This is a genomic window from Enterobacter sp. ODB01 (assembly GCF_001623605.1).
GTDB classification, from domain to species: Bacteria; Pseudomonadota; Gammaproteobacteria; order Enterobacterales; family Enterobacteriaceae; genus Enterobacter; species Enterobacter kobei.
Genome location: NZ_CP015227.1, coordinates 1,377,889 through 1,493,231 on the forward strand (window position 1 = coordinate 1,377,889; position 115,343 = coordinate 1,493,231).

General features: G+C 55.2%; 102 protein-coding genes, 1 tRNA gene, 3 rRNA genes and 1 pseudogene (2 of these 107 only partly in view). 58 read left to right on the top strand and 49 right to left on the bottom strand.

Annotated features, from left to right (window positions below; translation table 11 throughout):
- From hslU to rraA, 3 genes are all read left to right on the top strand, one after another.
- Positions 1–430, top strand: the end of a protein-coding gene (gene hslU, locus A4308_RS06600; RefSeq protein WP_010436948.1) for an HslU--HslV peptidase ATPase subunit. The gene continues 905 nt to the left of window position 1, outside the view; 430 of the gene's 1,335 nt are visible here — the last part of the coding sequence; the start codon falls outside the window, past its left edge; its stop codon occupies positions 428–430.
- 68 nt (positions 431–498) lie between these two features.
- Positions 499–1,419: a 1,4-dihydroxy-2-naphthoate polyprenyltransferase gene (menA, locus tag A4308_RS06605; protein WP_014885701.1), complete on the top strand. Its 921-nt coding sequence runs from the start codon at positions 499–501 to the stop codon at positions 1,417–1,419.
- Between the two features lie 92 nt (positions 1,420–1,511).
- Positions 1,512–1,997 carry a ribonuclease E activity regulator RraA gene (gene rraA / locus A4308_RS06610; RefSeq protein ID WP_014885702.1) on the top strand — a complete coding sequence of 162 codons (486 nt, stop codon included), beginning with the start codon at positions 1,512–1,514 and terminating at the stop codon, positions 1,995–1,997.
- 584 nt (positions 1,998–2,581) lie between these two features.
- Here rraA and zapB read toward each other — a convergent pair.
- On the bottom strand, positions 2,582–2,821 hold the full coding sequence (gene zapB / locus A4308_RS06615) for a septal ring assembly protein ZapB (RefSeq protein ID WP_008501806.1): 240 nt from the start codon (positions 2,819–2,821) through the stop codon (positions 2,582–2,584).
- 399 nt (positions 2,822–3,220) lie between these two features.
- Here zapB and A4308_RS06620 point away from each other — a divergent pair, with 399 nt between their 5' ends.
- From A4308_RS06620 to fpr, 4 genes are all read left to right on the top strand, one after another.
- Positions 3,221–4,066: an MIP/aquaporin family protein gene (locus A4308_RS06620; protein ID WP_014885705.1), complete on the top strand. Its 846-nt coding sequence runs from the start codon at positions 3,221–3,223 to the stop codon at positions 4,064–4,066.
- 21 nt (positions 4,067–4,087) lie between these two features.
- Positions 4,088–5,596: a glycerol kinase GlpK gene (gene glpK / locus A4308_RS06625; RefSeq protein WP_014885706.1), complete on the top strand. Its 1,509-nt coding sequence runs from the start codon at positions 4,088–4,090 to the stop codon at positions 5,594–5,596.
- A 123-nt stretch (positions 5,597–5,719) separates the two neighbouring features.
- Entirely contained in the window at positions 5,720–6,730 is a 1,011-nt protein-coding gene (glpX, locus tag A4308_RS06630; RefSeq protein WP_023331601.1) for a class II fructose-bisphosphatase, read from the top strand.
- A 96-nt stretch (positions 6,731–6,826) separates the two neighbouring features.
- On the top strand, positions 6,827–7,573 hold the full coding sequence (gene fpr, locus A4308_RS06635; RefSeq protein ID WP_014885708.1) for a ferredoxin--NADP(+) reductase: 747 nt from the start codon (positions 6,827–6,829) through the stop codon (positions 7,571–7,573).
- Here the strand turns inward: fpr and A4308_RS06640 are convergent, their stop codons facing one another.
- Positions 7,574–7,993: a DUF805 domain-containing protein gene (locus A4308_RS06640; protein ID WP_023331602.1), complete on the bottom strand. Its 420-nt coding sequence runs from the start codon at positions 7,991–7,993 to the stop codon at positions 7,574–7,576.
- A gap of 112 nt (positions 7,994–8,105) precedes the next feature.
- On the opposite strand from A4308_RS06640, the gene A4308_RS06645 reads away from it, so the two are divergent.
- Both A4308_RS06645 and tpiA read left to right on the top strand, forming a co-directional pair.
- Positions 8,106–8,702 carry a DUF1454 family protein gene (locus A4308_RS06645; RefSeq protein WP_023331603.1) on the top strand — a complete coding sequence of 199 codons (597 nt, stop codon included), beginning with the start codon at positions 8,106–8,108 and terminating at the stop codon, positions 8,700–8,702.
- A 111-nt stretch (positions 8,703–8,813) separates the two neighbouring features.
- On the top strand, positions 8,814–9,581 hold the full coding sequence (gene tpiA / locus A4308_RS06650; protein WP_003862019.1) for a triose-phosphate isomerase: 768 nt from the start codon (positions 8,814–8,816) through the stop codon (positions 9,579–9,581).
- Positions 9,582–9,662: 81 nt separating this feature from the next.
- Here the strand turns inward: tpiA and A4308_RS06655 are convergent, their stop codons facing one another.
- The 6 genes from A4308_RS06655 to cpxP form a co-directional block, all read right to left on the bottom strand.
- Complete coding sequence (locus A4308_RS06655) at positions 9,663–10,967, bottom strand: SLC13 family permease (protein ID WP_063308484.1); 1,305 nt, start codon at positions 10,965–10,967, stop codon at positions 9,663–9,665.
- A gap of 73 nt (positions 10,968–11,040) precedes the next feature.
- Complete coding sequence (locus A4308_RS06660) at positions 11,041–11,784, bottom strand: CDP-diacylglycerol diphosphatase (RefSeq protein ID WP_014885712.1); 744 nt, start codon at positions 11,782–11,784, stop codon at positions 11,041–11,043.
- A 107-nt stretch (positions 11,785–11,891) separates the two neighbouring features.
- The gene (locus A4308_RS06665) at positions 11,892–12,881 is read right to left on the bottom strand and encodes a sulfate ABC transporter substrate-binding protein (RefSeq protein WP_014885713.1); all 990 of its coding nucleotides are present in this window, start codon (positions 12,879–12,881) and stop codon (positions 11,892–11,894) included.
- Positions 12,882–13,110: 229 nt separating this feature from the next.
- A complete protein-coding gene (pfkA, locus tag A4308_RS06670) occupies positions 13,111–14,073 on the bottom strand; it encodes a 6-phosphofructokinase (RefSeq protein WP_014885714.1) in 963 nt (320 codons plus the stop codon).
- 174 nt (positions 14,074–14,247) lie between these two features.
- Complete coding sequence (gene fieF, locus A4308_RS06675) at positions 14,248–15,141, bottom strand: CDF family cation-efflux transporter FieF (protein ID WP_014885715.1); 894 nt, start codon at positions 15,139–15,141, stop codon at positions 14,248–14,250.
- Between the two features lie 153 nt (positions 15,142–15,294).
- The gene (gene cpxP / locus A4308_RS06680; protein ID WP_023331606.1) at positions 15,295–15,801 is read right to left on the bottom strand and encodes a cell-envelope stress modulator CpxP; all 507 of its coding nucleotides are present in this window, start codon (positions 15,799–15,801) and stop codon (positions 15,295–15,297) included.
- A 150-nt stretch (positions 15,802–15,951) separates the two neighbouring features.
- Between cpxP and cpxR the strand changes: the two genes are divergently transcribed.
- Both cpxR and cpxA read left to right on the top strand, forming a co-directional pair.
- On the top strand, positions 15,952–16,650 hold the full coding sequence (gene cpxR / locus A4308_RS06685; protein WP_006179159.1) for an envelope stress response regulator transcription factor CpxR: 699 nt from the start codon (positions 15,952–15,954) through the stop codon (positions 16,648–16,650).
- The gene (gene cpxA / locus A4308_RS06690; RefSeq protein WP_014885717.1) at positions 16,647–18,020 is read left to right on the top strand and encodes an envelope stress sensor histidine kinase CpxA; all 1,374 of its coding nucleotides are present in this window, start codon (positions 16,647–16,649) and stop codon (positions 18,018–18,020) included. The genes cpxR and cpxA overlap by 4 nt, the downstream gene beginning before the upstream one ends.
- Positions 18,021–18,073: 53 nt before the next feature.
- On the opposite strand, the gene yiiM is transcribed toward cpxA, so the two are convergent.
- Both yiiM and sodA read right to left on the bottom strand, forming a co-directional pair.
- The gene (yiiM, locus tag A4308_RS06695) at positions 18,074–18,748 is read right to left on the bottom strand and encodes a 6-hydroxyaminopurine reductase (protein WP_014885718.1); all 675 of its coding nucleotides are present in this window, start codon (positions 18,746–18,748) and stop codon (positions 18,074–18,076) included.
- Between the two features lie 71 nt (positions 18,749–18,819).
- Positions 18,820–19,440: a superoxide dismutase [Mn] gene (sodA, locus tag A4308_RS06700; protein WP_004203668.1), complete on the bottom strand. Its 621-nt coding sequence runs from the start codon at positions 19,438–19,440 to the stop codon at positions 18,820–18,822.
- Positions 19,441–19,729: 289 nt separating this feature from the next.
- On the opposite strand from sodA, the gene rhaT reads away from it, so the two are divergent.
- Positions 19,730–20,764 (top strand): L-rhamnose/proton symporter RhaT, encoded by a 1,035-nt coding sequence (gene rhaT, locus A4308_RS06705; protein WP_063308769.1) that lies wholly within the window; start codon positions 19,730–19,732, stop codon positions 20,762–20,764.
- On the opposite strand, the gene rhaR is transcribed toward rhaT, so the two are convergent.
- A complete protein-coding gene (gene rhaR / locus A4308_RS06710; RefSeq protein ID WP_023331609.1) occupies positions 20,765–21,613 on the bottom strand; it encodes an HTH-type transcriptional activator RhaR in 849 nt (282 codons plus the stop codon). It abuts the gene before it with no gap.
- 72 nt (positions 21,614–21,685) lie between these two features.
- Positions 21,686–22,519, bottom strand: a complete 834-nt coding sequence (gene rhaS, locus A4308_RS06715) for an HTH-type transcriptional activator RhaS (RefSeq protein ID WP_045281587.1) — start codon at positions 22,517–22,519, stop codon at positions 21,686–21,688.
- A 301-nt stretch (positions 22,520–22,820) separates the two neighbouring features.
- Between rhaS and rhaB the strand changes: the two genes are divergently transcribed.
- From rhaB to rhaM, 4 genes are all read left to right on the top strand, one after another.
- The gene (gene rhaB / locus A4308_RS06725) at positions 22,821–24,290 is read left to right on the top strand and encodes a rhamnulokinase (RefSeq protein WP_045281586.1); all 1,470 of its coding nucleotides are present in this window, start codon (positions 22,821–22,823) and stop codon (positions 24,288–24,290) included.
- Entirely contained in the window at positions 24,287–25,546 is a 1,260-nt protein-coding gene (locus tag A4308_RS06730; protein WP_045281585.1) for an L-rhamnose isomerase, read from the top strand. The genes rhaB and A4308_RS06730 overlap by 4 nt, the downstream gene beginning before the upstream one ends.
- Positions 25,547–25,618: 72 nt before the next feature.
- Positions 25,619–26,449 carry a rhamnulose-1-phosphate aldolase gene (gene rhaD / locus A4308_RS06735; protein WP_045281584.1) on the top strand — a complete coding sequence of 277 codons (831 nt, stop codon included), beginning with the start codon at positions 25,619–25,621 and terminating at the stop codon, positions 26,447–26,449.
- A gap of 27 nt (positions 26,450–26,476) precedes the next feature.
- Positions 26,477–26,791 carry an L-rhamnose mutarotase gene (rhaM, locus tag A4308_RS06740; RefSeq protein ID WP_045281583.1) on the top strand — a complete coding sequence of 105 codons (315 nt, stop codon included), beginning with the start codon at positions 26,477–26,479 and terminating at the stop codon, positions 26,789–26,791.
- Here the strand turns inward: rhaM and A4308_RS06745 are convergent.
- The 4 genes from A4308_RS06745 to A4308_RS06760 form a co-directional block, all read right to left on the bottom strand.
- Positions 26,779–28,056 (bottom strand): MFS transporter, encoded by a 1,278-nt coding sequence (locus A4308_RS06745; protein ID WP_014885727.1) that lies wholly within the window; start codon positions 28,054–28,056, stop codon positions 26,779–26,781. The genes rhaM and A4308_RS06745 overlap by 13 nt on opposite strands.
- 44 nt (positions 28,057–28,100) lie before the next feature.
- Positions 28,101–30,224: an alpha-galactosidase gene (locus A4308_RS06750; protein ID WP_045281582.1), complete on the bottom strand. Its 2,124-nt coding sequence runs from the start codon at positions 30,222–30,224 to the stop codon at positions 28,101–28,103.
- 103 nt (positions 30,225–30,327) lie between these two features.
- Complete coding sequence (locus A4308_RS06755; RefSeq protein ID WP_014885729.1) at positions 30,328–31,323, bottom strand: LacI family DNA-binding transcriptional regulator; 996 nt, start codon at positions 31,321–31,323, stop codon at positions 30,328–30,330.
- A 17-nt stretch (positions 31,324–31,340) separates the two neighbouring features.
- Positions 31,341–31,889, bottom strand: a complete 549-nt coding sequence (locus tag A4308_RS06760) for a helix-turn-helix domain-containing protein (protein ID WP_014885730.1) — start codon at positions 31,887–31,889, stop codon at positions 31,341–31,343.
- 103 nt (positions 31,890–31,992) lie between these two features.
- Here A4308_RS06760 and A4308_RS06765 point away from each other — a divergent pair, with 103 nt between their 5' ends.
- Both A4308_RS06765 and A4308_RS06770 read left to right on the top strand, forming a co-directional pair.
- Complete coding sequence (locus A4308_RS06765; protein WP_014885731.1) at positions 31,993–32,652, top strand: AzlC family ABC transporter permease; 660 nt, start codon at positions 31,993–31,995, stop codon at positions 32,650–32,652.
- Positions 32,652–32,975: an AzlD domain-containing protein gene (locus tag A4308_RS06770; protein ID WP_014885732.1), complete on the top strand. Its 324-nt coding sequence runs from the start codon at positions 32,652–32,654 to the stop codon at positions 32,973–32,975. Before A4308_RS06765 ends, A4308_RS06770 begins: the two co-directional genes overlap by 1 nt.
- A 40-nt stretch (positions 32,976–33,015) precedes the next feature.
- Here A4308_RS06770 and A4308_RS06775 read toward each other — a convergent pair whose 3' ends face one another.
- Entirely contained in the window at positions 33,016–33,228 is a 213-nt protein-coding gene (locus A4308_RS06775; RefSeq protein ID WP_045281581.1) for a DUF1471 domain-containing protein, read from the bottom strand.
- 204 nt (positions 33,229–33,432) lie between these two features.
- Between A4308_RS06775 and A4308_RS06780 the strand changes: the two genes are divergently transcribed.
- Positions 33,433–34,398, top strand: a complete 966-nt coding sequence (locus A4308_RS06780) for a hypothetical protein (RefSeq protein WP_230278741.1) — start codon at positions 33,433–33,435, stop codon at positions 34,396–34,398.
- 40 nt (positions 34,399–34,438) lie between these two features.
- On the opposite strand, the gene A4308_RS06785 is transcribed toward A4308_RS06780, so the two are convergent.
- Positions 34,439–34,651 (bottom strand): DUF1471 domain-containing protein, encoded by a 213-nt coding sequence (locus A4308_RS06785; protein ID WP_014885733.1) that lies wholly within the window; start codon positions 34,649–34,651, stop codon positions 34,439–34,441.
- Between the two features lie 114 nt (positions 34,652–34,765).
- On the bottom strand, positions 34,766–35,602 hold the full coding sequence (gene fdhD / locus A4308_RS06790) for a formate dehydrogenase accessory sulfurtransferase FdhD (protein WP_014885735.1): 837 nt from the start codon (positions 35,600–35,602) through the stop codon (positions 34,766–34,768).
- Between the two features lie 371 nt (positions 35,603–35,973).
- Between fdhD and fdnG the strand changes: the two genes are divergently transcribed.
- The 8 genes from fdnG (at position 35,974) to A4308_RS06835 (ending at position 52,748) form a co-directional block, all read left to right on the top strand.
- Positions 35,974–39,024, top strand: coding sequence for a formate dehydrogenase-N subunit alpha (fdnG, locus tag A4308_RS06800; RefSeq protein WP_108444113.1), 3,051 nt, complete (start codon positions 35,974–35,976; stop codon positions 39,022–39,024).
- Positions 39,025–39,036: 12 nt separating this feature from the next.
- Positions 39,037–39,939, top strand: a complete 903-nt coding sequence (gene fdxH / locus A4308_RS06805) for a formate dehydrogenase subunit beta (RefSeq protein WP_008501831.1) — start codon at positions 39,037–39,039, stop codon at positions 39,937–39,939.
- Positions 39,936–40,571, top strand: a complete 636-nt coding sequence (gene fdoI, locus A4308_RS06810) for a formate dehydrogenase cytochrome b556 subunit (protein WP_008501832.1) — start codon at positions 39,936–39,938, stop codon at positions 40,569–40,571. The genes fdxH and fdoI overlap by 4 nt, the downstream gene beginning before the upstream one ends.
- Positions 40,568–41,497: a formate dehydrogenase accessory protein FdhE gene (gene fdhE, locus A4308_RS06815; RefSeq protein WP_045281578.1), complete on the top strand. Its 930-nt coding sequence runs from the start codon at positions 40,568–40,570 to the stop codon at positions 41,495–41,497. Before fdoI ends, fdhE begins: the two co-directional genes overlap by 4 nt.
- A 171-nt stretch (positions 41,498–41,668) precedes the next feature.
- Positions 41,669–43,363: a ShlB/FhaC/HecB family hemolysin secretion/activation protein gene (locus A4308_RS06820; RefSeq protein WP_045281577.1), complete on the top strand. Its 1,695-nt coding sequence runs from the start codon at positions 41,669–41,671 to the stop codon at positions 43,361–43,363.
- Positions 43,364–43,365: 2 nt separating this feature from the next.
- Positions 43,366–43,884 (top strand): toxin-activating lysine-acyltransferase, encoded by a 519-nt coding sequence (locus A4308_RS06825; protein WP_023331620.1) that lies wholly within the window; start codon positions 43,366–43,368, stop codon positions 43,882–43,884.
- Between the two features lie 13 nt (positions 43,885–43,897).
- On the top strand, positions 43,898–52,498 hold the full coding sequence (locus A4308_RS06830; RefSeq protein ID WP_049011399.1) for a hemagglutinin repeat-containing protein: 8,601 nt from the start codon (positions 43,898–43,900) through the stop codon (positions 52,496–52,498).
- Positions 52,482–52,748, top strand: a complete 267-nt coding sequence (locus tag A4308_RS06835) for a hypothetical protein (protein ID WP_023331623.1) — start codon at positions 52,482–52,484, stop codon at positions 52,746–52,748. Before A4308_RS06830 ends, A4308_RS06835 begins: the two co-directional genes overlap by 17 nt.
- A 38-nt stretch (positions 52,749–52,786) precedes the next feature.
- Here the strand turns inward: A4308_RS06835 and A4308_RS22205 are convergent, their stop codons facing one another.
- Positions 52,787–53,257: a hypothetical protein gene (locus A4308_RS22205; RefSeq protein ID WP_023331624.1), complete on the bottom strand. Its 471-nt coding sequence runs from the start codon at positions 53,255–53,257 to the stop codon at positions 52,787–52,789.
- A gap of 257 nt (positions 53,258–53,514) precedes the next feature.
- Here A4308_RS22205 and A4308_RS06845 point away from each other — a divergent pair, with 257 nt between their 5' ends.
- Entirely contained in the window at positions 53,515–53,754 is a 240-nt protein-coding gene (locus A4308_RS06845) for a hypothetical protein (RefSeq protein WP_023331625.1), read from the top strand.
- A 42-nt stretch (positions 53,755–53,796) separates the two neighbouring features.
- On the opposite strand, the pseudogene A4308_RS06850 reads toward A4308_RS06845, so the two are convergent.
- The 8 genes and pseudogenes from A4308_RS06850 to A4308_RS06880 all read right to left on the bottom strand — a co-directional run.
- Positions 53,797–54,029 (bottom strand): annotated as a pseudogene (locus A4308_RS06850) (SymE family type I addiction module toxin); the annotation flags it as partial.
- Positions 54,030–54,103: 74 nt separating this feature from the next.
- The gene (locus A4308_RS21670; RefSeq protein ID WP_071890796.1) at positions 54,104–54,682 is read right to left on the bottom strand and encodes a hypothetical protein; all 579 of its coding nucleotides are present in this window, start codon (positions 54,680–54,682) and stop codon (positions 54,104–54,106) included.
- Between the two features lie 290 nt (positions 54,683–54,972).
- On the bottom strand, positions 54,973–55,914 hold the full coding sequence (gene fabY / locus A4308_RS06855) for a fatty acid biosynthesis protein FabY (protein ID WP_023331628.1): 942 nt from the start codon (positions 55,912–55,914) through the stop codon (positions 54,973–54,975).
- Between the two features lie 44 nt (positions 55,915–55,958).
- Positions 55,959–56,396 carry a D-aminoacyl-tRNA deacylase gene (dtd, locus tag A4308_RS06860; RefSeq protein WP_014885747.1) on the bottom strand — a complete coding sequence of 146 codons (438 nt, stop codon included), beginning with the start codon at positions 56,394–56,396 and terminating at the stop codon, positions 55,959–55,961.
- Positions 56,393–57,274, bottom strand: a complete 882-nt coding sequence (locus A4308_RS06865) for a virulence factor BrkB family protein (protein WP_014885748.1) — start codon at positions 57,272–57,274, stop codon at positions 56,393–56,395. The genes dtd and A4308_RS06865 overlap by 4 nt, the downstream gene beginning before the upstream one ends.
- Positions 57,268–57,867, bottom strand: a complete 600-nt coding sequence (gene yihX / locus A4308_RS06870) for a glucose-1-phosphatase (RefSeq protein ID WP_023331629.1) — start codon at positions 57,865–57,867, stop codon at positions 57,268–57,270. The genes A4308_RS06865 and yihX overlap by 7 nt, the downstream gene beginning before the upstream one ends.
- A gap of 119 nt (positions 57,868–57,986) precedes the next feature.
- Complete coding sequence (locus tag A4308_RS06875; RefSeq protein WP_045281575.1) at positions 57,987–58,787, bottom strand: DeoR/GlpR family DNA-binding transcription regulator; 801 nt, start codon at positions 58,785–58,787, stop codon at positions 57,987–57,989.
- Positions 58,788–58,821: 34 nt separating this feature from the next.
- The gene (locus A4308_RS06880) at positions 58,822–59,718 is read right to left on the bottom strand and encodes a sugar kinase (RefSeq protein ID WP_045281574.1); all 897 of its coding nucleotides are present in this window, start codon (positions 59,716–59,718) and stop codon (positions 58,822–58,824) included.
- A 155-nt stretch (positions 59,719–59,873) separates the two neighbouring features.
- Between A4308_RS06880 and yihU the strand changes: the two genes are divergently transcribed.
- The 7 genes from yihU (at position 59,874) to ompL (ending at position 68,613) form a co-directional block, all read left to right on the top strand.
- Entirely contained in the window at positions 59,874–60,764 is an 891-nt protein-coding gene (yihU, locus tag A4308_RS06885) for a sulfolactaldehyde 3-reductase (protein WP_023331632.1), read from the top strand.
- 18 nt (positions 60,765–60,782) lie between these two features.
- Positions 60,783–61,658 carry a sulfofructosephosphate aldolase gene (gene yihT, locus A4308_RS06890; protein WP_023331633.1) on the top strand — a complete coding sequence of 292 codons (876 nt, stop codon included), beginning with the start codon at positions 60,783–60,785 and terminating at the stop codon, positions 61,656–61,658.
- A 14-nt stretch (positions 61,659–61,672) separates the two neighbouring features.
- Positions 61,673–62,914, top strand: coding sequence for a sulfoquinovose isomerase (yihS, locus tag A4308_RS06895; RefSeq protein WP_045281573.1), 1,242 nt, complete (start codon positions 61,673–61,675; stop codon positions 62,912–62,914).
- A 17-nt stretch (positions 62,915–62,931) separates the two neighbouring features.
- On the top strand, positions 62,932–64,956 hold the full coding sequence (locus A4308_RS06900) for an alpha-glucosidase (RefSeq protein WP_049011402.1): 2,025 nt from the start codon (positions 62,932–62,934) through the stop codon (positions 64,954–64,956).
- Positions 64,957–65,001: 45 nt separating this feature from the next.
- The gene (locus A4308_RS06905; protein ID WP_045281571.1) at positions 65,002–66,384 is read left to right on the top strand and encodes an MFS transporter; all 1,383 of its coding nucleotides are present in this window, start codon (positions 65,002–65,004) and stop codon (positions 66,382–66,384) included.
- Between the two features lie 43 nt (positions 66,385–66,427).
- The gene (locus A4308_RS06910) at positions 66,428–67,852 is read left to right on the top strand and encodes an MFS transporter (protein WP_023331636.1); all 1,425 of its coding nucleotides are present in this window, start codon (positions 66,428–66,430) and stop codon (positions 67,850–67,852) included.
- Between the two features lie 74 nt (positions 67,853–67,926).
- Positions 67,927–68,613, top strand: coding sequence for a porin OmpL (gene ompL / locus A4308_RS06915; RefSeq protein ID WP_014885758.1), 687 nt, complete (start codon positions 67,927–67,929; stop codon positions 68,611–68,613).
- Between the two features lie 50 nt (positions 68,614–68,663).
- On the opposite strand, the gene typA is transcribed toward ompL, so the two are convergent.
- Positions 68,664–70,487: a ribosome-dependent GTPase TypA gene (gene typA / locus A4308_RS06920; RefSeq protein ID WP_014885759.1), complete on the bottom strand. Its 1,824-nt coding sequence runs from the start codon at positions 70,485–70,487 to the stop codon at positions 68,664–68,666.
- A 378-nt stretch (positions 70,488–70,865) separates the two neighbouring features.
- Between typA and glnA the strand changes: the two genes are divergently transcribed.
- The 4 genes from glnA to A4308_RS22390 all read left to right on the top strand — a co-directional run bounded on the left by glnA (position 70,866) and on the right by A4308_RS22390 (position 75,139).
- Positions 70,866–72,275, top strand: coding sequence for a glutamate--ammonia ligase (gene glnA / locus A4308_RS06925; protein ID WP_008501856.1), 1,410 nt, complete (start codon positions 70,866–70,868; stop codon positions 72,273–72,275).
- 169 nt (positions 72,276–72,444) lie between these two features.
- Complete coding sequence (gene glnL, locus A4308_RS06930) at positions 72,445–73,494, top strand: nitrogen regulation protein NR(II) (protein ID WP_014885760.1); 1,050 nt, start codon at positions 72,445–72,447, stop codon at positions 73,492–73,494.
- An 11-nt stretch (positions 73,495–73,505) separates the two neighbouring features.
- The gene (gene glnG, locus A4308_RS06935) at positions 73,506–74,918 is read left to right on the top strand and encodes a nitrogen regulation protein NR(I) (protein WP_014885761.1); all 1,413 of its coding nucleotides are present in this window, start codon (positions 73,506–73,508) and stop codon (positions 74,916–74,918) included.
- 110 nt (positions 74,919–75,028) lie between these two features.
- Positions 75,029–75,139: a YshB family small membrane protein gene (locus A4308_RS22390; RefSeq protein ID WP_023331639.1), complete on the top strand. Its 111-nt coding sequence runs from the start codon at positions 75,029–75,031 to the stop codon at positions 75,137–75,139.
- A gap of 99 nt (positions 75,140–75,238) precedes the next feature.
- On the opposite strand, the gene hemN is transcribed toward A4308_RS22390, so the two are convergent.
- Together hemN and yihI are read right to left on the bottom strand one after the other, a co-directional pair.
- Entirely contained in the window at positions 75,239–76,612 is a 1,374-nt protein-coding gene (gene hemN / locus A4308_RS06945) for an oxygen-independent coproporphyrinogen III oxidase (RefSeq protein ID WP_032635196.1), read from the bottom strand.
- Between the two features lie 188 nt (positions 76,613–76,800).
- Positions 76,801–77,316: a Der GTPase-activating protein YihI gene (gene yihI / locus A4308_RS06950; protein WP_014885763.1), complete on the bottom strand. Its 516-nt coding sequence runs from the start codon at positions 77,314–77,316 to the stop codon at positions 76,801–76,803.
- Between the two features lie 577 nt (positions 77,317–77,893).
- Here yihI and yihA point away from each other — a divergent pair.
- A complete protein-coding gene (gene yihA / locus A4308_RS06955; RefSeq protein ID WP_014885764.1) occupies positions 77,894–78,523 on the top strand; it encodes a ribosome biogenesis GTP-binding protein YihA/YsxC in 630 nt (209 codons plus the stop codon).
- Between the two features lie 98 nt (positions 78,524–78,621).
- Here yihA and A4308_RS22950 read toward each other — a convergent pair whose 3' ends face one another.
- The 3 genes from A4308_RS22950 to A4308_RS22730 form a co-directional block, all read right to left on the bottom strand.
- A complete protein-coding gene (locus A4308_RS22950; protein ID WP_071892919.1) occupies positions 78,622–78,669 on the bottom strand; it encodes a spot 42 RNA, inhibition of DNA synthesis in 48 nt (15 codons plus the stop codon).
- Between the two features lie 166 nt (positions 78,670–78,835).
- Positions 78,836–81,628 (bottom strand): DNA polymerase I, encoded by a 2,793-nt coding sequence (gene polA, locus A4308_RS06960; protein WP_014885765.1) that lies wholly within the window; start codon positions 81,626–81,628, stop codon positions 78,836–78,838.
- Between the two features lie 283 nt (positions 81,629–81,911).
- Entirely contained in the window at positions 81,912–82,229 is a 318-nt protein-coding gene (locus A4308_RS22730; protein ID WP_224955194.1) for a hypothetical protein, read from the bottom strand.
- On the opposite strand from A4308_RS22730, the gene A4308_RS06965 reads away from it, so the two are divergent.
- Positions 82,126–82,977, top strand: a complete 852-nt coding sequence (locus tag A4308_RS06965) for an acyltransferase (protein ID WP_231867152.1) — start codon at positions 82,126–82,128, stop codon at positions 82,975–82,977. The two genes, A4308_RS22730 and A4308_RS06965, sit on opposite strands and share 104 nt — an antisense overlap.
- Before the next feature lie 23 nt (positions 82,978–83,000).
- Here the strand turns inward: A4308_RS06965 and dsbA are convergent, their stop codons facing one another.
- The 3 genes from dsbA to A4308_RS06980 form a co-directional block, all read right to left on the bottom strand.
- Positions 83,001–83,624 carry a thiol:disulfide interchange protein DsbA gene (gene dsbA / locus A4308_RS06970; protein ID WP_014885768.1) on the bottom strand — a complete coding sequence of 208 codons (624 nt, stop codon included), beginning with the start codon at positions 83,622–83,624 and terminating at the stop codon, positions 83,001–83,003.
- Positions 83,625–83,651: 27 nt separating this feature from the next.
- Complete coding sequence (locus tag A4308_RS06975) at positions 83,652–84,638, bottom strand: serine/threonine protein kinase (RefSeq protein WP_014885769.1); 987 nt, start codon at positions 84,636–84,638, stop codon at positions 83,652–83,654.
- A gap of 75 nt (positions 84,639–84,713) precedes the next feature.
- A complete protein-coding gene (locus A4308_RS06980) occupies positions 84,714–84,983 on the bottom strand; it encodes a YihD family protein (protein WP_003861904.1) in 270 nt (89 codons plus the stop codon).
- Between the two features lie 68 nt (positions 84,984–85,051).
- Here A4308_RS06980 and mobA point away from each other — a divergent pair, with 68 nt between their 5' ends.
- Both mobA and mobB read left to right on the top strand, forming a co-directional pair.
- Positions 85,052–85,636 carry a molybdenum cofactor guanylyltransferase MobA gene (mobA, locus tag A4308_RS06985; protein ID WP_023331643.1) on the top strand — a complete coding sequence of 195 codons (585 nt, stop codon included), beginning with the start codon at positions 85,052–85,054 and terminating at the stop codon, positions 85,634–85,636.
- On the top strand, positions 85,633–86,136 hold the full coding sequence (gene mobB, locus A4308_RS06990; protein WP_023331644.1) for a molybdopterin-guanine dinucleotide biosynthesis protein MobB: 504 nt from the start codon (positions 85,633–85,635) through the stop codon (positions 86,134–86,136). Before mobA ends, mobB begins: the two co-directional genes overlap by 4 nt.
- 76 nt (positions 86,137–86,212) lie before the next feature.
- Here the strand turns inward: mobB and rrf are convergent.
- The 4 genes from rrf to A4308_RS07010 form a co-directional block, all read right to left on the bottom strand.
- Positions 86,213–86,328, bottom strand: a 5S ribosomal RNA gene (rrf, locus tag A4308_RS06995).
- 64 nt (positions 86,329–86,392) lie between these two features.
- A 23S ribosomal RNA gene (locus A4308_RS07000) occupies positions 86,393–89,298 on the bottom strand.
- Between the two features lie 192 nt (positions 89,299–89,490).
- Positions 89,491–89,566, bottom strand: a tRNA-Glu gene (locus A4308_RS07005).
- A gap of 85 nt (positions 89,567–89,651) precedes the next feature.
- A 16S ribosomal RNA gene (locus A4308_RS07010) occupies positions 89,652–91,191 on the bottom strand.
- Together the 16S, 23S and 5S rRNA genes with 1 tRNA gene alongside form the textbook arrangement of a ribosomal RNA operon.
- 452 nt (positions 91,192–91,643) lie before the next feature.
- Between A4308_RS07010 and A4308_RS07020 the strand changes: the two genes are divergently transcribed.
- Positions 91,644–92,351: a FadR/GntR family transcriptional regulator gene (locus A4308_RS07020; protein ID WP_063308485.1), complete on the top strand. Its 708-nt coding sequence runs from the start codon at positions 91,644–91,646 to the stop codon at positions 92,349–92,351.
- Positions 92,348–93,781, top strand: a complete 1,434-nt coding sequence (mdtD, locus tag A4308_RS07025) for a multidrug transporter subunit MdtD (RefSeq protein WP_045134508.1) — start codon at positions 92,348–92,350, stop codon at positions 93,779–93,781. Before A4308_RS07020 ends, mdtD begins: the two co-directional genes overlap by 4 nt.
- Here mdtD and rbsR read toward each other — a convergent pair.
- The 7 genes from rbsR to kup form a co-directional block, all read right to left on the bottom strand.
- Entirely contained in the window at positions 93,747–94,739 is a 993-nt protein-coding gene (gene rbsR, locus A4308_RS07030) for a ribose operon transcriptional repressor RbsR (protein WP_014881869.1), read from the bottom strand. The genes mdtD and rbsR overlap by 35 nt on opposite strands.
- Before the next feature lie 3 nt (positions 94,740–94,742).
- Complete coding sequence (gene rbsK / locus A4308_RS07035) at positions 94,743–95,672, bottom strand: ribokinase (RefSeq protein WP_045134511.1); 930 nt, start codon at positions 95,670–95,672, stop codon at positions 94,743–94,745.
- A 106-nt stretch (positions 95,673–95,778) separates the two neighbouring features.
- A complete protein-coding gene (rbsB, locus tag A4308_RS07040) occupies positions 95,779–96,669 on the bottom strand; it encodes a ribose ABC transporter substrate-binding protein RbsB (protein ID WP_014881871.1) in 891 nt (296 codons plus the stop codon).
- Positions 96,670–96,696: 27 nt separating this feature from the next.
- Positions 96,697–97,662, bottom strand: a complete 966-nt coding sequence (rbsC, locus tag A4308_RS07045) for a ribose ABC transporter permease (RefSeq protein ID WP_014881872.1) — start codon at positions 97,660–97,662, stop codon at positions 96,697–96,699.
- Positions 97,663–97,666: 4 nt separating this feature from the next.
- Positions 97,667–99,172 carry a ribose ABC transporter ATP-binding protein RbsA gene (gene rbsA / locus A4308_RS07050; RefSeq protein ID WP_023336493.1) on the bottom strand — a complete coding sequence of 502 codons (1,506 nt, stop codon included), beginning with the start codon at positions 99,170–99,172 and terminating at the stop codon, positions 97,667–97,669.
- Positions 99,173–99,179: 7 nt separating this feature from the next.
- Complete coding sequence (rbsD, locus tag A4308_RS07055; RefSeq protein ID WP_014881874.1) at positions 99,180–99,599, bottom strand: D-ribose pyranase; 420 nt, start codon at positions 99,597–99,599, stop codon at positions 99,180–99,182.
- A 226-nt stretch (positions 99,600–99,825) separates the two neighbouring features.
- Positions 99,826–101,694: a low affinity potassium transporter Kup gene (gene kup / locus A4308_RS07060; protein ID WP_014881875.1), complete on the bottom strand. Its 1,869-nt coding sequence runs from the start codon at positions 101,692–101,694 to the stop codon at positions 99,826–99,828.
- A gap of 222 nt (positions 101,695–101,916) precedes the next feature.
- On the opposite strand from kup, the gene ravA reads away from it, so the two are divergent.
- Together ravA and viaA are read left to right on the top strand one after the other, a co-directional pair.
- Positions 101,917–103,413 carry an ATPase RavA gene (gene ravA, locus A4308_RS07065; protein ID WP_023331650.1) on the top strand — a complete coding sequence of 499 codons (1,497 nt, stop codon included), beginning with the start codon at positions 101,917–101,919 and terminating at the stop codon, positions 103,411–103,413.
- Positions 103,407–104,858, top strand: a complete 1,452-nt coding sequence (gene viaA, locus A4308_RS07070) for an ATPase RavA stimulator ViaA (RefSeq protein ID WP_023331651.1) — start codon at positions 103,407–103,409, stop codon at positions 104,856–104,858. Before ravA ends, viaA begins: the two co-directional genes overlap by 7 nt.
- Here the strand turns inward: viaA and asnA are convergent, their stop codons facing one another.
- The gene (asnA, locus tag A4308_RS07075; RefSeq protein ID WP_023331652.1) at positions 104,859–105,851 is read right to left on the bottom strand and encodes an aspartate--ammonia ligase; all 993 of its coding nucleotides are present in this window, start codon (positions 105,849–105,851) and stop codon (positions 104,859–104,861) included.
- 151 nt (positions 105,852–106,002) lie between these two features.
- On the opposite strand from asnA, the gene asnC reads away from it, so the two are divergent.
- The 11 genes from asnC to atpG all read left to right on the top strand — a co-directional run.
- Positions 106,003–106,461 carry a transcriptional regulator AsnC gene (gene asnC / locus A4308_RS07080; RefSeq protein ID WP_014881879.1) on the top strand — a complete coding sequence of 153 codons (459 nt, stop codon included), beginning with the start codon at positions 106,003–106,005 and terminating at the stop codon, positions 106,459–106,461.
- Positions 106,462–106,551: 90 nt separating this feature from the next.
- Positions 106,552–107,001, top strand: coding sequence for an FMN-binding protein MioC (gene mioC, locus A4308_RS07085; protein WP_045134507.1), 450 nt, complete (start codon positions 106,552–106,554; stop codon positions 106,999–107,001).
- Positions 107,002–107,375: 374 nt separating this feature from the next.
- Positions 107,376–109,265, top strand: a complete 1,890-nt coding sequence (mnmG, locus tag A4308_RS07090; RefSeq protein WP_008500196.1) for a tRNA uridine-5-carboxymethylaminomethyl(34) synthesis enzyme MnmG — start codon at positions 107,376–107,378, stop codon at positions 109,263–109,265.
- Positions 109,266–109,372: 107 nt separating this feature from the next.
- Positions 109,373–109,999 carry a 16S rRNA (guanine(527)-N(7))-methyltransferase RsmG gene (rsmG, locus tag A4308_RS07095; RefSeq protein WP_014881881.1) on the top strand — a complete coding sequence of 209 codons (627 nt, stop codon included), beginning with the start codon at positions 109,373–109,375 and terminating at the stop codon, positions 109,997–109,999.
- A 616-nt stretch (positions 110,000–110,615) separates the two neighbouring features.
- Positions 110,616–110,996: a F0F1 ATP synthase subunit I gene (gene atpI, locus A4308_RS07100; RefSeq protein WP_008500194.1), complete on the top strand. Its 381-nt coding sequence runs from the start codon at positions 110,616–110,618 to the stop codon at positions 110,994–110,996.
- Positions 110,997–111,004: 8 nt separating this feature from the next.
- The gene (gene atpB, locus A4308_RS07105; RefSeq protein WP_014881883.1) at positions 111,005–111,820 is read left to right on the top strand and encodes a F0F1 ATP synthase subunit A; all 816 of its coding nucleotides are present in this window, start codon (positions 111,005–111,007) and stop codon (positions 111,818–111,820) included.
- A gap of 49 nt (positions 111,821–111,869) precedes the next feature.
- Complete coding sequence (gene atpE, locus A4308_RS07110) at positions 111,870–112,109, top strand: F0F1 ATP synthase subunit C (RefSeq protein ID WP_000429386.1); 240 nt, start codon at positions 111,870–111,872, stop codon at positions 112,107–112,109.
- Positions 112,110–112,157: 48 nt separating this feature from the next.
- On the top strand, positions 112,158–112,628 hold the full coding sequence (gene atpF, locus A4308_RS07115; RefSeq protein WP_003862370.1) for a F0F1 ATP synthase subunit B: 471 nt from the start codon (positions 112,158–112,160) through the stop codon (positions 112,626–112,628).
- A 14-nt stretch (positions 112,629–112,642) separates the two neighbouring features.
- The gene (gene atpH / locus A4308_RS07120) at positions 112,643–113,176 is read left to right on the top strand and encodes a F0F1 ATP synthase subunit delta (RefSeq protein ID WP_008500192.1); all 534 of its coding nucleotides are present in this window, start codon (positions 112,643–112,645) and stop codon (positions 113,174–113,176) included.
- A 12-nt stretch (positions 113,177–113,188) separates the two neighbouring features.
- Positions 113,189–114,730, top strand: a complete 1,542-nt coding sequence (gene atpA, locus A4308_RS07125) for a F0F1 ATP synthase subunit alpha (RefSeq protein ID WP_003862367.1) — start codon at positions 113,189–113,191, stop codon at positions 114,728–114,730.
- A gap of 51 nt (positions 114,731–114,781) precedes the next feature.
- Positions 114,782–115,343 carry the 5' portion of a F0F1 ATP synthase subunit gamma gene (gene atpG, locus A4308_RS07130; protein WP_014881884.1) on the top strand. The gene runs 302 nt beyond the window's last position, so the window shows 562 of its 864 coding nt (coding positions 1–562); it begins with the start codon at positions 114,782–114,784; its stop codon lies off the right edge, out of view.

Below are 115,343 nucleotides of genomic sequence, written 5' to 3' on the forward strand. Positions count from 1 at the left end.
CATCCTGTTTATCGCTTCCGGCGCGTTCCAGGTTGCCAGCCCGTCTGACCTGATCCCGGAACTGCAGGGTCGTCTGCCGATCCGCGTTGAACTGCAGGCGCTGACCACCGAAGATTTCGAACGCATCCTGACCGAGCCAAACGCCTCTGCGACCGTACAGTACAAAGCGCTGATGGCGACCGAAGGCGTGAACCTGGAGTTCACCGAAGACGGTATCAAACGTATCGCCCAGGCCGCGTGGCAGGTTAACGAAACCACCGAAAACATCGGTGCGCGTCGTCTGCATACCGTGCTGGAACGCCTGGTGGAGGATATCTCTTATGATGCGAGCGACCTTAACGGTCAAACCATTACCATTGACGCTGAATATGTGAGCAAACATCTTGATGCGTTAGTGGCAGATGAAGATCTTAGCCGTTTTATCCTATAATCGCGGTTATTGCATTCTCATCACCGTTAATGGGGGCTAATGCCCCCATTTTTATTGGCTAAATACTTATGACTGATATCAGCCGTACTCAGGCGTGGCTCGAAAGTCTACGCCCTAAAACGCTTCCTCTGGCCTTTGCCGCCATTATCGTCGGCACGGCACTTGCCTGGTGGCAAGGTTATTTTGATCCTCTGGTCGCTGCGCTGGCATTGATTACCGCAGGGCTGCTGCAAATTCTCTCCAATCTCGCTAACGACTACGGTGATGCGGTGAAAGGCAGTGACAAACCTGACCGTATCGGACCGCTGCGCGGGATGCAGAAAGGGGTGATTACCCAGGCACAGATGAAGCGCGCGCTGATTATCACCGTGGTACTGATTTGTTTATCGGGTCTGGCACTGGTGACGGTCGCCTCGAAAACCACCAGCGACTTCATCGGCTTCCTGGTGCTGGGCTTGCTCGCAATTATCGCGGCCATTACCTACACCGTCGGTACGCGTCCTTACGGGTATATTGGCCTCGGGGATATCTCCGTGCTGGTGTTCTTCGGCTGGCTGAGCGTGATGGGGAGTTGGTACCTGCAGGTGCATACCGTTATCCCTGCCCTTTTCCTGCCCGCAACCGCCTGCGGTCTGCTGGCGACGGCGGTACTCAACATCAATAACCTGCGCGATATCGACAGTGACCGTGAGAACGGTAAAAACACGCTCGCGGTACGTCTGGGGCCGGTCAATGCGCGCCGCTATCATGCCTGCCTGCTGATTGGTGCCCTGGTTTGTCTGGCACTGTTTAATCTGATCTCGCTGCACAGCGTATGGGGCTGGCTGTTTATACTCGCCGCGCCGCTGCTGATTAAGCAGGCCCGCTTCGTCATGCGTGAACTTAGCCCGGCCGCGATGCCGCCGATGCTGGAACGAACGGTAAAAGGCGCCCTGCTGACTAACCTGTTGTTCGTCATTGGGATTGTCTTAAGCCAGACGCTCAGTTAGCTGACAAATATCAATTAACAATTGATGATTTTGCCAACAACGCATTTAGCACGATATACTGAACACATTCGCAGCAACTGAGCGGTAAACCTATGAAATACGATACCTCCGAGCTTTGTGACATCTACCAGGAAGATGTCAACGTCGTTGAACCGCTGTTCTCCAACTTTGGTGGACGGTCGTCGTTTGGCGGACAAATCGTCACGGTGAAATGTTTCGAGGACAACGGGTTGCTGTACGATCTGCTCGAACAGAATGGTCGTGGCCGCGTTTTGGTCGTCGATGGCGGCGGTTCCGTGCGTCGTGCTCTGATAGATGCAGAGCTGGCCGGCATTGCCGTGCAGAACGAGTGGGAAGGCATTGTGGTGTACGGTTCCGTGCGCCAGGTGGACGATCTCGAAGACCTGGATATCGGGATTCAGGCGATTGCGGCCATTCCGGTAGGCGCAGCAGGTGACGGTATCGGTGAAAGCGACGTCCGCGTCAATTTTGGCGGCGTGACCTTCTTCTCCGGCGACCATCTTTACGCTGATAACACCGGGATTATTCTTTCGGAAGATCCGCTGGATATTGAGTAATAAAACAGTAAGCGTAAATCATAAAAAAACCGCCAATAACAATGTGGCGGTTTTTTTGTCCCTCGGGATTCGCGGTCCGTTGGATTATCTTGCAACCTTTAACCAGGATTTTTATCTTACCCTGGTTCATCCCTCCGGTAACCCCCGTCGACCCTTTATAAATTCCTAATTTCCGCTGAAGACCTTAACTACACTGCTGTTGCTCATTATGATGCATCGTTCCTTTCCGCCATCTCGCACATGGGCATCGGTCCAGGGAAAGGTGTATTCACAACCGTAAAGCAACCTTTAACCGGGCTTGTGTCCGCCGACTTATCACCGGTGGTGAACGGTGGAGCGGTTAGCTGCAGGGACCGCATGATGAAACGCTATTTATGTATCGCGTTCATTGTCGCCAGCGTACTCGTTGTAAAGAGTGATGAACCGAGTGGATTTGTCGCTTTTGCTATGACAGCGCAGGACAAGTAGCGTTAAGGCCGCCGATGGCGGCCTTTTTTATGGTTTGATGTCAGTGAGCAGAAACCATAAAAAAGCCGGGTGGCGGCGTCGCCTTACCCGGCCTGGTCAGTTAATCCCAATGGGAATCAGACCTCTTCCATACGTCCCAGCAGCGCCTGCAGGCGATCCTGCCAGCCGTTCTGCTGTTCGCGCAGCTGGTTGTTTTCACGCTCCAGTTCTTCGCGGCTGTGCTGCGCGTTCTGCACTTCCTGCGCCAGGCTGTTGTTTTTCTCTTTCAGCTCTTCAATTTCCATTTGCAGCAGCGTGATGGTGTCAATCGCCTGCTGTACTTTCGATTCCAGTTTCTCAAACACTTCTAAAGACATGATGCTACCTCTCCTGAATTGCAAGGCGACGCTTTAACGTAAACGCGCACGACATATTCCATCGATTGTATGGAGCGCGGCGCTCTGTGTCCAGCGACACGCCGCGCAGATCGCGGTTTGCAACACTTTTCGGTCTCGTCCTGGTGCGTTCGCGGCATATACCACTAAGTTGTTAACTCATTCGTTAATGAAATGATTCAGCTCACATTCCATTTCTGATGCAAAAACGCGCTTTATGGCGCGAAAACGCTCATTTTATTGACACAGACCACACATTTTGATTTCGATATTTCTCGTTTTTGCTCGTTAACGATAAATTAACACTATGTCTACAGGGCATCGTGGCTGTCACGGGCGACCACGCTAACAATAAACATCAATTTCTTCAGGATTCCGATTATGAGTCAGACATCAACCTTAAAAGGCCAGTGCATTGCCGAGTTCCTTGGTACCGGGTTGTTGATATTCTTCGGAGTGGGCTGTGTCGCTGCACTGAAAGTGGCGGGTGCCAGTTTTGGTCAGTGGGAAATCAGTATCATCTGGGGTCTGGGCGTGGCGATGGCCATCTACCTGACTGCAGGGGTTTCTGGTGCACATCTTAACCCGGCGGTGACTATCGCACTGTGGCTGTTCGCGTGCTTCGACGGACGCAAAGTTGTTCCCTTCATTCTTTCTCAGTTTGCCGGCGCGTTTTGTGCAGCGGCGTTAGTTTACGGGCTTTATTACAATCTTTTCATCGACTTCGAACAGACGCATCATATGGTGCGCGGCAGCGTCGAAAGTCTGGATCTGGCAGGCATCTTCTCAACCTATCCAAACCCGCATATCAATTTTGTGCAGGCGTTCGCAGTTGAAATGGTGATTACCGCTATTCTGATGGGCGTTATCCTGGCGCTGACCGACGACGGAAACGGCATTCCGCGTGGCCCGCTGGCCCCCTTGCTGATTGGTCTGCTGATTGCGGTGATCGGCGCATCCATGGGCCCGCTGACCGGGTTTGCGATGAACCCGGCGCGTGATATCGGACCGAAAGCCTTCGCGTTTATCGCGGGATGGGGCGACGTGGCCTTTACTGGCGGGAAAGATATCCCTTACTTCCTGGTACCGCTTTTTGCGCCGGTGGTTGGGGCCGCGCTGGGCGCGTTTAGCTACCGCAAATTAATTGGTCGCCACTTACCGTGCGACACCTGTGTGGAAGAGGAGAAGGAAACGACTTCTACCGCACAACAAAAAGCTTCGCTGTAATCTGACTACGGGACACATACCATGACCGAAAAAAAATATATCGTTGCGCTCGACCAGGGCACTACCAGCTCCCGCGCTGTCGTAATGGATCATGACGCGAACATTGTCAGCGTGTCTCAACGTGAATTTGAGCAAATTTACCCTCGTCCAGGCTGGGTAGAACATGACCCAATGGAGATCTGGGCTTCACAAAGCTCAACGCTGGTTGAAGTACTGGCGAAAGCCGATATCAGTTCCGACGAGATTGCCGCTATCGGTATTACCAACCAGCGTGAAACGACGATTGTCTGGGAACGCGAAACCGGTAAGCCTATCTACAACGCTATTGTCTGGCAGTGCCGCCGTACCTCAGAAATCTGTGAACAGCTGAAGCGTGACGGGATGGAAGAGTACGTGCGCAGCGCCACCGGTCTGGTGGTTGACCCGTACTTCTCCGGCACCAAAGTGAAGTGGATCCTCGACCACGTGGAAGGTTCACGCGAACGAGCAAAACGCGGCGAGCTGCTGTTCGGAACCGTTGATACCTGGCTTATCTGGAAGATGACCCAGGGACGTGTTCACGTCACCGACTACACCAACGCCTCGCGTACCATGCTGTTCAACATCAACACCCTGGAGTGGGATGACAAGATGCTGGACGCGCTGGATATCCCACGCGCGATGCTGCCTGAAGTGCGCAAGTCTTCAGAAGTCTACGGTCAGACCAACATTGGCGGTAAAGGCGGCACCCGTATTCCTATCGCCGGTATCGCCGGTGACCAGCAGGCGGCACTGTTCGGCCAGCTGTGCGTCAAAGAAGGGATGGCGAAGAACACCTACGGCACCGGCTGCTTTATGCTGATGAATACCGGTGAGAAAGCGGTGAAATCAGAAAACGGCCTGCTGACCACCATCGCCTGCGGCCCTCGCGGTGAAGTGAACTACGCCCTGGAAGGTGCGGTGTTTATGGCGGGTGCATCTATTCAGTGGCTGCGTGACGAGATGAAGCTGATTAGCGATGCCTTCGACTCCGAATACTTTGCGACCAAAGTGAAGGACACCAACGGTGTGTACGTGGTGCCAGCGTTCACCGGCCTGGGCGCACCGTACTGGGATCCCTATGCACGCGGTGCGATTTTCGGTCTGACGCGTGGTGTGAACTCGAACCACATTATTCGCGCCACCCTGGAATCCATTGCCTACCAGACGCGCGACGTGCTGGAAGCGATGCAGGCAGACTCCGGCATTCGTCTGCACGCCCTGCGCGTGGACGGCGGCGCGGTAGCGAATAACTTCCTGATGCAGTTCCAGTCCGACATTCTGGGTACCCGCGTTGAGCGCCCTGAAGTGCGTGAAGTCACGGCGCTGGGTGCGGCATATCTTGCCGGTCTGGCGGTAGGCTTCTGGCAGAACCTGGACGAGCTGCAGGAAAAAGCGGTTATCGAGCGCGAGTTCCGCCCGGGCATCGAAACCACCGAGCGCAACTTCCGCTACAGCGGCTGGAAGAAAGCAGTGAAGCGCGCCCTGGCGTGGGAAGAGCACGACGAGTAATCCTATATTCCCTCTCCCTCTCCCATGAGGAGAGGGAGAGGGGCCCAAACCGCACCGGTCCCCTCTCCCCTCCCCACTCTGTGATAAACTTCGTGCAATTCCTTTTGATTGCACGAGTACCTCATGAAACGTGAACTTGCTATCGAGTTTTCCCGCGTCACCGAAGCGGCCGCCCTCGCAGGCTATAAATGGCTGGGGCGTGGCGACAAAAATACCGCGGACGGTGCTGCTGTCCATGCCATGCGCATTGTACTTAACCAGGTCAACATCGACGGCACTATCGTCATCGGCGAAGGCGAGATCGACGAAGCGCCAATGCTCTATATCGGTGAAAAAGTCGGTACCGGCAAAGGGGATGCGGTGGATATCGCCGTAGACCCGATTGAAGGCACCCGCATGACGGCGATGGGTCAGGCCAACGCGCTTGCGGTTCTGGCCGTGGGCGATAAAGGCTGCTTCCTTAACGCGCCGGATATGTACATGGAAAAGCTGATAGTCGGTCCTGGTGCGAAGGGCGCAATCGACCTCAGCCTGCCGCTGGAAGAGAACCTGCGCAACATCGCCAGAGCTTTGGGCAAACCCCTGAGTGAACTGACCGTGACGATTCTGGCAAAACCGCGCCACGACGCCACCATCGCGCAGATGCAAAAGCTCGGCGTGCGCGTGTTTGCCATTCCGGATGGCGATGTTGCCGCCTCAATTCTGACCTGCATGCCGGACAGCGAAGTAGACGTGCTGTACGGCATCGGCGGTGCGCCGGAGGGCGTGGTCTCGGCGGCGGTGATCCGCGCGCTGGACGGCGATATGCAGGCGCGCCTGCTGCCTCGGCATGAGGTGAAAGGCGACAGCGACGAGAACCGCCGTATCGGTGAAAACGAGCTGGCGCGCTGCGAAGCAATGGGTATCGAAGCCAATAAGGTTCTCGCGCTGAATGAAATGGCACGCAGCGACAACGTTGTCTTCTCCGCCACCGGCATCACCAAAGGTGACCTGCTGGACGGCATCACCCGCAAGGGCAATATGGCGACCACCGAAACGCTGCTGATCCGCGGTAAATCGCGCACCATTCGCCGCATTCAGTCCATTCACTATCTCGATCGTAAAGACCCGGACGTACAGACGCACATTCTGTAAAACCGTTTGATCGATAGAGCTTTCCGGCCCGAAGGGGCTGGAAATGTTTCCCACAAGTACGGAAGATAGAACAGAGAAACAGCACAGGAGAAGATCATGGCGGACTGGGTAACAGGTAAAGTCACAAAGATAGAGTTCTGGACCGATGCGCTATTTAGTCTCACCCTGCATGCTCCCGTTCACCCGTTTAAGGCCGGGCAATTTGCGAAGCTGGGGCTGGATGTCGACGGCGAACGCGTGCAGCGCGCCTACTCTTACGTTAACGCGCCGGATAATCCGGATCTTGAGTTCTATCTGGTGACCGTCCCGGACGGTAAGCTCAGCCCGCGCCTTGCCGCCCTTAAGCCCGGTGACGATGTGCAAATTGTGAGTGAAGCAGCAGGTTTCTTTGTACTCGAAGAGATCCCTGATTGTGACACGCTCTGGATGCTGGCAACCGGCACGGCCATTGGCCCCTACCTCTCCATTCTGCAATATGGCAAAGACCTTGAGCGCTTTAAAAACATCGTGCTGGTGCATGCTGCGCGCTACGCCGCAGACCTGAGCTACTTGCCACAGATGCAGGCGCTGGAACAGCGATATGGCGGGAAGCTGAAAATTCAGACCGTCGTCAGCCGCGAAACCGTAGCAGGTACGCTGACCGGTCGCGTGCCGGCGTTAATTGAGAGTGGTGTGCTGGAAAACGCAGTGGGTTTGCCGATGACTGCCGACACCAGCCACGTCATGCTGTGTGGTAACCCGCAGATGGTTCGGGATACGCAACAGCTTCTGAAGGATACCCGGCAGATGACGAAACATCTTCGCCGCCGACCGGGTCATATGACTGCCGAACACTACTGGTGATCAGCGGTACTTCACCTCAAGGGTGTCTTTACCGTATTTATTTTCGCTCTGGGTGCCGATAAACGCGCCCAGATCGACAATCATCATCACGAAGATAACGGACGGCAGCAGCCTGCCCACCACCCAGGGAAGAATGGACGGCAGCATCCCCCAGTTCCCTGCGACCAGCATCCACGCCAGAATAATCAGAAAAGCCCACGCGCCGGAACGACCACGATCGTGAAGACGTTTCACCACCACGGCCGCCGTTGGCCACAGCAAACAGACCAGCGCAAAAGCCGCCGTTTGCGTGCTCAACCAGGCATTGTACGCAACGAAAAACAGAAGCAGCATGGCGACAACCCACGTCACCATCCAGACCCAGAAATCACGGCGTCCGATACGCCCTTTGAATGAAAACAGCCACTGCTGTATGGTCATGTAAGGTTCCTTATTATCATTTAGTCCGCATTTTACCCTGGAGTTGTGACCTTTTGACAAGCCGGGCAGATATCGTTTTAATCATGAGCACTTACGGCCAGGGGCAATGTTGATGAAAAGTTCGGCACACACTCTCTTCCTGTGTATAGCGATGCTTGGCGCGGGTTTTCCGCTGCACGCCGCCGACACGTCGGCCCCTACCACGGCACCCTATTTGCTGGCAGGCGCGCCGTCGTTCGATCAATCCATCAGTCAGTTTCGTGAAACCTTCAATCAGACCAACCCTACGTTGCCGCTGGATGAGTTTCGCGCCATTGATACTTCTCGTGACACCCCAACCCTGACCCGCGCGGCGAGCAAGATAAACGAAAACTTGTATGCCTCCACGGCGCTGGAGCGTGGGACGTTAAAAATCAAAAGTATGCAAATCACCTGGCTACCGATCCAGGGCCCAGAGCAGAAAGCGGCAAAAACGAAGGCGCAGGAGTACATGAGCGCGGTATTACAGGCGTTTACGCCCGCGCTGACGAAAAAGCAAAGCCAGCAAAAGCTGCAAAAGCTGCTGGCCGCGGGTAAAAACAAGCGGTACTACGCCACAACTGAAGGGGCAATTCGCTATGTGGTGGCGGATAACGGCGAAAAAGGACTGACCTTCGCAGTTGAACCGATTAAGCTGGCGCTATCTGACACCCTCGGCGGGGCGAATTAATGACAAAAAGCAAAGCCTTTCGAGGGAAAATCTCTATACTGATTCACAGACCATGCTGCCCGACAGGGCGGCCATATTCCTTAATTCGCTTATTTAGCGTGGAGAATTGAAATGCGACATCCTTTAGTGATGGGTAACTGGAAACTGAACGGCAGCCGCCACATGGTAAACGAACTGGTTGCGAACCTGCGTAAAGAGCTGGCTGGCGTAACGGGCTGCGCGGTTGCTATCGCTCCGCCGGATATGTACCTGGACCTGGCTAAACGCGCCGCTGACGGCAGCCACATCATTCTGGGTGCACAGAACGTTGACGTTAACCTGTCTGGCGCGTTCACCGGTGAAACTTCCGCTGAAATGCTGAAAGATATCGGCGCAAAATACATCATCATCGGCCACTCAGAGCGTCGCACCTACCACAAAGAATCCGACGAGTTCATCGCGAAGAAATTCGCTGTGCTGAAAGAGCAGGGTCTGATCCCGGTTCTGTGCATCGGTGAAACCGAAGCAGAAAACGAAGCGGGCAAAACCGAAGAAGTGTGCGCACGTCAGATCGACGCGGTTCTGAAAACGCAGGGCGCAGCAGCGTTCGAAGGTGCAGTCATTGCTTACGAGCCAGTCTGGGCGATCGGTACCGGCAAATCTGCAACGCCAGCGCAGGCTCAGGCCGTGCACAAATTCATCCGTGACCACATTGCTAAAGCCGATGCGAAAGTGGCTGAGCAAGTGATTATCCAGTACGGCGGTTCCGTAAACGCTTCCAACGCTGCTGAGCTGTTCACCCAGCCAGACATCGATGGCGCGCTGGTTGGCGGTGCATCCCTGAAAGCTGACGCTTTCGCGGTGATCGTTAAAGCGGCAGAAGCGGCTAAACAGGCGTAATTGCCTTTGCGGCGGGTGGCGCTTCGCTAACCCGCCCTACGCTCTTCTCCTCCCTCTCCCTTCGGGAGAGGGTTGGGCGGACTACACTTTCCCCAGCAAGCTAAACCACAGATAATCCAGCGGCAGCAGCACCAGATACGTCGCAACAGCCAGCGCCAGACAGAGCATCATCCCCGCCTTTGCAGGCACCTTCCCTAGCCCCATCGCCACAACAATCGGCGACGCCTGATACGGCAGCAGCGGCGTGGAATAACCCAGTACCTGAATCATAATCACCGACAGCAGCGGGAAGCCGGTGGCATCTGAGAAGCTCTGTGCCAGGGTGGTATACAGCGCCGGAACGCCGTTGGCAGTCATAATGAAGTTGAGCGCGGTGGTGATACCGGTCAGCGCCAGGAAACTGGTGAACGGTTTGTCTGCGTCCAGCGGCATAATGCGGAGCAACGCTTCGCCCACCGCCGTACCGATACCGGTTTGCGTTACCACGATGGCCAGCCCAAGAATGCCTGCAACATAGAGGCAGGTACGCATATTCACCCCCGCAGAAAACTCTTCCCCGGTGATAAAACCAACGCGCGGCAGCATAACGATGACGGACGCCGCCAGCCCAGTCCATGCCGGCCCAATACCATGCCAGCTCTCCGTGACCCACATCATCAGCACCACCGCCAGCAGCCAGGCGAGGCGCTTTTCATCCTGCCCCATGGGTTCAGATGGCGCCAGATCCTTCGGCGGTTTTGGGCTGCCGGGGAATAACCAGCAGATGAGGCCAATCAGGATCAGTCCTTTGAGAATGCCCAGCACCGGGGTGTGCAGCAGCAGATACGGAACATAGTTCAGGTGGATGCCGTACGAGCCTTCCGCCGCACCGCTCATCACCAGGTTAGGGACGTTAGCAGGCAGGATAGTTGCCGAGAGCTGGAAAGTGCCGAACCCCACAGCCAGCGCCAGACCAAACCAGGCGCGGGAACCGTCAGGGATACCGGCACGTTTCGCCATCGCCGCAACAATCGGCATCAGCAGCGCAATACGCCCCATATTTGACGGCATCACAAACGCCAACGCATAGCTCAGCAGCACCACACTCGCCACCATCACTATCCAGGAATCGGTAAGCTTTGCTGACAGCGCCCGGGCGGCCCTGTCAGCCAGACCGGTTTTACGGATCGCCACCCCCAGTACAAAACCGCTGAATACCAGCCAGAAAGCCGACGAGGCAAAGCCGCCGAAAATGGCTTCCGGCGGGGCGATTCTGGCGGCCATCGCTGCCGTGAAAAACAGCAGCGCGGTGATAAATTCTGGCAGTAGCGACGTCGCCCATAGCACGATGGTGACGCCAACAATCAACGAAGGCAGCAGCAGAGGATGAGATAACCAGAGCGACATACCTGTCTCCTGTAGATTTTTTCAGCAAGTCTACGGCGACAGGCAGGACGAGTAAACGCTATTTATGGTGGGGTCACTTCAGGATAGTGCATTGATGATCCTGCAATTCCTCAGCCGAGGCGCGGTTAAGCATGAGCAGGTTTCGCTCGGTCGCCAGCAAAACAAACGAACCATCCGACTGCTGCGCCATCGCCAGCGCAAAGCGCCCCATGTGGTCGCGCGCTTCGGGTAGCTCTTCCGCCAGCATCATAAACGGGCTGCGCTGGACCAGTTCATTCTCCGTTACCCGTCGGGCAAGATACTCGTGCCCCTCCAGCCCACCGGGTAGAGGTAGCCACTGGGTGCTGATGTCGCCCTGTGCCGCATTGAGTTTCTCACGTACGTCCGGGCGCAGACAGGAGATATGAATATGGAAATGGTTCTGCGTACGGCCAGTCGGCGAGTTAATCGTCAGTGAAATGGCGCTGTCAGGCACCTCAGATCCCCGCTTCAGGGTCATAAAGCTGCGCGACTGCCACGCCAGCCAGAAGAAATTTGGCGTGTGAGGCTCGGTCAGGAGCGGGCTTTCGGTTCCATTAATGCGGTATGTCGGCATCAGCAGATACTGCAACGGCCCGTTGCGGTCTTTAAATACGACATAGCCCGCATCAGGCTTCACCTGTGCGCAGGGTGCCGGGTTACGGTGTTGCAGTTGATTAGGCAGGCACTGGTCGAGAACGATATGACGCAACGCATTCGGATTACCCGCTTTTATCCAGTACACGCCGCCAGCGGCAAGGGCGATGATAATAAGGATCAATAAGATAATTTTTTTCACAACGCGTTCCCTGTTTTCGATAGAGGCGAAAGAGTAACGCAAAATGATGACCAAATAAAAAACCCGGTGGATTTCTCACACCGGGTCACCGTGCCGTTTGATAACGCTTAGCGCTGGCTAATCTGATCGAAGGTGCCGCCATTAGAGAAGTGCTCTTTCTGCGCTTTCGTCCAGCCGCCGAACACATCATCAATGGTAAAGAGTTTCAGTTTCGGGAATTCCCCTTCATATTTCTTCGCAACAGCCGCATCGCGTGGACGATAGTAGTTTTTCGCCGCAATTTCCTGGCCTTCAGGCGAGTAGAGATATTTCAGGTAGGCTTCCGCCACCGCTTTTGTCCCTTTCTTATCAACCACTTTGTCGACCACGGAAACAGTCGGCTCGGCAAGAATAGACTCGCCTGGGGTCACAATCTCGAACTTGTCTTTGCCCAGCTCGTGGGTGGCCAGCAGGGCTTCGTTTTCCCATGCGATCAGCACGTCGCCGATACCGCGCTCGACGAAGGTGTTGGTGGCGCCACGCGCGCCGGAGTCCAGCACTTCGACGTTTTTGTACAGCGCTTTCACGAACTCCTGCGCTTTGGCCTGGTCACCGTTGTTGTGATGCAGCGCGTAACCCCAGGCCGCCAGGTAGTTCCAGCGAGCGCCGCCGGAGCTTTTCGGGTTTGGTGTAATCACTGACACGCCCGGTTTTACCAGGTCGTTCCAGTCTTTAATCTGTTTCGGGTTGCCTTTACGTACCAGGAAGACGATGGTCGAGGTGTATGGCGCAGAGTTATCCGGCAGGCGTTTGATCCAGTTTTTGTCGATACGACCACGCTCGGCAATGGCGTCGACATCGTAGGCCAGCGCCAGGGTCACCACATCGGCTTCGATACCGTTGATGACGGAGGTCGCCTGTTTACCGGAGCCGCCGTGAGACTGGCGAACCACGACATTGTCGCCAGTTTCCTGTTTCCAGTGCGCCGCAAATGCTTTGTTGTACTGCTCGTACAGCTCACGCGTCGGGTCGTAAGACACGTTCAGTAACTGGATGTCCTTCGCCAGAACGCTGGTCGATGCCAGCAATAATGTTAAACCCACGCCCCATTTATTCATCGCCCGGCTCTCTTGTGTAGTGTTTTGATGAATGCAGCGTGCCAGAAAGCGATTCGATGATTAAAGAATAAAAAAAGATTGGCTATAACGTAGAGGAATAAAAAGAAGAATGTGAGCAGCCAGATGCCCTCATCCCAACTCTCTCCCACGGGAGAGGGAGCAAACATAAAAAACGGTAACCCAAGGGTTACCGTTTTGCATTTACCTTGCCACCGGGCAACAGAGCCGATCAGTACAGTTTTTTCGCGCAGTCCAGCCAGTCACCTTTGAACGGACGCTTCATATTTTCAATCGCGTCGATGATGTCATGGTGAACCAGTTTTTCGTTCTGAATACCGACGCAACGGCCGCCGTGACCCTGCAGCAGCAGATCGATAGCGTACGCGCCCATACGGGACGCCAGAATGCGGTCGTAAGGGCCAGGGGAACCGCCACGCTGGATGTGACCCAGTACGGTCGCGCGGGTTTCGCGCTTGGTTTCGGCTTCGATGTACTTCGCCAGCTCGTCAACGTCACAGATGTGCTCGGTGATAGCCACGATCGCGTGTTTTTTACCTTTCGCGATGCCGGCTTTGATTTCAGCGACCAGATCTTCACGGCTGAATTCCACTTCCGGAACCACCACGAACTCACAACCACCGGCAATCGCCGCGGCCAGGGTCAGGTCACCGCAGTAACGCCCCATCACTTCAACGATAGAGATACGCTGGTGAGAAGACGAGGTATCGCGCAGACGGTCGATCGCTTCAACAACGGTACCCAGTGCAGTAAAGAAGCCGATAGTGTAGTCAGTACCTTTGATGTCGTTGTCGATGGTGCCCGGCAGACCGATGCACGGGAAGCCCATTTCGGTCAGACGTTTTGCACCCATGTAAGAGCCGTCACCGCCGATAACCACCAGCGCGTCCAGACCGCGTTTTTTCATGTTCTCGATAGCCACTTCACGGATGTGTTCGTCACGGAATTCCGGGAAGCGCGCAGACCCAAGGAAGGTACCGCCACGGTTAATCATGTCGGACACGCTGTAACGGTCGAGCTGAACCATACGATCTTCATACAGACCCAGGTAACCATCATAGATACCAAAAACTTCCAGACCTTCCGTCAGCGCTGCACGGACAACACCACGAATTGCCGCGTTCATGCCCGGCGCATCACCGCCGCTTGTCAACACACCGATTTTCTTAATCATGACTACCTCTGAACTTAGGAATGCAAAATTGAAATCTGTTGCCGGAAGAAACTTATCGACCAACGAATACTGCAAATAGTATATCAATCCCTTCCAGCTGAATTGATTCAGGTCAGACCAAATGGCGGTAATTTATACACAAAATGCTGGCCTGGCTCACTTTTTTACAACCAATTACGAAAGCCCCACGTGTCCGGGTACAACCGAGCAGGGATCCTGGTGAATAATGACGTCTGAACCAGGAAAACGCTGCAAAATTGCCTGCTCGACCTGCTCAGCAATCACGTGAGCCTGTACCAGTGGCAGGTTGTCTTCCATTTCAATATGAATCTGAATAAAGCGGGTCGGCCCTGACTGCCGCGTTCGAAGATCGTGTGCACCGCTGACGCCAGGCCAGGAGGTCACAAGAGAAAAAATTTCATTGCGTTCTGCGTCCGGAAGGGCTCGGTCAAGCAACGATTGCACCGCGTCATACCCCATCCGTAAGGCGCTATACAAAATATAGATGCCGATACCTAACGCAAATAGCGCATCGGCCCGGTGCCAGCCATACCAGGCCAGGCCCAGCGCAATAAGAATTGCCCCATTCATCATAACATCAGATTGATAATGAAGCATATCCGCCCGTACAGCCTGGCTTTGCGTTTTGCGAACCACCCAGCGCTGGAACGTTACCAGAACAAGTGTGCTTATAAGTGCAACGACCGTCACCACTACGCCCACACCGGGATCGTTCATAGGTGTCGGCGAGACGAGATGCTGAATGCCGGTCAAAAACAGGAACAGTGCAGAACCGGAAATAAACATGCTTTGCGCCAGCGCGGCCAGCGACTCCGCTTTACCGTGCCCAAACGTGTGCTCTTCATCCGCGGGCTGCAGTGAATAGCGCACCACCAGCAGGTTGGTCAGCGAGGCGGCAATATCCATTAGCGAATCCACCAGCGCCGCCAGAATACTGACCGAACCGGTATACCACCAGGCAAAGATTTTAATCAGTAACAGGCCAGACGCCACAACGGTTGCCGCAATAGCGGCCCGGCTTACCAGCCTTCCATAGGATTGATTCATAAACGCTCCTGTCATGTCTTGCCGCTAGTATAACGGAAGCATAGGGGGACGGAGGATGAATAAACGGTTAACAAATCAGAATGCGGGGCAAAAAAAACCCCCACATCATGTGGGGGAAGACAGGGATGGTGTCTATGGCAAGGAAAACAGGGTTTACTGGTTACTACGGGTACTGCTATTGCTACTGAAAAGCGTCGCATCCAGGCTTCGCTGCATCCGTGCAACCTCACGCAACTGGTCCATTCGTTGCTGATGTCGGGTGTTCAAAACCGCTTGCTGCTCGGGCGTTAGCAGGTGGAACATCTGGTTACGGACCTTCGCCATCTCTACCTGGCGGGCAACCTGTTCCTGTGCCATTTTTTCGGCCTGAGCGCGTACAGCGCTTTCGTCAAAATTTTCTGCGGTGACAAGGCGATGCATTGTCTCCATTTCGCTAACATTAACAGGGGGCTGGTCGTGTCGTGCCCTCTGCATCAGATCTCGCATCTGTTGACGCTGATGTTCGGTTAAACTTATGCCGTCAAACATATGGCTTTGGCTACTGAGCTGCGTTGCGCCCTCTGGTGAGGGACCGGTATCGCCGTTGATAGCTACAGCGGCCTGGCTAAACGCACTGAACGCCAGCGTTGAGGCCATGACGGCAGCGGTAACTTTGCGCATCACTTGCTCCCAAAATCTTTCGTGTCGCGATTCAACGAGAGACAGTCTACGATTCAGGCTGCAAACATGCGTCAGGGGGTGTAAAACAACGTAAAGTCATGGATTAGATAGCCTTGATGTCGTAATTTCTGCCTCGGAGGTATTTAAACAATGAATAAAATCCTGTTAGTTGATGATGACCGAGAGCTCACATCCCTTTTAAAGGAGTTGCTCGACATGGAAGGTTTCAACGTCCTGGTTGCCCATGATGGCGAGCAGGCGCTGAGTCTCCTTGACGACAGCATCGATTTACTTTTGCTCGACGTCATGATGCCGAAGAAAAACGGTATTGATACGCTGAAAGAGCTTCGCCAGACACACCAGACCCCCGTTATCATGCTGACCGCCCGCGGCAGCGAACTTGACCGCGTTCTCGGCCTTGAGCTGGGTGCGGATGACTATTTACCGAAACCGTTCAACGATCGTGAACTGGTGGCCCGTATTCGCGCTATCCTGCGCCGTTCCCACTGGAGCGAGCAGCAGCAGAATACCGACAACAGCTCACCCACGCTGGAAGTGGACTCCCTGAGCCTGAACCCAGGTCGTCAGGAAGCGAGCTTCGACGGTCAGACCCTGGAGTTGACCGGCACAGAGTTCACCCTGCTTTATCTGCTGGCGCAGCACCTCGGCCAGGTGGTATCGCGTGAACACCTGAGTCAGGAAGTGCTGGGCAAACGTCTTACCCCGTTTGACCGCGCCATCGACATGCACATCTCTAACCTGCGCCGCAAGCTGCCGGAGCGTAAAGACGGTCACCCATGGTTTAAAACCCTGCGTGGTCGCGGCTATCTGATGGTTTCCGCTTCATGATAGGCAGCTTAACCGCCCGCATCTTTGCCATCTTCTGGCTGACGCTGGCCCTGGTTTTAATGCTCGTGTTGATGTTGCCAAAACTCGACTCACGCCAGATGACGGAGCTTCTTGACAGCGAGCAACGTCAGGGCGTGATGATCGAGCAGCATGTTGAAGCGGAGCTGGCAAACGATCCGCCGAACGATTTGATGTGGTGGCGCAGGCTGTTTCGCGCTATCGACAAGTGGGCGCCGCCCGGGCAACGCCTTTTGCTGGTCACCAGCGAAGGCCGCGTCATTGGGGCCGATCGCAATGAAATGCAGATTATCCGTAACTTTATTGGCCAGGCGGATAATGCCGATCACCCACAGAAAAAGAAATATGGTCGGGTAGAGATGGTGGGTCCTTTCTCGGTACGGGATGGGGAAGACAATTACCAGCTCTATTTGATTCGCCCTGCGAGCAGTTCCCAGTCCGATTTCATCAACCTGCTGTTTGACCGTCCGCTCCTGCTGCTGATTGTTACCATGCTGGTCAGCTCGCCGCTGCTGTTATGGCTGGCGTGGAGTCTGGCAAAACCCGCACGTAAGCTGAAAAACGCCGCCGATGAAGTGGCGCAGGGTAACCTGCGACAACACCCTGAGCTGGAAGCGGGGCCACAGGAATTCCTTGCCGCCGGGACCAGTTTTAACCAGATGGTCAGCGCGCTCGATCGAATGATGACCGCACAGCAGCGTCTGCTATCGGACATCTCGCACGAGCTGCGCACCCCGCTTACGCGTTTGCAGCTTGGCACCGCGCTGTTGCGCCGCCGCAGTGGGGAAAGTAAAGAGCTGGAACGTATTGAAACGGAAGCTCACCGCCTGGACAGCATGATTAATGACCTGCTGGTGATGTCACGCAACCAGCAGAAAAACGCGCTGGTCAGCGAAACGGTGAAAGCCAATCACCTGTGGCATGAGGTGCTGGACAACGCGGCGTTCGAAGCGGAACAGATGGGCAAATCGTTCACCGTCAACTTCCCGCCGGGTCCATGGCCGCTGTACGGCAACCCCAACACGCTGGAAAGCGCGCTGGAGAATATTGTGCGTAACGCTCTGCGCTACTCGCATACCAAGATTGAGGTGGCGTTCTCGGTAGATAAAGACGGGATCACCGTTATCGTGGATGACGACGGTCCTGGCGTCAGCCCTGAAGATCGGGAGCAGATTTTCCGTCCGTTCTACCGTACTGACGAAGCGCGCGACCGTGAATCCGGCGGTACAGGTTTGGGTCTGGCAATTGTTGAAACCGCCATGCAACAGCATCGCGGCTGGGTGAAAGCTGACGACAGCCCGCTGGGCGGGTTGCGGTTAACGCTGTGGCTGCCGTTGTATAAGCGTTCATAACTGTATGTGCCGGGTGGCGGCTTCGCCTTACCCGGCCTACTTTCTGCGGAGCACTATTTTCCCCACAATCTCCGCGAATTATCTTCGATCTTGTTGCTTAACCGCCGCTTCTGCATTGTTCTGGTCCAGCTGGTCGATAACCCCGCCGCAGACAGCAACCGATGATATTGTTCATCATCAAACGGCATATGCCAGGCGATGGCGCAGGCGTCATACACCGACACGTCGCTCAGGCGCGAAGCCAGCTCAAGCGGCGCATCCGCCGAAACCTGCCCGGCCAGCACCACACGGTACAGCCAGCCGGTTTTACCCGCGCTTTGCAGCTGGGCCGACATATCCTGAATGCCGAAGTGGTAGTTGAGCTTGAAGCACGGCGAGCGAGGCTGCGTCACCTGAATCAGGGCGTCGCCCCAGCGATAAATATCGCCGATAAACACGTTCTTTTCCGTCAGCCCTTCCGTCGAGAGATTCTCACCAAATGCAGGCGCGACGAAGAGGTCCGCCTGGTCAGGAAATTCGGTTTTCCAGTGCTGATAGTGCTCGCGAGGATAGTGACACAGCGCGCGATCCGGCCCGCCGTGGATTTTCTTTTCGGCCTGCTCATCGCCTGCCAGCCCAAGGTCGGTTAAGGTCAGTTCACCGTCAACCTGCACTTTCGCGATGGCGCTCGGGCGGCTGCCGTCGTACTCCCTTACCTTGCCTGTAAACACATTCACCGGGTAATGCATCGCTGCCTCCATTACGCAGATACAAAAAAAGCGAGTCATCAGACTCGCTTCTCACAGGCGTCAATGCAACCTTATTTTTTAGCGGCGAAACGCGCTGCTGCTTCGTCCCAGTTCACCACATCCCAGAACGCTTTGATGTAGTCAGGGCGACGGTTCTGGAACTTCAGGTAGTAAGCGTGTTCCCACACGTCCAGACCCAGGATCGGGAAGCCGGATGCGCCAGAGATCGCTTCACCCATCAGCGGGGAGTCCTGGTTAGCAGTGGAAACCACCGCCAGTTTGTCACCTTTCAGAACCAACCACGCCCAGCCAGAGCCGAAACGGGTTGCAGCGGCTTTTTCGAATTCCGCTTTGAAGTTGTCAACGGAGCCGAAGTCGCGCTCGATAGCCGCTTTCAGGTCGCCCTGCAGGGTGGTACCGGTTTTCAGGCCTTTCCAGAACAGGCTGTGGTTAGCGTGGCCGCCCGCGTTGTTACGCAGAACGGTTTTCTTGTCCGCTGGCAGCTGGTCCAGTTTAGTGATCAGTTCTTCAGCAGACAGGTTAGCGAACTCTGGCAGGCTTTCCAGCGCAGCATTCGCGTTGTTCACATAGGTCTGGTGGTGTTTAGTGTGATGGATTTCCATCGTCTGCTTGTCGAAATGCGGTTCCAGTGCGTCGTAGGCATACGGCAGGGATGGCAGTGTATAACTCATAATCCTCTCCATTATTGTCGGGCGGCACAGCTGTTAATGCCGCGTAAGCAGTTGGTTCATTATAGTTAATTAAATGATATTGAAAATGATTATCAATGCCGTAGTTTTTGTAAGGTCACTCCTTTTCTGATGAAGCGTGAAAATGTGAATCTGCTCACGCGCTTAACGCGTTGATTGCCATTTAAAACCAAAGTGCGGCAGCCTCCCGAAGGTGGTCGTTCTGCTTAATTTTTACACTCATCGGGTCGGTGGGATGCCATTGACCGATAAAAACGATGAGGACGTAAACATGAATCATGCGATTACGATGGGTATTTTCTGGCATTTGATAGGTGCGGCCAGTGCAGCCTGCTTCTATGCTCCGTTTAAAAAAGTCAGGCAGTGGTCATGGGAAACCATGTGGTCGGTTGGCGGTGTGGTCTCCTGGATCCTGCTTCCCTGGGCCATCAGCGCCATGCTACTCCCGGATTTCTGGGGCTACTTCTCCTCTTTTAACGCCTCCACTCTGCTGCCGGTGTTTCTGTTTGGTGCCATGTGGGGCATCGGCAATATTAACTACGGCCTCACCATGCGCTATCTCGGCATGTCGATGGGGATCGGCATCGCGATTGGCATCACGCTGATTGTCGGCACTCTGATGACGCCCATCCTCAACGGTAACCTCGACGTGTTACTGAATACCGAAGGCGGCAGAATGACGCTGCTGGGCGTGCTGGTAGCGGTTATTGGCGTCGGAATAGTGACCCGCGCGGGCCAGTTGAAAGAGCGCAAGATGGGCATTAAAGCCGAGGACTTTAACCTGAAAAAGGGTCTGCTGCTGGCGGTAATGTGCGGCATCTTCTCCGCCGGAATGTCGTTTGCCATGAACGCCGCCAAACCGATGCACGAGGCGGCAGCCGCGCTGGGCGTCGACCCGCTGTACGTGGCGCTGCCCAGCTACGTGGTGATCATGGGCGGCGGTGCACTGGTTAACCTCGGCTATTGCGTAATTCGTCTGGCAAAAGTTGAGATTTTGTCGCTAAAAGCCGACTTCTCACTGGCAAGACGGGTCATCATCACCAACGTACTGCTTTCGGCGCTCGGCGGACTGATGTGGTACCTGCAATTCTTTTTCTACGCCTGGGGACACGCCAGCATCCCGGCACAATATGACTATATGAGCTGGATGCTGCACATGAGCTTCTACGTGCTGTGCGGCGGACTGGTGGGTCTCATCTTGAGGGAGTGGAACAATGCCGGACGCCGACCGGTGGGCGTTCTGAGCCTGGGCTGCGTGGTGATTATCATTGCGGCCAACATTGTCGGCCTCGGTATGGCGAACTGATTACGCCGCCCTGCGACTGTGATGACGCCATTGCACCGGCGTCATCCCTACCTCGCGATTAAAGACCACCGAAAAGTAGTTACTGTCCTCAAAGCCGCAGCGCATTGCCACGTCACTGACCATGAACTCTGTATGCTGGAGCAAATACTGGGCGTGGCAAATGCGCAGCTGGCGCAAATAGTGATTTACCGTCATGCCCGTCTGGGTACGGAACTGCTGACGCAGGGCACGTTCGCTGCACTGCTCCTGCTCGCAGAACTTTTCCAGAACAAAGCTTTTATTCAGGCTGGCCGCCAGCGTGGCAATCAGCTTATCGAGCAGGGTCTCCTGCTGCGTTGCGGAGGGGTTATCCGTCTCGTAGCGATGCCGTTTAAGCATCATCACCAGCTGTGCGAAGAGGATCTCCGCCATCGGGTTAGCCAGCGGATCGATTTTATAGCTCTCCTGTTCAAGGAGGGAAATGGCCTGACGGATGGCAGTCATGCCGCTGCTGCTTAAACGCCAGTGCGGCGAGCCTTTCGCACCGTTGAAGCCGGGAATGCATGCTGCCCAGTCAACGTTAAGGCTGAGCCGATCGGGGCAGTAGATAACGTTCTGTAAAACAAGGTCATTCACCGAGGCGTAGGCGTGTTTATCTTCGGCACGAATGTAAAACAGATCCCCCCGGGTAATCCGGTAAGGCCGATCGTTGAGAATGTGCAGACCGTTGCCGCGCCACACCAGCACCAGCTCATAAAATTCGTGCGTGTGTTCAGCAAAGACGTTTTGCGGATAGCGATCCGCCACCGCAACAGCTTGTTCAGCGGAGGCAAAAAAGTCATCTTTGCGAAGAATTAACGGTGCGGCCACATCACCACCTCAACGGCGAAAACCTGACATTATTACCCGCTTTACGGCAGCAAAACGTTGACTGGGCTCGCGTTACTGTAGTGAGGTGTCCCTCCCCTGGCGAATATCACGCGGAGACCAGCTGAACTCCCGACGAAACAGCGTCGAAAAGTGGTTACTGTCGCCGAAACCGCAGCAATAAGCGATATCCGTGACGCTTTCATCACTGTGGCGAAGCAGGTGGCGCGCTTTTATCAGCCGCAGTCGGTTAAGGTAACGCTGGGGCGTATGCCCGGTTCGCTGCTTAAGCTGGCGGTGCAGGGTGCGCAGGGAGAGTGAAAAATGACTCGCCAGCATTTCCCAGCAGATATCCTCGGCAAAATGTTCCTCCAGCCAGGCCATCAGCTGGTTCAGGCGGGCTTCGCTGCTCTCCCCCTCCACCGGGTTACTGCGGCGCAACGCCACCAGCAGCTGCATAAACAACATCTCGCGCGTGGCGAGCGCATGCATCTCCTGTCCGTCCTGACTCTGCTCCATCTGGAGCAAAATCTGGCGAACCTGCTGCAGCGTGGCCTGATTCACGCGCCAGTGCGACGGATAATGTCCTTCCTTCTCCTGCGGCAGTAGCTGATGAAGCCCCGCGAGAAACTGGAACGCGTCCGGGGATCGATAGAGCACGTTCGTCAGGCACAGGTTGTCGGTATGCTCATACAGATGCCGATCGTGGTCGCGCACAAAGCAGACTGTGCCGCCGCTGATGGTGTAGGGCTGACCGTTAAAGACATGGATGCCCGTGCCATGCTCAACAATCACGATTTCATGAAAATCATGATGATGCTCCGGGAAAGCCGCCTGCGGCAGCCGCGGCTCTATCGCCACAGGCGAGCCACCCGCCGGAAAAAAGTCCACGCTGTGCAGTACGGTCATATCGCCCCCCACCAATGAGAAATGTTCTCAAAATAGTAAATAAGGCCTCTCACCCTCACCTTAAATTTTCGACAGCAAACGCCGCAAAACCTGCCTGTTTTTCAAGAATAAGCGGGAAAGATCCGGAATTGCGGTCAACATCACAGTGGCTGAACGGCGCGCCTTCGCGGAAAAGTGTGAACCCCCTCACGTTCATCTTTGCTTTCTTGCCAGCACGGGTTGCGGACTGTCAGTGGCGAGAAGGTGGTCTTTTCGCCCCTTTTTTACACTCAGCGCTAATGATTTCAAGAAGGATCCGACCATGACCTTTCGCCATTGTGTCGCTGTGGATTTAGGCGCATCCAGCGGCCGTGTAATGCTCGCCACCTGGGACTGCGACCAGCACACCCTTTCCCTTCGCGAGATGCATCGTTTTGCGAACTGCCTGCAAAAACAGGACGGCTTTGATACCTGGAACATTGATGAACTTGAGACGGAGATCCGTACCGGGCTCAAAAAAGTCTGCGATAGCGGGATCCTCATCGACAGCATCGGCATAGATACCTGGGGCGTCGATTATGTCTTGCTGGACAGCAGCGGCGCTCGCGTTGGCCTGCCCGTCTCCTACCGCGACAGCCGCACGGATGGCCTGATGGCGCACGCCATCGCCCGGCTAGGTAAGGATGATATCTACGGGCGCAGCGGCATACAGTTTCTGCCGTTTAACACGCTGTATCAGCTGCGCGCGCTGGTCGAGCAGCAGCCAGGGCTGGCAGCAGACGTTGCCCATGTGCTGCTGATCCCGGACTACCTGAGCTATCGCCTGACCGGCAACATGAACTGGGAATATACCAACGCCACCACCACCCAGCTGGTCAACATCAACTCGGATAACTGGGATGAGCACCTGCTGGCCTGGACGGGCGCATCCCCGGCGTGGTTCGGTACGCCGACCCATCCCGGCAACGTCATCGGCCAGTGGGTGTGCCCGCAGGGGAATGCGATCCCGGTCGTTGCCGTGGCGAGCCACGATACCGCCAGCGCGGTTATTGCCTCGCCGCTTTGCGGTAAAGATGCCGCCTATCTCTCTTCCGGCACTTGGTCGCTGATGGGCTTTGAAAGCAAAACGCCTTACGTCAGCGAGGAGGCAATGGCCGCAAATATCACCAACGAAGGCGGGGCCGAAGGGCGCTATCGGGTGTTAAAGAACATTATGGGGTTGTGGCTGCTCCAGCGGGTGCTTAAGGAGCAGAAAATTACCGATCTGCCCGGGCTTATCGCCGACACCGAAAAGCGCAAAGCCTGTACGTTCCTGATTCATCCCAATGACGATCGCTTTATCAATCCAGCGCACATGAGCACCGAGATCCAGGCCGCCTGCCGCGAGGCCGGACAGCCTGTACCATCAAGCCCGGCCGAACTGGCGCGCTGTATTTTTGACAGCCTTGCCCTGCTTTATGCGGATGTGCTGAGCGAGCTGGCCAGCCTTCGCGGCAGACCGTTCGACACGCTGCATATTGTTGGTGGCGGTTGCCAGAACGCGCTGTTAAACCAGCTTTGTGCCGATGCCTGCGGCATCACCGTGGTGGCGGGCCCGGTCGAGGCCTCCACGCTCGGCAATATCGGCATTCAGCTGATGACCCTTGACGAACTGGCCAGCGTGGACGATTTCCGCTCGGTAGTCACCGCCAGCGGCAGCCTGACCACGTTCCTTCCCGATCCCTGCCATGAAATTGCCCGCTACCGGACGCAGTTTCAGCAAAACCGACTGACTAAGGAGCTTTGCGCATGACCACTCAACTTGAACAAGCCTGGAACCTGGCTAAACAGCGTTTCGCCGCCGTCGGCGTGGATGTCGAAGCGGCACTGCGTCAGCTCGACCGTCTGCCGGTCTCCATGCATTGCTGGCAGGGCGATGACGTCGCCGGCTTCGAAAACCCAGGCGGTTCCCTGACGGGGGGTATTCAGGCAACCGGTAACTATCCCGGGAAAGCGCGCAACGCGACCGAACTGCGCGCCGATCTGACGCTGGCGCTCAGCCTGATACCCGGTCCGAAGCGCCTGAACCTGCACGCGATTTATCTGGAATCCGACGAGCCGGTCGCGCGTAATGAAATCCAGCCGAAACACTTTAAAAACTGGGTGGCGTGGGCAAAAGCCAACGGTCTGGGCCTGGACTTCAACCCGTCCTGCTTCTCGCACCCGCTCAGCGCTGACGGCTTTACCCTCGCCCATCCCAGTCACGAGATCCGTCAGTTCTGGATCGACCACGTGAAGGCCTGCCGCCGCGTTTCAGCCTGGTTTGGTGAACAGCTTGGCACCCTGTCGGTGATGAATATCTGGATCCCGGACGGCATGAAGGACGTCACCATTGACCGCCTCGCCCCGCGCCAGCGCCTGCTGGCTGCACTGGATGAAGCCATTAGCGAGAAGCTTAACCCGGCGCACCATATTGATGCCGTGGAGAGCAAGCTGTTCGGCATTGGCGCGGAGAGTTATACCGTCGGCTCGAACGAGTTCTATATGGGTTACGCCACCAGCCGTCAGACTGCCCTGTGTCTGGATGCCGGGCACTTCCACCCGACGGAGGTCATCTCCGACAAAATTTCTGCCGCCATGCTCTACGTGCCGCGCCTGCTGCTGCACGTCAGCCGTCCGGTGCGCTGGGACAGCGACCATGTGGTGTTGCTGGATGACGAAACGCAGGCCATTGCCAGCGAGATCGTTCGCCACGACCTGTTCGACCGCGTTCATATTGGCCTCGACTTCTTTGACGCCTCCATCAACCGCATCGCGGCGTGGGTTATCGGCACCCGCAACATGAAGAAAGCGCTGCTTCGTGCCCTGCTGGAGCCCACTGAAGCACTGAAACAGCTGGAGCAGGAAGGTGACTACACGGCCCGCCTGGCGCTGCTGGAAGAGCAGAAATCGCTGCCGTGGCAGGCCGTGTGGGAAATGTACTGTCAGCGCAACGACGTACCAACAGGCAGCCAGTGGCTGGAGAACGTGCGGGAGTATGAGAAAGACGTGTTGAGCACACGCGGGTGATTCAACCCTCCCCGCAGTATAAGTAGGCCGGGTAAGCATAGCGCCCCCCGGCATTTTCAAAGGAACCACAGTATGCAGACCATCACCCATTCCTGGTTCGTCCAGGGCATGATTAAAGCCACCTCTGACGCCTGGTTGAAAGGGTGGGATGAGCGTAACGGCGGCAACCTGACGCTGCGCCTGGACGATGCCGACATCGAGCCGTACGCCGCTGATTTCCATCAAAAACCGCGCTATATCGCCCTGAGCCAGCCGATGCCGCTGCTCGCTAACACGCCGTTTATCGTCACCGGATCCGGCAAGTTCTTTCGCAACGTCCAGCTCGACCCGCAGGCCAGTCTCGGCGTCGTGAGGGTGGACAGCGACGGCGCGGGCTACCACATTCTTTGGGGGCTCACGGACGAGGCAGTACCCACCTCTGAACTGCCAGCGCACTTCCTCTCGCACTGCCAGCGCATCAAGGCGACCCACGGTAAAGACCGCGTCATCATGCACTGCCACGCCACCAATCTGATTGCCCTGACCTACGTGCTGGAAAACAACGCCGATCTCATCACCCGCAAGCTGTGGGAAGGCAGCACCGAGTGCCTGGTGGTCTTCCCGGACGGCGTCGGCATTCTGCCGTGGATGGTGCCCGGTACCGACGAGATCGGCCAGGCAACCGCCAAAGAGATGCAAAAGCATTCTCTGGTGCTGTGGCCGTTCCACGGCGTTTTCGGCAGCGGCCCGACGCTGGATGAAACTTTCGGCCTGATCGATACCGCTGAAAAATCAGCTGAAGTGCTGGTGAAGGTCTATTCCATGGGCGGTATGAAGCAGACCATTACCCGGGAAGAGCTGATTGCACTCGGTAAACGCTTTGGCGTTACGCCGATGCAGTCGGCACTGGATTTGTACCCATAGCCGTCCGCGAAAGCGAATGGAGGCATGATGATCCGCAAAGCGTTTGTGATGCAGGTAAACCCGGACGCGCACGAGGAGTATGCGCGTCGCCATAACCCCATATGGCCCGAGCTTGAAGCGGTGCTGAAAGACCACGGCGCGCACCGCTACGCCATTTATCTCGACAAAGCACGCAACCTGCTGTTTGCGACCGTGGAGATTGAATCGGAGGAGCGCTGGCGCGCGGTAGCGAATACCGACGTTTGCCAGCGCTGGTGGGAACATATGGTCGACGTTATGCCGTCAAACCCGAATAACAGCCCGGTGAGTACGGAGCTTACCGAAGTGTTTTACCTGGACTGATGTGTTAACGCTGCTGCCCCCGAGGCGGCAGCAATCTCCTGCCTGCTGCTCAACGTAAACGCCGACACCACCGTAATTGCCAGCACGAAACAGCCCAGCATCAAATACGTCTCCTGGAAACCGATCCGGTCATACATATTTCCGGCAAAGGCAGAAAGGAAAATCGCCGCCGACTGTTTGGCAAACTGGAAGCCGATCAGATAGATAGTCGCCGACAGTCGGGTATCAAACACCCCGGTGATGTACTTAAAGGCGCCCACCAGCAGGAACGGGACTTCCAGCGCGTGCAGCATCTTCAGGGCAATCACCTCCACGGCGGTGGTGGCGAACGACGAGCCGATAATACGCGTCGCCATTATCACCCCGGCGATCAGCAGCGTATTTTTCGCGCCGATACGGTTAATGATCCACGGCGAGCAGAACATGATGATGGCGTTACAGATTTCCCCCGCCGTGGTGGCAAAGCCAAAGGCGCGAGTGCCTTCCTGCGGCGTGGCGAAGAAGGTTTTAAAGAAGGTGGCAAACTGCTGATCGAAAACGTCATACACGCAGGCAACGCCAATCACGTACAGAATGAACATCCACATTCTGCGCTGGCGGAACAGCTTAAAGACGGTTCTGGCAGTGATCTGCGGCTGGTTGGCTCCCAGGGCGTTCATCACCTGCGCCGTCTGGTTGGGCTTCGGCTTCGCGACCACCAGCAGCAGCATCAACAGCAATGCGGCCCCTGATCCCATCCAGAATACATACGACGGATCGATGCCGAACAGGATGCCGCCCGTAGACGCGCATAGCCCCCAGCCGAGACAGCCGAACATGCGCGCCTTGCCGTATTCGAAGAAACTGTTGCGGCTCACGCGTTCGATGTAGGCCTCGATTGCGCCCGATCCCGCCGAGAAGACAAAACCGATATATAACCCGCCGCTCAACGCCCCCAGCCAGATACTGGTTTTCAGCAGGGGCGCGAAGACGTACAGGAAGAACGGTGCGAACAGGAATAACAGCACCGAGATTATCCACAGCAGGTGTTTTTTCAGCCCCAGCTTGTCCGAAATCACCCCCAGCACCGGCTGGAACGCAATGGCCGACAGCGAGATGCAGGAGAAAACAATCCCGGTATGGGTTTTATTCAGGCCGATGATATCCGACAGCCAGATCGGCAGGAACGGAAAGCAGGTGGCCATGATGAAGAAGTAGAGAAAGAAGAACAGCCCGAAGATCCAGAAATTTGGGTTGTCTTTGTGGGTACAGGTTGTTGTGTTCATTATTTTTATCCTCAACGGAGGGCCAGTTTCCCGGCCCATCACCTTTACACGCGTTCCACGCCAATCAGAATGGCGGTTTCCGGATCGAGAATCGGCAGCGCAATGCCCCCCTGCATCAGCCACTCACCGCTCACCGTTTGCGGTGTTTCCATCCACGCCGGCAGCTTGCGCATGGTGTGCCCGCCTTCGCCCGTAATTTGAATATTCGGGTGATCGAGCAGCGCGACGCGGTACTGCGCGCTGGCCTCCAGCCCCGGCATGCGCAGCGGCATCATCAGGCTGTAATCCGGCATCGCGAGCTGGCTGACCATAAATAGCCCCTGCGCCTTGTCTTCGCTCACAATCCCCTGCGCCAGCGTGGTGGCGTCCGGCATATCAATCCGCCATTGTGTGCCGTGGTGGATCACCTCTCGCCACTGCTTGTGCAGCGCGGCGTAATGTCGATACCCCTCGCGCTCCTGCGCGTCCACGGTGAGCGGATCCAGCTCCAGCCCCATATGGCCAAACAGCGCCGTCAGGCCGCGAAATTCAATGCTGTGCTGGCGGAAGGTGGCGTGGCATTTATGATGACCGATATGCGCCCCCATCACCTCCGGCGGGAAAAAATAGCTCATGCCACGCTGGATGGTGCTGCGCTCCAGTGCGTCGTTGTTGTCGGACGCCCAGAAGCGATGGCTCCGGCTCAGCACTTCGTAATCAATGCGCCCGCCGCCGGAAGAGCAGGATTCGAATTCAATATGCGGGAAGCGCTCGCCCAGCACGTCCAGCAGCCGGTAAAACTGACGGGTCTGGGCGTCGGCGGCGGCTTTACCGTTGTGTCCCGGCTGCACCAGCTCGCGGTTCATGTCCCATTTCACGTAGTCGATCGCATGCTCGCCCAGCAGCCAGCTCATGCGTTCCACAAGATAATCAAAAGCCTGCGGAATGTTGAGGTTGAGCACCAGCTGATGACGCCCGGTCGCCTGGGCATAGCCCGGCAGCGCCAGCACCCAGTCAGGATGCGCGCGATACAGATCGGAGTCCGGGTTGATCATCTCCGGCTCAACCCAGATGCCAAACTCCATGCCGAGCCGTTTGACGTGGTCAATCACCGGCGTCAGGCCATTCGGATATTTTTTCTCATCCAGATACCAGTCGCCCAGCGCGGCGTGGTCGTCATTGCGGCCTTTGAACCAGCCGTCGTCAATAATAAAGCGCTCCACGCCCAGCGTGGCGGCCTCGTCGGCCATGCGCATGATGTAATCCGGATCGTGGTTGAAGTAGATCCCCTCCCAGGTATTGAGGTGTATCGGACGCGGTTTATTTTCCGGGAAGCGGATGACGTTGTCGCGCAGGTAGCGATGGAAAGACTGGCTCATGCCGTTCAGGCCCCGCGGGGAGTAGCTGGCATACAGGCGCGGTGTCCAGAGCGTATCGCCCTCTTCTATCGCCATTTCCCCCGACAGGTAGAGCGCTTCGGCCTGAATATAACGGCGACCGTCGGTTTTCGCTTCCGCGCGCAGGCGATGGTTCCCGCTCCAGCCCAGATGCACGCCCCAGACGTCACCCTGCATTTCGCTGAACGATGGCGTACCGGCTATCAGTGCAGGAAAGTGTTCGTGGGAGGTTTTACCCCGGCGGTTTTCAATCACAACGCTGTCGTGCTCAAGGTTTACGCGGTGCGGCTGGAACTCTCTGATCCAGCGTCCGTGGAAGGCCATCACCTCCCGGGCGCGCTCGGCCACCGGCAGCGTGACGGCAAAGCGGTCAACCTGCCAGGGACGTGCTTTCAGGTTCGTTAAACCGTGACGAACCACCAGCACGCCGCTGTCGTCCAGCGCCAGCTCGCTGGTCAGACGCAGGCCCGCATAGTCATCTTCAGCGGTAATCGTCAGGGTGTTTAATTCCTGCTGTACCCGCGTAGTTCTGAATACCGGGGAACCGTCCAGCCCCTGTCGGTGCCCCTCAATACCCGGCGAGCCAAACAGGCCATGCCCGAGTTCAGCCATCAGCGTAACCGGAGAATCGACATCCAGCCTGCCGTTAGCAACGGGCCGGGAAAGGGTTTCAGCATTTTGTGGCGAAAAGTACTGAAGATGCGGCCCCCAGTAAATAATTTCGGCGAACGGGCGCGTTTTTATCACCACATCTACCGTCGCGCTTTCAAGTCGTAAAATAGAATCTTGCATCAGACATCTCCTGTCATGGGATGCCTTGAGTTTTGATCCGAAACGTTTCGGATACAAACCAAAACGTTTCGGTTTTGTGATCGGGTTTAGAAAATGGAGATATTCAGGCCGTCTGGCCGGGGGAGAATTCCGGTTGCCAGAGCACCTGAAGCTGCGCAATATCGTCGCCGTTAATTAGCCGGCGGACCATGTCGGCAATCTGTTTTCCGACACCCTGACGGGTGGACTGGATCACCGACGCCACGTCGGTATCGACGATACTGTCCTGCGGCAGTCCGTCGTAGACCACCAGCGACACGGCGTTGTCGCCGGATAAACGCCCCAGCTGTTCGAGCGCCATCGCCGCCCCGTCGCCGTGGGTGTTGCAGTCAGTAATGATCGCCGTGGGCGGTTGCGGCAGGGCAAGCAGTTCTTTCGTGGTGGCATATCCCACGCGGCGCGACGGCGGCATGGCGCGCAGCCATTCGCTGGAAAGCCCGGCTTCCCGCAGAGCGTCCAGATAGCCCTGACGGCGCTGGGTGATAAATGCCTGATTATTGCTTTCGCCGAGCAGCGCAATACGCTGATGGCCTTTCTCAATCAGCCAGCGGGTAGCATTGTACGTACCGGCATAGTTATCGAAATCAAACCACGCGTAAGGCTGCGGCAGCTGGCTGCGCCCAAGCGCCAGGAAAGGGAACCCGGCGGCCTGCAGCTGCTCAAGCCGCGGATCGCGATCCAGCGTATGCGCCACAATCAGCGCGTCGACGCGCCGGCTCTGTACCATGCGCATATAGCTGTGCTTATCCGCCAGATCGTCATCGGCAATGAGCAGTAAGTCGATCTCATGTCGCGCCAGTTCGTGGCTAATTTCGCCGACCATGTCCATAAATACGCTGTTATTGAGCGGAACAGGATGTACGGGAAACACCAGCCCGACCGCGTCAATTTTGCCCATCTTCAGGCGACGGGCGAAGGTGTTAGGTCGGTAACCACGGCGCTGAGCCTCGGCTTCCACGCGGGCGCGCGTCTCAGCAGAGACGTCGTCATAGCCGTTGAGGGCGCGGCTGACGGTCGTAATGGAGAGTCCCAGCTCTTTGGCAATGGCTTTAAGCGACATGATTTTCCGTATCTACGTTAATTTTGTTCCGCCACCAGCAACGCATGCGTGTCTGGCTCCAGCGCCTTAAAAATGTGCGGCTGGTCGGCGGGGTAACAGATGTAATCCCCGGCGGCGAGCTCCTCTGCCGCATCCAGCAGGCCGACCAGGGCCCTTCCCTGCATGACGATAATATGTTCTACCGAGCCAGGCGAATGCGGCTGAGAAATGCGGTCTGCACCCGGCTGGGTCATCAGGAGATAGACATCCCGTCGCGCGCCTGGCGGGCACGCAGCCAGCAGTATGGCTTCATAGTTTGCCTGTCCGGCAACCACTTTCGTTCCTTCACCACGGCGGATCACCTGCGTGCTCGGCAACTGTGGCTCCAGCAAACGGGCGAAGGGAATATCAAGCGCCACGCAGAGCGACCACAGCGTCTCCAGGCTGGGGTTGCCGTTGCCGGATTCCAGCTGGGAAAGCGTGGATTTAGCGATCCCGGCACGGCGGGCAATTTCCGCCAGTGAAAGCCCGGTTCGCAGGCGTTCTCGCACCAGGCTTTTGGCGATTACGCTAATTGGCTGCGTCATATAACGGCCCTTTTGTTCTATAAATCGAACGAATCGTTCGTCTTGAAAAACAGTTCTGTTGCGTTCATTATAATGGATACACGTTCGATATGGCTAAAATTGTATGAAGCATCATCTCTCCTGCCTGAAAGGCGACACGATAAAAGCAATCATCCTGGTTTGCCTCGCGGTCGGCGTGGTCGGGATGTCTTACGGCTCACTGGCGATGGCCTACGGTTTCCCGCTTTGGGTGCCGTTTGTTCTCTCGCTCACCGTCCTCGCGGGCGCATCGGAATTTATGTTTATCGGCATTGTGGCCAGCGGCGGTAACCCTCTGGCGGCGGCGGCAGCCGGTTTGCTGGTCAACGCACGCCATGTGCCGTTTGGCGTGACGGTGCGTGAACTGGTAGGCAAGCGCGGCCTGAGCCTGTTGGGCTGCCACATTATGAATGACGAAAGCGTGGTGTTTGGCCTGTCGCAAAAAACGCCCGAGCAGCGTAAGGCGGCGTACTGGTTATGTGGTTTAGGCGTGGCAATTATCTGGCCGGTGGGCGCCTTGCTGGGCGCCATGGTCGGTAAGCTGCTCCCGGCCCCGGAAACCATCGGGCTGGATGCGGTCTTTCCGGCCATTCTGCTGGCGTTAGTGGTTCCCGCGTTTAAAAACCGTACCACGTTAATCCGCGCCTGTAGCGGTGCCGTGCTATCCCTGGCTGCCGTACCGTTTGCCCCGGTGGGATTACCGGTGCTGCTCTCTTTACTCGGTCTCGCTGCGAGGAAGAAATAATGGAAAATATGACGATTTTTATTCTCGGCATCGCCATTTTGTCTGCGGGAACCTATTTGATGCGTCTCGGCGGAGCAAAACTCGGCAACCGACTGGCACTCTCTGAACGATCTCAGGCACTGCTGTCAGATGCGGCAACGGTGTTGCTGTTTTCTGTGGCACTGGCGACCACATTTTATGAAGGGGAACATTTCGCCGGGATGGCGCGCGTGCTGGGCGTGGCGTTTGCGGTATTTCTGGCGTGGCGAAAAATGCCATTGATTGTGGTGATCATCGCGGCGGCAGTAGTGACGGCGCTACTGCGCGTGGCGGGCATAAACTAAAAAAGCGCCCCGGGGGCGCTCTTTCGACGGTGTGACTGGCTTATTTATTCAGTTCAGCAGTCATGTGTACGCGGTTACCCGTGAATGCCTGGGTAATTTTGTAGGATGATGCACCCGCTTCCTGAGCCTGTGCCGCGATTTTAGCTTCTGCACCGTCAATGGTAGAGGCGGTTGCGGTCACAGTCTGTGCAGCGAAAGAACCGAAAGAAGCAGCCAGAGCGATTACAGCGACAAAATTTTTGATGCTTTTCATGATATAAACCCTTTCGTTAAGTTGTTTTGGTAAGGCACTGCGCCTTGATGAGATAAATACTAGACCTCATCCCGAACAACTAAAAGCGGAAGGATTTGCTATTATCATTCAAAATTACTGAACTCAAAAAAAACGTTATGCATTGCGCTGATATCTGTTTCCTGATGTCCTGAACGTCAGCCTTTTTCAGGGAGAAAAACGCCGATGCAAAGCAGAAAACAACCCTCATTCCTCATCAGACATAGTACTGCCGTCCATTTTATCGCTTATGCGGGCGCCATTTTTGTCATAACGCCCTTTAACAGTAAAGCGATGCCCGTCTTCGTCTGGATGGCCATGCTGATAGCCTGCGCTATCATCATTTCCTCACGCATAAAACCCCTCACGCTGTTGCAGCTGTCCCAAATGGAATGGGGTGAATACAAAAAAATAGCGGGCTCGACGCTGATGTCTTCTCTGCTGTTTTTAACATCGTGCGTGGCATTTAAATATTTCGCCGGAAATGGCCTGGAGCTACCCGTCACGCTCGCGATCGGGACGGTGGGATGTATCTACTATTCCATCACCCTCTATCTGGACGCCGTGGATGATGACAGAAAGAAAATTGCGAAAAAGGCTTTCACCCTTACACGTGGTGTATGGCTGTTAATTTCCTTCATCTGCTACATACTGGCGCGAAAGGTCTTTATGGACGTCACGGATGTCACCTACGAGGCGACTTTCAATAAAATTACGTCGTTTGGGTTCTTTTTAATCTTCTGCACCTTATTCTTTTCCATGGTATTTCTGCTATTCACGATGGCGCTTCCCTTGTTGCAGAATTCATCGGTCCAGTTTAACGTCATGGCGATTTCTGCCCCCCTTTTCTGCGCTGGCTATATCTTCTTTATTGCCTATAACGTCAATACCAGCCGGGTGCTTGAATACGTCCTCAATGTGACAATCGATTACGACACTCGGGATACGTTTTACTGTAACAATGAATATCGAATTCTCAACGACTATCCCAATGCGCGCTTTATGATGGTAGGTGAAGGTAATTATCGCGTGTTTACGCCAAAAAAGCGGGATTACGGGATCTGGCGTCTGACCTGTAAAAACGTCGCGCCTTTTTATTCCCTGGTAGAGGTTCAGGAAAGAAAAGATATTGTTAAAAAAGAGAAAAAATAAAAAAGCGCCCCGGGGGCGCTCTTTCGACGGTGTGACTGGCTTATTTATTCAGTTCAGCAGTCATGTGTACGCGGTTACCCGTGAATGCCTGGGTAATTTTGTAGGATGATGCACCCGCTTCCTGAGCCTGCGCCGCGATTTTAGCTTCTGCACCGTCGATGGTAGAGGCGGTTGCGGTCACAGTCTGTGCAGCGAAAGAACCGAAAGAAGCAGCCAGAGCGATTACAGCGACAAAAGTTTTGATGCTTTTCATGATATAAATCCTTTCGTTAAGTTGTTTTGGTAAGGCACCGTGCCTTGATGAGATAAATACTAGACCTCATCCCGAACAACTAAAAGCGGAAGGTTTTGCCTGAAACATTCAAAATTATTGATCAACTATTAATCGCTGCGGATGGGTATAGATTGTTGCCCTTCCCGGCTTGCAGAACCCGACCAGCGTCAGGTTGCAGCGCTCCGCCACTTCCACCGCCAGCGTTGTGGCCGCCGATACCGCAAACAGGATTTCCACACCGCACATTGCGGACTTTTGCACCATCTCATAACTTGCACGGCTGGAAACAAGCGCCGCGCCCTGTTGCCAGACCTCGCTTTCTCGCGCCCGGCGTCCCAGCAGCTTATCCAGCGCGACATGGCGGCCCACGTCTTCATGCCCTCCGGCAATATCGCCCGACGGCAACACCCACGCCGCCGCATGCGTACAACCGCTTAACTGGCCGATGGGCTGTACGTCGTTGAGATGCTCAAGCGCATGATCAAGGTGTGCCAGATTGAATGTCTGGGTAAACGGCAGTGGCGCAACGGGCTTGCCGATATCATTGAGCTGCTCAACGCCACACACGCCGCAGCCGGTGCGTCCGGCCAGCGCGCGGCGGCGCTCTTTCAACCCCATAAAGCGACGGCTGGAGAGTTCGATTTGCACTTCAAGACCGTTACAAGCCTTCACCACGTCCATCCCGTAGATCTCCTGCGGATGCGCAATAATGCCTTCCGAGAGAGAAAAGCCAATGGCGAACAGGTCGAGATCTTTCGGCGAAGCCATCATCACCACATGCGAAATACCGTTGTAAACAAGTGCAACAGGCACTTCTTCCGCCAGCAAATCGGGCGTGGCGTGGGTAATGTGGGGCGGTCTGCGTACCGACAGTTCCACAATGCCTGCAGGCAGTGGCGACGAGTGGGTAGCACGGTTTTGTTTAGACACAGCGGTATTCCTGAACAACCACGGAGGTGAGCCTGCTATTGCAGCATAAACAACAGGCCTTACGCATAGTATGGATCAACTTTTCGACAATCATTCTCCTACTCATTTAGAAGGGGTGCAACCCGGCCAGCGCTACACCGCTTTAACATGCAGAAGCAATAGCGTGATCTGTATCACACTTTATAATCAACATGGTGATAATACGTTCACTTTGTATTAACGCCATTAGAACAGGTGTACCGACATTGTGGTATTCTGATGATATCCCTCGGAGAAATGAGGGATTAACGCAAATTTTTTCCTTTGCGGTCATTCTTCAACCGCGAAGTCAAAACTACATATGTAAGCAATGTCGAAACAAGGAGTGACCCATGCAGGTCAGCAGAAGGCAGTTCTTTAAGATCTGCGCTGGCGGTATGGCAGGCACAACGGCAGCAGCACTGGGCTTTGCGCCCGGCGTCGCGCTGGCGGAAACGCGGCAGTATAAACTGCTGCGCACCCGTGAAACCCGTAATACCTGTACGTACTGCTCTGTCGGTTGCGGGCTGTTAATGTATAGCCTCGGCGACGGTGCTAAAAACGCCAAAGCATCTATTTTCCATATCGAAGGTGACCCGGATCACCCGGTCAACCGCGGCGCGCTGTGTCCGAAAGGGGCCGGTCTGGTGGACTTTATCCACTCTGAAAGCCGCCTGAAGTTCCCTGAATATCGTGCGCCTGGCTCCGACAAATGGCAGCAAATCAGCTGGGAAGAGGCGTTTGACCGCATCGCTAAACATATTAAAGAAGACCGTGATGCGAACTTCATTGAGAAGAACGCCGACGGCGTGACGGTCAACCGCTGGCTCTCCACTGGGATGCTGTGTGCTTCAGCGTCCAGTAATGAAACCGGCTATTTAACCCAGAAATTTACGCGCGCACTCGGTATGCTCGCGGTCGACAACCAGGCGCGTGTCTGACACGGACCAACGGTAGCAAGTCTTGCTCCAACATTTGGTCGCGGTGCGATGACCAACCACTGGGTCGACATCAAGAACGCCAACCTTATTGTGGTGATGGGCGGTAACGCCGCTGAAGCGCACCCTGTCGGGTTCCGCTGGGCGATGGAAGCCAAAATCCACAACGGTGCGAAACTGATTGTGATCGATCCCCGCTTCACGCGTACAGCGTCAGTGGCGGATTTCTACACCCCTATTCGTTCAGGTACTGACATCACTTTCCTGTCAGGCGTATTGCTGTACCTGATGACCAACGAAAAATACAACCGCGAATATACCGAAGCCTATACCAACGCCAGCCTGATCGTGCGTGAGGATTACCACTTCGAAGATGGCCTGTTCAGCGGTTACGACGCCGAAAAACGCAAGTACGACAAAACCAGCTGGAACTACGAGCTGGATGAGAAAGGCTTTGCGAAACGCGATACCACCCTGCAACACCCGCGCTGCGTGTGGAACCTGCTGAAAGAGCACGTCTCCCGCTATACGCCGGAGGTGGTTGAAAACATCTGTGGTACGCCGAAGGCGGACTTCCTGAAGGTGTGCGAGCTGATAGCCGAAACCAGCGCGAAAGATAAAACCGCGTCGTTCCTCTACGCCCTCGGCTGGACGCAACACTCCATCGGTGCGCAGAACATCCGTACCATGGCGATGGTTCAGCTCCTGCTCGGCAACATGGGCATGGCAGGCGGCGGCGTGAACGCCCTGCGCGGTCACTCCAACATTCAGGGTCTGACCGACCTCGGCCTGCTGTCTCAAAGCCTGACAGGTTATATGAACCTGCCAAGCGAGAAACAAACCGACCTGCAAACCTACCTGACGGCCAGCACGCCAAAACCGCTGCTCGAAGGCCAGGTGAACTACTGGGGCAACTATCCGAAGTTCTTCGTCTCGCTGATGAAAGCCTTCTACGGCGACAAGGCGACGGCGGAAAACAGCTGGGGCTTTGACTGGCTGCCGAAGTGGGACAAAGGCTACGACGTGCTTCAGTACTTCGAGATGATGCATCAGGGTCAGGTCAACGGCTATATCTGCCAGGGCTTTAACCCGGTGGCCTCGTTCCCGAACAAGAACAAGGTTGTTGAGTCCCTGTCGAAACTGAAGTTCCTGGTGACGATTGACCCGCTCAATACTGAAACCTCGACCTTCTGGCAGAACCACGGCGAATCGAACGACGTCGATCCGTCGAAGATTCAGACCGAAGTGTTCCGTCTGCCATCCACCTGCTTCGCGGAAGAGAACGGGTCTATTGTCAACTCCGGCCGCTGGCTGCAGTGGCACTGGAAAGGTGCGGACGCCCCGGGCATCGCCATGAACGACGGCGAGATCCTGGCCGGTATTTTCTTACGCCTGCGCAAGATGTACGCGGCTGAAGGTGGCGCGAACCCGGAACCGGTGTTGAACATGACCTGGAACTACTCGACGCCTGAAAATCCTGCGCCGGAAGAAGTGGCGATGGAGAGCAACGGTAAGGCGCTGGCGGATGTTATCGACCCGGCCACCGGCACCGTGCTGGCGAAGAAAGGCGATCAGCTCAGTACCTTCGCCCATCTGCGCGATGACGGTACCACGTCAAGCGGGTGTTGGATCTTCGCTGGTAGCTGGACGCCGAAAGGCAACCAGATGGCCAACCGCGACAACGCCGACCCGTCGGGCCTCGGCAATACGCTGGGCTGGGCGTGGGCGTGGCCGCTTAACCGTCGCATCCTCTATAACCGTGCCTCCGCTGACCCGCAGGGCAACCCGTGGGATCCGAAGCGTCAGCTTCTGAAGTGGGACGGCGCGAAATGGGGCGGCGTGGATATTCCGGACTACAGCACTGCCGCACCAGGCAGCGATGTCGGACCGTTTATCATGCAGCCTGAAGGGATGGGACGTCTGTTTGCCATTGATAAGATGGCAGAAGGGCCGTTCCCGGAACACTACGAGCCGTTTGAGACGCCGCTGGGCACTAACCCGCTGCACCCGAACGTGGTCTCTAACCCGGCAGCGCGTATCTTCAAGGGCGACTTTGAAGCGCTGGGTAAAAAAGACAAGTTCCCGTACGTGGGCACCACCTATCGTCTGACCGAGCACTTCCACTACTGGACCAAGCACGCGCTGCTTAACGCCATCGCGCAGCCGGAGCAGTTTGTGGAGATCGGCGAGAAGCTGGCGAACAAGCTCGGCATCGCTCATGGCGATACCGTGAAGGTCTCCTCTAACCGCGGCTACATTAAAGCCAAGGCGGTGGTGACCAAGCGTATTCGCACGCTGAACGTTCATGGTCAGCAGGTGGATACCATCGGTATCCCAATTCACTGGGGTTATGAGGGCGTGGCGAAGAAAGGGTTCATTGCGAATACCCTGACGCCGTTCGTCGGTGATGCGAACACGCAGACGCCGGAGTTTAAGGCCTTCCTCGTGAACGTGGAAAAGGTGTAACGGAGACGACTTATGGCTTATCAATCTCAAGACATTATCCGTCGTTCCGCGACTAACGGTTTCACGCCCGCGCCTCAGGCGCGGGACCATCAGCAGGAAGTGGCGAAACTTATCGACGTGACCACCTGTATCGGCTGTAAAGCCTGTCAGGTGGCCTGCTCTGAGTGGAACGATCTGCGTGACGAAGTGGGTCACAACGTGGGGGTGTACGACAACCCTGCGGACCTGACCGCCAAGTCCTGGACGGTGATGCGTTTCTCGGAAGTGGAGCAGAACGACAAACTGGAATGGCTTATCCGCAAAGATGGCTGTATGCACTGCGCGGATCCGGGCTGCCTGAAGGCATGTCCGTCAGAAGGGGCTATCATTCAGTATGCCAACGGCATCGTCGACTTCCAGTCCGAGCAGTGCATCGGCTGCGGCTACTGCATTGCGGGCTGTCCGTTCGACGTACCGCGCCTGAATCCGGAAGACAACCGCGTCTACAAATGCACGCTGTGCGTTGACCGCGTCACTGTCGGCCAGGAGCCCGCTTGCGTGAAGACCTGCCCAACCGGCGCTATCCACTTTGGCTCTAAAGAGGATATGAAAACGCTGGCGGCAGAGCGCGTGGGCGAGCTGAAAACCCGTGGTTACGACAATGCGGGCCTGTACGATCCGGCCGGTGTTGGTGGTACGCATGTGATGTATGTGCTGCACCACGCCGACAAGCCGAATCTGTATCACGGCCTGCCGGAGAACCCGGAAATCAGCGCCACCGTGAAGTTCTGGAAAGGCATCTGGAAACCGCTGGCCGCGGTAGGTTTTGCTGCCACCTTCGCAGCGAGCATCTTCCACTACGTCGGCGTCGGTCCGAACCGTGCGGAAGAGGAAGACGACAACCTGCATGAAGAGAAAGACGAGGTGCGCAAATGAGAAAACGTGACACCATCGTGCGCTACACCGCGCCGGAACGCATCAACCACTGGGTCACCGCCTTCTGCTTCATGCTGGCGGCGATAAGCGGGCTGGGGTTCTTCTTCCCCTCCTTCAACTGGCTGATGCAGATCATGGGGACACCACAACTGGCGCGTATACTGCACCCGTTTGTTGGCGTCATCATGTTCGCGTCGTTCATCATCATGTTTTTCCGCTACTGGCACCATAACCTAATCAATCGGGATGATATCTTTTGGGCGAAGAATATTCGTAAGATCGTCGTCAACGAGGAAGTAGGTGATACCGGGCGTTATAACTTCGGTCAGAAATGCGTATTCTGGGCGGCGATTATCTTCCTGGTCCTGTTGCTGGTCAGCGGCGTGATCATCTGGCGTCCGTATTTTGCGCCTGCTTTCTCAATCCCGGTGATCCGATTCGCGCTGATGCTGCATTCATTTGCCGCAGTGGCGCTAATTGTGGTTATCATGGTGCATATTTACGCCGCCCTCTGGGTGAAAGGCACCATTACCGCGATGGTGGAAGGCTGGGTAACCAGTACGTGGGCGAAGAAACATCACCCGCGCTGGTACCGTGAAGTCCGCCAGAAACAGGAAAAGTCATCTGAATGAGTATTCGCATAATCCCGCAAGATGAGCTGGGGTCGAGCGAGAAACGTACGGCGGAGTATATTCCGCCGTTGTTATTCCCCAGACTCAAGAACCTCTACAACCGCCGCGCAGAGCGTCTGCGCGAGCTGGCAGAGAACAACCCGCTGGGCGATTTTCTGCGTTTTGCTGCGCTTGTCGCCCACGCGCAGGAAGTGGTGCTGTACGACCACCCACTGCAAATGGACCTGACTGCGCGCATCAAAGAAGCCAATGAGCAGGGCAAGCCGCCGCTGGATATTCACGTCCTGCCGCGCGACAAGCACTGGCACAAGCTGCTGCATTCGCTGATTGCCGAGCTGAAGCCCGAAATGAGCGGTACTGCGCTAGCGGTCATTGAGAACCTGGAAAAAGCGTCCGAACAGGAGCTGGAAGAGATGGCGAGTGCGCTGTTTGCTTCCGACTTCTCGCAGGTCAGCAGTGATAAAGCGCCGTTTATCTGGGCGGCACTGTCGCTCTACTGGGCGCAGATGGCAAGCCTGATCCCCGGCAAAGCCCGCGCCGAGTACGGTGAAGCGCGCCAGTTCTGCCCGGTGTGCGGTTCCATGCCGGTCTCCAGCATGGTACAGATTGGCACCACCCAGGGGCTGCGCTACCTGCACTGCAACCTGTGCGAAACCGAATGGCACGTCGTGCGCGTGAAGTGCAGCAACTGCGAGCAGACCCGCGATCTCAACTACTGGTCGCTGGAAAATGAAGAAGCGGCAGTGAAAGCTGAAAGCTGCGGCGACTGTGGGACCTACCTGAAGATTCTGTATCAGGAAAAAGACCCGAAAGTCGAAGCGGTAGCCGACGATCTCGCCTCGCTGATTCTGGACGCCAAAATGGAGCAGGAGGGCTTCGCCCGCAGCTCAATCAACCCGTTCCTGTTCCCGGGTGAAGGGGAGTAATCTCCCGTAACCGTGCCGGGCGGCGCAAGCTTGCCCGGCCAGTCATACCCGCTTTAATCCGCTTCCGTACTTTCCCCCACTTTCAGATTTTATTTAGCCGCTACGCGTAGAAAAGTCGCTGTGACTTCGTCACGATCCCTTGCAAGAAAACATTACATTTTGTAAGGGAAAATGTTGAAAAGGGAATTTCGACCAGTCGCAACGAAGCGCACCGGCTTTTTTATCTGTGCTGTTCTCAGCCTTTCATCGGGTGCCAGCGCCGCACCGGGTGATGAACCATTTATCCTGCAACAGCAGCGTCAGCAGGCGCTGGAAAACCAACTGACGCCCCAGGCGCCTGACGTTCGGCTGCAATCTCCGGCAACACGTAACGAAAGCGGCGAATTTGCCGCCGAAACGCCCTGCTTCACCATCCATGACGTGACGCTGACGGGGCATAACGCCCTCCCGCACTGGGTACCGCTGCAGCGCATCGCGAATCAGGCCGTCGGGAAGTGCCTCGGCGCACGGGGTATCAACCACGTGATGAGCCTGCTGCAAAACCGGCTGATCGCCCACGGCTGGACAACCGCACGCGTGCTGGCTCCCGCTCAGGATTTAAAAAGCGGCCATTTAGCGCTGGCCGTTATTCCGGGGAAAATACGCCACGTCACATTGACCGATAACAGCCGTCGCGGGTTATGGCTTTACAGCGCCTTCCCGGCACATGACGGTAATCTGCTCGACCTGCGGGATATCGAGCAGGGTCTGGAGAACCTCCAGCGCCTGCCCACCGTCCAGGTTGAGATGGATATCGTTCCGGCTGAACAGCCGGGTGAGAGCGATATCGTGATAACCCGCCAGCAGAGCAAATTCTGGCGGCTTGGCCTGTCGCTTGATGATTCTGGCTCGTCGTCAACGGGCCGCTATCAGGGTGGGCTAACGCTGTCGCTGGATAACCCGCTGGCGCTGAGCGATCTCTTCTGGTTTTCCATGAACCATGACCTGCAAACCGGGCCGGAAAAAGGCAACCAAAACCTCAGCGCCCACTGGTCTGTTCCCGTGGGCTGGTGGGCATTTTCCGTTACCGGCAGCGATTACCACTATCACCAGACCGTGGCGGGACTAAACGGAGACATTCGTTACAGCGGCAAAAGCCAGAGTCTGGTGGCGCAGGCCAGCCGGGTTCTGCATCGCAGCAGCGCCCAAAAAACCACGTTCACCTGGGACGTGGAGAGCCGGACAACGAAAAACTACATCAACGACACGGAAGTGGAAGTTCAGCGCCGCCACGTCTCTTCATGGAAGGCCGGGCTTCAGCATCGCCACTATATCGGCCCCGCCACGGTTGATGCTGGCATCAGCTACCAGCGCGGCACGCGATGGTTTGGCGCCCAGCCAGCCCCCGAAGAAACGTTCGATGAAGCCACCGCGCTGGGCCGAATTCTTCGCACCAACGCACGCCTGAGCCTGCCGTTCGCACTCAGCACGCAGCACTTGCGTTACGACGTAGCCTGGCAGCGTCAGACCAGCAACACGCCGCTCACTTCACAGGATCAGTTCGCCATCGGCGGGCGCTGGACGGTGCGCGGCTTCGACGGCGAACGCACGCTCAACGCCGATCGCGGCTGGCTGGTTCGAAACGATCTCTCCTGGCAGACCCCGCTTGCCGGAACCGAGCTCTATCTGGCTGCCGACTATGGCGAGGTCGCTGGCAACGGTACGGAATACCTGGCGGGCAACCATCTTGCGGGTGGCGCGGCGGGCTTGCGCGGTGCGCTCTGGAAAGTGGGATACGACGCCTTCGCGGGCGTGCCGTTCTCCCACCCGGACGGTTTTAAAACCAGCCCGGCAACCTTCGGCTTCAACCTCAACATGGATTTCTGAGTATGCGCTATGGCGAATTGACGGTTCATTGTCCGCAGCTCGAGGACGTCGCGCTAAGTGAAGCCGAAGTGCTGGGCGCGTCGGTCTGGCTCTGGATGCATTCCCTCAACCACCGTGACGCGCCGCTGCACGTCCTGCCCGTGGTGCTCTTGCCCATCATTAAACGCCAGCAGTACGTGCTGATAGAGGAGAAAGGACGCCCGATCTTTTTCCTGAGCTGGGCATGGATGAGCGAAGAAGCCGAACGCCGCTATCTCACCCAGGAGACGGTCGTCCTGCCGGAAGAAGACTGGTGTAACGGCGATCGGATGTGGTTTCGCGATTTTATTGCCCCCTTTGGGCACGCGGAAGCCCTGTTTCGCCTGGTACGCGAGGAGATTTTTCCGCATCACGTTGCGCGCTTTCTGTGGCATCGCGGCAATGAGAAAGGCCGTCGTATCAAAACGTTTTATGGCAGGCAGGTCACGCGCGAAGCGCTGCTGAACTGGAAACACACGCACCCGCTGCACGGACAAAAATAAAAAGGATTTCACCATGAATAAACGTCTGTACCGTATCGTCTTTAATAAAGCCCGCGGCATGCTGATGGTCGTTTCCGAGCTGGCGCGCGGCTGTTCGGGCGGATCGTCTTCCTCCGGGATCGGGCACGCGCTTCAGCGTCTTGTCTGTCGCGTCGGCGCACTCAGCCTTGCGCTGTGGCTGGCCTCTGGTGCCGTCACGGTGCAGGCCGCCGGGATTGTGGCGGACGCCTCCGCGCCCGGTAAACAGCAGCCCACCGTGATCAGCACCGCTAACGGCACGACGCAGGTGAATATCCAGACCCCGTCTGCAGGCGGCGTGTCCCGCAACACCTACAGTCAGTTCGACGTTGGCCGGGACGGGGCCATCCTCAATAACGCCCATAAAAATACCTCAACCGAACTCGGCGGAATGGTGACCGCCAACCCGTGGCTGGCGAAAGGCGAGGCTAAAGTCATCCTCAACGAGGTGAACGCACGCAACCCGAGCCAGCTCAACGGCTACATTGAGGTGGCTGGACAAAAGGCCGACGTGATCATTGCCAGCCCGTCGGGCATTACCTGTGACGGCTGCGGCTTTATCAACGCCGGGCGCGCCACGCTGACGACCGGTACCGCGCAGATGCAGGATGGCCGGATAACCGGGTATCAGGTGGAGCGCGGTGAGATTACCGTGAACGGCAACGGGCTGGATACCTCCGGGCAGGCGCACACCGATATCATCGCCCGGGCGGTTCAGGTGAATGCGGCGATTCACGCGCAGGATTTACGCGTCACTACCGGGCGCAACACGGTGGATGCGGCGCATGAAAAGGTGACCGCCCTTGCGGATAACGGTGCGGCAAAACCCGTCATGGCGCTGGATGTCTCCCAGGTCGGCGGCATGTACGCCGGGAAAATCCGTCTGATCGGGACGGAAAAAGGCGTCGGCGTGCGCAACGCGGGCAATATCGGCGCGGAAGCAGGGACGGTCACCCTCTCCGCCGACGGGCGTATTGAGAATAGCGGCACGGTCTGGTCTTCCGCTGACGTCGCCCTTTCTGGCACCGACGCCATACAAAACAGCGGCTCCCTCGCTGCACAGCGCAACGTCAGCCTGACGGGCAAAACGATTGCCAGCACCGGCACGCTGGCGGCAGGCGTGCAGCCCGATGGCACCACAGGCCGCGACGGCGATCTGACGCTCAACGCCAGCGGCAAACTTGAGATGCATGGACTGAATGTGGCGGGTGGCAACATCAGGTCCACGGGACAGGGGTTGGATGCATCAGGCAGCGTGACGCAGGCCAACGCCATTACCCTTAACGCCGGACAAGGCGACCTCAGCACCGCCGGTGCGGAAGTCATCGCGAATGACACACTCAGCGCCACGGCAACCGGCACGCTGGATAACAGCAGCGGCCTGCTCGCCGCCGACCAGCTCACGCTCACGGCAAAACGCCTGCAAAATCAGAAAGGCCAGATAAGCCAGAGCGGCACGCGGGGTCTGACGCTGAACCATCAGGACGGCATTGATAACCGCGAAGGCATGATTGCCGCCAACGCCACGGTAAGCGTCAACGCCGCGTCGCTGGATAACCGTAAAGGCCAGATCGTTGCCGCCGATACCGGCAGCGCCCTGACGATAAAAACGGCTGGCCTGACGGACAACCGCGAGGGTGAACTGGCAGCAGCAGGCAGCATCAGCATGAGCGCCGACACTCTCAACAACAGCAGCGGCTTTATCAGCGCGGAACACGGCCGCGTCGCGCTAACCAGCCGCAACGCGCTGGCTAACGTCGGCGGGACAATTGCCGCCCACGATAACCTGACGCTCGACAGCGCCGGGTTGAACAACGACGAAGGGTTAATTCAGTCCGGGGCGGACATGATCGTCGACACTCACGGGAACCGCCTGTCAAACAACACGACCCTGACGACCGGCGGCATCGTCAGCTTTGGCACCCTGAACGTCAACGCCGGCAGCATCAGCAATCAGCACGGCATGCTGGCCAGCGCGAAAGAAACCGTCGTAACGGCCGCGGACGTGGACAACCGCAACGGTACCCTGAGCGCCACAGGTTCGCTGAATCTGCATGTGGGGTCGCTGGAAAATACGCAAGGCACACTGGTATCCGGTGAAGATGCGCGGATAGACGCCTCCCGGATCGCCAACCAGAAAGGGATGATTGTCGCCCAGGGCAATCTTGCCGTCACGGCACAGCGTCTGGACAACGACAGCAGCGGGCTGGTCCAGAGCGGAGGGGATCTCACGCTGGCCGTTGACGGTATCAGCAACCGCAACAGCGGGGACACGGGCGGCATCGTTAGCCAGGGAAACCTGAGCATAACCACGACCGATCTGCAAAATGATGCGGGCGTACTTCTCGCCGAAAAACGGGCCACGCTGGACGCCGCGCGCTTTAGCAACATCGCCGGGACGCTGTATGCCCTGGATACGCTGACGCTTGCCACGCGCAGCGATACCGACAACCGTCAGGGGGTCATTCAGGGAAGCGGGCTCGTTCTTGATACGCACGGCTGGCAGCTGGATAACCGCGAGGGGACGATTTACAGCCTGGCGGACATGCAGCTCGCCACCGCCGCGCTGAACAACCAGAACGGCACGCTGGGCGCAAAAGGGGAGTTCACGCTGCGGGCCACCTCGCTGGATAACCGTTCCGGCGGGCGTCTGGTGGGTGAGCAGCAGATGACCCTCAACCTCAATCGTCTTGATAACCAGGACGGGCAGATCCAGTCTCTCGGTGAACTGGCGGTGAACGCCGTAACGGGGGCGATCGACAACACGCTGGGCCTGATACGCAGTGGCGCAACGGTGACGCTCAACGCGGCCTCGCTGATCAATCGCAATACGCAGGCTGAAGATAAGGGTATTGAAGGGCTGGATGTGAAAATCAACAGCCAGCAGTTCGATAACACTCTGGGAACAACGCGGGCAGGCAATACGTTATCGATCGCCAATTCCGGAACCCTGGATAACACGCAGGGTGAGCTGTCCGCCGAGGGGGCGCTGTCGCTGAGCGGCGCGGCTTTGCGGCTTCTCAACGCTGACGGGGTCGTTATTGGCGGGGAGAACGTCACGCTTGAAGCCGACGCGCTAACCGGAGACGGTCAGCTTCTGTCGCTCGGCGATATGACGATTCACACGCAGCAGAGTTTTAACAACGCGGGTGATGTGATTGCCAACGGCAGCATGACCTTCACCACGCCGGGCAGCGTGACCAACAGCGGTAACCTGCTGGCGGGCGCAAAACTGGATCTCAGCGCCGCCAGTCTGTTCAATGCCGCGTCCGGCGAGATTGCCGCCGGCGCGACCTGGTTGACCCTCTCCTCAAGTCTGAGTAATTACGGTCTTATCGACGGCAGCCAGACGTGGCTGCGTGCCGAAACCTTAACGAACGCGGGTACCGGCCGCATCTACGGCGATCATCTGTCGATTCAGGCGATAACGCTCAATAACCTCGCCCAGGACGGAACGGCAGCGACCCTCGCCGGACGCCAGCGCGTGGACATCGGGGCACAGACAATCAACAACCGCGACCACGCGCTGATCTACAGCGACGGGGCGATGGCCATCGGCGGGCGCGTGGACGACAACGGCTTCGCCATCGGGCAGGCGCAAACCCTCAACAACCACAGCGCGACCATTGAGTCCGCGGGCGACATGGCGCTCTCCATCGGCCAGCTCAACAACATCAACGACCATTTCAGCACCGAAGTGGCGCTCATCTCCACGGAGCAGATCCACGAGTACCAGCAAAAGGGATCGCCCACCCGCTGGGATGCGGATGCTGACGGCGTGTTCGTCGACCACAACTCGGCCGACCACCTGCTTAACCTCAACACCCCGGACGATACCGGGGCCAACAACGACAACTTTTACGAGTACACCTACACCCGTACCATTGAAGAAGAGGTGATTGCCGAAAGTGACCCGGGCAAAATCCTCGCCGGCGGCAATATGCTGATTACGGCAAATCAGGTTCTGAACGATAAAAGCCAGATTGTGGCGGGGGGAACGCTCGGGATCTTCGCCGATTCGGTGGATAACGTGATGCCGGAAGGCAGCCGATGGATCACCGATGCAGGCTCGGTCACACACTACAGCCGTAAATCCAGAAAGGGTGGCGACTCGCAGGGAAAAAGCACCTCGGACTACGCCCCGCCTGTGGTTATCCAGTCGATCACCCTGTCGCCGGGCAAAATGGAAGGCAACAGCCAGGCCGATGGCAGCGGCATGACCCTTTCCCCCGCCAGCGCCCACAAAACAGATGCCACGCTCAGCGGGACGGGTAGCCTGGCGGTAGGTGTGGACACCACCTCACCGGGTTCCCCTGCCCTGCCCTCCGGCAATGCGCCTGGCAAATGGATTGAAACGCCCGCCAGCGATGCGCAGGGCGTGGTGGTACGTGCCGCAGGGCCGGACATCCGTCTGCCGGACAGCAGCCTGTTTAACACCCTGCCGGATCCGGATGCGCATTACCTGATCGAAACCGATCCACGCTTTACCAACAACAAGACGTGGCTCGGCAGTGATTATATGCAGAATGCGTTCACGACAGATCCGGATAACGTGCACAAGCGCCTTGGCGACGGCTATTACGAGCAGCGCCTGGTACGCGAGCAGATCATCGCCCTCACCGGCGGCCGCTACCTGGGCGACTACCGCGACGATGAGACCCAGTTCAGGGCATTGATGGATGCGGGCATTGCTTTCGGGCAGACGCATCAGCTTGTCCCTGGCGTGGCGCTCACCGCCGAACAGATGAGCCTGCTGACGGAGGACATGGTCTGGCTGGTCAACACCCGCGTTCAGCTTGCCGACGGCAGCTGGCAGACGGTGATGGTGCCGCAGGTGTATGTTCGAGTACAGCCTGGCGACATCGACGGCTCCGGCGCGCTAATGGGGGGCCAGAATCTGGTGATGAACCTGAACCGCGACCTGGTCAACAGCGGCACCCTGCACGGGCGTGACGCGGTGCAGCTCAGCGCCGACAACATCATCAACAAAGCAGGAACGATACAGGGGGCTGACGTCAGCCTGTTCGCCCGCACGGACATCAACAACACCGGCGGCACGATCTCGGGCAAAAATGCCGTACTGGCCACGGCCGGGCGCGACATCAGCCTCACCACCACCACCCGCAGCGCACAGAGCAGCGGCGGGAAAAACAGTTTTGAGCGCACCACCGTAGAGCGCGTGGCGGGGATATACGTCCAGGGCGATGACGGTAAGCTGGTGCTGAACGCCGGGCGCGATCTCACCCTGACCGGCGCGCAGGTCGTTAACAACGGCAGTGGCAGCCAGACGGTGCTCAGTGCCGGGCGGGATCTGAACCTCACCACCGTCACCACCTCCGCCAGCGATAACCTGACGTGGGATAAAAATAACTGGCTGAAGCAGTCCACCACTCAACAGGTTGGCAGTGAGGTGGCCAGCGGAGGCGATATCCTGATGATGGCCGGACGCGACGTGAATGCGCAGGCCGCAACAGTGGAGGCGGACAGCAGCCTCGCCGTCAGCGCGGGGCGCGACATCGCCGTCACCGCCGCCACTGACAGCAGCATGTTTGAGTCGCACCATCAGTCCACCGGCAGCAGCGGCGCGCTGTCGAAAAAAACCGTGACCACGCACGATGTGGTGAACAGTGAGACCGCACAGGGAGCCCTGTTCAGCGGCGACAGCGTCACCCTGCAGGCGGGCAATAACCTGCGGGTGCAGGGCAGCGATATCGTGGGCGATAACGATGTCCGGCTGGCGGCAGGCAACAGCCTGACCGTGACCACGGCGGAGGAGCACAGCCAGGAGAGTCATCAGCGGCAGGAGAAAAAATCCGGCTTCTCCGGCACGGGCGGCATCGGTGTCAGCTACGGCAGCCAGAGCCTGAAGGTCACCGACACCGCACAGGACACCACCCATCGCGGCAGCACCATTGGCTCCGTGAACGGCAGCGTCACGCTGAGCGCGGGCAATGACCTGAGCGTCCACGGCTCGGACCTGATTGCCGCGCAGGATATGACGCTCGCCGGGAAAAACGTCAGCATCACCGCCGCCACGGAGAGCGGCACGCAGACCCACACCGTGGAGCAAAAATCTTCCGGTCTGACCCTTGCGCTCTCCGGCGCGGCGGGTGGTGCTCTCGACAGCAGCGTGAGCACCCTGAAGCAGGCCAGGGAGACCGATAACGACCGCCTCGCCGCCCTGCAGGCGGTGAAAGGCGCCCTGACCCTCGGACAGGGCGCGCAGTCCGTCATGCTCGACCAGGCCACCGGCAACCAGAAGGGCAACGACAACACCGTCGGCATCAGCCTCTCTTACGGCAGCCAGTCGTCAAAATCCACCCGGACCAGCACGCAGGCCACCGCAAAAGGCAGCAGCCTCACCGCCGGGAATAACCTCACCGTGGTGGCAACCGACGGCGACCTGCTGGTTCACGGCAGCCAGCTTGATGCGCAGAACGACCTGTGGCTACAGGCCAGCCGGGACGTGAACCTGATTTCCGCACTGAACACCTCCACGCTCGACGGCCAAAACGAGAGCCACGGCGGCAGCGCGGGCGTCGGTATCGGCTACGGCTCCGGTGGCGCGGGCATCTCCGTCTCCGCCAGCGTGAACAGCGGCAAAGGAACCGAGCGCGGCAACGGCACCACCCGCACCGAAACCACGGTTAACGCAGGGGATACGCTCACAATCGTCAGCGGGCGCGATACGAATCTCACCGGGGCACAGGTCAGCGGGGAGAGCGTCCTGGCCGATATCGGGCGTAACCTGACCATTACCAGTGAACAGGACACCGACCGTTACGACAGCAAACAGCAAAACGCCAGCGCGGGCGGCAGCTTTACCTTCGGCACCATGAGCGGCTCGGCCAGCGTTAACTACAGCCGCGACAGCATGAACAGCGACTACGTCTCCGTGAAGGAGCAGAGCGGTATCTTCGCAGGCTCCGGCGGGTTCGACATCAACGTCGGCGGCCACACGCAGCTCGACGGCGCGGTTATCGCCTCCACCGCCACGGCGGATAACAACCGCCTCGACACCGGGACGCTCGGCTGGCGGGATATCCACAATACCACTGAATACGACGTGGAGCACCAGAGCGCGGGCATCAGCACCGGCGGCAGCATCGCGGGGCAGTTCACCGGGAATATGGCGAGCAACCTGCTGGTCGGGGCGGACAGCAGCGGCAGCGCGGAGGGCACCACGCGTGCGGCCATTGAAAACGGCACGGTGGTGGTTCGCGATAAGGAGCATCAGACGCAGGACGTGGCGGACCTGAGCCGCGACACGGCGAATGCCAACGGCAGCATCGACACCATTTTCGATAAGGAGAAAGAGCAGCGCAGGATGGAGGAGGCGCAGCTTATCGGGGAAATCGGCAGCCAGGTGGCGGATATCGCCCGCACGCAGGGTGAAATCGCGAAACAGGAGGCCATGAACGACCCGGCAGCGCTCCGCGCCGCAGAGGAGAAGCTGAGGGCTGAGGGCAAGAGCAACCCTACCCCTCAGGAGATAGCCGACCAGGCCGGACGCACGGCAATTGAACAGTACGGCACGGGCAGCGACATGCAGCGCGCCATCCAGGCGGCTACCGCTGCCGCTCAGGGTCTGGCGGGCGGCGACATGACCGCCGCGCTGGCCGGAGCGGCGGCACCGTACGTGGCGGAGATTATCGGCCACCGTTCCGGGCTGGACGATACGATGGAAAAAGCCGCCGCCCACGCGGTGGCGAATGCGGTGCTGGCCGCGATGCAGGGGAAAGACGCGCTGGCGGGTGCGGCTGGAGCAGCGGTCGGGGAGCTGGCGGGTGGTATTGCGCTGGAGATGTACGGGAAGGATGTTGCTGCGCTGAGTGAAAGTGAAAAGCAGACCATCAGCGCGCTGGCGACTCTTGCCGCAGGGATAGCAGGCGGCGTTGCGGGAGACGGTACGGCAAGCGCCATCGCCGGGGCGCAGTCCGGGAAGACGGTGGTTGAGAATAATGCGCTTAATCCGAGCAGTTTCGGACAGGGTATGATGGATTACGGCCTGGCAGCACAGTCGTGGAACCAGTATGCAGAAGAGAATGGTCTGTCTCCGAAGGAGAAGCAGGCCGGACTGGAAAAACTGGCAAACGGTGATTTACCGGAAGGCGCGAATATCGCTAAAGCAATTGTGGAAGGATATCAGGATGGTGTGATGATTGCGGGAGCCTGGTATCTGGGACCAGCGGCGTCAGTAGGTAACGTTGTTAGTGGCGCAATAATAGGAGAAATTGCTAATGGAAGCTACCAGTGGTTTGACCTGAGCCGTCCAGGTAACGAGAACAAGAACTGGGATTATAAGGGAAGTATTTCAGCGGGAGCAACTGGTGCACTAGCTCCGGGTCGTGGGATTTGGGCTAATGCCGGGATCGCACTGGGTGGTTCACTATTCACTGATGGGCTGGATAAAGGTGCATTAACTGGCACGGGCGCAGGTTGGGCGTTTGGTACGGCAGTTAATATTATTGCACCACCAGTATTTTCCCCTGTATTAGGTCCGAGCGCAGCCCCTGTAGGTGATATTATCGGTACCGTGGGAGGTGAATTTATTAGTAATGTAGTTAAGGATGAAATTAATGAAAAGAAAAAATAACACTACCGTAGCTTTACTGTTCTTAAGCATTGCATACATGGTTTTTTGTTGTTTAATTTTTTTCTCTCTGGCTTTGATAATTGTAAAACTAATCATTAGTCATGAAGTAGATATTGAACAATCAGATATCAAGCATGTTTTGGTTGCAAGCGTTATTGCTGGAACGGCAGCAGCTTTCAGGTCATGGCTCTTCGCCAAACTGGACGAGCGCAAAGCCCGAAAATCCCCCCCTTCCGATCCAAAATCCTGAACCACGATCCCGGCCACTGAGCCGGGATCTTTTAACAATCACTCGCTGCGGATCAGACAATCATAACGATCGCGTTTAATCACCGGCAGATCGCCAGTGTCGTTCAGCGTCCCCGGAAATTCTCTCAGCCACTTTTTCACCTTCAATTTATTGATATGCGTGATACTTAACCCTTTCAGGCACCCCCATAACTCGCGGGTATTTTGCGGCGCAATCACAATACAGTCCGGCATAACACGGATCTTTACCGCCATCCCGCTACGAAATCCGACGCGGGACAGCCGCTCGCCCGCCAGCGGCAAATAATTGCGATCCATTCGGGTATAAAGTTCGCAGCAGGCAGAGCCTGATCCCCCTCTGGCGTAAACACGTTCAGACCCGGTGCGTTCCCCGTGAAGCGCACGCGGGTTCTTTTTGTGCACCTGCTCGCGAATTTCTACATTATTCTCAGATACTGCAACTTCTGTTTGGGCAACAGCCCGCTCTGGCATAGAATTCTTCGCAGCCATAATCAACTCCTGCTTAGTTGTTTGTGGTCAGCGGTATAAAGGTGTTGGCGCACCTTTATACCGCGCTCTTACCGTTTCACGTTCATTACATATTATTCACAGCCTGTATCACTGACTTTTCCTGCGGCCATTATACCGCTATGGATAAAGATACAGCACTGCATTATGGGAAACGTTTAATAAATGCGAAGCGACTCGAGAAAATAATACAACAGGCTGTAATACCTCATTATAATAAGGATTAAGGAAAGAATAAAATGACATCGAAGAAGTGGTTTTTACTATGGTTTTTCCTCACGTTCGCATTTGTTGTGACAGCTAATATTGTTGCTTTACTAACCTATTTTTCTGCAAGAATTTACCTTTTAATTACTCAAGACATTCCTATTGATGTTTATCTACCTGGTTTTATGAAACTAATTAAAGGTACATCCTTTGGTGGATTCATTTTTGGATGTGGTTGTTGGTGGATTTATTACCGCCAAGAAAAAAAGTAATAAAAAATCACGGCCACCGCGCCGGGCTCTCTCTTTTAACTGTCACTTATCCCGTCTGATCACCGGCACATCCCCCAAATCATTCAGCACTCCGGGAAACGTCTTCAGCCAGTTAGTCACTTTTTGTTTATTTATATTCACTACGCTCATACCATCCAGGCAACCCCATAGTTCGCGTGTATGCTGTGGCGTGATCATGATACAATCCTTCATCACGCGGATTTTAACCAGCATACAATCAATAAAACTGCATTCGACAACCATTTCCCGTTGAGAGATGTTTTTCTCTCCTTTAATTTAACGTGGATTTATTATTTCAGAGTGAATATATGGAGTTGTGGTTTCTTAATTAACTCTTGGATTTTATGAAGTTGTAATCAATTATATAAGACCCTATTTCATTTGAATGAGCACTAACCCTTACAGCATCTGCTCCTGGTTCACCCGCTGCTTGAAGTGCTTTTTTATTTGTACACAATTGAATCCAACGCTTTGTGTTATAGTCCTTAAACCACAACCCTGCTTCACAATGACCAAACCGCCCCATTCTTGGGCCAGGATATGTTATTTCATAAGCCGCTTCGTATGTAATAACGTTTCCCTTCGACATAAACACGAAAACATCATAAATCCCTAATGAAAGAATAAAGCCACAACTAAACCCCACCCAAAAACGTTCAATGACATAATTTGATGTTTTACCAATAGGTCTATAATAGGTAGCTCTCCCGGAGAATATGAGACCAAAAATAGAGCCTATCGTTATATACGTTAACCATTCTGGAACAGAGTTCATTAGAACAGTTCTCATTGAAATCATGCTCACCCAAATGATATAGGCAAGAAAACAACCCAAAAGCAAAAAACTCAATAATAATATAATTACGAGCCAGGATTTGTTTCGTTCAAAGCTGTAGTATTTATTCATTTTATTACAAATTCATAACGAGTCATTAGTACATAAATGTTGCAATAATAATTGATGCAATAGCTAAACACCATTTAGCTTTCCTTAATTACAATTTGGGTTTTATTTGAAAAGTAGAGAATTAAAAATGCAATTGACAACACATCTTTTATTACGACAACAAGGATTAACTATACGCTCGTCTATGAAGGTTCGAACGCCGATCTGGATGGCAATTACGCCATCAATAGATTTATTTTTAATACAACATGAGAGTTATCTTCTAAAAAGATAACTCTCTTTTAACTGCGCTACTCCTCTTCATTTCCCCCCTCTTCATACGCGCCATACGGCTTCGCAGGGAGAACGATGTAAGTTCCTTCAAAAACCGCGCCCGGGGTTTCATCGCCAAACAGCTCAACCTGCATCTGTACACGCGCTTTGCGGCCACGCGCCAGACGATCAAGGTCGCCGCCCAGTGCGCCAAGGTCAGCCACCGCGCTCGGTTTGCCGCTGATTGGCGCGCTGTAACGAATATGGGCATCGGCCAGAATGATGGTGCCGCCAAGATGGCGCTCGCGCAGCATCAGCCAGATCAGCCCCCAGCCGGTGAGCGTTGCCAGAGAAAACAGGCTGCCAGCAAACAGGGTGTGGTGAGGGTTCTGGTTGCCGATTTCCGGCATGGTGGTAATGAATTTTTGCCCGGTGTACTGCTGGATGCGCACGCCCATCTTTTCACTCAGAGGGATATGTTCATACCAGGCTTGCTGTAACTGACCGCACCAGTCTGCGCGATGCAGAATGTCGTCCAGAGTGGCAATGGGTTTGATCATCAAAAAATGACGAATCGGCGTGGTTTGCGGGGCGGTGATTTCCCCCTGATTTACAAAACCGAGTTTGGCAAAAAACTCCACGGCATCTTCGCGGGCGCTACAGGTGACGCGCTTAACGCCTTCCTGGCGGGCGACGGACTCCAGGGTCATTGCCATTAGCGTCCCCAGCCCTTTGTCCTGTACGGAAGGGTGAACCGCCATAAAGCGAATAGATGCTTCGTTATCGGCATTGATATACAGACGCCCGACGGCGACGAGATTGCCCTCCTCGTCCATCACCATCTGGTGATGGGCCATTGCGTCCCAGGCGTCGCGCTCAGAGCCTTTCGGTTGATGTAATGGCTTGCGCAGCATTTCCCAGCGGAACTGGTAATAGGCTTCTAACTCTTCTTCCGTTTGCGGTACTCGAAGGTGATACATAGCTGTACTCTCTCTTGTTACCCGCGGCCACGCCGCCAGTTGGCTCATACCTGGAGCCAGAATGTGACGGGGCCATCGTTCACCAGCGAAACCTGCATATCTGCAGCGAATCGTCCGGTTTGCGTATGCATTTCCTGCTGGCGACAACGCTCAACAAAGTATTCGTAAAGTGCTTCTGCACGATCCGGCGCGGCGCCTTTCGAGAAACTCGGGCGCATGCCGCGCTCGGTATCCGCTGCCAGCGTAAACTGGGACACCACCAGCACGCTGCCACCCGCCTGCTGGACGTTCAGGTTCATCTTGCCTTCCGCATCGCTGAAAATGCGGTAACCCAGCACCCGCTCGCATAAGCGGTTAGCTTTTTGTTCGTCATCATCCTTTTCGACACCTAACAACACCAAAAGTCCTGGGCCAATTTCACCCGTCACCTCTCCCTCCACGGTGACGCTGGCACGGGTTACGCGCTGTATCAATGCAATCATGGTTGGTCTGCTTCTTGTTGTTTTTCAGCTGCTGCTGCTTTTTTAAGTTCGCGGTATACGCCGAGAGTGACAGTTATTTCGGCACCAAGCAAGACGATACACCAGGTCCAGTAGACCCAGACAAACAAAATGGGGATCACCGCCAGCACGCCGTAAATCAGCTGATAGGACGGAAACATGGTGATGTAAAGGGCAAACCCTTTTTTACCCAGCTCAAAAAGCACGGCCGCCACCAGCGCCCCCACTACCGCATCGCGGTTTGGTACGCGCGTGGTCGGTACGACGCTATAGAGCAGCCAGAACGAAAGCCATGACAGGATCAGCGGAAAGATGCGAAGCACATTATCAATAACGCCGTTTAAATCACTCGCCCAGCGCAATGACAGAAGGTAAGAGCTGATGGCAAGGCTCGCCCCGGCCAGCAGCGGGCCGAGCGTGAGGATCATCCAGTACACGGCAAAAGAGTAGACTTTTGGCCGCGCTTTTTTACTCCGCCAGATTGTGTTCAGTGCGCTATCAATGGCATACATCAGCAGCAGCGCAGTGACAATCAGCCCGCACGCCCCCACCGCCGTCATCTTGTTGGAGTTGGCAACGAACTGCTCGATGTAGTTCTGGATAACATCCCCGGTGGCAGGAATGAAATTCGCAAACACGAAATGGCGAAGCTGCAGGCTGACGTCCGCAAACATCGGAAAGGCGGAAAATAGCGCAAAGATCACCGCCACCAGCGGCACTAATGAGAGCAACGACACGTACGCGAGGTTTCCCGCCAGCGTGGTCATGTTGTCCTCATCAATGCGGTGCCAGAGCAGTTTTAGCCAGGCTCTCAGCGGGCGCGTATGATGCGTGGCTTTTTGATGAACGGTTTTTAACATAACTGCTTCGCAAAGTAGTTGGGTATCGTCTCTTTTCCGGTCACCAGAATTGACGTGATACCTAACTGGTTAGCTCCCTCTATATTATCGGCATTGTCGTCGAAAAAGACGGCATCGGCGGCAGTGAAACCTTCTGCCTGCAAAACGGCCTGATATATCCGCGCTTCGGGCTTGCGCATACCCATCTCCTGCGAGAGATAGATTTTATCTGCCGCTGCCTTAACTTCAGGGTATTCTTCAGGCCAGAACGTGGTGTGCAGGCGGTTAGTATTCGACAGGACAACCACTCGGTGCCCCTGCTCGCGCAGTTTGTGCATGATGTCGATCACTTCCGGACGGATCGCGACAAATACCGCCTGCCAGCCGTGCGAAAACTGCTCATAGCTTAACGACAGCCCCATATCCTGGCAGAAACGCTCTGCGAATTCTTCGTCACTCATTTCACCGCGTTCATGCTGATGAAAGGTTTCGCCCATCGCGAAATTCTGCTTTAACGTCGCCAGCGGAACACGGCTAAAGTCGCTCCATGCGCCCAGCACGCGATTAAAATCGATATCGACGATTACATTTCCTAAATCAAAGATATAAAGCATGTTTATCTCCTGCTCGCCGTGGAAAAATAACTGTAGCGGGAAAGAGAAGGTTTGGCTATGTGCGAGATTCAGCTTAAAGAAAGGAATGGCCCGAAGAGAGATATCGGGCCATAAAAAGGTCAGCCAGCCTGCTGTTCTTCTCCTGAACTGACTTCAACTACTTCCACTTTGCTGGATATGAGGAGATTTTGCAGCGCCGAGCCGGGAAGCTCATCCGTGAATAGCGCCGTGGCCTGCGCCACGTTGCCAATTTCTACGGCGGCGGAAGCGCTGTACTTCGTATGATCGGCTGCCAGTAAAATATGGCGCGAGTGAGCCATCATGGTTTTCACCACGCTGGCTTCATTGACGTCAAACTCCATCATCGCACCGTCGTGCTCAATCGCCCCTACGCTGGTCACGAGATAGTCCGCCCGGAAGCCGGATACAAACGCCGTCGCCGCCGGGCCGATAATGCCGCCGTTATGCGGGCGCAGCGTGCCGCCGGGGACCATCACTTCAAAGCGCGGGTTTTTATAGAGAATGTGCGCCACCCGCAGGCTGTTGGTGATAATGCGCAAATGGTTGTGATTGAGCAGCGCCCGGGCAACATGCTCCACCGTCGTCCCGATGGTGATAAAGATGGTCGAGCCATCGGGAATGTAGTCCGCAATCGCCTCGGCAATCGCCCGCTTCTCTTCGGTGAGCGAAACTTCACGCTGCTCGAATGCCGTGTTCACCACGCTGGACGCCCTGCCCGCACCGCCATGATGACGCGTTATGAGTCCCTGCTCGCTGAGCTTACGGATATCCCGTCGTACCGTTTGTGTGGACACATCCAGCAGCTGCGCCAGTTCATCAATATTCATATAGCCGCGATCGGCAATCAGCGTCAGCAGCTGATCGTGACGCGGGTTGCCGGTAAGTTCGGTAAGACTCATGGGCTGTCCTCTGAAAACCATCACGCCCCGCATTTTATACAAAAAGTGACAAAAAAGAGCGGGTTTGATCACAGTCGGGTATACCCGCACGCCCGCCGGGCCTGGTGCATTTCAGGGCGGCGACGGCGCTGGCAAAACGTACGGCGTCAACGGCGGACGCTTGCTGCGCCAGACTGACCGCCAGCGCACCGTGGAAAACGTCGCCCGCCCCCGTGGTATCAACCACCTCGACCTCAAAGCCAGGCTGATGACATAACCTGCCGCTTTCCAGCCAGAAGCAACCGTCTCGCCCCTGCGTAACGTACACATGTCCATTTGTGAGCATTTGTGCTTTTTTCAGCGCGTCTTCAGCTTCATCCAGCTGCGTTAAACGCCGCAGTCCCGGCGCGGAGAAGGCGGCATGATCGCTTAGGGCGATCAGTTCCGCGATGTCCTGCGGAGTGACATCCGCATCAAGTAAGGTGGGTACGCCCTGCTGGCGAGCACGGATAAACGCCTGTTTTGCCCCGTCATGCCAGCGCACGTCTGCTAATACGATATCCCATTGTGAGAAGTCGACGTCTTGCAGCCAGTCAGCCTCAGCGGGAAGATCGGGGCTGGGGTAGTTCGCAATCACGCGCTCCCCGCTGGCGTCCACCAGCACTGCGGATTGTGACGATCGGGCCCCTTTAAACACGCGCGTGTAGCGGGTATTCACCCCCAGGGATTCCAGCTCCGCGAGCAGGCGTCTTCCGGTCTCGTCGTCACCCACGCGGCCAATAAAGTCCACCTCAGCCCCCAGTTTCGCTGCTGCCACCGCCGCAGTTGCCGCCGGGCCACCGCCCACTTCCGTATAATCTTTTGCGACATATTTCCCACCTTCTCTTGGTAAATCATCGAGATACCAGATGCGATCCAGCACGGTAATGCCGATACAAACGATGCGAGTCATGGTGATTCCTTGTGCGATTTCTGATGCTGCCATTTTAATTTCATCAAATGTTTAAAAAGTGACCCCTGTCAATTTTTTGACTATAAATTACAAATACGATCAAAAACAGACAACACAAACGCGCAAAAATTGACACGATGTGACAGGAGAAAGGCATGTCAGCAATCGCATTTATCGGTTTAGGGCAGATGGGCGCGCCAATGGCGAAGAATCTGCTGAAACAAGGTCACCGGCTTCAGGTCTTTGATGTGAACCCGCAGGCCGTTCAGACGCTGGTGGAGAGTGGCGCACAGGCAGTGGCGACGCCAGCGCAGGCCGCTGCGGATGCCGAATTCGTCATTACCATGCTGCCCAACGGCGACCTGGTGCGCAGCGTACTGTTTGGTGAGCACGGCGTTTGCGAAGGGTTATCCCGCGACGCGCTGGTGATCGATATGTCCACCATTCATCCACTGCAAACTGACGCGCTGATCCGTGACATGGCGGAGCGCGGCTTCAGCCTGATGGACGTCCCCGTCGGACGAACGTCTGACCATGCCATCGCCGGTACGTTACTTCTGCTGGCAGGCGGCACGGCGCAGCAGGTTGAGCGCGCCACGCCGGTATTAATGGCGATGGGCAATGAGCTGATCAACGCTGGCGGGCCGGGCATGGGCATCCGCGTGAAGCTTATCAATAACTACATGAGCATCGCCCTGAACGCGCTTTCAGCAGAGGCGGCCGTACTGTGCGAAGCGCTCGGCCTCTCCTTCGACGTGGCGCTCAAGGTCATGAGCGGCACGCCGGCAGGCAAAGGCCACTTCACGACCTCATGGCCGAACAAGGTGCTGAAAGGGGATCTTTCACCCGCCTTCATGATCGACCTTGCGCATAAAGATCTGGGGATCGCCCTGGACGTGGCCAACCAGCTCCACGTTCCCATGCCGCTCGGCGCGGCTTCCCGTGAAGTTTACAACCAGGCTCGCGCCGCCGGGCGCGGGCGCGAAGACTGGACGGCCATTCTTGAACAGGTTCGCGCATCTGCCGGGCTGAAAAAATCACACTGATACGAAAAGGACTGAGGAATGACGATGTACACCCTGAAAGATATCACCCGACCTTCCGGCGGTTTTGCCATGCTGGCCGTGGACCAGCGCGAAGCGATGCGCCTGATGTTTGCTGCGGCAGGCGCGCCGGTGCCGGTAACCGACCAGCACCTCACGGATTTTAAGGTTAACGCGGCCAAAATCCTGTCGCCGTATGCCTCCGCTATTCTGGTTGACCAGCAGTTCTGCTATCGCCAGATCGTCGAGCAGCAGGCCGTCGCCAAAAGCTGCGCGATGATTGTGGCAGCGGACGAGTTTATACCGGGCAACGGTATTCCGGTCGATAGCGTGGTGATCGACAAAAACATCGACGCGCAGGCAGTAAAACGCGATGGCGGCAAGGCGCTGAAGCTGCTGGTGCTGTGGCGCAGCGATGAAGATCCGCAGCAACGTCTGGAGATGGTGAAGGCGTTCAATACGCTGTGCCATAGCAACGGACTGCTTAGCATTATCGAACCGGTGGTGCGTCCGCCGCGTCGCGGTGCCGCGTTCAACCGCGAGCAGGCGATTATCGACGCCGCCAGAGAGCTGGGCGATAGCGGTGCCGACCTCTACAAAGTGGAGATGCCGCTGTTCGGTAAAGGTACGCAGCAGGAACTGCTGGCCGCCTCGCAAAAGCTGAACGCGGAAATCAATATGCCGTGGGTGATCCTCTCTTCCGGCGTGGATGACAAGCTCTTCCCGCGCGCGGTGCAGGTTGCCATGCAGGCGGGGGCTTCAGGCTTTTTAGCCGGTCGCGCCGTGTGGTCCTCCGTGGTGGGGCTGCCGGATACTGAAATGATGCTACGCGACGTCTCTGTGCCAAAACTGCAGCGTTTGGGTGAGATCGTCGACGAAATGATAGCTCGCCGCTAAGAAAGGACCCGAACATGAAATGGTTTAACACCCTGAGCCATAACCGCTGGCTCGAACAAGAGACCGACCGTATTTTCGATTTCGGTAAAAACGCCGCCGTGCCGACCGGCTTTGGCTGGCTGGGCAATAACGGCCAGGTGCGTAGCGATATGGGTACGCATCTGTGGATCACCGCCCGCATGCTGCACGTGTATGCGGTGGCCGCCAATATGGGGCGTCCCGGGGCGTATGCCCTGGTTGAGCACGGCATTAATGCCCTCAACGGCCCGCTGCGCGACAAACAGCACGGCGGCTGGTACGCCTGTGTGAACGATGAAGGCGTGATCGACGCCTCCAAGCAGGGCTATCAGCATTTCTTCGTGCTGCTGGGCGCGGCGAGCGCCGTGACCACCGGCCATCCGCAGGCGCGCAGACTGCTGGACGATGCGATTGAGGTGATCGAGCGCTATTTCTGGAGCGAGGAAGAACAAATGTGCCTCGAATCCTGGGACGAGGCCTTTAGCAAAACCGAGGATTATCGCGGCGGCAACGCCAACATGCATGCCGTTGAAGCGTTCCTGATCGTCTATGACGTCACGCACGACCGCAAGTGGCTCGACCGCGCCCTGCGCATCGCCTCGGTGATTATTCACGACGTGGCGCGCAAGGGTGATTACCGCGTTAACGAGCATTTCGACACCGACTGGAACCCGATCCGCGATTACAACATCGACAATCCTGCCCACCGTTTCCGCGCCTACGGCGGCACCCCGGGCCACTGGATCGAGTGGGGCCGCCTGATGTTGCACCTGCGCGCCGCGCTGGAAGCCCGTTTTGAAACCCCGCCGGAGTGGCTGCTGGAAGATGCGAAAGGACTGTTCCATGCCACCATCCGCGACGCCTGGGCACCGGACGGGGCCGATGGTTTCGTCTACTCCGTAGGCTGGGATGGTAAGCCTATTGTCCGTGAACGCGTGCGCTGGCCTATCGTCGAGGCGATGGGCACGGCTTACGCACTCTACACCGTAACCGGCGAAGCACAGTATGAAGCCTGGTATCAGAAGTGGTGGGATTACTGCATTAAGTACCTGATGGATTACGAGAACGGTTCCTGGTGGCAGGAGCTGGATACCCATAACGAAGTGACAACCAAAGTCTGGGACGGCAAGCAGGATATTTACCATCTGCTGCACTGCCTGGTGATCCCACGTTTGCCGCTGGCACCGGGCTTAGCCCCGGCAACGGCCGCCGGTTTGCTGGACTGCCTGGCCAAATAATAAAAGACGGAGTTTTTATGCGTACCCTACACAATATTGACCTGAAAAATAACGAAAGGGGTTTCACCCTGCACTGGGAAAACCGCCTGATTTTGTCCCATACCGCGGATGCGCCCTGCCTGTGGATCGGTGAAGGCGTCGCCGATATTGAGATGTTTCGCGGCAATTTCAGCATCAAGGACAAACTGAACGAAAAGATCGCGCTGACGGACGCAACCGTCACGCAGCAAAGCGCGGGCTGGGCGATCCGCTTTACCCGTGGCGATGCGGTCAGCGCGACGCTGCTGGTGGGCGTGGATGGCGAAGGCCGCCTGGAGATGAAGCTTAAAAACGATGCCACCCGCCATAACCGCATCTGGCTGCGGCTGGCGGCTCAGCCAGAAGATCACATTTACGGCTGCGGCGAGCAGTTCTCTTATTTCGATCTGCGCGGCAAGCCGTTCCCGCTGTGGACCAGCGAACAAGGCGTGGGCCGTAACAAGCAAACCTACGTGACCTGGCAGGCCGACTGCAAAGAGAACGCAGGCGGCGATTACTACTGGACCTTCTTCCCACAGCCTACCTTCGTGAGCACCCAGAAGTACTACTGCCACGTGGACAACAGCTGCTACATGAATTTTGACTTCAGCGCGCCGGACTTCCACGAACTGGCGTTCTGGGAAGATACCGCCACGTTGCGCTTCGACTGTGCGGAAACCTACGTCGGTCTGCTGGAAAAACTCACCGGACTGCTGGGGCGTCAGCCTGAACTGCCAGACTGGGTTTACGACGGCGTGACGCTGGGTATTCAGGGCGGCACCGAGGTCTGTCAGCAGAAGCTCGACGTCATGCGCAAAGGGGGCGTGAAGGTGAACGGCATCTGGGCGCAGGACTGGTCCGGCATTCGCATGACCTCCTTCGGCAAACGCGTGATGTGGAACTGGAAGTGGAACAGCGAGCTGTACCCACAGCTTGACGAGCGTATTCCACAATGGAAACAGGAAGGCGTGCAGTTCCTCTCCTACATCAACCCGTACGTCGCCAGCGATAAAGATCTCTGCGAAGAAGCAGCGAAACGCGGCTATCTGACTAAAAATGCCGACGGCAAGGACTACCACGTCGAGTTTGGCGAGTTCTATGCGGGCGTCATCGACCTGACCAATCCTGAAGCCTACGACTGGTACAAAGAGGTCATCAAAAAGAACCTGATCGAACTGGGTTGCGGCGGCTGGATGGCCGATTTCGGGGAATATCTGCCGACTGACACGTTCCTGCACAACGGCGTTAGCGCAGAGATCATGCACAACGCGTGGCCAGCCCTGTGGGCCAAATGTAACTACGAGGCGCTGGAGGAGGCCGGCAAACTTGGCGAGATCCTGTTCTTTATGCGCGCAGGCTACACCGGCAGCCAGAAGCACTCGGTGATGATGTGGGCGGGAGATCAGAACGTCGACTGGAGCCTGGACGACGGTCTGGCATCCGTGGTGCCTGCGGCGCTGTCTCTGGCGATGACCGGGCATGGCCTGCACCACAGCGACATCGGCGGCTATACCACCCTGTTCGAGATGAAGCGCAGTAAAGAGTTGCTGCTGCGCTGGTGCGATTTTAACGCCTTCACGCCGATGATGCGCACCCACGAAGGTAACCGTCCTGGCGATAACTGGCAGTTCGACGGCGATGCGGAAACCATCGCGCACTTCGCGCGCATGACCACCGTTTTCACCACCCTGAAGCCGTATATCAAAGCCGCCGTCGCGCAGAACGCGAAAAGCGGCCTGCCGGTGATGCGCCCGCTGTTCCTGCACTACGAGGACGACGCACGCGCCTACACGCTGAAATACCAGTATCTGTTTGGCCGCGATCTGCTGGTGGCGCCCGTTCACGAAGAGGGGCGCACGGACTGGACGCTCTATCTGCCGCAGGACAACTGGGTGAATGCGTGGACCGGGGAATGCTGCCAGGGCGGTGACGTGACCGTTGATGCCCCACTCGGCAAGCCACCGGTCTTCTATCGCCAGCACAGTGAATGGGCAGATCTGTTTAGCACCTTACGTCATATCTGATAAGGCTCGCCCGCAGGGAAACCTGCGGGCAGACGGAGAACAATAATGAGTCAACATACTTCTGATCCGGCAACCCTGCGCCTGCCGTTTAAAGAGAAACTCGCCTACGGGATGGGCGATCTCGGCTCTAACATCCTGCTGGATATCGGCACGCTGTATCTGCTGAAGTTTTACACCGACGTGCTGGGGCTGCCGGGCACCTACGGCGGGATCATCTTCCTGATTGCGAAGTTCTTTACCGCCTTCACCGATATGGGCACCGGGATCATGCTCGACTCCCGGCGCAAGATTGGCCCGAAAGGGAAATTCCGCCCGTTCGTGCTATACGCCGCCTTCCCGGTGACGCTGCTGGCGATTGCCAACTTCGTCGGCACGCCGTTTGAGGTGACCGGTAAAACGGTGATGGCAACCGTGCTGTTTATGCTGTACGGCCTGTTCTTCAGCATGATGAACTGTTCTTACGGCGCGATGGTGCCCGCCATTACCAAAAACCCGGACGAGCGCGCCTCGCTGGCCGCATGGCGTCAGGGCGGTGCCACGCTCGGCCTGCTGCTCTGTACCGTGGGCTTTGTCCCGGTGATGAACCTGATTGAAGGCAACGATCAGCTGGGCTATATCTTTGCCGCCACCCTCTTCTCGCTGTTCGGGCTGTTCTTTATGTGGTGGTGCTATAAGGGCGTGACCGAGCGTTACGTCGAGATGCAGCCTGCCAATCCGGCGCAAAAGCCGGGGCTGTTACAGTCTTTTCGCGCCATCGCCGGGAACCGTCCGCTGTTTATCCTGTGCATTGCAAACCTGTGCACGCTGGGTGCCTTTAACGTCAAGCTCGCCATCCAGGTCTACTACACGCAGTACGTGCTGAACGACCCGATTCTGCTGTCGTATATGGGCTTCTTCAGCATGGGCTGTATTTTTATCGGCGTCTTTATGATGCCCGGCGCGGTGCGGCGCTTCGGTAAGAAAAAGGTCTACATCAGCGGGCTGATGATTTGGGTGGCGGGCGATCTGCTCAACTACTTCTTCGGCGGCGGCTCGGTGAGCTTTGTGGCGTTCTCCTGCCTCGCGTTCTTCGGTTCCGCGTTTGTGAACAGCCTGAACTGGGCGCTGGTCTCCGACACCGTGGAGTACGGCGAGTGGCGCACCGGCTTGCGCTCTGAGGGAACGGTCTATACCGGCTTTACCTTCTTCCGCAAGGTATCTCAGGCGCTGGCGGGCTTCTTCCCGGGGATCATGCTCACGCAGATCGGCTATGTGCCCAACGTAGTGCAATCCGCCGGTACGGTTGAAGGGCTGCGGCAGCTGATATTTATCTATCCAAGCCTGCTGGCGGTCATCACCATCGTGGCGATGGGCTGCTTCTACAACCTCAACGAGAAGATGTATGTGCGCATCGTCGAAGAGATCGAACTGCGCAAGCGTACGGCATAAATGACGTGATAGAGCGCCCTGCGGGGCGCTCTGAGGATCGACCATGAGAGATAATACTGATCCGTTAACCCTGAAATTGAGCCTGCGTGAGAAGTGCGCCTACGGGATGGGCGATTTTGGCTCGAACCTGATGCTGTGTATTGGCACGCTGTATTTGCTGAAGTTTTACACCGATGAACTGGGCATGCCCGCGTTCTATGGCGGCATTATTTTCCTGGTGGCGAAATTCTTCACCGCGTTTACCGACATGCTGACCGGCGTGCTGCTGGACTCCCGGCGGAATATCGGTAAGAAGGGAAAATTCCGGCCGTTCATTCTCTACGCCTCCGTCCCGGTGGCGCTGGTCGCGACGGCGCAGTTTATGGCCAACGACTTTAGCCTGACGGTGAAAACGGCGCTCGCCACGGTGCTCTTTATGCTGTTTGGCCTGTGCTACAGCCTGATGAATTGCTCCTACGGCGCGATGGTTCCGGCCATAACCAAAAACCCGAACGAGCGTGCGCAGCTGGCCGCCTGGCGTCAGGGCGGCGCGACGGTGGGGCTGTTGCTCTGCACCGTGGGCTTTATGCCCATTCAGGCACTGTTCGTCCACCAGCCCTCACTCGGTTATCTGGTGGCCGCGCTGGTGTTTGTGACGGGTGGCCTGTTCTGCATGTGGTGGTGCTACAGCGGTGTGAAAGAACGCTACGTGGAGCTCACGCCCGATCACCATAAGCCCGGCATTCTGAAATCGTTCTGCGCGATTTTCCGCAACCCGCCACTGCTGGTGCTGTGCATCGCCAACCTGTGTACCCTCGCCGCGTTTAACATCAAGCTGGCGATTCAGGTCTATTACACCCAGTACGTGCTGAACGATCTTCATCTGCTGTCGTGGATGGGTTTTTTCAGCATGGGCTGCATTCTGATTGGCGTGTTTCTGGTGCCCGGCGCGGTGAAGCGCTTTGGCAAGAAGCCGGTGTATCTGGGTGGGCTGGCACTGTGGGCAGTGGGTGACGTGCTGAACTTCTTCTGGGGGACCAGCTCCCTGCTGTTTGTGCTGTTTTCCTGCATGGCCTTCTTCGGCACGGCGTTTGTGAACAGCCTGAACTGGGCGCTGGTGCCGGATACCGTCGACTATGGCGAATGGAAAACCGGCATCCGCGCCGAAGGGTCGGTTTACACCGGTTATACCTTCTCGCGCAAAATATCCGCCGCCCTCGCTGGCTTCCTGCCCGGCATCATGCTGACCCAGATTGGCTACGTTCCCCATGCCGTTCAAAGCGCGGGCACGCTGCTGGGATTGCGTCAGCTTATTTTCCTCTGGCCATGCGGTCTGGCAATCGTCGCCGCTGTGACCATGGGGCTGTTTTATAAACTCAACGAAGCGCGCTTCGCCTTTATTATCGAGGAGATTGGAAAACGGAAAAAACAATCAGCGAATACCCCTGAGATAACCACCAACAATAAAGCGTCAGCAGTCACTTTATAACAATAAATCCGGCCAATATGTCCTTCCTGTTAATCAGGAGGGAGGCCTTTCTGTACCTGATACATGGACAAATTATGAAAAGAATCATCACTGTACTGATCGTGTCGTCTGTGTCCTGCCCGGTATTTGCCGGGGCCTATGTCGAAACCCGCGAAGCTTACAATACGGCCTCTGAACTGCACGAGGTGATCCTGCGTGCGGGATATAACTTTGATATGGGCGCGGGGCTGATGTTCACTAATGCCTATAACGTGGGGAAATGGGATGAGCTGAAGCACAGCTATAACGAAATAGAGGGATGGTATCCGCTCTTTAAACCCACCGACAAACTCACCTTCCAGCCCGGCGGATTGATTAATGACAGCAGCGCCGGTTCGGGTGGTGCCGTCTATCTGGACACCAACTATAAATTCATCGACTGGTTTAACCTGACCTTCCGCTATCGCTATAACCATAACAATTACGATACGCCGGACTATAACGGTCAGATGGATAAGAACGACACGCACGAGTTTGCCAACTACTGGAATTTCAAAGTAACGGATGCGTTTTTCTACACGTTTGAACCGCACTTTTTCCAGCGGGTGAATGATTATCACAGCAAAAATGGCAAAGACCATCACTGGGAAATCACCAATAAATTCAGCTATAAGATCGACAGAAACTGGCTGCCGTACCTCGAACTTCAGTGGCTGGACAGATGGAATGATTACAACCGCGAGCAGTACCGAATTCGCCTGGGGTTACGGTACTCGTTCTAACAAAAAAGCCGCTGATTTCTCAGCGGCTTTTTTACTACGGATTGACCGTATTAGTCTTCTTTCGCACCGCGCATAGCACGTTTACGATCGTTCTCAGTCAGGTGACGTTTACGGATACGAATTGACAGAGGCGTCACTTCGACCAGTTCGTCGTCATCGATGAATTCCAGAGCCTGCTCCAGAGTCATCTTGATCGGTGGAACCAGAACCGTTGCTTCGTCAGTACCGGACGCACGCATGTTGGTCAGTTTCTTACCGGTCAGGCAGTTTACGGTCAGGTCGTTAGAACGACTGTGAATACCGATGATCTGGCCTTCGTAAACTTCTGCACCGTGACCCAGGAACAGCTTACCGCGATCCTGCAGACCGAACAGCGCGAACGCAACCGCTTTACCCTGACCGTTGGAGATCAGCACGCCGTTGTTACGCTGGCCCACTTCACCCGGACGCACGTCGTCGTAGTGGCTGAAGGTGGAGTACAGCAGACCGGTACCGGAGGTCATGGTCATGAACTCAGAACGGAAGCCGATCAGGCCACGGCTTGGGATCACGTAGTCGAGACGTACGCGGCCTTTGCCATCTGGATTCATGTTTTTCAGGTCGCCTTTACGCTCGCCCAGTGCCTGCATAACAGAACCCTGGTGCTGCTCTTCAACGTCCAGCGTTACGTTCTCAAACGGCTCTTGTTTACGGCCGTCGATTTCGCGGAAGATAACTTTCGGACGGGAAACCGCCATCTCGAAACCTTCACGACGCATGTTTTCGATCAGGACTGACAGGTGCAGCTCGCCACGACCCGAAACGCGGAATGCGTCAGCATCCTGAGTTTCTTCAACGCGCAGCGCAACGTTGTGCACCAGCTCTTTGTTCAGGCGGTCAAGGATCTGACGAGAGGTAACGAATTTACCTTCTTTGCCACAGAACGGAGAGGTGTTGACGTTGAAGAACATGGATACGGTTGGTTCATCAACGGACAGAGCAGGCAGCGCTTCGACGTTCTGCGGATCGCAGATGGTGTCGGAGATGTTCAGCTCGCCCAGACCGGTGATCGCGATGATGTCGCCCGCTTCCGCGATGTCGCTCTCGATACGCTCAAGACCCAGGTGAGTCAGGACTTTACCGACTTTACCGTTACGGGTTTTGCCTTCGCTATCAATGATAGTGACCTGCTGGTTAGGCTTCACTTTACCGCGCTTGATACGACCAATGCCGATGACGCCAACATAGTTGTTGTAGTCGAGCTGGGAGATCTGCATCTGCAGGGTGCCGTCCAGGTCAACGTTTGGCGCAGGAACACGGTCAACAATCGCCTGATACAGCGGGGTCATGTCTTCAGCCATGTCTTCATGGTCCAGACCAGCGATACCGTTCAGCGCAGACGCGTAAACGATAGGGAAGTCCAGCTGCTCGTCGGTCGCGTCGAGGTTAACGAACAGGTCGAAGACCTGGTCAACAACCCAGTCAGGACGCGCGCCAGGACGGTCAACTTTGTTGATAACAACGATTGGCTTCAGACCATGGGCGAAAGCTTTTTTGGTCACGAAGCGCGTCTGTGGCATTGGGCCATCCATTGCGTCAACGACCAGCAGAACGGAGTCTACCATGGACATTACACGTTCAACTTCACCACCGAAGTCGGCGTGCCCTGGGGTATCAACGATGTTGATACGGTAGTCATTCCATTTAATCGCGGTGTTTTTCGCGAGGATGGTAATCCCACGCTCTTTCTCCAAATCGTTGGAGTCCATCACGCGTTCTTGGGTTTCGGCACGCGCATCAAACGTACCGGATTGCTGCAGCAGCTTGTCAACCAGGGTAGTTTTACCATGGTCTACGTGCGCGATGATGGCGATGTTACGCAAATTTTCGATCACAACTTTGCCTCAGGCATTTAGAAATAGCGCGTTATTGTACACGGATTAATCGCACTACAAAACAGGATCACAAACATCCCCCGCAAACAAGTATTGCAGAGATGCTTTGTGATCGCTTTCACGGAGCGGTAAAAGGGCACTTTAACGTAAATTGCACCAATATGGTGCTCAATGTTCACATTGAAGCACTATACTGGTGCAACAAATCCATTGTGGTGCAGCCCTTTTGCACTATGGTGCGCATGATAACGCCTTTTTGGGGTGTTTTAAAAGTTGGCACAGATTTCGCTTTATAAAAATACATGGCACACGGCCAGTACAAACAGAAATTGAAGACCTCGTTACCACGACGACAATGACCAATCTGGAGAGTTAAGTATGTCCGCTGAACACGTTTTGACGATGCTGAACGAACATGAAGTGAAGTTTGTTGATCTGCGCTTCACTGATACCAAAGGTAAAGAACAGCACGTCACAATCCCTGCTCATCAGGTGAACGCCGAATTCTTTGAAGAAGGCAAAATGTTTGACGGCTCCTCCATTGGTGGCTGGAAAGGCATTAACGAATCCGACATGGTTCTGATGCCAGATGCGACCACCGCGGTCATTGATCCGTTCTTCGAAGAACCAACCCTGATCATCCGTTGCGACATCCTCGAGCCAGGCACGCTGCAGGGCTACGACCGCGACCCACGTTCTATCGCTAAACGCGCTGAAGAGTACCTGCGTTCTACCGGCATCGCGGACACCGTGCTGTTCGGGCCAGAGCCAGAGTTCTTCCTGTTCGATGACATCCGTTTCGGTGCCTCTATTTCTGGCTCCCACGTAGCAATCGACGACATCGAAGGTGCATGGAACTCCTCCACCAAATACGAAGGTGGTAACAAAGGTCACCGTCCAGGCGTGAAAGGCGGTTACTTCCCGGTTCCACCGGTCGATTCTGCACAGGACATCCGTTCCACCATGTGTCTGGTGATGGAAGAGATGGGCCTGGTGGTTGAAGCTCACCACCACGAAGTCGCGACTGCGGGTCAGAACGAAGTGGCTACCCGCTTCAACACCATGACCAAAAAAGCGGACGAAATTCAGATCTACAAATACGTTGTGCATAACGTTGCGCACCGTTTCGGTAAAACCGCGACCTTCATGCCAAAACCGATGTTTGGCGATAACGGTTCCGGTATGCACTGCCACATGTCTCTGTCCAAGAACGGCACCAACCTGTTCTCTGGCGACAAATATGCTGGTCTGTCTGAGCAGGCGCTGTACTACATTGGCGGCGTTATCAAACACGCGAAAGCGATCAACGCCCTGGCGAACCCAACCACGAACTCCTACAAGCGTCTGGTCCCGGGCTACGAAGCACCAGTCATGCTGGCTTACTCTGCGCGTAACCGTTCTGCTTCTATCCGTATCCCGGTGGTGGCGTCTCCTAAAGCGCGTCGTATCGAAGTTCGCTTCCCGGACCCAGCGGCTAACCCATACCTGTGCTTCGCAGCACTGCTGATGGCCGGTCTGGACGGTATCAAGAACAAGATCCACCCAGGCGAAGCGATGGACAAAAACCTGTACGACCTGCCGCCAGAAGAAGCGAAAGAGATCCCACAGGTTGCTGGCTCTCTGGAAGAAGCCCTGCAGGCGCTGGACGCAGACCGTGAGTTCCTGACGGCGGGCGGCGTGTTCACTGACGACGCTATCGATGCTTACATCGCCCTGCGTACCGAAGAGAACGACCGCGTGCGCATGACGCCGCACCCGGTTGAGTTCGAGCTGTACTACAGCGTTTAATTAAGTTGTTTTACCCGGCGTGACAAGCGCCGGGAGTAGTTGCCGTGGAAACTTTTAGCCCATCTCCGGATGGGCTTTTTTCTCCACCAACAACCTGATCTCACGCGCTTTTTACGCCGAAAAAGCTATACTGCACTAAAACAGTGCAACGACTCCAGGAGACTGCTGAATGGCAACTGGCACGCTGCCCGATGCTGGGCAGATCCTCAATTCTTTAATTAACAGTATCTTGCTGGTCGACGACGAGCTGGCCGTTCATTACGCCAACCCGGCGGCGCAGCAGCTGCTGGCCCAAAGCGCGCGGAAACTGTTTGGTACCCCGCTTCCGGAACTCCTGAGCTATTTTTCGCTGAATATTGGCCTGATGCAGGAAAGTTTGCAGGCCGGCCAGGGGTTTACCGATAACGAAGTGACACTGGTGATCGACGGGCGCTCGCATATCCTGTCGCTGACTGCGCAACGACTTCCAGAAGGGATGATCCTGCTTGAAATGGCGCCGATGGATAATCAGCGTCGCCTGAGCCAGGAGCAGCTCCAGCATGCGCAGCAAATTGCCGCCCGTGACCTGGTGCGTGGTCTGGCCCATGAAATCAAAAACCCGCTGGGTGGGTTACGCGGTGCGGCGCAGCTTCTGACCAAGGCGTTACCCGATCCTGCGCTGGCGGAGTACACCAACGTCATCATTGAGCAGGCGGACCGTCTGCGTAATCTGGTTGACCGTCTTCTGGGGCCGCAACAGCCGGGAATGCATGTTACGGAAAGCATTCATAAGGTGGCTGAACGCGTCGTGAAACTCGTCTCGATGGAGCTGCCAGAGAACGTCACGCTGGTGCGTGATTACGACCCCAGCCTGCCGGAACTGGCGCATGACCCGGATCAAATTGAGCAGGTCCTGTTGAATATCGTGCGCAATGCCCTGCAGGCGCTGGGACCGGAAGGGGGCGAGATTATTTTACGTACCCGTACCGCCTTCCAGCTCACCTTACATGGCGTGCGCTATCGGCTGGCGGCGCGCATTGACGTCGAGGATAACGGGCCCGGTATTCCCTCCCATCTTCAGGACACTCTGTTTTATCCGATGGTCAGCGGTCGCGAAGGCGGGACCGGCCTGGGCTTATCTATCGCCCGCAGCTTGATCGATCAGCACTCCGGAAAAATTGAATTTACCAGTTGGCCGGGACATACCGAGTTTTCGGTTTTCCTGCCGATTAAAAAATAAAGGTGACGTTTATGCAACGAGGGATAGTCTGGGTAGTCGATGACGATAGCTCCATCCGTTGGGTGCTTGAACGCGCGCTCACAGGGGCAGGATTAAGCTGCACGACGTTTGAGAGCGGCAGCGACGTGCTCGATGCACTCACCACCAAAACGCCAGACGTTCTGCTTTCGGATATTCGCATGCCGGGCATGGACGGGCTGGCGCTTTTAAAGCAGATTAAACAACGCCACCCTATGCTTCCGGTCATCATAATGACGGCACACTCCGATTTGGATGCCGCTGTGAGTGCCTATCAGCAAGGGGCGTTCGATTATCTGCCCAAACCGTTTGATATCGATGAGGCGGTGGCACTGGTTGAGCGTGCGATTAGCCATTACCAGGAGCAGCAACAGCCGCGTCACGCGCCCGATTTTGGGCCTACCACCGACATCATCGGCGAAGCGCCAGCGATGCAGGATGTGTTTCGCATTATTGGCCGTCTGTCGCGTTCATCCATCAGCGTGCTGATTAACGGTGAGTCGGGAACCGGTAAAGAGCTTGTGGCGCATGCCTTGCATCGCCACAGCCCGCGAGCAAAAGCGCCGTTTATCGCCCTGAATATGGCCGCGATCCCAAAAGATTTGATTGAGTCCGAGCTGTTCGGCCACGAGAAGGGGGCCTTTACCGGCGCGAATACCATTCGCCAGGGGCGCTTCGAACAGGCTGATGGCGGGACGCTTTTCCTGGACGAGATCGGCGATATGCCGCTGGATGTTCAGACCCGCCTGTTGCGCGTGCTGGCCGACGGGCAGTTTTATCGCGTGGGCGGCTACGCGCCGGTGAAGGTGGACGTGCGCATTATCGCCGCGACGCACCAGAACCTGGAGCAACGCGTACAGGAAGGCAAATTCCGTGAGGATTTATTCCATCGCCTGAACGTGATTCGCGTTCATCTGCCGCCGCTGCGTGAGCGCCGGGAAGATATTCCCCGCCTGGCGCGCCATTTCCTGCAGGTGGCCGCCCGCGAGCTGGGTGTGGAAGCCAAGCAGCTTCACCCGGAAACCGATGCCGCCCTGACGCGTCTGGCGTGGCCTGGCAACGTGCGTCAGCTGGAGAATACCTGTCGCTGGTTAACCGTGATGGCTGCCGGGCAGGAAGTGTTAATTCAGGATTTACCGGCCGAACTGTTTGAAGCGACCGCGCCTGAGAGCAGTACCGGTCACGCGTTGCCGGACAGTTGGGCGACGCTGCTGGCACAATGGGCCGACCGCGCGCTGCGTTCCGGTCATCAAAACTTGTTGTCTGAAGCCCAGCCAGAGATGGAACGTACGTTGTTGACCACCGCGCTTCGTCATACGCAAGGCCATAAGCAGGAAGCCGCCCGCCTGTTGGGATGGGGACGTAATACCCTGACGCGCAAGCTTAAAGAGCTGGGAATGGAGTAATCTTACCCGAAGTGTAAAGGTTATTAATTGAGCGCAAATTGCCGTTATTTTGCGCTTTACTGTTCTGATGAGTTTTGTATGATCGTGCCCGGAAATTGAGGGTGTCGATCATGCTGGAAACTTTGGTAAATATGCTCTCTAGCGGAGCCGTTGAAAGCCACACGCCACAAACCGCCGTTGCGGCTGTTTTGTGTGCGGCGCTGGTGGGGCTGTTTAGCTAGCGAGCTGTCAATGAAAAGCCGGGTGGCGGCTTCGCCTTACCCGGCCTACAAAAGCGCAAATGTAGGCCGGGTAAGCGAAGCGACACCCGGCATTGCTGCTTAAATTACCCGCGAGAACTGCTGCATGCGCGCCTTCTGGCGCAGATACGCGTCAAAGCACATACAGATGTTACGAATCAACAGACGCCCCTTCGGCGTGACCTCAACGGCACTCTCCGACACCTCCACCAGCCCATCTTTCGCCAGCGGTGCCAGAAGCTTCAGATCTTCCGCGAAGTAATCCCTGAAGTGCAGATCCCAGTGCGCCTCAACATCGCTGAATTCGAGACGGAAGTTGCAGATAAGCGCCTTGATCACATCGCGACGGATACAGTCATCACGGGTTAACGCAATGCCGCGCCACAGGGCGTTGCCGGTTTCATCCACCTGCTGATAATACAGCTTCAGCTCTTTCTGGTTCTGCGCGTAGCAGTCGCCCATCATGCTTATCGCGGAGACGCCCAGACCGAGCAGATCGGTATCGCCCTGCGTGGTGTATCCCTGGAAGTTGCGGTGCAGCACCCCTTCTCGCTGGGCGATCGCCAGTTCGTCATCCGGACGAGCAAAGTGATCCATACCGATAAACTGATAGCCGGTCTCGGTCAGTGAAGTAATGGTTTCCTGCAGGATATCCAATTTCTGCTGAGCAGAAGGGAGATCAGCATCTTTGATTTTACGCTGGGCGGCGAACAACGTTGGCAGGTGCGCGTAGTTAAAGACGCTCAGGCGGTCCGGGTTAAGCTCGGCTACACGTTTCAGCGTGAAGGCAAAGCTCTCCGGCGTCTGTTTTGGCAGGCCGTAAATCAGGTCAATATTGGTCGACGTAAAGCCGATTTCACGCGCATGATTGAGCAAGGCAAAGATAAACTCTTCGTCCTGCTCGCGGTTCACCAGACGCTGGACCTCTTTGTTGAAATCCTGCACGCCCATGCTCAGACGGTTGAAGCCTTCCGCGCGTAAGTGATCCAGGACATCCAGCTCAATTTCACGCGGATCAACCTCGATCGAGATTTCAGCATCGTCGTTAAAATTAAAGTGGCTGCGTAAAAGCGTCATCAAACGCGTGATTTGCGCTTTATTCAGGTAGGTTGGCGTGCCGCCGCCCCAATGAAGCTGGCTGACGTGACGCCCTTTAAACAGCGGTGCGCGGTGAAGAATTTCCTGTTCGAGCGCATCGAGATACTGATCGGCTTTATGCTGCTGACGGGTAACGATTTTATTGCAGCCGCAGAAGTAGCAGAGCTTGTGGCAGAACGGAATATGGACGTAGAGCGACAGCGGGCGCTCAGGATAGCGCGCAACAGCCTGCTGAAAATCCGCCTCGCCGAAGGCATCGGAGAACTCCAGCGCAGTGGGGTATGACGTATAACGCGGCCCGGAATAGTTATATTTCTGGATTAGGGCCAAATCCCAGTCGATAGTTGGTGCTGACATGCTCACTCCTTCCGTTGGTGTCGCGTTCGTATACGGCGGCCCGTTCTGGCCCCGTTGCGGGCCATCATTCGGGTGCGCAGCCACTTCTGTCGCCGCGACAACCGCCGTAGTTTAACGAATAACCACACCAGATAACATATAACCGGAAGGGTTATAAGCAGGACTATCGTACCTGCCGGGTGCAAATGTTAGTTTCCACCCTTCAGAAGACGCATCATATCTTCCTGCTTTTCATCTTCTTCTTCGTCGTCTTCGTCGTCATAAGACAGACCCAGCTTCTGCATCAGCTCATCAATGCGGTCCAGTTTGGCATCCACCCATGATTGCTCTTCAGCGGTCAGGGTTTCACCCTCTTCAAGACGTTCCAGCAGCGCGTCCAGGCGCTCATCGTTCTCCAGCAAATCCAGCTCAGCCTGCGGTGAAAGCATAGGTTTCTCGCTCTTTGGTTTGTGCTGCTTAGTGACCGGGGTGTCTGTCACGCCCAGTGGAATGGGAGTTTTACTGCCGATACGAGGATCTTTCTGCTGTTTGCCTTTTGCAGAAGCGCCCGCTGCACCACCGCCGTTCGCACGGCTTCCCGCAGCATGGCCACGATGTTTTTTATCGCGTTTGCGATCGCGCGCTTCCTGGTTCAGTTCTTCGCGCGTTTTGCGGCGTGCTTTCGCAGGGCGTTTAGCACCCGCTGCGGAGGTTGGTTTTTTCATGATGTTTTGTCTTTAAGTCGTTTTCTTCAGTATAGAATTGCGGCGAAATCTAGCAGAAAGCAAGCAAAGAAAAAAGGCGACAGAGCAATCTGTCGCCTTTTTTCCTGACTCACAACCCTTAGCGGGTCAGACATTCCATGTTTACCAACAACAAACCCTGTTTATCCCTTGGCTGATACCGTCCGTGTACGGTTCCCTTTCCTTTTAAAACGCCTCCAAGCGCCGGTCGTCCTGACTGTCCTGCGTCTTCGCCTCCTGGCGCTCCTGACCCTAATCCTTAAGTCGAATTCCTGTTGGCTTCCTCGCCCTGACGCATACTTTACCTTGTTCGCTTAAACTAACAAGCAACGAAACGGTGCAAAAAGAGATTTTCAGACAATTACCCGGAAATAAGCTTATGATTTAAAACAGTTTGACTTTTTTGACACCTGCGAATTCTCTTAAATCTCCCATAGCATGATGAGCCGATCTCTCACACAAGTGCGGGCTTTCCCCTGCAAGCTCTGTGTAATGAGAAAAGCCTTTTGTTGGCATTCGGGTATAATCCCCCCCAGATTACGATTTTGGAGACGACCACGTGACTACCTGGAACTACCAACAGACGCATTTTGTCACCAGTGCGCCCGATATTCGCCACCTGCCATCTGATACCGGTATTGAAGTGGCTTTTGCTGGCCGCTCCAATGCGGGGAAATCCAGCGCCCTGAATACGCTGACCAATCAGAAGAACCTGGCGCGCACCTCAAAAACGCCTGGCCGTACCCAGCTGATCAACCTCTTTGAAGTGGCTGAAGGCAAACGCCTGGTCGACTTGCCGGGATATGGTTATGCGCAGGTGCCTGAAGAGATGAAGATAAAATGGCAACGTGCGCTGGGCGAATACCTGGAAAAACGCATGTGCCTGAAAGGTCTGGTGGTGCTGATGGACATTCGCCATCCGCTGAAAGATCTCGATCAGCAGATGATCGACTGGGCCGTCGCAAGCGATATTGCCGTGCTGGTGCTGCTGACAAAAGCCGATAAGCTGGCAAGCGGTGCGCGTAAAGCGCAGGTGAATATGGTTCGCGAAGCGGTACTGGCCTTCAATGGCGATGTACAGGTGGAGCCTTTCTCTTCGCTGAAAAAACAGGGTGTAGACAAGCTGCGCCAGAAGCTTGATAGCTGGTTTAACGAGCTGGAACCCGCGACAGAAGCGGAAGAAGAGTAATACTGAGCGCGGCAATGCCCGCGCTTTTTTTTACCTGAACTTTTCTTTGCCACAATAAAAAACGCCCCAGTCATTACTGACTGGGGCGGCTAAAATATTCAGCCAAATCCGATTACGTGAAGTAAAAGGTCTGAAAGATAGAACATCTTACCTCTGTACCCTACGTCGATAACTCTACCCCTTTTTTTGCTGCAGAAAAAGCACTTTTTGTAGTTTTTTTTCATTCTTTACATAGGGAATTCTAATGATCGTCACAAAACGCACGTGGTTATGTTGCTAACTTACATAAAAAGCGCGTTATTCACAGAACCGTTAGTGAGCCTGATCCCAGTTTTCACCACTCCCCACTTCCACCAGCAACGGCACGTCAAGCGTCATGCTGCTTTCCATCAGTTCGTGGATCTTTTTCGACACGGTGTCGAGATCGTCTTTATGCACTTCAAACACCAGTTCATCGTGTACCTGCATGATCATTTTCACGCGCGGCTTCTCTTTCTCCAGCCAGGCATCCACGGCAATCATTGCACGCTTGATGATGTCTGCTGCAGTTCCCTGCATCGGGGCGTTGATCGCGGCACGTTCTGCGCCAGCGCGGCGCGCCGCGTTGCTGGATTTGATGTCCGGAAGATAAAGACGGCGGCCATCCAGGGTTTCAACGTAACCTTTCTCTTTCGCCTGAGCGCGAGTGCGTTCCATGTACTCCAGCACGCCCGGGTAACGTTCGAAGTAGAGATCCATGTACTTCTGCGACTCTTTACGCGGGATGTTGAGCTGGCGTGAAAGGCCGAAAGCGCTCATACCGTAGATCAGACCGAAGTTGATCGCTTTTGCGCTGCGGCGCTGCTCGTTTGTCACGCTGTCCAGCGGCAAACCGAACACTTCCGCTGCGGTCGCCCGGTGAATATCTTTCCCTTCCGCAAATGCCGTCAGCAGGCCTTTGTCACGGGACAGGTGCGCCATAATGCGCAACTCAATTTGCGAGTAGTCAGCCGAGACAATCAGGTAGTCATCAGGTGCAATAAAGGCCTGGCGAATGCGACGCCCCTCTTCATTACGCACCGGGATGTTCTGCAGGTTTGGATCGGTTGACGAGAGTCGACCGGTTGCCGCAACGGCCTGATGATATGACGTATGCACCCGGCCCGTTTTCGGGTTGATCATCAGCGGGAGCTTGTCGGTATAAGTAGACTTCAGCTTCGCGAGACCACGGTACTGCAGGATCACTTTTGGCAGCGGGTAATCCAGTGCCAGTTCTTCCAGCACCTCTTCAGAGGTGGATGGCGCACCGCCAGGGGTTTTCTTCAGCGGCTTGATGCCCTGTTTTTCAAACAGGATGGTTTGCAACTGTTTCGGTGAAGAGAGGTTAAACGGCTCGCCTGCAAGCTCATGGGCTTTCTGCTCAAGCTCGGTCAGACGCTGTGCCAACTCTCCGGAGTGGTTATGCAGCACCGTAGGGTCGATTTTTACGCCGTTGCGTTCAATACGCGACAACACGGGAACCAGCGGCATTTCGATATGCTGGAACACGTTGAGCGGACCTTCATGCTTCTGCAGTTTCGGCCACATTTTCAGATGCAGCTGCAGCGTAACGTCGGCATCTTCCGCCGCGTAGCGCCCTGCTTCTTCGAGAGCTATCTGGTTAAAGGTGAGCTGATTTTTTCCTTTACCGGCAATCTCTTCAAAGGTGATGGTTTTGTGCTTGAGCCAGCGGTCAGATAAGGAATCCATATCATGACGACCCGCGACGCTGTCCAGAATATAGGATTCGAGCATGGTGTCGAAGGCAATCCCGCGCAGTTCAATGCCGTAGTTTTGCAGAATACCGCGGTCATACTTGAGGTTTTGCCCGACCTTCAGCGCCTTTTCGTCTTCCAGAATCGGCTTCAGCAGCTCAAGCACGCGTTCGCGAGAGATCTGCTCTGGTGCATCCAGATAATCGTGCGCCACAGGCACATAGGCTGCCATACCCGGCTCTGTTGCAAAGGACAGACCCACCATGTTGGCAGAGATATTATCGAGGCTGTCAGTTTCGGTATCAAAGGCAAACACCGGTGCCTTTTTCAGTTTCTCGATCCAGGCGATCAGCTGCGACTCTTCAAGAATGGTTTCGTAGTTATCGAAGGAGAGGACTGTGGCTTCTTCTTCTGCCTGCTCTTCGGCATCAACGACAATCGTCTCTTTTGGCTTTGCAGCAGGTTTGGCCCCTTTCGCCTGCAGCCATTTACCCGCTTCCACGTCAGTGGTCCAGCGCTTGAATTCGTATTTCTTAAACAGGTTCAGCAATTCGTCAGCAGAAGGCTGTTGGACTTCCAGCTGCTCACAGCCCAGTTCCAGTTCGACATCGGTTTTAATTGTTGCCAGCTTATAAGAGAGATAAGCCACCTCTTTGTTCTCTTCCAGTTTGCCGGCCATGGTTTTTGCGCCACGGAAGGAGAGGCCTGCAATTTTGTCTGATTCGGCGTAAAGCGTATCCAACCCACCCAGACCCTGAAGCAACGCCTGCGCGGTTTTTTCACCGACGCCGGGCACACCAGGAATGTTATCCGAGGAGTCGCCCATCAAGGCAAGGAAGTCGATAATCAGTTCCGGCGGCACACCATACTTAGTGACCACCTCTTCTGGCCCCAGAATGGTATTGGTCATAGTGTTAATCAGGGTGATGCCTGGCGTCACCAACTGTGCCATATCTTTATCACCGGTGCTGATCAGTACCGGACGACCCATTTTTTCTGCTTCTCGCGCCAGCGTACCGATGACGTCGTCGGCTTCTACGCCAGAGACAGCCAGCAGCGGCAGGCCCATCGCTTTCACCATGGCGTGCAGCGGCTCAATTTGCGCACGTAGATCGTCAGGCATAGGCGGACGGTGGGATTTGTAATGCTCGAACAACTCATCGCGGAAGGTTTTGCCTTTCGCATCAAAAACGACTGCCGCATGGGTTGGCTGATACTGAAGGATCAGGCTGCGCAGCATATTCAGCACGCCGTACATTGCGCCGGTAGGTTCCCCTGCGCTATTGGTCAGAGGAGGAAACGCATGGTATGCCCGATACAGGTAAGATGAGCCATCGACGAGAATAAGTGGGTTTTCTGGGATCTGAACCATAATGTCCGTGCCTTTAATCAATTTATGCGTAAAGGATGCCACATAAGGATGAAAACATCAGTTATTCAGTCCCGATACAGAAAAAGATTTTGCGATCGTGAGGATCGCTCGCAAAAATCAAACTGTGGATAAGTTTGTGAATATTTTCACTTCAAATGAAAAGTAGACAGCCATTGCAGATCAATACTGATAATAAATCATTAAATATCATACTGTTAATTAAGCGCATCACATAAAAACAGCTTACTGATGGCAATTTAGTCTATGTGGATATAAGTCCTGATTAGTGCGCAATATTAGAGAAATCTTCTGCATCAGGGTAAAAGCGGTCAAATGACGGCGTGAAAGCGCCAATACTTTGTCGTTTTTCTGGTAAAATCAGCGCCCAGCGCCGACGTGTCGGCCGCGCTCTTACCGCTAACCACCTGAAAAAACTCATCATGTCGAGATTGCTCGCTGCAATAACCTTACTGTTAAGCATCATTTTAACTATTCTGGTGACGATCGCCTGTTCCGTGCCGATCATCATCGCCGGGATCATTAAACTGCTGCTGCCTGTGCCCTCGGTGTGGCGAGCCGTGTCAGCGTTTTGTAACTTCATGATGTACTGTTGGTGTGAAGGGCTGGCGATCCTGTTGTGTCTGAACCCGCATCTGAAGTGGGATGTCGAAGGACTGGATAACCTCAATAAAAAGAACTGGTATCTGCTGATTTGTAATCATCACAGCTGGGCCGACATCGTGGTGTTATGCGTGCTTTTCCGCAAACACATCCCGATGAATAAATACTTCCTCAAGCAACAACTTGCCTGGGTACCTTTTATTGGGCTGGCCTGCTGGGCGCTCGATATGCCGTTTATGAAACGCTATTCGCGCAGCTATTTGCTTCGTCATCCGGAGCATCGTGGTAAGGATGTAGAGACCACCCGCCGTTCCTGCGAAAAGTTTCGCGCGCATCCAACAACCATTGTGAACTTTGTGGAAGGCTCCCGGTTTACGGAAGAGAAACGTCAGCAAACACGCTCCCCGTATCAAAACCTGCTGCCGCCAAAGGCGGCGGGCATTGCGATGGCGCTTAATGTACTGGGTGCTCAGTTCGATAAGTTACTCAACGTCACGCTCTGCTACCCGAAGAACGATAACACCCCGTTCTTCGATATGCTCAGCGGCAAGCTGACACACATTGTTGTGCGGGTGAATTTAGTTCCCGTCGATGCCGAACTGCATGGCGACTACGTTAACGATAAAAATTTCAAACGTCGTTTCCAGCAGTGGCTTAATACACTCTGGAAAGAAAAAGACGAGCAGATAGACAGCATTAAATCTTCATACAAAAACGCCGGTCAGTGACCGGCGTTTTCATCTCTAAGAACTTACTTTTTCTCAACCAGGTATTTCACGGTGTCAGCATACTGCTGAACGAAAATATCCATGCTGCTGGTGTCCATGCCCTGCATGTTCAGCTGATATTTACCGTTAACGAACATCGCCGGAACGCCCTGAAGCTGCAGGTCAGACGCCGCTTTTTCCTGCTGAGCAACCAGAGATTTCACCACAAAGCTATTCCACGCGGCGTCATACTCTTCCCCTTTCACACCAGCATCAACGAACACTTTACGGATATCCGCTGTGGTCTGAACGGTCTGGGTTTTCTGCACGGCTTCAAACATTGGGGCGGTGATCTTATCTTCCACGCCCAGTGCCATCGCAACCGCCCACGCCTGAGTCAGGTCTTTACCCAATGGGCCCAGGAACTCAACGTGGTACTTGGTCATTTTGGTGCCTTCCGGCAGTTTTTTCTTCACGTTGTCAGAAACATGCAGCACTTCTTCGAACTGGTAGCAGTGCGGGCAGTAGAACGAGAAGAACTCGAGAACCTGTGGCTCGCCAGCAACCGGCTTCTCCAGCGTAGTGTACTGTTTGCCGTCGGTAAATTGTGCAGCAGAAGCGCTAAATGCCAGAATCATACCTGCCAGCGCCAGCCAAATTTTTTTCATGATTAACTCTCTCCTGGGTGTGTCCTATTAATACATCGGCGTTAATTGCAGCGGGGGTTCCTGAAGAACCTTAACCTGCTCAGTGAATGTAGATATCTGGCTGCGCCAGTAATCTTCCCCGGTAAGCCACGGGAAATTACGGGGAAATGCGGGATCGTCCCAACGCCTGATTAACCACGCGAGATAATATACAAAACGCATCGCACGTAAAGGTTCAATCAGGGCAATTTCGTCTGAATTAAACGGGCTAAATTCTTCATAGGCTTCAATAATGGTTTCAAGCTGCATGCGTTGCTCGGCTTTGTCGCCATTCATCAGCATCCACAGGTCCTGAACCGCGGGCCCCATGCGCGCATCATCAAGATCGACAAACAGCGGGCCATCGCGCCAGAGTATATTTCCGGCGTGACAATCGCCGTGCAGGCGCAGGACGGAAATATCATCGCGCCAGCAGGTTTTTACCGCAGCAATAAGTTTATCGGTGGCGCTGAGGAAATCAGCCTTTAGCCCAGTGGGGATCAGTGCAGAGGTTTCGAATACCTGGCGCGGCTCGATAAGATATTCCTGAATACCGATCGTCGGTCGGGCTGTGAATGCCGTTTTTCTTCCCGTCTGGTGAATGCGACCCAGATAGCGGGCAACCCACTCCATTTGATCGATATTATCCGCTTCAAACTGGCGGCCACCCAGGCTTGGGAATACAGCGTAATAAAAGCCTTCATGCGTCAGCAGCGTTTGGTTGTTGAATTTTATCGGTGCGGCAACCGGGACATCGTCATCCAGCAGATCGTGAGCAAACTGATGCTCTTCCTGAATTTGTTCTGCGGTCCAACGTTCAGGCCGGTAGAACTTCACGACAAAGCGCTGACGATCCTCATCCTGAAATTGATAGACACGGTTTTCGTAGCTATTTAAAGGCGTTAACCCCGAATCCACACGAATGCCCTGTTCAAACAGGGCATCCATAATGGTATCCGGGTGTAATGTCTGGAAAGTAAAAGCCTGGTCGTTCATCCGTTCATCCGGAAATTATACGAATGATTCAGGATATCATCTTGTGGCGATTTCGGTGGCTCCGCTTACAAGCTTTTACTCTTTAATTACGCCACGGGCGCGCAGCAGCGCCGTTTTAAAATCTTCCTCATAATCCTTCTGAATACCAGGAATAACAGCATCTTTGGCAGAATCGCGCATTTTGAGGTGGTAGATCAGGATGTCATCAGAAAGGTCTGCCAGTTCGCCGTCAAAACCTGACTCTTTTGCCAGTTTCTGCAAGAATTGCATCAGATTAAGCTCTGGCTCTTTTTGCCAGGCTGGCTGGAGGAGTTCAATAACTTCATTCAGACGTTTACATTTCATGGTGGTGCTCCTTTCATTTAGAGTGACACGTTAGCAGGGTCAATCCCACAATAAAAGAGGCGATATTCGTGAATCTTAGCCAGGAAATCATTGGGGTCGTTCTGGCAGGTGGCAGAGCAACGCGGATGGGAGGGAAAGATAAGGGGCTCCAGCTCCTGAATGGCAAACCCTTATGGCAATGTGTCGCTGATACGCTCGCCGGCCAGGTGACAACCCTGGCCATCAGCGCGAACAGGCATATCGACACGTATCAGCACAGCGGGTATGCCGTGTATCAGGATAATATTGAGGATTACCCGGGGCCGCTGGCCGGTATGCTCTCAGTGATGCAGCAGTCGAACAGTGAGTGGTTTCTGTTCTGTCCCTGCGATACCCCGTTTATTCCATCCTGTCTCGTTGAGCGTCTGGTTCAGCTTCGTGGCACAGCATCCGTGGTTTGGGTACATGACGGCGAGCGCGACCATCCTGCTATTGCCTTAATGCACCGCTCGCTAGTGTCTTCTCTGGAGGCGTATCTGGCGGCGGGAGAACGCAGAGTGATGGTGTTTATGCGCCAGTCTGGCGGCCATCCTGTTGATTTTAGCGATTTCAAATCGGCTTTTGTGAACGTGAATACGAGTGAAGATTTGCAGAGGATGCAGGAGAAGAGATGATCCCCGTTTTAGCTATTTCCGCATGGAGCGGCACAGGGAAAACCACGCTGCTGAAGAAACTAATACCCGCACTGTGTGCGAAAGGTATTCGCCCCGGATTGATTAAGCATACGCACCATAACATGGATGTCGATAAACCGGGAAAAGACAGCTATGAGCTGCGTAAAGCGGGTGCCGCGCAGACAATCGTGGCAAGCAATCAGCGCTGGGCATTAATGACAGAAACGCCAGATGAGGCACCGCTGGATCTGGCTTATCTGGTCAGCCGGATGGATCATTCCAGCCTGGATCTGGTGCTGGTCGAGGGGTTTAAGCATGAGGCTGTACCTAAGATCCTGCTGTTCCGAAGCGATGCCGGGCACGATGTTAGCGAGTTAACGCTTGATGAGCATGTGATTGCGGTGGCCGGTGATGTTGTATTGCCGCTTGAGGTTCCGCAGTTGGATTTAAATGATGTGGATGGGATAGCGGAGTTTATTGTGACGTGGAGTGCGGTTTGATGCCCTCTTCCTGCGGGAGAGGAAAACCAAAAGCAAAAAACCCCGCACCTTACGGTACGGGGTTCTTCTATTTGATGCCTGGCAGTTCCCTACTCTCACATGGGGAGACCCCACACTACCATCGGCGCTACGGCGTTTCACTTCTGAGTTCGGCATGGGGTCAGGTGGGACCACCGCGCTAAAGCCGCCAGGCAAATTCTGTTATCTGTATCAGGCTGAAAATCGTCTCTCACCGCCAAAACAGCTTCGGCGTTGTAAGGTTAAGCCTCACGGTTCATTAGTATCGGTTAGCTCAACGCATCGCTGCGCTTACACACCCGACCTATCAACGTCGTAGTCTTCAACGTTCCTTCAGGAGACTTATAGTCTCAGGGAGAACTCATCTCGGGGCAAGTTTCGTGCTTAGATGCTTTCAGCACTTATCTCTTCCGCATTTAGCTACCGGGCAGTGCCATTGGCATGACAACCCGAACACCAGTGATGCGTCCACTCCGGTCCTCTCGTACTAGGAGCAGCCCCCCTCAATTCTCCAGCGCCCACGGCAGATAGGGACCGAACTGTCTCACGACGTTCTAAACCCAGCTCGCGTACCACTTTAAATGGCGAACAGCCATACCCTTGGGACCTACTTCAGCCCCAGGATGTGATGAGCCGACATCGAGGTGCCAAACACCGCCGTCGATATGAACTCTTGGGCGGTATCAGCCTGTTATCCCCGGAGTACCTTTTATCCGTTGAGCGATGGCCCTTCCATTCAGAACCACCGGATCACTATGACCTGCTTTCGCACCTGCTCGAGCCGTCACTCTCGCAGTCAAGCTAGCTTATGCCATTGCACTAACCTCCTGATGTCCGACCAGGATTAGCTAACCTTCGTGCTCCTCCGTTACTCTTTGGGAGGAGACCGCCCCAGTCAAACTACCCACCAGACACTGTCCGCAACCCGGATCACGGGTCTACGTTAGAACACCAGCCATTAAAGGGTGGTATTTCAAGGTCGGCTCCACGCAGACTGGCGTCCACGCTTCAAAGCCTCCCACCTATCCTACACATCAAGGACCAGTGTTCAGTGTCAAGCTATAGTAAAGGTTCACGGGGTCTTTCCGTCTTGCCGCGGGTACACTGCATCTTCACAGCGAGTTCAATTTCACTGAGTCTCGGGTGGAGACAGCCTGGCCATCATTACGCCATTCGTGCAGGTCGGAACTTACCCGACAAGGAATTTCGCTACCTTAGGACCGTTATAGTTACGGCCGCCGTTTACCGGGGCTTCGATCAAGAGCTTCGCGTTACCGCTAACCCCATCAATTAACCTTCCGGCACCGGGCAGGCGTCACACCGTATACGTCCACTTTCGTGTTTGCACAGTGCTGTGTTTTTAATAAACAGTTGCAGCCAGCTGGTATCTTCGACTGATTTCAGCTCCACCCGCAGGGGCTTCACCTACATATCAGCGTGCCTTCTCCCGAAGTTACGGCACCATTTTGCCTAGTTCCTTCACCCGAGTTCTCTCAAGCGCCTTGGTATTCTCTACCTGACCACCTGTGTCGGTTTGGGGTACGATTTCGTGTTACCTGATGCTTAGAGGCTTTTCCTGGAAGCAGGGCATTTGTTACTTCAGCACCGTAGTGCCTCGTCATCACACCTCAGCGTTAAAAAGGTACCGGATTTACCTGGAACCTCCGCCTACATGCTTAAACCGGGACAACCGTCGCCCGGCTAACATAGCCTTCTCCGTCCCCCCTTCGCAGTAACACCAAGTACAGGAATATTAACCTGTTTCCCATCGACTACGCCTTTCGGCCTCGCCTTAGGGGTCGACTCACCCTGCCCCGATTAACGTTGGACAGGAACCCTTGGTCTTCCGGCGAGCGGGCTTTTCACCCGCTTTATCGTTACTTATGTCAGCATTCGCACTTCTGATACCTCCAGCAACCCTCACAGGCCACCTTCAACGGCTTACAGAACGCTCCCCTACCCAACAACGCATAAGCGTCGCTGCCGCAGCTTCGGTGCATGGTTTAGCCCCGTTACATCTTCCGCGCAGGCCGACTCGACCAGTGAGCTATTACGCTTTCTTTAAATGATGGCTGCTTCTAAGCCAACATCCTGGCTGTCTGTGCCTTCCCACATCGTTTCCCACTTAACCATGACTTTGGGACCTTAGCTGGCGGTCTGGGTTGTTTCCCTCTTCACGACGGACGTTAGCACCCGCCGTGTGTCTCCCGTGATAACATTCTTCGGTATTCGTAGTTTGCATCGGGTTGGTAAGCCGGGATGGCCCCCTAGCCGAAACAGTGCTCTACCCCCGAAGATGAATTCACGAGGCGCTACCTAAATAGCTTTCGGGGAGAACCAGCTATCTCCCGGTTTGATTGGCCTTTCACCCCCAGCCACAGGTCATCCGCTAATTTTTCAACATTAGTCGGTTCGGTCCTCCAGTTAGTGTTACCCAACCTTCAACCTGCCCATGGCTAGATCACCGGGTTTCGGGTCTATACCCTGCAACTTAACGCCCAGTTAAGACTCGGTTTCCCTTCGGCTCCCCTATACGGTTAACCTTGCTACAGAATATAAGTCGCTGACCCATTATACAAAAGGTACGCAGTCACCTAACAAGTAGGCTCCCACTGCTTGTACGTACACGGTTTCAGGTTCTTTTTCACTCCCCTCGCCGGGGTTCTTTTCGCCTTTCCCTCACGGTACTGGTTCACTATCGGTCAGTCAGGAGTATTTAGCCTTGGAGGATGGTCCCCCCATATTCAGACAGGATACCACGTGTCCCGCCCTACTCTTCGAGTTCACAACCTGTGCATTTTCGTGTACGGGACTATCACCCTGTACCGTCGGACTTTCCAGACCGTTCCACTAACACACAAGCTGATTCAGACTCCGGGCTGCTCCCCGTTCGCTCGCCGCTACTGGGGGAATCTCGGTTGATTTCTTTTCCTCGGGGTACTTAGATGTTTCAGTTCCCCCGGTTCGCCTCGTTAACCTATGTATTCAGTTAACGATAGTGTGACGAATCACACTGGGTTTCCCCATTCGGACATCGCCGGGTCAAAGGTTCATATCACCTCGCCGGCGCTTTTCGCAGATTAGCACGTCCTTCATCGCCTCTGACTGCCAGGGCATCCACCGTGTACGCTTAGTCGCTTAACCTCACAACCCGAAGATGTTTCTTTCGATTCACCATCGGTTTGCGAAAATTTGAGAGACTCGAACACACATAACATGTGTGTCGTTTCAATTTTCAGCTTGATCCAGATTTTTAAAGAGCAAATATCTCAAACATGACTCGCAAGTCAGTTTTGAGATATGACGGCAGGTGACTTTCACTCACGAACCAGCAAGTGGCGTCCCCTAGGGGATTCGAACCCCTGTTACCGCCGTGAAAGGGCGGTGTCCTGGGCCTCTAGACGAAGGGGACACTGAAGTCTCAATCGCAAGACGCCTTGCTATTTACTTTTCATCAGACAATCTGTGTGAGCACTACAAAGGCAGGTTCTTTAAGGTAAGGAGGTGATCCAACCGCAGGTTCCCCTACGGTTACCTTGTTACGACTTCACCCCAGTCATGAATCACAAAGTGGTAAGCGCCCTCCCGAAGGTTAAGCTACCTACTTCTTTTGCAACCCACTCCCATGGTGTGACGGGCGGTGTGTACAAGGCCCGGGAACGTATTCACCGTAGCATTCTGATCTACGATTACTAGCGATTCCGACTTCATGGAGTCGAGTTGCAGACTCCAATCCGGACTACGACGCACTTTATGAGGTCCGCTTGCTCTCGCGAGGTCGCTTCTCTTTGTATGCGCCATTGTAGCACGTGTGTAGCCCTACTCGTAAGGGCCATGATGACTTGACGTCATCCCCACCTTCCTCCAGTTTATCACTGGCAGTCTCCTTTGAGTTCCCGGCCTAACCGCTGGCAACAAAGGATAAGGGTTGCGCTCGTTGCGGGACTTAACCCAACATTTCACAACACGAGCTGACGACAGCCATGCAGCACCTGTCTCAGAGTTCCCGAAGGCACCAATCCATCTCTGGAAAGTTCTCTGGATGTCAAGAGTAGGTAAGGTTCTTCGCGTTGCATCGAATTAAACCACATGCTCCACCGCTTGTGCGGGCCCCCGTCAATTCATTTGAGTTTTAACCTTGCGGCCGTACTCCCCAGGCGGTCGACTTAACGCGTTAGCTCCGGAAGCCACGCCTCAAGGGCACAACCTCCAAGTCGACATCGTTTACGGCGTGGACTACCAGGGTATCTAATCCTGTTTGCTCCCCACGCTTTCGCACCTGAGCGTCAGTCTTTGTCCAGGGGGCCGCCTTCGCCACCGGTATTCCTCCAGATCTCTACGCATTTCACCGCTACACCTGGAATTCTACCCCCCTCTACAAGACTCTAGCCTGCCAGTTTCGAATGCAGTTCCCAGGTTGAGCCCGGGGATTTCACATCCGACTTGACAGACCGCCTGCGTGCGCTTTACGCCCAGTAATTCCGATTAACGCTTGCACCCTCCGTATTACCGCGGCTGCTGGCACGGAGTTAGCCGGTGCTTCTTCTGCGGGTAACGTCAATTGCTGCGGTTATTAACCACAACACCTTCCTCCCCGCTGAAAGTACTTTACAACCCGAAGGCCTTCTTCATACACGCGGCATGGCTGCATCAGGCTTGCGCCCATTGTGCAATATTCCCCACTGCTGCCTCCCGTAGGAGTCTGGACCGTGTCTCAGTTCCAGTGTGGCTGGTCATCCTCTCAGACCAGCTAGGGATCGTCGCCTAGGTGAGCCGTTACCCCACCTACTAGCTAATCCCATCTGGGCACATCTGATGGCAAGAGGCCCGAAGGTCCCCCTCTTTGGTCTTGCGACGTTATGCGGTATTAGCTACCGTTTCCAGTAGTTATCCCCCTCCATCAGGCAGTTTCCCAGACATTACTCACCCGTCCGCCACTCGTCACCCGAGAGCAAGCTCTCTGTGCTACCGTTCGACTTGCATGTGTTAGGCCTGCCGCCAGCGTTCAATCTGAGCCATGATCAAACTCTTCAATTTAAGTTTGATGCTCGTGAATTAAACTTCGTAATGAATTACGTATGTTCACTCAGAGACTTGGTATTCATTTTTCGTCTTGCGACGTTAAGAATCCATGTCACTTTGAGTGCCCACACAGATTGTCTGATAAATTGTTAAAGAGCAGTGCCGCTTCGTTTTCGCTGCGGCGCGGGGTGTGCATATTACGCTTTCCCGCTTCAGAGTCAAGCGTTTATTTTGCTTTTCTCTGCTGACCCGGCGGCGTGTGTGCCGTTGTTCCGTGTCAGTGGAGGCGCATTATAGGGAGTTATTTCACAGTGACAAGAGGAAATTTAAAAAAAGTTTCCGTCCGTGTTTTTTTTCACCAATAGCGGTGAAATCAAGCTACAAATTGTTCTATTTGATGTATCTACAACCACAATCACATTCGAGGTGGCATAATTATCAGCATGAAACATTAAGGAATAAACGCGATGCCATTAAGCGCACAACAGCTGGCCGCCCAAAAAAACCTCTCCTATGTGCTGGCAGAAAAGCTGGCGCAGCGGATTTTAGCGGGAAAATATGCCCCGGGCAGCATCCTGCCGGGTGAAATGGAGTTGGGCGAGCAGTTTGGGGTGAGCCGTACCGCCGTTCGTGAAGCGGTGAAAACCCTGACGGCAAAAGGGATGGTTCTCCCGCGCCCGCGCATTGGTACGCGCGTGATGCCGCAGAGTAACTGGAATTTTCTCGATCAGGAGCTGCTCTCCTGGTGGATGATCGAAGATAACTTTCATCAGGTGGTCGATCACTTCCTCGTGATGCGTAGCAGCCTTGAACCCCAGGCCTGCCTGCTTGCCGCCACGCTCGGAACAGCAGAGCAGAAAGCGCAACTTAACGCGTTGATGGAAGAAATGGTATTCCTGAAAAAACACTTCAACCGGGAACGCTGGGTTGAGGTCGATATGGCCTGGCATGAACATATCTATATGATGAGCGCCAATCCCTTCCTGACCTCCTTTGCCTCGTTATTCCATTCGGTGTACCACACCTACTTTTCCTCTATTACACAAGACGAAGTGGTAAAGCTGGATTTGCATCAGGCGATAGTGGATGCCATTCAGGAGAGCGACGGGCAGCGAGCCCTGAGTGCGTGCCAGGCATTGCTGGCCGCGCCAACCCACCAGCAGGTAGATAAATGACAAAGAAAAAAGCGCGCAGCATGGCCGGATTGCCGTGGATTGCAGCCATGGCGTTCTTTATGCAGGCACTGGATGCCACCATCCTCAACACAGCGCTTCCCGCCATTGCACAAAGCCTCAACCGCTCCCCGCTGGCAATGCAATCCGCCATCATCAGCTATACCCTGACGGTGGCGATGCTGATCCCGGTAAGCGGCTGGCTGGCTGACCGCTTCGGTACCCGCAGAGTTTTCATGCTGGCCGTAACGCTCTTTACCCTGGGTTCGCTGGCCTGCGCGCTCTCCACATCCTTAACAGAGCTGGTTATCTTCCGCGTGTTACAGGGCATTGGCGGCGCGATGATGATGCCCGTGGCGCGCCTGGCATTGCTGCGTGCCTACCCACGCAGCGAGCTGCTTCCCGTGCTCAACTTCGTCACCATGCCGGGCCTCGTCGGCCCGATACTGGGCCCGGTACTCGGCGGCGTGTTTGTGACCTGGGCAAGCTGGCACTGGATCTTCCTGATTAATATCCCGATTGGTGTGGCAGGGCTGTTCTACGCTCGCAAATATATGCCCAACTTCACCACGCCAAGACGCAGCTTCGATATGGGCGGATTTTTCCTGTTTGGTCTGAGCCTGGTGCTGTTCTCCAGCGGGATGGAGCTGTTTGGTGAGAAAATCGTTGAAACGTGGCTGGCACTGGCCGTCATCCTCAGCGGTATTCTGCTTTTCCTTCTTTATATACGTCATGCGCGTCGCCACCCGACACCGCTTATCTCTTTATCGCTGTTTAACACCCGGACCTTCTCCGTCGGGATTGCAGGAAACATAGCTTCACGCCTGGGGACAGGATGCGTACCGTTCCTGATGCCATTGATGTTGCAGGTAGGTTTTGGCTATCCGGCCCTGATTGCCGGCTGCATGATGGCGCCCACGGCAATGGGTTCAATTCTGGCAAAATCAACCGTTACGCAGGTACTGCGCTGGTTTGGCTATCGTAAGACGCTGGTTGGCGTGACGATCTTTATCGGCCTGATGATTGCGCAATTCTCTCTGCAATCCGCCTCTCTTCCCGTCTGGATGCTGATCCTGCCGTTGTTTGTGCTGGGCATGGCAATGTCGACGCAATTTACGTCGATGAACACCATTACCCTTGCCGATCTGACTGACGACAATGCCAGTAGCGGCAACAGCGTGCTGGCGGTAACGCAGCAGCTGTCGATCAGTTTAGGGGTGGCGGTAAGTGCAGCAGTGCTGCGCTTTTATGAGGGTTTTGACAGCGCGAATACCGTTGAGCAGTTCCACTATACCTTTATTACGATGGGCGCACTCACGGTGGTATCGGCGCTGGTCTTTATGCTGTTAAAACCGAAAGACGGCCGAAACCTGATCAAAGAGCGCCACAAAGCAAAGGCTAAACCGAACCCCGTTCCATCAGAACAGGAGTAAGCTGCAGACGTTGCTGTTGCAGCGTGGGCTGCGCCATTCGGTGGATCAACACATCAATGGCCAGCTCACCCAATTCATCTTTCGGCTGATGAATGGTGGTCAGCGGCGGCGTCATGTAGCGCGCCAGTTCGATATCATCGTAGCCAATGATCGCCATATCGTCCGGAACGCGTAACCCCGCCTGATACAACGCCTGATAAGCACCAAATGCCATCGCATCGTTACCGATAAATACCGCCTGCGGACGCGGCTCTTGCATCAGCAATGTCTGCATCGCCTCAAAGCCGCCGTTAAATTCGAAATCACCGGTGATCCGGTAGCCGTCAGGGATGGCAAGACCCGCGCGTTCCATCGCCGAGAGATAACCTTCCAGACGCAAGCGCGCCGGGGTTTTATCCAGCGGGCCGGTAATGCAGGCGATGCGGGTATGACCTTTATCGATCAGATGCTGAGTTGCCATGTCGCCGCCCAGCAGGGAATTATCCTGAATCAGATCGCTGGTCCCATCGAACGGCGCCCAGTCCATCATCACCGTAGGAATTGAAGGGTAGCGCTGGATAATCTCTTTCGACGGTTGATGGGTTTCGGTACAGAGCAGCAATAACCCGTCGACGCGTTTTTGCATCAGCGTTTCCAGGTTACGGTTCATGCGCTGTTCGTCACCCTCGGTATTGCACAGCACCAGACTGTAGCCACGCTCGAAGCAGCTGCGCTCTACGCCGCGAACAAGTTCAGAATAAAAAGGGTTGGTACTGGCGGTGATCAGCATACCGATGGTGCGCGTCTGGTTAAGCTTAAGGCTGCGCGCCAGCGCCGACGGCGCATAGTTGAGATCTTTTACTGCGGCTTCGACTTTCTCCCGAATCGCCTCGCTAACGAAACGATCGTTATTAATAACGTGAGAGACAGTCGAAGTAGAAACGCCCGCCATGCGGGCGACATCTTTCATCGTAGCCAAGCGTTACCCCTGCTGACTTAAGAATTCATCGATCTCTTTGCGCCACGGTACGGAAGGCTGTGCCCCTTTACGCGTCACCGCAATTGCGGCGGCGGCATGCGCAAAGCGGATCGCATCATCCATCACTTTGCCTTCCAGCAGCGCCGTCACCAGCGCACCGTTGAAGGTATCGCCTGCGGCAATCGTATCAATGGCTTTAACCCTGAAGCCCGGCACGCGACGCCCTTCGCCGTTTACGCTTGCCCACACCCCACGGCTGCCAAGAGTAATGATAACGGTCCCGATGCCCTTTTCATGCAACACTTTCGCCGCACGCGCGGCATTATCATCATTTTCAACACGAATGCCCGTCAGCTTTTCCGCTTCGGTTTCGTTTGGCGTAATGATGTCCACCAGCGCCAACAACTCGTCTGATAATACACGGGCTGGAGCAGGGTTAAGTACGACAGTGGTATGGTTTTCATGCGCAATTTTGGCGGCGGCCAGCACGCTTTCAACCGGTGACTCCAGCTGCATCAGCAGGGCTTCGGCTCCACCGATGAGTGCTCGTTGCGCTTCTACGCGCGCCGTCGTCAGCGCAGCGTTAGCACCCGCATGAATACCGATGACATTCTCACCTTCAGCGTTGACGAAAATCAGCGCCACGCCGGTAGACTCCCCCGCAACAACGCTGACCGGCGCGATATCAATATTATCGCTGGCCAGCTGTTTACGTACGCGCTCACCGGTATCGTCATCACCCGTGCAGGCGATAAACGCAATATTCGCCCCACTGCGTCCGGCGGCGACGGCCTGGTTTGCGCCCTTACCGCCAAATGCTACCTGGTACTGATTACCCGTGACGGTTTCGCCCGGTGCAGGGAATAATTCAAGGTTAAGAATGTGATCGGCATTGATACTGCCAAGGACGACGAGGTTACCTGCGGTTTTCATGGTTGGATTGTCCATCTGAGAGCGCCACCGGTGTTAACCGGTGGCGTATGCCACACTTTTCTTTATTGGTGTCCCTCAGGCAGCCAGCGACTGCCTGATTCGCCTTTTACTGCTTGATGACCAGCTTCAGGTCAACAGGGTATTTGGCCTGAACTTTTTCGCCCTTCAGCACTTTGTCGGCAGTTTGTACGCCAGTCGCGCCAATCTGCTCAGGCAGCTGAGCGATGGTCGCAGCCAGTTTGCCATCATTTACCGCTTTTTCACCATCCGGCGTACCGTCAAATCCGACAACCATCACATCAGATTTACCTGCAGTCTGCAGGGCACGCAGCGCACCCAGCGCCATCTCATCGTTCTGTGCAAACACAGCCTGCACGTCAGGATGTGCGGTCAGCAGGTTCTGCATAACGTTCAGACCTTTAGTACGGTCGAAGTCTGCTGGCTGGCTCGCCAGGACGTTGAATTTGTGTGCAGCAACAGCTTGCTGGAAGCCTTCGCCACGCTCACGCGCTGCGGACGTCCCGGCAATCCCCTGCAGTTCGATGACTTTGGCGCCTTCACCGGCTTTCTTCGCAATGTAATCACCGGCGATTTTACCGCCCAGCACGTTATCAGACGCGATGTGGCTGACTACATCGCCTTTGTTCGCCTGACGGTCCAGCGTGATCACCGGAATTTTCGCCTGGTTTGCCATTTTAACGGCGTTACCTACGGCGTCAGAATCGGTTGGGTTGATCAGCAGGATTTTGGTGCCACGAACGGTTAAGTCCTGAACGTTCGCCAGCTCTTTCGCCGGGTTGTTCTGAGAATCCAGCACGACCAGGTTGTAACCCAGCTTGTCAGCTTCTTTCTGCGCACCATCCTTCAGGGAGACGAAGAACGGGTTGTTAAGGGTAGAGACAACCAGCGCGATGGTGTCTTTCGCCATGGCGTTAGCACTTACGGTTGCGCTCAGCGCGACAGCGGAAACCAGAGTAGCCAGTTTTTTCATGTTCATATCTAAGATGTCCTGTAGTGTCGTCAGTTACTGTTTTTTGTTGTCTACCAGTACCGCCAGCAAAATCACCACTGCCTTAACGATCATCTGGTAATAGGAGGAAACACCTAACAAATTCAAACCATTATTCAGGAAACCGAGGATCAGTGCGCCGATCAATGTCCCAACAATGCGACCTTTACCGCCCGCCAGACTCGTACCGCCCAGAACCACCGCCGCGATGGCATCCAGTTCATAGCCCGTACCCGCCGTTGGCTGCGCAGAAGAAAGACGCGCCACTTCGATGATGCCCGCCAGAGAGGCCAGCAGGCCGCACAGGGAGTAAACGATAATTTTGACTTTATTGACGCTAATACCGGACAGACGCGTTGCCGCTTCGTTACCGCCCAGCGCATAAATGTAACGACCCAGACGAGTGTGATGCAGCATGTACCACGCCGCCAGGAAGACGATAGCCATGATCCAGACCGGCGTCGGGACGCCCAGCGGACGGCCAATACCGAACCAGCCAAACAGATCGGCATTATCCGTAAACCCGGTATTGACCGGGCTACCGTTGGTGTAGACCATGGTCACACCGCGCAGCAGCAGCATCATTACCAGCGTGGCGATAAACGCCTGAACACGCCCTTTTGCCACGATTACGCCGGTTACAGCGCCAATCGCCGCGCCTGCTGCCAGTGCAGCGGCAACCGCCACCAGCGCGTTGACTTCAATCCCGACAAGCGAAGCGGCGATCGCACCGGTGAGCGCCAGCAGGGAACCGACGGACAGATCGATACCCGAGGTCAAAATCACCAGCGTCATCCCGACCGCCATAATGGCGTTCACAGACGTCTGCTGCAGAATGTTGAAGAGGTTATTAACGGTGAAGAAATTCGGGCTCATGGTCGACACAATCGCGATCAGCACCAGCAGGGCAATCAGCGATTTTTGTTCCATCAGCCATGCCTTTGTGAAATAGCGGCGACCAGAAACAGCCTGGGTAGTCATCTTCTTACTCCTGATTCACGCGATTAAGCTTGCCCACAGCGGCAGCCATCAGAACTTCCTGGGTGGCCTGCTCGCGAGTGAATTCACCGCCGAGATGCCCTTCATGCATGACGATAATGCGATCGCTCATGCCTAATACTTCTGGCATCTCGGAAGAGACCAGAATGATGCTCAGCCCGTCGGCCTTGAACTGGTTAATCAGCTGATAGATCTCTTTCTTTGCGCCCACGTCTACGCCGCGGGTTGGCTCGTCGAGGATCAAGACTTTCGGGCGCGTCATCAGCCCGCGGGCAATCGCCACTTTCTGCTGATTACCACCGGACAACAGGCCAATCGCCTGCTCCATTGACGGCGTTTTGACGTTAAAAAGACGGATAAAATCACTGACCGCCTGCTGCTCGTCTTTATGCTTAAGGCTGCCGCCGCTGCGGCTGAAATAGCGCAGCGCGGTAAGCGACATGTTCTCTTTTACCGACATGCCCAGCACTAAACCGTCGCGCTTGCGGTCTTCAGAGATATAGACGATACCGTTCGCCAGTCCATCCTGCGGAGAGCGCGTCACCACTTCATGACCGTCGAGGGTGACATAACCGCTGGTGCGCGGCAGTGCGCCGTAGAGCACTTTCATCAGTTCGGTACGTCCCGCGCCCATCAGACCCGCGACACCGAGGATCTCACCCTGGCGCAGGGTAAAGGTCACATCGTGAACGCCCGGACCGCAGAGGTTATCCACCTTCAGGCGGATCTCACCCGGTGCTTTATCCAGACGCGGATACTGATCTTCCAGCTTACGTCCCACCATCATTTCGATGAGCGTATCTTCGGTCAGCGTCGCCACTTCGCGCTCGGCAATAAACTGCCCGTCGCGGAAGACGGTGACGTCATCGCAAATCTCGAAGATCTCTTTCATGCGGTGAGAAATATAGACAATCCCACGACCCTGCGATTTCAGCTCGCGGATCACGCGGAACAGGGATTCGGTTTCGGTATCAGTCAGAGCGTCGGTCGGCTCATCCATGATGATGACTTTGGATTCAAAGCTCAGCACCTTCGCGATTTCCACCATCTGCTGATCGCCGATGGAGAGCTCGCCTACCAGACGGTCGCTCTTAAAGCGCAGGTTCAGCTTCGCGAGCAGCTTGTCCGCTTCGGCGTACATGGTTTTCCAGTCGATTTTGCCAAACCGGTTCACAAACTCACGGCCGAGGAAGATGTTCTCCGCAATGGTGAGCTGCGGGATGAGGTTTAGCTCCTGGTGGATGATACCGATACCCGCTTCCTGAGAAGATTTCGGGCCGTTAAAGGTGGTCTCTTTACCCAGCCAGAGCAGCGAACCGGCATCACGTTGGTAAATCCCGGTCAGCACTTTCATCATGGTGGATTTGCCCGCACCGTTTTCGCCCACCAGCGCCATCACGCGACCGGAGTAGACATTCAGCGCCGCACCGGAGAGGGCTTTTACGCCCGGGAACGATTTATCGATCCCCTTGAGTTGCAGTAATGCGTCCATGATGGCCTCAGAAGGTGACGCCAGCACAGAGAATGATATTCGCATACGGGGAACACTCCCCGCTGCGAATCACCGCCTGACTGTCTGCGGTTTGTTGTTTGAACTGCTCGTGCGTTGTGTAACGAATTTCTATGGTGTTTCCCTGGTGTTGCTGCAGTTGCTCAATAAACTTAAGCAACGTTTCGTGGAGCTGCGGATTATGTTGTTTGATTTCCGCCGCGAGAATGGCCGCCTCAACCTGCATCTCCGACGTCACCACATCCAGTACCTGCATAAACGAAGGAACTCCCTGCGTTAACGCCATATCAATACGGGTTGTGCTGCGCGGAACCGGTAAGCCTGCATCGCAAACCACCAGCGTATCGGTATGACCAAGACGGGAAATGACCGATGAGATTTCTGAGTTGAGAACTGTGCCTTTCTTCATTTTCTGCTCCACTAGCGAAACGTTTCGCTAAAAAGAGTGTAGCCGCAAGAGTGTTCAGAAAACCATCATGGCGTAACAGATTTGTGATCAACGTCGAAACGTTTCGCTAAGTGAAATAGAGGGGGAGGTAAATGCAAAACGGTAACCGTCAGGTTACCGTTTTTTATGTTTGCGCCCTCTCCCTGTGGGAGAGGGTCGGGGTGAGGGAATCAGCCCGCAGAAGGACTTAAATCTCGACCTGCGTTCCCAGCTCAATCACGCGGTTAGGCGGGATCTCAAACTGGTCAGGCGCACGCAGGGCGTTACGCTGCAGGATAAGATAAAGCTTACCGCGCAGGCGCAGATACCAGGGACGCTTGCCGATAATCAGCGACTCGTGCGACATAAAGAACGACGTCTCCATCATCCGGCAGCTTAGCCCTTCAAGACCGCAGCGGTGGAACACCTCTTCCACATTTGGCGTTTCGCGCCAGCCGTAACTCGCCACCACGCGCCAGAATGTCGGGGACAGCTGCTCGATTTGCACGCGACGCACGTTGTGAACATACGGCGCATCTTCGGTACGCAACGTCAGCAGGATCACGCGCTCGTGAAGAACCTTGTTGTGCTTGAGGTTATGCATCAGCGCGAACGGGATGACGTTCAGGGCACGAGACATATACACCGCCGTTCCCGGCACGCGCACCGGCGGGGATTTCTCCAGGGAAGCGATCATCGCCTCCAGAGAGTTACCGTGCTCATGCATACGACGCAGCAGACGGAAGCGCTCGCTCTTCCACGTGGTCATCACGATGAACATCACCAGACCCAGCGTCAGCGGCAGCCAGCCGCCGGAGACAATCTTGTCGAGGTTAGCAGAGAACAACGGCACGTCGATGCACAGGAAGCCCACCAGAATCATTGCCACAAGGAATTTATTCCAGTGCCAGTTTCGGTACGCCACGGTAGTGGAAAGAAGCGATGTCAGCACCATCGTACCGGTTACCGCAATACCGTACGCCGCCGCCAGGTTACTGGAGTGCTCAAAGCTCACGATAACAATCACAACCGCGAAATAGAGCAGCCAGTTAACGAACGGAATGTAGATCTGACCCGACTCCATCTCTGAAGTATGGATGATGCGCATTGGCGAGAGATACCCCAGACGCACGGCCTGGCGCGTCAGAGAGAACACCCCCGAAATCACCGCCTGAGAAGCAATGACGGTCGCCAGCGTCGCCAGAATCAGCATCGGTACCAGCGCCCAGTCAGGCGCCAGCAGGAAGAACGGGTTCTTAATCGCTTCCGGGTTCTTGAGCAGCAGCGCGCCCTGACCGAAGTAGTTCAGCACCAGCGACGGCAGCACCACAATAAACCATGCCACGCGGATAGGCAGTTTCCCGAAGTGCCCCATATCGGCATACAACGCCTCAACGCCAGTGATGGAGAGCACGACCGCGCCAAGCGCCACGAAGGAGACAACTTTATATTCAAGGAAGAAATGCACGGCCCAGTAAGGATTCAGGGCATGCAGCACTTCAGGGTTAGCAATAATGCTGCGCAAACCGAGGGCCGCGAGGATCAGGAACCAGGCCAGCATAATCGGCGCAAACAGTTTACCCACCAGCCCGGTACCGTGCTTCTGGATCGCAAACAGCAGCGTTAATACGATTATCGCCAGCGGAACCACCCACGTATCGAGCTGTGGCGCAATAATCTCCAGGCCCTCTATCGCCGAGAGGACCGAAATGGCGGGTGTGATAACCACCTCTCCGTAGAAGAAACTGCCGCCGATCAGGCCGATAATCACCAGCACGGACGTCATTCTGGCGGAGGTGTTGCGCCCGGCAAGGGACATCAGGGTCAGGATCCCGCCTTCGCCCGCGTTATCTGCACGCATAACGAAGGAGAGATATTTAACAGAAACAACCAGGATCAGCAGCCAGAAGATGAGTGACAAGAAGCCAAACACGGCATCACGCTCAACACCAAAGCCAAACTGGCCGGACAGACATTCACGAAGCGTATAAAGCGGGCTGGTACCGATATCACCGTAGACAACCCCGATCGCAGCAAGCGTTATTGCGGGTAATGATTGCTTATTATCAGTGCTCATAGACTAGTCTTTTCGTTTAAATAACAAATGTGTTCCCGGTCCCTTGGCCCACAAAAAGCGCACAGTATGCACGATTCGTTGCAAAATCGAACCCCTAAATGCAACCGCATTAATGTAGCGCAAAGAAAATTGCGCCGCACTTCAGCCTATTACCAGCTCTGACTGAAACGTCTATACTCGCTTCAATTGGCCGCCACGACGGCGAAAGGATGCAAAACTATTATGGCTCACTCACATTTATTAGCAGAAAGAATTTCCCGCCTCAGCAGTGCGCTAGAGAAAGGCCTTTTCGAGCGTAGCCACGCCATTCGCCTTTGCTTACTGGCAGCGTTGAGCGGTGAAAGCGTGTTTCTGCTGGGTCCGCCGGGCATTGCCAAAAGCCTGATCGCACGCCGCCTGAAGTTCGCTTTTCAGAATGCTCGCGCCTTTGAATATCTCATGACGCGCTTCTCCACCCCCGAAGAGGTTTTCGGTCCGCTCTCTATTCAGGCCCTCAAAGACGAGGGGCGTTATGAGCGTCTGACAGCGGGTTATCTTCCGGAAGCAGAAATTGTCTTTCTCGATGAGATCTGGAAAGCCGGCCCGGCAATCCTGAACACCCTGCTCACGGCGATTAACGAACGCCGGTTTCGCAACGGGGCCAGCGAAGAGAAAATCCCCATGCGTCTGCTGGTGGCCGCGTCAAACGAACTGCCCGAAGCCGACAGCAGCCTGGAAGCGCTGTATGACCGTATGCTGATCCGCCTGTGGCTCGATAAAGTCCAGGACAAGTCAAACTTCCGCTCTATGCTGGTCAGCCAGCAGGATGAGAACGAAAACCCGGTGGCGGCTTCTTTGCAGGTGACGGACGAGGAGTATTACCAGTGGCAGGAAGAGATCGGCAAAATCAAACTGCCCGATGCCGTTTTTGAACTGATCTTCATGCTGCGCCAGCAGCTTGATTTACTTCCTTCCGCACCGTATGTCTCGGACCGTCGCTGGAAAAAGGCGATTCGTCTGCTCCAGGCAAGCGCCCTGTTCAGCGGTCGTGATGCCGTCGCGCCCATCGATCTGATCCTGCTGAAAGACTGCCTCTGGCACGACGCAGAAGGCATGAACCTGATGCAGCAGCAGCTGGACGTATTGATGACCGGACACGCATGGGGGCAGCAGGCGATGCTCAACCAGCTGGGGGCGATTACTCAACGCCGCATCCAGCTCCAACAGCAGCAAAGTGATAAAACGGCGCTGAAAGTCAATCGTCTGGGCGGTATGTTCGCCCGCAAACCGCATTACGAGCTCCCCGCCGATCTGACCGGTACGACGCTAACGCTGCTGCTCCAGCAGCCGCTCAAACTGCATGATATGCAGGTGGTACACATTACGGTTGAGCGCGAGGCGCTGTCTCAGTGGCTCGACAAAGGCGGTGAGATCCGCGGAAAACTCAACGGCATCGGTTTCGCGCAGCCGCTCACGATGGAAGTAGACAGCAGCCAGCACCTGGTAATCCGCGACGTCAGCCTGCAGGGCTCGCGTCTTGCGCTTCCTGGCACCGCTTCTGACAGCGTGCCGGAAGAGATCAAACAGCAGTTGGACGCCCTGGATACCGAATGGCACCAGCAGCACACCCGCTTTAGCGAGCAGCAAAAATGCCTCTTTATTCATAGCGACTGGTTAGGTCGCATCGAAGCCAGCCTGCAGGATGTCAGCGCGCAGATCAAACAGGCGCGTCAATGCTAACGCTGGACACGCTCAACGTGATGCTGGCGGTCAGCGAGGAAGGGTTGATCGAGGAGGTGGTGATTACCCTTCTGGCGTCGCCACAGCTGGCGGCGTTTTTTGAAAAATTCCCGAAGCTCAAAAAGGCGATGACCGACGATCTTCCGCGCTGGCGAGATAATCTGCGACAGCGATTCAAAGAGACTGAAGTTCCGCCGGAACTGACGGAGGAAGTCGCGGCCTATCAACAGTGTCAACGGCTCTCCACGACGCAGTTTATCGTCCAGCTCCCACAAACCCTGGCAGTACTCGATAACGTCCACTCTCCGTTTGCCAGCCAGGCCCGGGCGCTGGTCACGGATAACGCCACCTTTACCCCCGCACTGCATACTCTCTTTTTACAACGCTGGCGCCTCAGTCTGGTGGTTCAGGCCACAACGTTAAACCAGCAGTTGCTGGATGAAGAACGTGAACAGCTGCTCAGTGAAGTTCAGGAACGCATGACCTTAAGCGGTCAGCTTGAGCAGGTGCTGGTGGAAAATGAAAACGCCGCAGGACGTCTCTGGGACATGAGTGCCGGTCAGCTCAAACGCGGAGATTACCAGTTGATCGTCAAATACGGCGATTTTCTGGCGCAGCAGCCGGAATTGATGAAGCTTGCTGAACAGCTGGGGCGCTCAAGGGAGGCAAAATCAGTTCCAAAGAAGGATGCCCCGATGGAAACCTTCCGCACCCTGGTGCGTGAACCGGCAACCGTGCCAGAACAGGTCGACGGGCTCCAGCAGAGCGATGACATTCTGCGCCTGCTGCCCACCGAACTGAGCACGCTGGGAATGACCGAGCTGGAGTATGAGTTCTACCGTCGGCTGGTGGAAAAACAGCTTCTTACCTACCGGCTGCACGGCGAAGCGTGGCGCGAGAAACTTAGCCAGCGTCCGGTCGTCCATCAGGATTTTGATGAACAGCCGCGCGGGCCGTTTATTGTTTGTGTGGATACGTCCGGTTCGATGGGCGGATTTAACGAACAGTGTGCAAAAGCGTTTTGCCTGGCACTGATGCGCGTGGCGCTCGCCGACCGCCGTCGCTGCTTCATCATGCTCTTCTCCAGCGAAGTCGTGGGTTATGAGCTGACGAACCAGCAGGGAATAGAGCAGGCAATCCGTTTTTTAAGCCAGCGTTTTCGCGGGGGCACTGACCTGGCCAGCTGCTTTCGCAGCATCGTTGAGCGGATGCAGGGGGGTGACTGGTACGACGCCGATGCGGTCGTCATTTCCGATTTTATCGCCCAGCGACTGCCGGATGATGTGGTTAATAAAGTGAAGGAGTTACAGCGGGTACATCAGCACCGTTTTCACGCCGTCGCGATGTCCGCTCATGGAAAACCCGGCATCATGCGCATCTTCGATCATATCTGGCGCTTTGATACCGGGTTGCGTAGCCGTCTGCTCAGACGCTGGCAGCGTTAATTAAAGAAGAGATCCCACGCTGTCACGCACCTGCTGCGGCCAGACGCCACACTGTACCTGACCAATATGCGGCAGTTGCAGCAGCAGCATGGTCAGACGGGACTGGCCGATCCCTCCCCCGATGGTCTGCGGCATTTCGCCGCGCAGCAACGCCTGGTGCCACTCTAATTTGAGACGATCTTCGTCACCGGTCACCGCCAGCTGGCGTTTCAGCGCGTCGGCATCCACGCGGATCCCCATAGAGGAGAGCTCAAATGCATCTTCCAGTACCGGGTTCCAGACCAGGATATCGCCGTTCAGCCCGGCATAGTCGTGCTCGCCCGCGGTGCTCCAGTCATCATAATCCGGCGCACGGACGTCGTGGCGTTTGCCATCAGAGAGTTTGCCGCCAATGCCGATCAGGAATACTGCACCCAACTCTTTCGCGATCGCACGTTCACGGCCTTTGGCATCAAGATCCGGGAAACGGCTCAACAGTGCCTGGCTATGAACAAAGTGGATCGTGTCCGGCAGGAACGGTGCCAGACCAAACTCTTTGCTCACGGCCGCTTCAGTCGCTTTGATCCCGGCGTAGATCGCCTCAACGGTGGATTTCAGCGTGCCGAGGTGACGCTCGCCATCACCCATCACGCGCTCCCAGTCCCACTGGTCAACGTAAACAGAGTGAATAGGTGAGAGGCGGTCTTCATCGGGGCGAAGGGCTTTCATGTGCGTGTAAAGCCCTTCGCCCGCGCTGAAGTCGTGTTGTCCCAGGGTTTGACGCTTCCACTTCGCCAGGGAATGAACCACTTCGAACTGGGCATCTGGCAGTGTTTTCACTTTCACCTGTACCGCTTTTTCGCATCCAGACAAGTTATCCTGCGTCCCGTCGCCCACCCGGCTCAGAATTGGTGCCTGAACCTCAATCAGCCCAAGCTTCTCTTCCAGCTGGCGGGAAAAATGGGATTTAACGAAACTGATCTGGCGTTGTTTTGCGATGTAAGCGGTTTTCATTATTTATACTCCTGCGTCCTGTTGGTAATGATTAAGCAACAGAACCGGCACTTAATTCAATAACTCAACAACAAAAAGCCGACTTCACTTTTGAATCGATAAAATATGACGCTAGAATAGAAAGAATCATCAATCTTCATAAGAAAAAGCTATGGAAAATTATCAGATCGACAATCTCGACCGCGGCATCCTCGAGGCGTTAATGGCCAATGCCCGTACCGCCTACGCCGAACTGGCGAAACAGTTTGGTGTCAGCCCGGGAACCATTCACGTTCGCGTAGAGAAAATGAAGCAGGCGGGGATCATTACCGGCGCGCGCATTGACGTCAGCCCGAAGCAGCTGGGTTACGACGTCTGCTGCTTTATCGGCATCATTCTTAAAAGCGCAAAAGACTATCCTTCCGCCCTGGCCAGGCTCAATGCGCTGGATGAGGTCACCGAGGCGTACTACACCACGGGGCACTACAGCATCTTTATAAAAGTGATGTGCCGATCCATCGATGCCCTCCAGCAGGTACTTATCAACAAGATCCAAACAATTGATGAAATTCAGTCCACCGAGACACTGATCTCCCTGCAAAACCCGATCATGCGTACCATCCGCCCATGATCGGGCAAATTCATTCCCACATTTTCCACAGGTAGATCCCAGCTCGTTCACAGCGTACAATATCTCCCTCTTTATCTGAGCGAGCGATCAATGGCGGACATTACCCTTATCAGCGGCAGCACCCTCGGTGGTGCGGAATATGTAGCGGAACATTTGGCTGAGAAGCTGGAAGATGCGGGCTTTTCAACACAAACCCTGCACGGACCGCTGCTTGAAGATCTCCCGACTGACGGGGTCTGGCTGCTGATCACCTCCACGCATGGCGCGGGCGATCTGCCGGATAACCTGCAACCTTTATATGACGAACTGCAGGAACAGCAGCCTGACCTCTCAAAGGTCCGTTTTGGCGCTGTGGGGATCGGCAGTCGTGAATATGACACCTTTTGCGGGGCAATAGAGAAAGTCGAAGCTGTTATCACCTCTTGCGGAGCAAAACAGCTGGGTGAAACACTCAAGATCAACATCCTCGATCATGATATTCCGGAGGATCCGGCCGAGATCTGGTTGGGTGAATGGAAAAATTTACTCAAAAACGATTAAAGATCGCGCGATCAGATGTGGATAACTCTGGTTAAAAGCTCGTATTAACCCGTAGTTATCCAAAGAACAACTGTTGTATCGTTTTTAGCCTGTGTATAAAGTCGCGATCTGATCCCAGCTTATACGGTCCAGGATCACCGATCATTCACAGCAAACGATCCTTCCTAACTGCATGATCTTATTTGCCGGATCGGACTTATCCACACAAGTACGCGATCCTAATAAGAGATCACAATAGAACAGATCTCTAAATAAAAAGATCTTCTTTTTAATAGCCCAGGATCCCAATGCTTTCTCGAAAGACTAAAGTTGAGTAGAATCCACGGCCCGGGCTTCAATCCATTTTCATACCGCTTTACGCGAGGCAGACCACCATGTTTTATCAGGATCCTTTTGACGTCATCATCATTGGCGGGGGTCACGCAGGCACTGAGGCCGCAATGGCCGCAGCGCGTATGGGTCAACAGACCCTGCTTTTGACACACAATATCGACACGCTGGGACAAATGTCCTGTAATCCGGCGATTGGCGGCATTGGGAAAGGACACCTGGTAAAAGAAGTGGATGCGCTTGGCGGCCTGATGGCGAAAGCGATCGATCATGCAGGCATCCAGTTTAGGATACTAAACGCGAGTAAAGGGCCGGCAGTGCGTGCCACTCGTGCACAGGCAGACCGCGTGCTTTATCGTCAGGCCGTACGTACCGCGCTGGAGAATCAGCCAAACCTGATGATCTTCCAGCAGGCGGTAGAAGATCTTATCGTTGAGAACGATCGCGTCGTGGGTGCTGTGACCCAGATGGGCCTTAAATTCCGCGCCAAAGCGGTGGTACTGACCGTCGGCACCTTCCTGGACGGGAAAATTCATATTGGTCTGGATAACTACAGCGGTGGCCGTGCAGGCGATCCGCCATCCATTCCGCTCTCTCGTCGTCTGCGTGAACTGCCACTGCGCGTAAGCCGCCTGAAGACTGGCACACCGCCGCGTATTGACGCGCGCACCATTGATTTCAGCGTGCTTGCGCAACAGCACGGTGATAACCCGATGCCGGTCTTCTCGTTCATGGGCAATGCGGCGCAACATCCGCAGCAGGTACCGTGCTACATCACGCATACCAACGAAAAAACCCATGACGTGATCCGCAATAACCTCGATCGCAGCCCAATGTACGCCGGTGTGATCGAAGGGATCGGTCCGCGTTACTGCCCGTCGATCGAAGACAAAGTGATGCGCTTTGCCGATCGTAACCAGCACCAGATCTTCCTGGAGCCGGAAGGGCTAACCTCAAACGAAATTTATCCGAACGGTATCTCCACCAGCCTGCCGTTCGATGTGCAGATGCAGATTGTTCGCTCAATGCAGGGCATGGAGAATGCGAAAATCGTTCGCCCTGGCTACGCTATTGAGTACGATTTCTTCGACCCGCGTGACCTGAAGCCAACCCTGGAGAGCAAATTCATCCACGGTCTGTTCTTCGCGGGCCAGATTAACGGCACCACCGGTTACGAAGAAGCGGCTGCACAGGGTCTGCTGGCCGGTCTGAACGCTGCCCGTTTCTCTGCCGAAAAAGAGGGCTGGGCCCCGGCGCGTTCTCAGGCCTATCTGGGCGTACTGGTTGACGATCTCTGCACCCTGGGCACTAAAGAACCGTACCGTATGTTTACCTCTCGTGCGGAATATCGCCTGATGCTGCGCGAAGATAACGCCGACCTGCGTCTGACTGAAATGGGCCGCGAGCTGGGTCTGGTCGATGACGAACGCTGGGCACGCTTTAACGAGAAGCTGGAGCGCATTGAACAGGAACGTCAGCGTCTGAAAACCACGTGGGTTAATCCACAGGCGGAAACCGCTGCCGAAGTGAACGCTCACTTAACTGCGCCGCTCTCACGTGAAGCCAGCGGTGAAGATCTGCTGCGTCGTCCGGAAGTGACCTATGAGAATCTGGTGAAACTCACCGCGTTCGCCCCGGGTCTTGAAGATGCCGAAGCCGCTGAACAGGTCGAAATTCAGGTGAAGTACGAAGGCTATATCGCGCGCCAACAGGATGAGATTGAAAAACAGCAGCGTAACGAAAACACGTTGCTGCCGGAAATGCTGGACTACCGTCAGGTGACGGGGCTTTCCAACGAAGTGATCGCTAAGCTGAACGATCATAAACCGGTATCCATCGGCCAGGCATCACGTATCTCTGGCGTTACGCCCGCCGCGATTTCGATTCTGCTGGTGTGGTTGAAGAAACAGGGTATGCTGCGCCGCAGCGCGTAATGCCCAGAACATTGCCCGGTGGCGATGCGCTTACCGGGCCTACTGAACCCGTAGGGCGGGTAAGCGAAGCGCCACCCGCCACCTAAGTTTTCCAACAGGTATTCACCGTGCTCAACAAACTCTCTCGTCTGCTGGATCAGGCAGGTATTTCGCTCACCGATCACCAGAAAAACCAGCTGGTGGCCTATGTCGATATGCTGAACAAATGGAACAAAGCGTACAACCTGACGTCGGTACGCGACCCCAACGAGATGCTGGTACGCCATATTCTCGATAGCATCGTTGTTGCACCGTATCTGAAGGGTGAGCGTTTTATCGACGTTGGCACGGGGCCCGGTCTGCCAGGGGTTCCGCTGTCGATTGTCCGGCCGGAAAGTCATTTCACGCTGCTGGACAGCCTCGGTAAGCGCGTGCGCTTTTTACGACAGGTTCAGCATGAGCTGAAGCTTGAGAACATCACGCCCGTTCAAAGCAGGGTAGAGGCGTTTCCGGCAGAACCGCCGTTTGACGGTGTTATCAGCCGCGCCTTTGCTTCACTCAATGACATGGTGAGCTGGTGTAAACATTTGCCCGCAGAAGAGAAAGGGCGTTTCTATGCGCTGAAAGGGCAACTGCCGGGTGATGAAATTGAACAGCTTCCGGACGGTTTTGCCGTTGAATCCATCGAGAAATTAAACATTCCTCAGCTCGACGGTGAACGTCATCTGGTGATAATTAAGCCAAACAATTTTTAAAAAATTAATAAAAAATGTGGAATTTGTGCTGTTCTGGTGATGTTAAAAAACAGCACAACTCACATGGATTTACCCGTTAGCATTTAACCTCTTTTTTACCATGGTTTTTCTTATGGTTAACGTTGCGCCTATTATTCACCGTGAAGATAGTCAACTATGAAAATATCAGTCTGCTAAAAGTGGATGACTGTAATCAGAGTGTGATGTTAATTATTTATTAAGAATGTCAATAAAGGGTTTTTATTGTGTACGGGGCTGTTTTGAAAATAGTTGCGATATTTTATCTTTGATTTCAGAAAGATACTCCTGTGCGATTTACGGCTTTGATAAATACAACCTTATCGCAAATGTGTGTTTTGTGATCTCGTGCACGCTTTGTAGTCAACGTTTTCGCGCTGTTTGCAGTTTTGCTCGAAGGTCGATGCTTTCAGCGAAAGTTGAAAAATAGCGGTGGGGAAAAATATTTAAACATTTATTCACCTTTTCGCTACTTAATGTTTGAAATCACGGGTACGCACCGTATAATTTGTCCGCTTTTTGATGCTTGACTCTGAGCCTTAAAGGACGTTTTATACGACACGCGGCATACCTCGAAGGGAGCAGGAGTAAAAACGTGATGTCTGTGTCGCTCTTGAGTAGAAACGTTGCTCGTAAGCTTCTGTTCATTCAGTTTCTGGCTGTGATAGCAAGTGGACTGCTGTTTAGCCTCAAAGACCCCTTCTGGGGCATCTCCGCCGTGTGCGGGGGTTTGGCAGTTGTGCTGCCAAACGTGTTATTTATGATTTTTGCCTGGCGTCATCAGGCGCATACACCCGCCAAAGGCCGCGTGGCCTGGTCCTTCGCTCTTGGCGAAGTGTGTAAGGTGTTGCTGACCTTTGCTCTACTGGTGATGGCGCTGGCGGTTTTGAAAGTGGTCTTCATGCCGCTGATAGCAACGTGGGTTTTGGTGCTGGTGGTACAAGTTCTGGCTCCAGCTGTAATCAATAACAAAGGGTAAAAGGCATCATGGCTTCAGAAAATATGACGCCGCAGGATTACATAGGTCACCATCTGAATAACCTTCAGCTGGACCTGCGTACATTCTCGCTGGTGGATCCGCATAACCCCCCGGCCACCTTCTGGACGATCAACATCGACTCCATGTTCTTCTCGGTGGTATTGGGTCTTCTGTTCCTGGCCATGTTCCGCAGCGTTGCTAAAAAGGCGACCAGCGGTGTTCCAGGGAAATTCCAGACATTCGTTGAAATGATCATCGGCTTCGTCCATGGCAGCGTGAAAGACATGTACCATGGTAAGAGCAAGCTGATTGCTCCGCTGGCCTTGACCGTGTTCGTTTGGGTCTTCCTGATGAACCTGATGGACCTGCTGCCAATTGACCTGCTGCCGTTCATCGGCGAGCACATCTTCGGCCTGCCTGCGCTGCGTGTTGTACCGTCTGCGGACGTGAACATCACTCTGTCGATGGCGCTGGGCGTGTTTATCCTGATTCTTTTCTACAGCATCAAAATGAAAGGCGTAAGCGGCTTTGTGAAAGAGCTTACCTTGCAGCCGTTCAACCACTGGGCGTTTATTCCGGTCAACCTGATCCTGGAAGGCGTTAGCCTGCTGTCCAAACCTGTTTCACTGGGTCTGCGACTGTTCGGCAACATGTATGCGGGTGAGCTGATTTTCATTCTGATCGCGGGTCTTCTGCCGTGGTGGTCACAGTGGATTCTGAATGTGCCATGGGCCATTTTCCACATCCTGATCATTACGCTGCAAGCCTTTATCTTCATGGTTCTGACGATCGTCTATCTGTCGATGGCGTCTGAAGAGCACTGATTTTTTACCAACACTACTACGTTTTAATTGAAACAAACTGGAGACTGTCATGGAAAACCTGAATATGGATCTGCTGTACATGGCTGCCGCTGTGATGATGGGTCTGGCGGCTATCGGTGCTGCGATCGGTATCGGCATCCTCGGGGGCAAATTCCTGGAAGGCGCAGCGCGTCAACCTGATCTGATTCCTCTGCTGCGTACTCAGTTCTTTATCGTTATGGGTCTGGTGGATGCTATCCCAATGATCGCTGTAGGTCTGGGTCTGTACGTGATGTTTGCTGTCGCGTAGTAGTTGTTTTAAAACCCCAAGCCACAGAAATTTAAGAGGTATTGTGCTGTGAACATGAACGCAACAATCCTCGGCCAGGCCATCGCGTTTATTCTCTTTGTCTGGTTCTGCATGAAGTATGTATGGCCGCCTTTAATGGCTGCCATCGAAAAACGTCAGAAAGAAATTGCTGACGGTCTGGCTTCTGCAGAACGCGCTAAGAAAGATTTGGACCTTGCACAGGCCAACGCGACAGACCAGCTGAAAAAAGCGAAAGCGGAAGCTCAGGTCATCATCGAACAGGCTAACAAACGCCGTTCGCAGATCCTGGACGAAGCCAAAGCTGAAGCAGAACAGGAACGTACTAAGATCGTGACACAGGCTCAGGCTGAAATTGAAGCTGAGCGTAAACGTGCTCGTGAAGAACTGCGTAAGCAGGTTGCGATTCTGGCTGTTGCTGGCGCCGAGAAGATCATCGAACGTTCCGTGGATGAAGCTGCTAACAGCGACATCGTGGACAAACTTGTCGCTGAACTGTAAGGAGGGAGGGGCTGATGTCTGAATTTGTTACGGTAGCTCGCCCCTACGCCAAAGCAGCTTTTGACTTTGCTATCGAACACCAAAATGTCGATCGCTGGCAGAATATGCTGGCGTTTGCCGCTGAGGTGACGAAAAACGAACAAATGGCCGAGTTGCTTTCCGGTGCGTTAGCGCCTGAAACTCTCGCCGCGTCGTTTATCGCCGTGTGCGGAGAGCAACTGGATGCCAACGGCCAGAACCTGATTAAGGTGATGGCAGAAAATGGTCGTCTCCGTGTGCTCCCGGATGTTCTCGAGCAGTTTGAGCACTTACGTGCCCTTAGTGAAGCAACAGCTGAAGTCGAAGTGACTTCAGCGACTGAACTGAGTGATGAACAGCTTGCGAAAATCACCGCCGCGATGGAAAAACGTCTGTCACGCAAAGTTAAGCTGAATTGCAAAATCGATAAGTCTGTAATGGCAGGCGTAATCATCCGCTCGGGTGATATGGTCATTGATGGCAGCGTACGCGGCCGTCTTGAACGCCTTGCAGACGTCTTGCAGTCTTAAGGGGACTGGAGCATGCAACTGAATTCCACCGAAATCAGCGAACTGATCAAGCAGCGCATTGCTCAGTTCAATGTTGTGAGCGAAGCTCACAATGAAGGTACTATTGTTTCTGTAAGTGACGGTGTTATCCGCATCCACGGCCTGGCCGATTGTATGCAGGGTGAGATGATTTCCCTGCCGGGTAACCGTTACGCTATCGCACTGAACCTGGAGCGCGACTCCGTAGGTGCGGTTGTGATGGGTCCATACGCTGACCTCGCCGAAGGCATGAAGGTTAAGTGTACTGGCCGTATTCTGGAAGTGCCGGTTGGCCGTGGCCTGCTGGGCCGCGTTGTTAACACCCTGGGTGCGCCAATCGACGGTAAAGGTCCGGTTGAGCACGATGGCTTCTCTCCAATCGAAGTTATCGCACCAGGCGTTATCGATCGTCAGTCCGTCGATCAGCCTGTTCAGACAGGCTATAAGTCTGTTGACGCCATGATCCCAATCGGTCGTGGTCAGCGTGAACTGATCATCGGTGACCGTCAGACCGGTAAAACCGCGATGGCAATCGACGCCATCATCAACCAGCGTGACTCCGGCATCAAATGTGTGTACGTGGCTATCGGCCAGAAAGCGTCCACCATTTCTAACGTGGTTCGTAAACTGGAAGAGCACGGCGCGCTGTCTAACACCATCGTGGTTGTGGCTACCGCTTCTGAATCTGCTGCACTGCAATACCTGGCGCCATACGCGGGTTGCGCAATGGGCGAATACTTCCGTGACCGCGGTGAAGATGCACTGATCGTATACGATGACCTGTCTAAACAGGCTGTTGCTTATCGTCAGGTTTCCCTGCTGCTCCGTCGTCCACCAGGACGTGAAGCATTCCCGGGCGACGTATTCTACCTCCACTCTCGTCTGCTGGAGCGTGCTTCCCGCGTTAACGCGGAATACGTCGAGAACTTCACCAAAGGTGAAGTGAAGGGTAAAACGGGCTCTCTGACCGCACTGCCGATCATTGAAACCCAGGCGGGTGACGTTTCTGCGTTCGTTCCGACCAACGTAATCTCCATTACCGATGGTCAGATCTTCCTGGAAACCAACCTGTTTAACTCCGGTATTCGTCCGGCGGTTAACCCGGGTATCTCCGTATCCCGTGTTGGTGGTGCTGCTCAGACCAAGATCATCAAGAAACTGTCCGGTGGTATCCGTACCGCGCTGGCACAGTATCGTGAACTGGCTGCGTTCTCTCAGTTCGCATCCGATCTGGACGAAGCAACCCGTAAACAGCTGAGCCACGGTCAGAAAGTGACCGAGCTGCTGAAGCAGAAACAGTACGCACCAATGTCTGTTGCTCAGCAGGGCCTGGTACTGTTCGCGGCTGAACGCGGTTACCTCGAAGATGTGGAACTGGCGAAAATCGGTAGCTTCGAAGCCGCTCTGCTGGCTTACGTCGACCGTGATCACGCTCCGCTGATGCAAGAGATCAACCAGACCGGTGGCTATAACGACGAAATCGAAGGCAAGCTGAAAGCTATCCTCGATTCCTTCAAAGCAACCCAATCCTGGTAATCGTCCGGCGGCTTGTCTCAGGACAAGCCGCCTGGCATTGAGGAGAAGCTCATGGCCGGCGCAAAAGAGATACGTAGTAAGATCGCAAGCGTCCAGAACACGCAAAAGATCACTAAAGCGATGGAGATGGTCGCCGCTTCCAAAATGCGTAAATCGCAGGATCGCATGGCGGCCAGCCGTCCTTATGCAGAGACCATGCGCAAAGTGATTGGTCACCTTGCAAACGGTAATCTGGAATACAAGCACCCTTACCTGGAAGAACGCGACGTTAAGCGCGTGGGCTACCTGGTGGTGTCGACTGACCGTGGTCTGTGTGGCGGCTTGAACATTAACCTGTTCAAAAAACTGCTGGCGGATATGAAAGGCTGGTCCGATAAAGGCGTTCAGTGCGATCTGGCACTGATTGGCTCTAAAGGCGTCTCTTTCTTTAACTCCGTTGGTGGCAACATTGTCGCTCAGGTGACCGGTATGGGTGATAACCCGTCCCTGTCCGAACTTATCGGCCCGGTTAAAGTGATGTTGCAGGCCTATGATGAAGGCCGTCTGGACAGACTGTACGTTGTCAGCAACAAATTTATTAACACCATGTCTCAGGTGCCTACGATCACTCAGA

What these genes read in the sequence shown, in the direction of transcription:
- rhaM (WP_045281583.1), top strand. Translation starts at nt 26,477, where the DNA reads ATGATCCGCAAAGCGTTTGTGATGCAGGTAAACCCGGACGCGCACGAG.
- ompL (WP_014885758.1), top strand. Translation starts at nt 67,927, where the DNA reads ATGAAAAGAATCATCACTGTACTGATCGTGTCGTCTGTGTCCTGCCCG.
- A4308_RS21670 (WP_071890796.1), bottom strand. Translation starts at nt 54,682, where the DNA reads ATGAATAAATACTACAGCTTTGAACGAAACAAATCCTGGCTCGTAATT.
- A4308_RS06835 (WP_023331623.1), top strand. Translation starts at nt 52,482, where the DNA reads ATGAAAAGAAAAAATAACACTACCGTAGCTTTACTGTTCTTAAGCATT.
- A4308_RS22390 (WP_023331639.1), top strand. Translation starts at nt 75,029, where the DNA reads ATGCTGGAAACTTTGGTAAATATGCTCTCTAGCGGAGCCGTTGAAAGC.
- glnA (WP_008501856.1), top strand. Translation starts at nt 70,866, where the DNA reads ATGTCCGCTGAACACGTTTTGACGATGCTGAACGAACATGAAGTGAAG.
- A4308_RS22730 (WP_224955194.1), bottom strand. Translation starts at nt 82,229, where the DNA reads ATGAAGTTACAAAACGCTGACACGGCTCGCCACACCGAGGGCACAGGC.
- fdxH (WP_008501831.1), top strand. Translation starts at nt 39,037, where the DNA reads ATGGCTTATCAATCTCAAGACATTATCCGTCGTTCCGCGACTAACGGT.
- A4308_RS06975 (WP_014885769.1), bottom strand. Translation starts at nt 84,638, where the DNA reads ATGAACGACCAGGCTTTTACTTTCCAGACATTACACCCGGATACCATT.
- A4308_RS06745 (WP_014885727.1), bottom strand. Translation starts at nt 28,056, where the DNA reads ATGAACACAACAACCTGTACCCACAAAGACAACCCAAATTTCTGGATC.
- kup (WP_014881875.1), bottom strand. Translation starts at nt 101,694, where the DNA reads ATGAGCACTGATAATAAGCAATCATTACCCGCAATAACGCTTGCTGCG.
- A4308_RS06845 (WP_023331625.1), top strand. Translation starts at nt 53,515, where the DNA reads ATGACATCGAAGAAGTGGTTTTTACTATGGTTTTTCCTCACGTTCGCA.
- A4308_RS06875 (WP_045281575.1), bottom strand. Translation starts at nt 58,787, where the DNA reads ATGAGTCTTACCGAACTTACCGGCAACCCGCGTCACGATCAGCTGCTG.
- A4308_RS06755 (WP_014885729.1), bottom strand. Translation starts at nt 31,323, where the DNA reads ATGTCGCTTAAAGCCATTGCCAAAGAGCTGGGACTCTCCATTACGACC.
- atpB (WP_014881883.1), top strand. Translation starts at nt 111,005, where the DNA reads ATGGCTTCAGAAAATATGACGCCGCAGGATTACATAGGTCACCATCTG.
- rbsC (WP_014881872.1), bottom strand. Translation starts at nt 97,662, where the DNA reads ATGACTACCCAGGCTGTTTCTGGTCGCCGCTATTTCACAAAGGCATGG.
- A4308_RS06775 (WP_045281581.1), bottom strand. Translation starts at nt 33,228, where the DNA reads ATGAAAAGCATCAAAAATTTTGTCGCTGTAATCGCTCTGGCTGCTTCT.
- mdtD (WP_045134508.1), top strand. Translation starts at nt 92,348, where the DNA reads ATGACAAAGAAAAAAGCGCGCAGCATGGCCGGATTGCCGTGGATTGCA.
- A4308_RS06750 (WP_045281582.1), bottom strand. Translation starts at nt 30,224, where the DNA reads ATGCAAGATTCTATTTTACGACTTGAAAGCGCGACGGTAGATGTGGTG.
- A4308_RS06665 (WP_014885713.1), bottom strand. Translation starts at nt 12,881, where the DNA reads ATGAATAAATGGGGCGTGGGTTTAACATTATTGCTGGCATCGACCAGC.
- A4308_RS06765 (WP_014885731.1), top strand. Translation starts at nt 31,993, where the DNA reads ATGAAGCATCATCTCTCCTGCCTGAAAGGCGACACGATAAAAGCAATC.
- atpA (WP_003862367.1), top strand. Translation starts at nt 113,189, where the DNA reads ATGCAACTGAATTCCACCGAAATCAGCGAACTGATCAAGCAGCGCATT.
- A4308_RS06760 (WP_014885730.1), bottom strand. Translation starts at nt 31,889, where the DNA reads ATGACGCAGCCAATTAGCGTAATCGCCAAAAGCCTGGTGCGAGAACGC.
- yihI (WP_014885763.1), bottom strand. Translation starts at nt 77,316, where the DNA reads ATGAAAAAACCAACCTCCGCAGCGGGTGCTAAACGCCCTGCGAAAGCA.
- A4308_RS06905 (WP_045281571.1), top strand. Translation starts at nt 65,002, where the DNA reads ATGAGTCAACATACTTCTGATCCGGCAACCCTGCGCCTGCCGTTTAAA.
- A4308_RS06830 (WP_049011399.1), top strand. Translation starts at nt 43,898, where the DNA reads ATGAATAAACGTCTGTACCGTATCGTCTTTAATAAAGCCCGCGGCATG.
- glpK (WP_014885706.1), top strand. Translation starts at nt 4,088, where the DNA reads ATGACCGAAAAAAAATATATCGTTGCGCTCGACCAGGGCACTACCAGC.
- mioC (WP_045134507.1), top strand. Translation starts at nt 106,552, where the DNA reads ATGGCGGACATTACCCTTATCAGCGGCAGCACCCTCGGTGGTGCGGAA.
- A4308_RS06620 (WP_014885705.1), top strand. Translation starts at nt 3,221, where the DNA reads ATGAGTCAGACATCAACCTTAAAAGGCCAGTGCATTGCCGAGTTCCTT.
- yihT (WP_023331633.1), top strand. Translation starts at nt 60,783, where the DNA reads ATGACGATGTACACCCTGAAAGATATCACCCGACCTTCCGGCGGTTTT.
- asnC (WP_014881879.1), top strand. Translation starts at nt 106,003, where the DNA reads ATGGAAAATTATCAGATCGACAATCTCGACCGCGGCATCCTCGAGGCG.
- A4308_RS06640 (WP_023331602.1), bottom strand. Translation starts at nt 7,993, where the DNA reads ATGACCATACAGCAGTGGCTGTTTTCATTCAAAGGGCGTATCGGACGC.
- fdhE (WP_045281578.1), top strand. Translation starts at nt 40,568, where the DNA reads ATGAGTATTCGCATAATCCCGCAAGATGAGCTGGGGTCGAGCGAGAAA.
- A4308_RS06820 (WP_045281577.1), top strand. Translation starts at nt 41,669, where the DNA reads ATGTTGAAAAGGGAATTTCGACCAGTCGCAACGAAGCGCACCGGCTTT.
- rraA (WP_014885702.1), top strand. Translation starts at nt 1,512, where the DNA reads ATGAAATACGATACCTCCGAGCTTTGTGACATCTACCAGGAAGATGTC.
- A4308_RS06900 (WP_049011402.1), top strand. Translation starts at nt 62,932, where the DNA reads ATGCGTACCCTACACAATATTGACCTGAAAAATAACGAAAGGGGTTTC.
- cpxR (WP_006179159.1), top strand. Translation starts at nt 15,952, where the DNA reads ATGAATAAAATCCTGTTAGTTGATGATGACCGAGAGCTCACATCCCTT.
- menA (WP_014885701.1), top strand. Translation starts at nt 499, where the DNA reads ATGACTGATATCAGCCGTACTCAGGCGTGGCTCGAAAGTCTACGCCCT.
- hemN (WP_032635196.1), bottom strand. Translation starts at nt 76,612, where the DNA reads ATGTCAGCACCAACTATCGACTGGGATTTGGCCCTAATCCAGAAATAT.
- rbsK (WP_045134511.1), bottom strand. Translation starts at nt 95,672, where the DNA reads ATGAAAACCGCAGGTAACCTCGTCGTCCTTGGCAGTATCAATGCCGAT.
- fdoI (WP_008501832.1), top strand. Translation starts at nt 39,936, where the DNA reads ATGAGAAAACGTGACACCATCGTGCGCTACACCGCGCCGGAACGCATC.
- glpX (WP_023331601.1), top strand. Translation starts at nt 5,720, where the DNA reads ATGAAACGTGAACTTGCTATCGAGTTTTCCCGCGTCACCGAAGCGGCC.
- A4308_RS06980 (WP_003861904.1), bottom strand. Translation starts at nt 84,983, where the DNA reads ATGAAATGTAAACGTCTGAATGAAGTTATTGAACTCCTCCAGCCAGCC.
- A4308_RS06880 (WP_045281574.1), bottom strand. Translation starts at nt 59,718, where the DNA reads ATGACTCGCATCGTTTGTATCGGCATTACCGTGCTGGATCGCATCTGG.
- A4308_RS06730 (WP_045281585.1), top strand. Translation starts at nt 24,287, where the DNA reads ATGACCACTCAACTTGAACAAGCCTGGAACCTGGCTAAACAGCGTTTC.
- tpiA (WP_003862019.1), top strand. Translation starts at nt 8,814, where the DNA reads ATGCGACATCCTTTAGTGATGGGTAACTGGAAACTGAACGGCAGCCGC.
- dsbA (WP_014885768.1), bottom strand. Translation starts at nt 83,624, where the DNA reads ATGAAAAAAATTTGGCTGGCGCTGGCAGGTATGATTCTGGCATTTAGC.
- A4308_RS06770 (WP_014885732.1), top strand. Translation starts at nt 32,652, where the DNA reads ATGGAAAATATGACGATTTTTATTCTCGGCATCGCCATTTTGTCTGCG.
- rhaD (WP_045281584.1), top strand. Translation starts at nt 25,619, where the DNA reads ATGCAGACCATCACCCATTCCTGGTTCGTCCAGGGCATGATTAAAGCC.
- polA (WP_014885765.1), bottom strand. Translation starts at nt 81,628, where the DNA reads ATGGTTCAGATCCCAGAAAACCCACTTATTCTCGTCGATGGCTCATCT.
- fabY (WP_023331628.1), bottom strand. Translation starts at nt 55,914, where the DNA reads ATGTATCACCTTCGAGTACCGCAAACGGAAGAAGAGTTAGAAGCCTAT.
- A4308_RS06865 (WP_014885748.1), bottom strand. Translation starts at nt 57,274, where the DNA reads ATGTTAAAAACCGTTCATCAAAAAGCCACGCATCATACGCGCCCGCTG.
- ravA (WP_023331650.1), top strand. Translation starts at nt 101,917, where the DNA reads ATGGCTCACTCACATTTATTAGCAGAAAGAATTTCCCGCCTCAGCAGT.
- mobB (WP_023331644.1), top strand. Translation starts at nt 85,633, where the DNA reads ATGATCCCCGTTTTAGCTATTTCCGCATGGAGCGGCACAGGGAAAACC.
- fieF (WP_014885715.1), bottom strand. Translation starts at nt 15,141, where the DNA reads ATGAATCAATCCTATGGAAGGCTGGTAAGCCGGGCCGCTATTGCGGCA.
- yiiM (WP_014885718.1), bottom strand. Translation starts at nt 18,748, where the DNA reads ATGCATTACCCGGTGAATGTGTTTACAGGCAAGGTAAGGGAGTACGAC.
- A4308_RS07020 (WP_063308485.1), top strand. Translation starts at nt 91,644, where the DNA reads ATGCCATTAAGCGCACAACAGCTGGCCGCCCAAAAAAACCTCTCCTAT.
- rbsB (WP_014881871.1), bottom strand. Translation starts at nt 96,669, where the DNA reads ATGAACATGAAAAAACTGGCTACTCTGGTTTCCGCTGTCGCGCTGAGC.
- sodA (WP_004203668.1), bottom strand. Translation starts at nt 19,440, where the DNA reads ATGAGTTATACACTGCCATCCCTGCCGTATGCCTACGACGCACTGGAA.
- fpr (WP_014885708.1), top strand. Translation starts at nt 6,827, where the DNA reads ATGGCGGACTGGGTAACAGGTAAAGTCACAAAGATAGAGTTCTGGACC.
- rhaB (WP_045281586.1), top strand. Translation starts at nt 22,821, where the DNA reads ATGACCTTTCGCCATTGTGTCGCTGTGGATTTAGGCGCATCCAGCGGC.
- atpH (WP_008500192.1), top strand. Translation starts at nt 112,643, where the DNA reads ATGTCTGAATTTGTTACGGTAGCTCGCCCCTACGCCAAAGCAGCTTTT.
- A4308_RS06825 (WP_023331620.1), top strand. Translation starts at nt 43,366, where the DNA reads ATGCGCTATGGCGAATTGACGGTTCATTGTCCGCAGCTCGAGGACGTC.
- dtd (WP_014885747.1), bottom strand. Translation starts at nt 56,396, where the DNA reads ATGATTGCATTGATACAGCGCGTAACCCGTGCCAGCGTCACCGTGGAG.
- atpI (WP_008500194.1), top strand. Translation starts at nt 110,616, where the DNA reads ATGTCTGTGTCGCTCTTGAGTAGAAACGTTGCTCGTAAGCTTCTGTTC.
- rbsD (WP_014881874.1), bottom strand. Translation starts at nt 99,599, where the DNA reads ATGAAGAAAGGCACAGTTCTCAACTCAGAAATCTCATCGGTCATTTCC.
- cpxP (WP_023331606.1), bottom strand. Translation starts at nt 15,801, where the DNA reads ATGCGCAAAGTTACCGCTGCCGTCATGGCCTCAACGCTGGCGTTCAGT.
- pfkA (WP_014885714.1), bottom strand. Translation starts at nt 14,073, where the DNA reads ATGATTAAGAAAATCGGTGTGTTGACAAGCGGCGGTGATGCGCCGGGC.
- mnmG (WP_008500196.1), top strand. Translation starts at nt 107,376, where the DNA reads ATGTTTTATCAGGATCCTTTTGACGTCATCATCATTGGCGGGGGTCAC.
- rhaS (WP_045281587.1), bottom strand. Translation starts at nt 22,519, where the DNA reads ATGACCGTACTGCACAGCGTGGACTTTTTTCCGGCGGGTGGCTCGCCT.
- A4308_RS06655 (WP_063308484.1), bottom strand. Translation starts at nt 10,967, where the DNA reads ATGTCGCTCTGGTTATCTCATCCTCTGCTGCTGCCTTCGTTGATTGTT.
- glnG (WP_014885761.1), top strand. Translation starts at nt 73,506, where the DNA reads ATGCAACGAGGGATAGTCTGGGTAGTCGATGACGATAGCTCCATCCGT.
- asnA (WP_023331652.1), bottom strand. Translation starts at nt 105,851, where the DNA reads ATGAAAACCGCTTACATCGCAAAACAACGCCAGATCAGTTTCGTTAAA.
- cpxA (WP_014885717.1), top strand. Translation starts at nt 16,647, where the DNA reads ATGATAGGCAGCTTAACCGCCCGCATCTTTGCCATCTTCTGGCTGACG.
- A4308_RS22205 (WP_023331624.1), bottom strand. Translation starts at nt 53,257, where the DNA reads ATGGCTGCGAAGAATTCTATGCCAGAGCGGGCTGTTGCCCAAACAGAA.
- zapB (WP_008501806.1), bottom strand. Translation starts at nt 2,821, where the DNA reads ATGTCTTTAGAAGTGTTTGAGAAACTGGAATCGAAAGTACAGCAGGCG.
- yihS (WP_045281573.1), top strand. Translation starts at nt 61,673, where the DNA reads ATGAAATGGTTTAACACCCTGAGCCATAACCGCTGGCTCGAACAAGAG.
- atpE (WP_000429386.1), top strand. Translation starts at nt 111,870, where the DNA reads ATGGAAAACCTGAATATGGATCTGCTGTACATGGCTGCCGCTGTGATG.
- A4308_RS06910 (WP_023331636.1), top strand. Translation starts at nt 66,428, where the DNA reads ATGAGAGATAATACTGATCCGTTAACCCTGAAATTGAGCCTGCGTGAG.
- rhaT (WP_063308769.1), top strand. Translation starts at nt 19,730, where the DNA reads ATGAATCATGCGATTACGATGGGTATTTTCTGGCATTTGATAGGTGCG.
- A4308_RS06785 (WP_014885733.1), bottom strand. Translation starts at nt 34,651, where the DNA reads ATGAAAAGCATCAAAACTTTTGTCGCTGTAATCGCTCTGGCTGCTTCT.
- A4308_RS06645 (WP_023331603.1), top strand. Translation starts at nt 8,106, where the DNA reads ATGAAAAGTTCGGCACACACTCTCTTCCTGTGTATAGCGATGCTTGGC.
- glnL (WP_014885760.1), top strand. Translation starts at nt 72,445, where the DNA reads ATGGCAACTGGCACGCTGCCCGATGCTGGGCAGATCCTCAATTCTTTA.
- yihX (WP_023331629.1), bottom strand. Translation starts at nt 57,867, where the DNA reads ATGCTTTATATCTTTGATTTAGGAAATGTAATCGTCGATATCGATTTT.
- viaA (WP_023331651.1), top strand. Translation starts at nt 103,407, where the DNA reads ATGCTAACGCTGGACACGCTCAACGTGATGCTGGCGGTCAGCGAGGAA.
- A4308_RS06780 (WP_230278741.1), top strand. Translation starts at nt 33,433, where the DNA reads ATGCAAAGCAGAAAACAACCCTCATTCCTCATCAGACATAGTACTGCC.
- rbsA (WP_023336493.1), bottom strand. Translation starts at nt 99,172, where the DNA reads ATGGACGCATTACTGCAACTCAAGGGGATCGATAAATCGTTCCCGGGC.
- yihU (WP_023331632.1), top strand. Translation starts at nt 59,874, where the DNA reads ATGTCAGCAATCGCATTTATCGGTTTAGGGCAGATGGGCGCGCCAATG.